Origin of the sequence: Paraniabella aurantiaca, from assembly GCF_050309965.1 — a bacterium.
In the GTDB taxonomy this organism is placed as follows: Bacteria; Bacteroidota; Bacteroidia; order Chitinophagales; family Chitinophagaceae; genus Niabella.
In genome coordinates this window covers 1-115,343 of sequence record NZ_JBLOSY010000001.1, presented here as the reverse complement: position 1 = coordinate 115,343, position 115,343 = coordinate 1, and the positions used below count along the sequence as shown (strand labels likewise).

Annotated in this window: 94 protein-coding genes and 2 tRNA genes (1 of these 96 running past the window's edge); 44 read left to right on the top strand and 52 right to left on the bottom strand. The window is 42.6% G+C overall.

What is annotated here, in order from left to right:
* The 6 genes from ACLOAU_RS00480 to ACLOAU_RS00455 form a co-directional block, all read left to right on the top strand.
* Positions 1-539: the final stretch of a serine hydrolase domain-containing protein gene (locus ACLOAU_RS00480; protein WP_427859848.1), read on the top strand. The gene continues 910 nt to the left of window position 1, outside the view; only the last 539 of its 1,449 coding nucleotides appear in the window; the start codon falls outside the window, past its left edge; the stop codon is at positions 537-539.
* A 62-nt stretch (positions 540-601) separates the two neighbouring features.
* Positions 602-2,098 (top strand): NAD(P)H-hydrate dehydratase, encoded by a 1,497-nt coding sequence (locus tag ACLOAU_RS00475; RefSeq protein ID WP_427859847.1) that lies wholly within the window; start codon positions 602-604, stop codon positions 2,096-2,098.
* 76 nt (positions 2,099-2,174) lie between these two features.
* Positions 2,175-3,074: an NAD(P)/FAD-dependent oxidoreductase gene (locus ACLOAU_RS00470; RefSeq protein WP_427859846.1), complete on the top strand. Its 900-nt coding sequence runs from the start codon at positions 2,175-2,177 to the stop codon at positions 3,072-3,074.
* A 791-nt stretch (positions 3,075-3,865) separates the two neighbouring features.
* Positions 3,866-4,498, top strand: a complete 633-nt coding sequence (locus ACLOAU_RS00465) for a peroxiredoxin (protein ID WP_427859845.1) — start codon at positions 3,866-3,868, stop codon at positions 4,496-4,498.
* 10 nt (positions 4,499-4,508) lie between these two features.
* Positions 4,509-4,823 carry a thioredoxin family protein gene (locus tag ACLOAU_RS00460; RefSeq protein ID WP_427859844.1) on the top strand — a complete coding sequence of 105 codons (315 nt, stop codon included), beginning with the start codon at positions 4,509-4,511 and terminating at the stop codon, positions 4,821-4,823.
* Positions 4,804-5,052: a DUF6952 family protein gene (locus ACLOAU_RS00455; RefSeq protein WP_427859842.1), complete on the top strand. Its 249-nt coding sequence runs from the start codon at positions 4,804-4,806 to the stop codon at positions 5,050-5,052. Before ACLOAU_RS00460 ends, ACLOAU_RS00455 begins: the two co-directional genes overlap by 20 nt.
* A gap of 59 nt (positions 5,053-5,111) precedes the next feature.
* Here the strand turns inward: ACLOAU_RS00455 and ACLOAU_RS00450 are convergent, their stop codons facing one another.
* The gene (locus tag ACLOAU_RS00450; protein WP_427859841.1) at positions 5,112-5,612 is read right to left on the bottom strand and encodes a phosphoribosyltransferase family protein; all 501 of its coding nucleotides are present in this window, start codon (positions 5,610-5,612) and stop codon (positions 5,112-5,114) included.
* 233 nt (positions 5,613-5,845) lie between these two features.
* Here ACLOAU_RS00450 and ACLOAU_RS00445 point away from each other — a divergent pair, with 233 nt between their 5' ends.
* Positions 5,846-7,162, top strand: coding sequence for a 4Fe-4S dicluster domain-containing protein (locus ACLOAU_RS00445; RefSeq protein WP_427859840.1), 1,317 nt, complete (start codon positions 5,846-5,848; stop codon positions 7,160-7,162).
* A 59-nt stretch (positions 7,163-7,221) separates the two neighbouring features.
* Positions 7,222-7,815 carry an FEKKY domain-containing protein gene (locus ACLOAU_RS00440; RefSeq protein WP_427859839.1) on the top strand — a complete coding sequence of 198 codons (594 nt, stop codon included), beginning with the start codon at positions 7,222-7,224 and terminating at the stop codon, positions 7,813-7,815.
* Positions 7,816-7,829: 14 nt separating this feature from the next.
* Here the strand turns inward: ACLOAU_RS00440 and ACLOAU_RS00435 are convergent, their stop codons facing one another.
* Both ACLOAU_RS00435 and ACLOAU_RS00430 read right to left on the bottom strand, forming a co-directional pair.
* Positions 7,830-8,519: a LysE family translocator gene (locus tag ACLOAU_RS00435; RefSeq protein ID WP_427859838.1), complete on the bottom strand. Its 690-nt coding sequence runs from the start codon at positions 8,517-8,519 to the stop codon at positions 7,830-7,832.
* A 9-nt stretch (positions 8,520-8,528) separates the two neighbouring features.
* The gene (locus ACLOAU_RS00430) at positions 8,529-9,185 is read right to left on the bottom strand and encodes a protein-L-isoaspartate(D-aspartate) O-methyltransferase (protein WP_427859837.1); all 657 of its coding nucleotides are present in this window, start codon (positions 9,183-9,185) and stop codon (positions 8,529-8,531) included.
* Positions 9,186-9,343: 158 nt separating this feature from the next.
* Between ACLOAU_RS00430 and ACLOAU_RS00425 the strand changes: the two genes are divergently transcribed.
* From ACLOAU_RS00425 to purU, 6 genes are all read left to right on the top strand, one after another.
* On the top strand, positions 9,344-10,468 hold the full coding sequence (locus ACLOAU_RS00425) for a glycosyltransferase (protein WP_427859836.1): 1,125 nt from the start codon (positions 9,344-9,346) through the stop codon (positions 10,466-10,468).
* 64 nt (positions 10,469-10,532) lie between these two features.
* Positions 10,533-11,555 (top strand): GHMP family kinase ATP-binding protein, encoded by a 1,023-nt coding sequence (locus ACLOAU_RS00420; protein WP_427859835.1) that lies wholly within the window; start codon positions 10,533-10,535, stop codon positions 11,553-11,555.
* Positions 11,556-11,558: 3 nt separating this feature from the next.
* Positions 11,559-12,137, top strand: a complete 579-nt coding sequence (locus ACLOAU_RS00415) for a D-sedoheptulose-7-phosphate isomerase (RefSeq protein ID WP_427859834.1) — start codon at positions 11,559-11,561, stop codon at positions 12,135-12,137.
* A gap of 73 nt (positions 12,138-12,210) precedes the next feature.
* Positions 12,211-13,872 (top strand): glycoside hydrolase family 32 protein, encoded by a 1,662-nt coding sequence (locus ACLOAU_RS00410; protein WP_427859833.1) that lies wholly within the window; start codon positions 12,211-12,213, stop codon positions 13,870-13,872.
* A gap of 18 nt (positions 13,873-13,890) precedes the next feature.
* On the top strand, positions 13,891-15,177 hold the full coding sequence (locus ACLOAU_RS00405) for an HAD-IIIA family hydrolase (RefSeq protein ID WP_427859832.1): 1,287 nt from the start codon (positions 13,891-13,893) through the stop codon (positions 15,175-15,177).
* A gap of 16 nt (positions 15,178-15,193) precedes the next feature.
* Complete coding sequence (purU, locus tag ACLOAU_RS00400) at positions 15,194-16,024, top strand: formyltetrahydrofolate deformylase (protein WP_427859831.1); 831 nt, start codon at positions 15,194-15,196, stop codon at positions 16,022-16,024.
* A gap of 18 nt (positions 16,025-16,042) precedes the next feature.
* On the opposite strand, the gene ACLOAU_RS00395 is transcribed toward purU, so the two are convergent.
* The 10 genes from ACLOAU_RS00395 to ACLOAU_RS00350 form a co-directional block, all read right to left on the bottom strand.
* On the bottom strand, positions 16,043-16,576 hold the full coding sequence (locus tag ACLOAU_RS00395; protein WP_427859830.1) for a GNAT family N-acetyltransferase: 534 nt from the start codon (positions 16,574-16,576) through the stop codon (positions 16,043-16,045).
* Between the two features lie 259 nt (positions 16,577-16,835).
* A complete protein-coding gene (locus tag ACLOAU_RS00390; RefSeq protein ID WP_427859829.1) occupies positions 16,836-20,012 on the bottom strand; it encodes an efflux RND transporter permease subunit in 3,177 nt (1,058 codons plus the stop codon).
* A gap of 119 nt (positions 20,013-20,131) precedes the next feature.
* The gene (locus ACLOAU_RS00385; protein ID WP_427859828.1) at positions 20,132-21,199 is read right to left on the bottom strand and encodes an efflux RND transporter periplasmic adaptor subunit; all 1,068 of its coding nucleotides are present in this window, start codon (positions 21,197-21,199) and stop codon (positions 20,132-20,134) included.
* A 30-nt stretch (positions 21,200-21,229) separates the two neighbouring features.
* Complete coding sequence (locus ACLOAU_RS00380) at positions 21,230-22,591, bottom strand: TolC family protein (RefSeq protein WP_427859827.1); 1,362 nt, start codon at positions 22,589-22,591, stop codon at positions 21,230-21,232.
* Between the two features lie 9 nt (positions 22,592-22,600).
* Positions 22,601-23,227, bottom strand: coding sequence for a TetR/AcrR family transcriptional regulator (locus ACLOAU_RS00375; RefSeq protein WP_427859826.1), 627 nt, complete (start codon positions 23,225-23,227; stop codon positions 22,601-22,603).
* A gap of 114 nt (positions 23,228-23,341) precedes the next feature.
* Entirely contained in the window at positions 23,342-23,947 is a 606-nt protein-coding gene (locus ACLOAU_RS00370) for a TetR/AcrR family transcriptional regulator (RefSeq protein WP_427859825.1), read from the bottom strand.
* A 63-nt stretch (positions 23,948-24,010) separates the two neighbouring features.
* Complete coding sequence (locus tag ACLOAU_RS00365) at positions 24,011-24,976, bottom strand: bile acid:sodium symporter family protein (protein ID WP_427859824.1); 966 nt, start codon at positions 24,974-24,976, stop codon at positions 24,011-24,013.
* 44 nt (positions 24,977-25,020) lie between these two features.
* Entirely contained in the window at positions 25,021-25,968 is a 948-nt protein-coding gene (plsX, locus tag ACLOAU_RS00360; RefSeq protein ID WP_427859823.1) for a phosphate acyltransferase PlsX, read from the bottom strand.
* Positions 25,969-26,155: 187 nt separating this feature from the next.
* Positions 26,156-26,350, bottom strand: coding sequence for a 50S ribosomal protein L32 (rpmF, locus tag ACLOAU_RS00355; RefSeq protein WP_114788998.1), 195 nt, complete (start codon positions 26,348-26,350; stop codon positions 26,156-26,158).
* Positions 26,351-26,395: 45 nt separating this feature from the next.
* Positions 26,396-26,947, bottom strand: coding sequence for a YceD family protein (locus ACLOAU_RS00350; RefSeq protein WP_427859820.1), 552 nt, complete (start codon positions 26,945-26,947; stop codon positions 26,396-26,398).
* A gap of 336 nt (positions 26,948-27,283) precedes the next feature.
* Here ACLOAU_RS00350 and miaB point away from each other — a divergent pair, with 336 nt between their 5' ends.
* The 9 genes from miaB (at position 27,284) to ACLOAU_RS00305 (ending at position 35,278) form a co-directional block, all read left to right on the top strand.
* A complete protein-coding gene (gene miaB, locus ACLOAU_RS00345) occupies positions 27,284-28,708 on the top strand; it encodes a tRNA (N6-isopentenyl adenosine(37)-C2)-methylthiotransferase MiaB (RefSeq protein WP_427859819.1) in 1,425 nt (474 codons plus the stop codon).
* Between the two features lie 62 nt (positions 28,709-28,770).
* Positions 28,771-29,148: a GxxExxY protein gene (locus ACLOAU_RS00340; RefSeq protein WP_427859817.1), complete on the top strand. Its 378-nt coding sequence runs from the start codon at positions 28,771-28,773 to the stop codon at positions 29,146-29,148.
* Positions 29,149-29,194: 46 nt separating this feature from the next.
* A complete protein-coding gene (locus ACLOAU_RS00335) occupies positions 29,195-30,466 on the top strand; it encodes a sigma-54 interaction domain-containing protein (RefSeq protein ID WP_427859816.1) in 1,272 nt (423 codons plus the stop codon).
* On the top strand, positions 30,447-30,980 hold the full coding sequence (gene lptE / locus ACLOAU_RS00330) for an LPS assembly lipoprotein LptE (protein WP_427859815.1): 534 nt from the start codon (positions 30,447-30,449) through the stop codon (positions 30,978-30,980). The genes ACLOAU_RS00335 and lptE overlap by 20 nt, the downstream gene beginning before the upstream one ends.
* Positions 30,981-30,989: 9 nt before the next feature.
* Entirely contained in the window at positions 30,990-31,955 is a 966-nt protein-coding gene (locus ACLOAU_RS00325) for a DUF8458 domain-containing protein (RefSeq protein ID WP_427859814.1), read from the top strand.
* A gap of 2 nt (positions 31,956-31,957) precedes the next feature.
* Entirely contained in the window at positions 31,958-32,329 is a 372-nt protein-coding gene (gene secG / locus ACLOAU_RS00320) for a preprotein translocase subunit SecG (protein WP_427859813.1), read from the top strand.
* Positions 32,330-32,471: 142 nt separating this feature from the next.
* Positions 32,472-33,500: an endolytic transglycosylase MltG gene (gene mltG / locus ACLOAU_RS00315; RefSeq protein WP_427859812.1), complete on the top strand. Its 1,029-nt coding sequence runs from the start codon at positions 32,472-32,474 to the stop codon at positions 33,498-33,500.
* Positions 33,500-34,486, top strand: coding sequence for a YihY/virulence factor BrkB family protein (locus tag ACLOAU_RS00310; RefSeq protein WP_427859811.1), 987 nt, complete (start codon positions 33,500-33,502; stop codon positions 34,484-34,486). Before mltG ends, ACLOAU_RS00310 begins: the two co-directional genes overlap by 1 nt.
* A 198-nt stretch (positions 34,487-34,684) precedes the next feature.
* Entirely contained in the window at positions 34,685-35,278 is a 594-nt protein-coding gene (locus ACLOAU_RS00305) for a DUF4126 domain-containing protein (RefSeq protein ID WP_427859810.1), read from the top strand.
* Here ACLOAU_RS00305 and mnmC2 read toward each other — a convergent pair.
* Positions 35,275-35,949 (bottom strand): tRNA (5-methylaminomethyl-2-thiouridine)(34)-methyltransferase MnmC2, encoded by a 675-nt coding sequence (gene mnmC2 / locus ACLOAU_RS00300; RefSeq protein WP_427859809.1) that lies wholly within the window; start codon positions 35,947-35,949, stop codon positions 35,275-35,277. The two genes, ACLOAU_RS00305 and mnmC2, sit on opposite strands and share 4 nt — an antisense overlap.
* 205 nt (positions 35,950-36,154) lie before the next feature.
* On the opposite strand from mnmC2, the gene ACLOAU_RS00295 reads away from it, so the two are divergent.
* Positions 36,155-37,306 (top strand): aldose epimerase family protein, encoded by a 1,152-nt coding sequence (locus ACLOAU_RS00295; RefSeq protein WP_427859808.1) that lies wholly within the window; start codon positions 36,155-36,157, stop codon positions 37,304-37,306.
* 43 nt (positions 37,307-37,349) lie between these two features.
* Here ACLOAU_RS00295 and tilS read toward each other — a convergent pair whose 3' ends face one another.
* Positions 37,350-38,714, bottom strand: a complete 1,365-nt coding sequence (gene tilS / locus ACLOAU_RS00290) for a tRNA lysidine(34) synthetase TilS (RefSeq protein WP_427859807.1) — start codon at positions 38,712-38,714, stop codon at positions 37,350-37,352.
* Positions 38,714-39,025, bottom strand: a complete 312-nt coding sequence (locus tag ACLOAU_RS00285; protein WP_427859806.1) for a tetratricopeptide repeat protein — start codon at positions 39,023-39,025, stop codon at positions 38,714-38,716. Before ACLOAU_RS00285 ends, tilS begins: the two co-directional genes overlap by 1 nt.
* Before the next feature lie 179 nt (positions 39,026-39,204).
* Here ACLOAU_RS00285 and ACLOAU_RS00280 point away from each other — a divergent pair, with 179 nt between their 5' ends.
* Both ACLOAU_RS00280 and ACLOAU_RS00275 read left to right on the top strand, forming a co-directional pair.
* On the top strand, positions 39,205-39,948 hold the full coding sequence (locus tag ACLOAU_RS00280; RefSeq protein WP_427859805.1) for an electron transfer flavoprotein subunit beta/FixA family protein: 744 nt from the start codon (positions 39,205-39,207) through the stop codon (positions 39,946-39,948).
* 48 nt (positions 39,949-39,996) lie between these two features.
* Positions 39,997-40,953 (top strand): electron transfer flavoprotein subunit alpha/FixB family protein, encoded by a 957-nt coding sequence (locus tag ACLOAU_RS00275; protein WP_427859804.1) that lies wholly within the window; start codon positions 39,997-39,999, stop codon positions 40,951-40,953.
* A gap of 68 nt (positions 40,954-41,021) precedes the next feature.
* Here ACLOAU_RS00275 and ACLOAU_RS00270 read toward each other — a convergent pair whose 3' ends face one another.
* Together ACLOAU_RS00270 and ACLOAU_RS00265 are read right to left on the bottom strand one after the other, a co-directional pair.
* A complete protein-coding gene (locus ACLOAU_RS00270) occupies positions 41,022-41,303 on the bottom strand; it encodes a hypothetical protein (protein WP_427859803.1) in 282 nt (93 codons plus the stop codon).
* A gap of 27 nt (positions 41,304-41,330) precedes the next feature.
* The gene (locus ACLOAU_RS00265) at positions 41,331-41,741 is read right to left on the bottom strand and encodes a hypothetical protein (protein WP_427859802.1); all 411 of its coding nucleotides are present in this window, start codon (positions 41,739-41,741) and stop codon (positions 41,331-41,333) included.
* Between the two features lie 80 nt (positions 41,742-41,821).
* On the opposite strand from ACLOAU_RS00265, the gene ACLOAU_RS00260 reads away from it, so the two are divergent.
* Positions 41,822-44,707, top strand: coding sequence for a DEAD/DEAH box helicase (locus ACLOAU_RS00260; RefSeq protein ID WP_427859801.1), 2,886 nt, complete (start codon positions 41,822-41,824; stop codon positions 44,705-44,707).
* A gap of 9 nt (positions 44,708-44,716) precedes the next feature.
* On the opposite strand, the gene ACLOAU_RS00255 is transcribed toward ACLOAU_RS00260, so the two are convergent.
* Together ACLOAU_RS00255 and ACLOAU_RS00250 are read right to left on the bottom strand one after the other, a co-directional pair.
* A complete protein-coding gene (locus tag ACLOAU_RS00255; protein WP_427859800.1) occupies positions 44,717-46,078 on the bottom strand; it encodes a HAMP domain-containing sensor histidine kinase in 1,362 nt (453 codons plus the stop codon).
* The gene (locus ACLOAU_RS00250) at positions 46,075-46,755 is read right to left on the bottom strand and encodes a response regulator transcription factor (protein WP_427859799.1); all 681 of its coding nucleotides are present in this window, start codon (positions 46,753-46,755) and stop codon (positions 46,075-46,077) included. Before ACLOAU_RS00250 ends, ACLOAU_RS00255 begins: the two co-directional genes overlap by 4 nt.
* Before the next feature lie 112 nt (positions 46,756-46,867).
* On the opposite strand from ACLOAU_RS00250, the gene ACLOAU_RS00245 reads away from it, so the two are divergent.
* The 3 genes from ACLOAU_RS00245 to ACLOAU_RS00235 all read left to right on the top strand — a co-directional run bounded on the left by ACLOAU_RS00245 (position 46,868) and on the right by ACLOAU_RS00235 (position 52,459).
* Positions 46,868-48,160, top strand: coding sequence for a TolC family protein (locus ACLOAU_RS00245; protein ID WP_427859798.1), 1,293 nt, complete (start codon positions 46,868-46,870; stop codon positions 48,158-48,160).
* Positions 48,161-48,203: 43 nt separating this feature from the next.
* The gene (locus ACLOAU_RS00240; RefSeq protein ID WP_427859797.1) at positions 48,204-49,283 is read left to right on the top strand and encodes an efflux RND transporter periplasmic adaptor subunit; all 1,080 of its coding nucleotides are present in this window, start codon (positions 48,204-48,206) and stop codon (positions 49,281-49,283) included.
* Positions 49,284-49,357: 74 nt separating this feature from the next.
* A complete protein-coding gene (locus ACLOAU_RS00235; RefSeq protein WP_427859796.1) occupies positions 49,358-52,459 on the top strand; it encodes an efflux RND transporter permease subunit in 3,102 nt (1,033 codons plus the stop codon).
* A 125-nt stretch (positions 52,460-52,584) separates the two neighbouring features.
* Here the strand turns inward: ACLOAU_RS00235 and ACLOAU_RS00230 are convergent, their stop codons facing one another.
* Positions 52,585-54,438, bottom strand: coding sequence for an ATP-binding protein (locus ACLOAU_RS00230; protein WP_427859795.1), 1,854 nt, complete (start codon positions 54,436-54,438; stop codon positions 52,585-52,587).
* A gap of 132 nt (positions 54,439-54,570) precedes the next feature.
* On the opposite strand from ACLOAU_RS00230, the gene map reads away from it, so the two are divergent.
* Positions 54,571-55,329, top strand: coding sequence for a type I methionyl aminopeptidase (gene map, locus ACLOAU_RS00225; protein ID WP_427859794.1), 759 nt, complete (start codon positions 54,571-54,573; stop codon positions 55,327-55,329).
* A 24-nt stretch (positions 55,330-55,353) separates the two neighbouring features.
* Here the strand turns inward: map and ACLOAU_RS00220 are convergent, their stop codons facing one another.
* Positions 55,354-55,497, bottom strand: a complete 144-nt coding sequence (locus ACLOAU_RS00220; protein ID WP_427859792.1) for a hypothetical protein — start codon at positions 55,495-55,497, stop codon at positions 55,354-55,356.
* Between the two features lie 384 nt (positions 55,498-55,881).
* On the opposite strand from ACLOAU_RS00220, the gene ACLOAU_RS00215 reads away from it, so the two are divergent.
* Positions 55,882-56,379, top strand: coding sequence for a GNAT family N-acetyltransferase (locus ACLOAU_RS00215; RefSeq protein ID WP_427859791.1), 498 nt, complete (start codon positions 55,882-55,884; stop codon positions 56,377-56,379).
* A 21-nt stretch (positions 56,380-56,400) separates the two neighbouring features.
* Positions 56,401-56,829, top strand: a complete 429-nt coding sequence (locus ACLOAU_RS00210) for a MarR family winged helix-turn-helix transcriptional regulator (protein ID WP_427859790.1) — start codon at positions 56,401-56,403, stop codon at positions 56,827-56,829.
* Positions 56,830-56,922: 93 nt separating this feature from the next.
* Here the strand turns inward: ACLOAU_RS00210 and ACLOAU_RS00205 are convergent, their stop codons facing one another.
* Positions 56,923-57,528 (bottom strand): DNA-3-methyladenine glycosylase, encoded by a 606-nt coding sequence (locus tag ACLOAU_RS00205; protein ID WP_427859789.1) that lies wholly within the window; start codon positions 57,526-57,528, stop codon positions 56,923-56,925.
* A gap of 469 nt (positions 57,529-57,997) precedes the next feature.
* Between ACLOAU_RS00205 and ACLOAU_RS00200 the strand changes: the two genes are divergently transcribed.
* The 3 genes from ACLOAU_RS00200 (at position 57,998) to ACLOAU_RS00190 (ending at position 59,982) form a co-directional block, all read left to right on the top strand.
* Entirely contained in the window at positions 57,998-58,435 is a 438-nt protein-coding gene (locus ACLOAU_RS00200) for a hypothetical protein (RefSeq protein WP_427859788.1), read from the top strand.
* Positions 58,436-58,492: 57 nt separating this feature from the next.
* On the top strand, positions 58,493-58,879 hold the full coding sequence (gene gloA2 / locus ACLOAU_RS00195; RefSeq protein ID WP_427859787.1) for an SMU1112c/YaeR family gloxylase I-like metalloprotein: 387 nt from the start codon (positions 58,493-58,495) through the stop codon (positions 58,877-58,879).
* A gap of 200 nt (positions 58,880-59,079) precedes the next feature.
* Positions 59,080-59,982: a sugar phosphate isomerase/epimerase family protein gene (locus ACLOAU_RS00190; protein ID WP_427859786.1), complete on the top strand. Its 903-nt coding sequence runs from the start codon at positions 59,080-59,082 to the stop codon at positions 59,980-59,982.
* Between the two features lie 121 nt (positions 59,983-60,103).
* Here the strand turns inward: ACLOAU_RS00190 and ACLOAU_RS00185 are convergent, their stop codons facing one another.
* The 7 genes from ACLOAU_RS00185 to ACLOAU_RS00155 are packed head-to-tail and all read right to left on the bottom strand — an operon-like array spanning position 60,104 to position 71,757.
* Positions 60,104-61,336 carry a sugar MFS transporter gene (locus ACLOAU_RS00185; RefSeq protein WP_427859785.1) on the bottom strand — a complete coding sequence of 411 codons (1,233 nt, stop codon included), beginning with the start codon at positions 61,334-61,336 and terminating at the stop codon, positions 60,104-60,106.
* A 9-nt stretch (positions 61,337-61,345) separates the two neighbouring features.
* Positions 61,346-62,551: a n-acyl-d-glucosamine 2-epimerase gene (locus ACLOAU_RS00180; protein WP_490390941.1), complete on the bottom strand. Its 1,206-nt coding sequence runs from the start codon at positions 62,549-62,551 to the stop codon at positions 61,346-61,348.
* A 6-nt stretch (positions 62,552-62,557) separates the two neighbouring features.
* Complete coding sequence (locus tag ACLOAU_RS00175) at positions 62,558-63,400, bottom strand: endonuclease/exonuclease/phosphatase family protein (protein ID WP_427859783.1); 843 nt, start codon at positions 63,398-63,400, stop codon at positions 62,558-62,560.
* Positions 63,401-63,405: 5 nt separating this feature from the next.
* The gene (locus tag ACLOAU_RS00170; protein WP_427859782.1) at positions 63,406-65,172 is read right to left on the bottom strand and encodes a RagB/SusD family nutrient uptake outer membrane protein; all 1,767 of its coding nucleotides are present in this window, start codon (positions 65,170-65,172) and stop codon (positions 63,406-63,408) included.
* Positions 65,173-65,181: 9 nt separating this feature from the next.
* Positions 65,182-68,412, bottom strand: coding sequence for a SusC/RagA family TonB-linked outer membrane protein (locus ACLOAU_RS00165; protein WP_427859781.1), 3,231 nt, complete (start codon positions 68,410-68,412; stop codon positions 65,182-65,184).
* 10 nt (positions 68,413-68,422) lie between these two features.
* On the bottom strand, positions 68,423-69,631 hold the full coding sequence (locus ACLOAU_RS00160) for a DUF5689 domain-containing protein (protein ID WP_427859780.1): 1,209 nt from the start codon (positions 69,629-69,631) through the stop codon (positions 68,423-68,425).
* 11 nt (positions 69,632-69,642) lie between these two features.
* Positions 69,643-71,757: a hypothetical protein gene (locus ACLOAU_RS00155; protein ID WP_427859779.1), complete on the bottom strand. Its 2,115-nt coding sequence runs from the start codon at positions 71,755-71,757 to the stop codon at positions 69,643-69,645.
* 152 nt (positions 71,758-71,909) lie between these two features.
* Between ACLOAU_RS00155 and ACLOAU_RS00150 the strand changes: the two genes are divergently transcribed.
* Both ACLOAU_RS00150 and nagB read left to right on the top strand, forming a co-directional pair.
* Positions 71,910-73,145, top strand: coding sequence for an ROK family transcriptional regulator (locus ACLOAU_RS00150; RefSeq protein ID WP_427859778.1), 1,236 nt, complete (start codon positions 71,910-71,912; stop codon positions 73,143-73,145).
* Positions 73,146-73,194: 49 nt separating this feature from the next.
* Positions 73,195-75,129, top strand: a complete 1,935-nt coding sequence (nagB, locus tag ACLOAU_RS00145; protein WP_427859777.1) for a glucosamine-6-phosphate deaminase — start codon at positions 73,195-73,197, stop codon at positions 75,127-75,129.
* Between the two features lie 339 nt (positions 75,130-75,468).
* Here nagB and ACLOAU_RS00140 read toward each other — a convergent pair whose 3' ends face one another.
* Positions 75,469-78,252, bottom strand: a complete 2,784-nt coding sequence (locus ACLOAU_RS00140; RefSeq protein WP_427859776.1) for a glycoside hydrolase family 2 protein — start codon at positions 78,250-78,252, stop codon at positions 75,469-75,471.
* A 408-nt stretch (positions 78,253-78,660) separates the two neighbouring features.
* Between ACLOAU_RS00140 and ACLOAU_RS00135 the strand changes: the two genes are divergently transcribed.
* Positions 78,661-79,302 (top strand): NAD(P)-dependent oxidoreductase, encoded by a 642-nt coding sequence (locus tag ACLOAU_RS00135; RefSeq protein ID WP_427859775.1) that lies wholly within the window; start codon positions 78,661-78,663, stop codon positions 79,300-79,302.
* Positions 79,303-79,495: 193 nt separating this feature from the next.
* Here ACLOAU_RS00135 and ACLOAU_RS00130 read toward each other — a convergent pair.
* The 3 genes from ACLOAU_RS00130 to ACLOAU_RS00120 form a co-directional block, all read right to left on the bottom strand.
* Positions 79,496-79,572, bottom strand: a tRNA-Pro gene (locus ACLOAU_RS00130).
* Positions 79,573-79,647: 75 nt separating this feature from the next.
* The gene (locus ACLOAU_RS00125; RefSeq protein WP_427859773.1) at positions 79,648-80,706 is read right to left on the bottom strand and encodes a phosphotransferase enzyme family protein; all 1,059 of its coding nucleotides are present in this window, start codon (positions 80,704-80,706) and stop codon (positions 79,648-79,650) included.
* Positions 80,707-80,783: 77 nt separating this feature from the next.
* Complete coding sequence (locus tag ACLOAU_RS00120; protein WP_427859772.1) at positions 80,784-81,800, bottom strand: LacI family DNA-binding transcriptional regulator; 1,017 nt, start codon at positions 81,798-81,800, stop codon at positions 80,784-80,786.
* Between the two features lie 149 nt (positions 81,801-81,949).
* Between ACLOAU_RS00120 and ACLOAU_RS00115 the strand changes: the two genes are divergently transcribed.
* Positions 81,950-82,717 (top strand): endonuclease, encoded by a 768-nt coding sequence (locus ACLOAU_RS00115; RefSeq protein ID WP_427859771.1) that lies wholly within the window; start codon positions 81,950-81,952, stop codon positions 82,715-82,717.
* 83 nt (positions 82,718-82,800) lie between these two features.
* Here the strand turns inward: ACLOAU_RS00115 and ACLOAU_RS00110 are convergent, their stop codons facing one another.
* The 11 genes from ACLOAU_RS00110 to ACLOAU_RS00060 all read right to left on the bottom strand — a co-directional run bounded on the left by ACLOAU_RS00110 (position 82,801) and on the right by ACLOAU_RS00060 (position 105,998).
* On the bottom strand, positions 82,801-84,468 hold the full coding sequence (locus ACLOAU_RS00110; protein ID WP_427859770.1) for a sodium:solute symporter family protein: 1,668 nt from the start codon (positions 84,466-84,468) through the stop codon (positions 82,801-82,803).
* 12 nt (positions 84,469-84,480) lie between these two features.
* Positions 84,481-86,760, bottom strand: a complete 2,280-nt coding sequence (locus ACLOAU_RS00105; RefSeq protein ID WP_427859769.1) for an FAD-dependent oxidoreductase — start codon at positions 86,758-86,760, stop codon at positions 84,481-84,483.
* A gap of 29 nt (positions 86,761-86,789) precedes the next feature.
* Positions 86,790-89,612: a glycoside hydrolase family 88 protein gene (locus tag ACLOAU_RS00100; protein WP_427859768.1), complete on the bottom strand. Its 2,823-nt coding sequence runs from the start codon at positions 89,610-89,612 to the stop codon at positions 86,790-86,792.
* Between the two features lie 10 nt (positions 89,613-89,622).
* Positions 89,623-91,623 (bottom strand): glycoside hydrolase family 97 protein, encoded by a 2,001-nt coding sequence (locus tag ACLOAU_RS00095; protein WP_427859767.1) that lies wholly within the window; start codon positions 91,621-91,623, stop codon positions 89,623-89,625.
* A gap of 41 nt (positions 91,624-91,664) precedes the next feature.
* The gene (locus tag ACLOAU_RS00090) at positions 91,665-92,753 is read right to left on the bottom strand and encodes a hypothetical protein (protein WP_427859766.1); all 1,089 of its coding nucleotides are present in this window, start codon (positions 92,751-92,753) and stop codon (positions 91,665-91,667) included.
* Between the two features lie 41 nt (positions 92,754-92,794).
* The gene (locus tag ACLOAU_RS00085; RefSeq protein ID WP_427859765.1) at positions 92,795-94,219 is read right to left on the bottom strand and encodes an SGNH/GDSL hydrolase family protein; all 1,425 of its coding nucleotides are present in this window, start codon (positions 94,217-94,219) and stop codon (positions 92,795-92,797) included.
* A complete protein-coding gene (locus tag ACLOAU_RS00080; protein WP_427859764.1) occupies positions 94,206-97,595 on the bottom strand; it encodes a hypothetical protein in 3,390 nt (1,129 codons plus the stop codon). The genes ACLOAU_RS00085 and ACLOAU_RS00080 overlap by 14 nt, the downstream gene beginning before the upstream one ends.
* A 28-nt stretch (positions 97,596-97,623) precedes the next feature.
* Positions 97,624-100,230: a glycerophosphoryl diester phosphodiesterase gene (locus ACLOAU_RS00075; RefSeq protein WP_427859763.1), complete on the bottom strand. Its 2,607-nt coding sequence runs from the start codon at positions 100,228-100,230 to the stop codon at positions 97,624-97,626.
* An 8-nt stretch (positions 100,231-100,238) separates the two neighbouring features.
* On the bottom strand, positions 100,239-101,138 hold the full coding sequence (locus ACLOAU_RS00070; RefSeq protein WP_427859762.1) for a DUF5017 domain-containing protein: 900 nt from the start codon (positions 101,136-101,138) through the stop codon (positions 100,239-100,241).
* Between the two features lie 10 nt (positions 101,139-101,148).
* The gene (locus ACLOAU_RS00065) at positions 101,149-102,720 is read right to left on the bottom strand and encodes a RagB/SusD family nutrient uptake outer membrane protein (protein WP_427859760.1); all 1,572 of its coding nucleotides are present in this window, start codon (positions 102,718-102,720) and stop codon (positions 101,149-101,151) included.
* Between the two features lie 101 nt (positions 102,721-102,821).
* Positions 102,822-105,998, bottom strand: a complete 3,177-nt coding sequence (locus ACLOAU_RS00060; RefSeq protein ID WP_427859759.1) for a SusC/RagA family TonB-linked outer membrane protein — start codon at positions 105,996-105,998, stop codon at positions 102,822-102,824.
* A gap of 372 nt (positions 105,999-106,370) precedes the next feature.
* On the opposite strand from ACLOAU_RS00060, the gene ACLOAU_RS00055 reads away from it, so the two are divergent.
* Both ACLOAU_RS00055 and ACLOAU_RS00050 read left to right on the top strand, forming a co-directional pair.
* Positions 106,371-107,399, top strand: a complete 1,029-nt coding sequence (locus ACLOAU_RS00055; RefSeq protein ID WP_427859758.1) for a winged helix-turn-helix domain-containing protein — start codon at positions 106,371-106,373, stop codon at positions 107,397-107,399.
* Between the two features lie 54 nt (positions 107,400-107,453).
* Positions 107,454-108,020, top strand: a complete 567-nt coding sequence (locus ACLOAU_RS00050; protein WP_427859757.1) for a GNAT family N-acetyltransferase — start codon at positions 107,454-107,456, stop codon at positions 108,018-108,020.
* Positions 108,021-108,120: 100 nt separating this feature from the next.
* On the opposite strand, the gene ACLOAU_RS00045 is transcribed toward ACLOAU_RS00050, so the two are convergent.
* From ACLOAU_RS00045 to ACLOAU_RS00025, 5 genes are all read right to left on the bottom strand, one after another.
* A complete protein-coding gene (locus ACLOAU_RS00045) occupies positions 108,121-109,101 on the bottom strand; it encodes a HipA domain-containing protein (RefSeq protein WP_427859756.1) in 981 nt (326 codons plus the stop codon).
* Positions 109,073-109,417 carry a HipA N-terminal domain-containing protein gene (locus ACLOAU_RS00040; RefSeq protein WP_427859755.1) on the bottom strand — a complete coding sequence of 115 codons (345 nt, stop codon included), beginning with the start codon at positions 109,415-109,417 and terminating at the stop codon, positions 109,073-109,075. Before ACLOAU_RS00040 ends, ACLOAU_RS00045 begins: the two co-directional genes overlap by 29 nt.
* A gap of 33 nt (positions 109,418-109,450) precedes the next feature.
* The gene (locus ACLOAU_RS00035) at positions 109,451-109,663 is read right to left on the bottom strand and encodes a helix-turn-helix domain-containing protein (RefSeq protein WP_427859754.1); all 213 of its coding nucleotides are present in this window, start codon (positions 109,661-109,663) and stop codon (positions 109,451-109,453) included.
* A gap of 251 nt (positions 109,664-109,914) precedes the next feature.
* Positions 109,915-111,099 (bottom strand): FAD-dependent oxidoreductase, encoded by a 1,185-nt coding sequence (locus tag ACLOAU_RS00030; protein WP_427859753.1) that lies wholly within the window; start codon positions 111,097-111,099, stop codon positions 109,915-109,917.
* Positions 111,092-111,589 carry a transposase gene (locus ACLOAU_RS00025; protein ID WP_427859752.1) on the bottom strand — a complete coding sequence of 166 codons (498 nt, stop codon included), beginning with the start codon at positions 111,587-111,589 and terminating at the stop codon, positions 111,092-111,094. Before ACLOAU_RS00025 ends, ACLOAU_RS00030 begins: the two co-directional genes overlap by 8 nt.
* 178 nt (positions 111,590-111,767) lie before the next feature.
* Here ACLOAU_RS00025 and ACLOAU_RS00020 point away from each other — a divergent pair, with 178 nt between their 5' ends.
* Entirely contained in the window at positions 111,768-112,742 is a 975-nt protein-coding gene (locus tag ACLOAU_RS00020) for a helix-turn-helix domain-containing protein (protein WP_427859751.1), read from the top strand.
* A 172-nt stretch (positions 112,743-112,914) separates the two neighbouring features.
* Positions 112,915-113,667, top strand: coding sequence for an SDR family oxidoreductase (locus ACLOAU_RS00015; RefSeq protein ID WP_427859750.1), 753 nt, complete (start codon positions 112,915-112,917; stop codon positions 113,665-113,667).
* Positions 113,668-113,747: 80 nt separating this feature from the next.
* Here ACLOAU_RS00015 and ACLOAU_RS00010 read toward each other — a convergent pair.
* Positions 113,748-113,839: transfer RNA gene (locus ACLOAU_RS00010), tRNA-Ser, on the bottom strand.
* Between the two features lie 70 nt (positions 113,840-113,909).
* Positions 113,910-115,343: chromosomal replication initiator protein DnaA (dnaA, locus tag ACLOAU_RS00005; protein ID WP_114789060.1), on the bottom strand; the 1,434-nt coding region annotated here is incomplete at its 5' end.

Below are 115,343 nucleotides of genomic sequence, written 5' to 3'. Positions count from 1 at the left end.
CCTACCAACCGCTCAGTAACGAAAAGCCGTCTACACATAACTATGGCTTAGGCTGGCGCTTATTAAGCTTACCTAATGGTAAAAAAGTAATTTACCATAACGGCAAATGGCATGGATTCAGCCCCGCTTTCGCCAGGCTAACTGACGAAAAAGCCGTAATCATTATTTTGGGCAACCAATACAACAGCACCATTTATAAAGCAGCTAAGCTGGCTTACAACGTGTTTGGCGACTATATGCAAAATGACACACAGGCGGAAGAAGAGCCTACCGTTACACCTACACCACTGGTGGTAACATCTAAAAAGAAGCCTGTGCCGCCGCCCGCTAAAATTGTAAAAGAAGCACCTAAAAAAAATAGCAGGGCAAAGACGGTGGCCAACCCTAAACTTGCAACAAAGCCCAAAGCAGTATCTAAAACAAAAGCGCCCGCTACAAAACCTGTAGCTAAACCTACTAAGACTACAAAGCCGGCTGCAAAAAAACAAACAACTACCACGTCCAAAAAGACGGAGCCAGCCAAAAAGAAAAAAAACTAGATACAAGACGGTATCATAAGCATTAGAGCGCTTTATTTATCTTTAACGCTCAACTACCGGTCATGCAATTACTCAACGCTTCGCAAATAAGGGAATGGGATCAATACACTATCCAACAAGAACCCATAAGCTCTGTTAACCTGATGGAAAGAGCGGCATCCGCCTGTGTCGATTGGATATGGGAGCATTTCCCCGGTCAATCATTTGACATCGTTTGCGGTACGGGCAACAATGGCGGCGATGGTCTGGCTATTGCGAGGCTATTGATGCTGATGCGCATTCCCGTAAAAGTATATATCGTAAATGCGGCTGGCAAAGCAAGCGGGGACTTCACAACCAACCTCGAAAGACTAAAAGCAACTCCCGGTGCTAATATTACCGAATTAAATCCCGGAACCTTCCCCCTTCCACCTGATCAGTCTGCGATCATAATCGATGCCTTATTAGGCACAGGCATCAACAGGCCCATAGAAGGATTTACCAGAGAAATAGTTGACTTTATTAACAATCAGCCTAACAAAATAATTGCCATTGACATGCCTTCCGGCTTGCAAAGTGACACCTATTCAGGCAACACCGATATTATCGAGGCAGATCATACTTTAACTTTTCAAAACTTTAAGCTGGGCTTGCTGATGCCCGGTAATGCGCGGTATTTTGGACAGGTTCATATATTGGATATCGGTCTGGCGCCCGGATTTCTTACAAAGATTGAGTCAACGTACGAGTTAACTGATAAGAGTCTTTTTGATTCTTTTTATAAACCCCGAAGCAACTATGCACATAAAGGTAATTTCGGACACGCGCTCGTGATAGCAGGAAGTTATGGCAAAATGGGTGCTGCGGTATTAAGCACCAAAGCCTGCCTGCGAAGCGGCGCGGGGCTGGTAACCGCTCATGTACCGGGTAATGGCATCAATATTATGCAAACCACCACTCCCGAGGCAATGTGCAAAGCGGACCCGCATACGGAACTTATCACCAGGATCGAATATCCGCTAAAGGGCTATTCAGCTATTGGCATAGGGCCGGGCTTAGGCACTCATCCAGCTACACAAAAACTATTACAATACGCAATAGGCAGCTATAACCAACCACTGGTACTGGATGCTGACGCGCTGAACATATTGTCAGAAAACAAAACCTGGTTAAATCTCATCCCGGAGAATAGTATCATCACACCCCATCCCAAAGAATTCAGCCGTCTTTTTGGCGAGCCATCTAACGATTTTGAAAGAATAGAAGTGGCGCTCGAACAAGCCGTTCGTTTAAAGGTTATTATCGTATTAAAAGGTCACCGAACCTTTATTGCAACGCCCGCCGGCAAAGGCTATTTTAATACAACAGGAAACGCGGGCATGGCCACCGGTGGTAGTGGCGACGTACTAACAGGCATTATTACAGGTTTGCTGGCACAAGGCTATACTCCTGCTAAAGCTGCTATTATGGGTGTTTACCTGCATGGACTAGCAGGCGATAAAGCCGCGGCACTTTATGGTATGGAGGCCATGATTGCCGGTGACCTGGTAGAAAACCTAAGGTTCACAGCCTTCAAATAGCGCTGCTAATAATCTAACTTTTGCAACAATGTTGCATTTTATAACTTAATCCGCTATCTTTGTCTGAAAGAAACGTATGGAAAATTTTGACGTAATCATTATTGGAGGCAGCTATGCAGGCTTATCGGCAGCTATGACCTTGGGCCGTTCTCTTCGCAATGTTTTAGTAATAGACAGCGGTTTACCCTGCAACAGGCAAACACCCCATTCCCATAACTTTTTGACAAGGGATGGTGAAACTCCAAACGCTATAGCAGCCATCGCTAAAGAACAGGTACTGCAATATCCAGGTGTCCGCTTTCTTGAAGAAAAAGCAACAACTGCAAAGCGGATAGAAAACGGATTTGGGATTTCAACGCAAACAGGAAGATCCTTCACTGCTAGCAAGCTGATTATTGCATCGGGGGTTAAAGATATCCATCCGGACATTAAGGGCTTCTCTGAATGTTGGGGCATTTCAGTTATTCATTGTCCGTATTGCCATGGATATGAGTTTCGCCATCAACAAACAGCAATTATGGCCAATGGAGAAAGAGCTGCCCACCTGTCGATGTTGGTGCGCAATCTTACGAACCAATTAACTATTTTAACCAACGGATCTGCCTCTTTTGAAACAGAGCAGCTACATAAATTCCGGCAACATAATATAACCATCGTTGAAAACAAGATCACAGCAATACAACATCTAAACGGCCAGGTACAACATTTGGTTTTTGAAGACGGGAACAGCCAGCCATTTGACGCGGTGTATGCCGCCATCCCTTTTGTTCAACATTCTGATATACCAACGCAGCTGGGATGTGAACTAACGGAACAGGGCCATGTCAAAACAGATAGCTTTCAAAAAACCACCGTACCAAACGTTTTTGCCTGTGGCGATGGCGCCTCTCCCATGCGGTCTGTTGCTAATGCCGTATATACCGGTAATATGGCCGGAAGCATGATTAATGCGGAGCTTTGCAAGGAGACGTTTTAAGATTCGGGGGCTTCCATTTTCATTTAGCTTTAGTGATATATGTCGCTCCTACGGAGCTCAATGGTTATTCGTACATCTTCTACCTATATCGAATCCCGATGGGACCCAACATGTTTGTAAGCCAGAGAGAAATTATAAATTTCCGGGTTACCTATTGCGGTTTTGCATGAGCAATGCTGTTCTTGTGTACATTATACTGCTAATACATTATAGAGCATTAGGACCGGACGCATAATCAATGCGCAGCTTCGCAGAGAAATGTTTTAAAACCCGGGCTACCATCTCTATTCAGCATTGTTAACAATATGTCGCTCCTATGGAGCTCGATGGCTATTCTCGAATTATTCTACCAATACCGGGTCCCGATGGGACCTTTTTATCTATTCACAGGCTTCAACGAGAATCTGATGACGGCATCTTTGAAAACGCCAACAGAAATATAGAAATTTCCAACTTTGTATAATACCTATACTCCGTAGGAGTATCATTTTTATAGAAACGTATACCACCCACCCCCCGCCCCCAGTGGGGTCGAATATTTTTGGGAATAACACCATGATAGTCCCTGCCCCATACCGGTTCGCTTAATTACAGAACTAAGCTGTCATCATCAAAAACTATAATTAATTAAATACAAATAGATTTTATCTATACCGCTATTAATAATTACAATAGCAATTTTCCTTCAAAATCTTTGATGCAACCGGTGAATGAGATACTTTCGCGCCGTCAACGATTTGCCGCCATAGTGAGAACATTATTATTGATTTTTAATTTATAAAACTTATACAATGGCATTAACAGGCAAAAAAGCGCCTCACTTTATTTCCGGCGCAGTGATCAATGGCGAAGAGATCGTAGATGACTTTTCATTAGACCAATACCTGGGCAAAAAACATGTGATCCTGTTTTTCTACCCCAAAGATTTCACTTTCGTATGTCCTACAGAAATTCATGCATTCCAGGAAAAACTGGCTGAATTTGAAAAAAGAAATGCGGTAGTAATCGGCTGCTCTACTGACACTGAAGAAACACACCTGGCCTGGTTAACAACACCCAAAGAAAACGGTGGCATTGAAGGTGTAACCTACCCTATTATAGCAGACGCTGCTAAAACCATTGCAATGAATTATGGTGTATTAGCCGGCGAGTATTCCTTTAATAACGATACAAGACAGTGGTCTTTCAGCGGTGCTCCGGTAGCTTTCCGTGGCACTTTCCTGATCGATAAAGAAGGTATCGTACGTCACGAGTCTGTTAACGATTTACCACTGGGCCGTAATATAGACGAGTATCTTCGCCTGCTGGATGCGCAATTGCACGTAGAGCAATATGGCGAGGTTTGCCCTGCCAACTGGGAAGAAGGTGAAGCGGCGATGAAAGCGACAAATGAAGGCGTTACTGAATATTTTTCAAGAAACTAAACGAAGATTTATGTTAATAGAACTGGAACAGGACAACCTTGAAGAAATTGTGGCACAGCATCCTAAAGTGGTAGTGCAGTATTCTGCCGGATGGTGCGGGAACTGCCGTTTAATGAAACCGAAATTCAAAAGGCTTTCGGGTGAAAATGAATCAACTGTATTCGTGATAGCCGACGCTGAAAAGTTTCCTTTAAGCCGCAAGCTGGCTGCCGTGAACAACCTGCCTACGTTTGCCGGCTTTAATAATGGTGTGTTGGTAAACCAGGTACAAACCAATAAAGAAGATCAATTAAAAAACCTGATCAATGAAGTTACCAGTAATTAGACAGATACAAAGGAATTGCTCTGCAGCGCAAATAGAAAACGCAATAGCAGTGCTGGAAAGCATCAGTGAAGCATCTTCTATTAAAGAAGACGAATTAGATGTAATAGGCGAACTAATATCCAATTGCTGTGGTGCTTTGGAAGTACATGAAATGGTAGCAGCCGGAGAAACAGAGAAGGATGCTTTGAACGGTTTTATGAAAAAAGTGATGGGGTCAATCGACCAATAAATATCCGGGATATTTTTTACAGCCTGCACTTTGATGCAGGCTTTTTTATTTTATGGCGTCTATGCGAGATAAGCTCCCGTAATATTATCACCCGTGGCTTCTACAATAATATGCTCCTGCAAAGTGGTAGCCAGCGATAAGCCCTTATAGTTGGCACTAATGGGAAACTGTGTGTGAGAACGTTCTACTAATACCAGGGTTTGTATTTTCTTGGGGTGAAATTCTAAAAACGGTTTGATTGCATACAATAAAGTTCTTCCGCTATTGGTAACATCATCCATAATAATAACCACTTTGTTATCAAACCCGCCTTTGGCACTTAGCTCAATTTCCTGCGGTTTTGCCTTGTCAAATTTTATAGTCAGCAGCTCCACCTTTACGTCAGCAAATTTTTTGACGATCTTCTGCAATTTTTTTGCCAATAAAACGCCCTTCTCTTCTATACCCGCAAACACCAGCTCTTTTTCATCGATATTATTCTCAATAATCTCCAGCGCCAGGCGGCTCAATTTCTTTTCTATAACATCGCTCTGTAAAATGTATCTTTTTTCCTTTGTCATTTTTCTTTTTTAAATACTCAACCAAAAGGCCTTAATATGCTATTGCAAGCCAAGGCATTCTTAATCTTCGTCAACAAAAATATAAATACTCATCAACATGGCGTAAATTAGCAATAAAGTTGTTTAAACGTTCTTATTCATCAGAAAAAGCTGTTGGGCGGGGTCAGACCAGCCTTCTCATATACCGTTTTTTTATGTGAAGATTGAATGAACTGATAACTAACAGATCTGCCATGGAAATGATACAGCAAATTTTATTCGCGTTACTTTTAGGGGTTGCCTTGTTTCTCTTTTCAAGAAAAGCACTACAGATACGTCGTAATATCAATCTTGGCCGGAAAGAAGAAATTATAGATAACCCGTCGCAGCGCTGGAATAATGTATTATTGCTGGCATTGGGACAAAAAAAGATGTTTCGCAATCCCCTCGTTGGTGTATTGCATTTTTTTGTATATGCCGGGTTTATTATTATCAATATTGAAGTGCTGGAAATTGTACTGGATGGTATACTCGGCACGCACCGGTTGTTTGCCGGCTTCCTGGGTAGTTTTTATACTTTCCTGATTAATGCGTTTGAAGTACTGGCTTTTTTGGTGATTGCAGCTTGTGCTGTATTCCTGGTTCGGAGGAATATTGTACGAATCAGACGGTTTGCCAGTAAAGACCTCAATGGCTGGCCCAGGAGCGATGCCAACTATATTTTGATCACCGAAATAGTTTTGATGTGCCTGTTTTTGACCATGAATGCCTCAGACACGCTGTTGCAGGCTCGTGGTGCAGAACACTACGCGGCAGCTAATACAGGTAATTTTGTTATTTCGCAAAACCTGCAAACCTGGCTGGACACTTTAAATAATACCACACTAAGTTTTATTGAAAGACTCTGTTGGTGGTTGCACATAGCCGGCATTTTTGCTTTCTTAAACTACCTGCCTTATTCCAAGCACCTGCATATTATCCTGGCTTTCCCTAATGCTTATTATAACCGGTTAGAACCCATAGGCAAAATGGAAAACATGCCCGCTGTTCAAAATGAAGTATTGTACGCTATGCAGCCAGAGCTGGCTCCCGCCGATGCTGCACCTCCCACAAAGTTTGGCGCAAAAGACATCATGGACCTGAGCTGGAAAAACCTGCTGGATGCCTACTCCTGTACCGAATGCGGCCGTTGCTCTGCTGCCTGCCCTGCTAATATGACCGGCAAGAAACTATCTCCGCGGAAGATAATGATGGATACCCGCGACCGGGCTGAAGAAGTGGGAAACAACATTAACACCAACAAAGAGTTTAAAGACGATGGCAAAAGCTTGCTGCACGATTATATAACAACGGAAGAACTAAGAGCCTGCACTACCTGTAATGCCTGCGTACAGGAATGCCCGGTAAGTATCAACCCACTGGATATTATTTTACAATTACGCCGCCAGCTGGTAATGGAAGAAAGCAATGCACCCCAGGAATGGAATGTTATGTTCAGCAACGTGGAAAATAACTTTGCCCCCTGGAAATTCAGTCCCGATGACCGGGATAAATGGACAGAAACCATTTAGCGAATTAGATTAATATGCGAAAACGTATGTAAAAAAGCTGATGATGTCATCTAATCTGTATGACTAAATGGAAAATATTAAATGGGATCGCTTTTTTATTATTATGGTTGGTAATCATAGCCAGTTACTATAGTTTTCTATACCCTGCTCCCTTCGGTATCTGTTCTCTGGTAAAACAGGTAGAGTGGGAATCATTTTCGCTCTTGTATATTGGATTACCATTGTTAGCTTTTACGCTGAGTTTTGTTCGTTTTAACCAACACTGTTTTCAAAAAAACTTTCTCAAAATATTGTTGGTTTTACATCTTGCAGCAATAATGAGCATAAGTATATTGGCCGGTGTAGCATTGAATCATAAAAGAAGCGAATTTAAAAAATTCCTATCAGAAATAAAACAGCAGGCAGTCCGTGACATACAGGCTGGCTCTATCCGCTACATGTCTTACGGGCTTCCTCATATAGATGTCAACTATACGAAGCGGGACAGCATTATGGCCAAATATGGCATGCGCCATACCTTTAACTGCCTTATTGACCAATTTACTGAAGAGAGCAATGCCTATTATAAACAATTAACGAAGACCTATCTTGATAAAAGGAATGGAAAAGACTGGGAGAGAAAAATGCAAAACGAACTTGCGCTATACCCATGATACTAAAAAATGTGCTAATGCGGACTATGTCCTTCTCTTTTCTCTTCTTCATCGTGTATTTTATCTGCCACATCCTTTTTCTTAATAAACATACGCCACATTTGAATTAATGCGGTAATTACAAAAATTCCCGCAATAACATAATTCATTACAGACTGGTTATTCTGTATTTTAGAAGCAATAAGGCGGCCACCAAAAATAAAAAGGCTGTTGCCTATCAACGTTCCGATACCAATACCTATGGCGTAGAAATTAAAATGGTGTTTATTCGGTAGCAGTATTTTTTTAGTGAAGAGCACTGTGCTCCAGCCGAACCAGAAAGGTATTTGCATCGGGTTTACCGCTCCCATTGTCATCCCCAACAAATAAGAAGGTAAATTATTATTGAGGATAATATTCTTATTCTCATGTGGGTGAGCAGCTGCAATAAAACTGGTAACAGCCAAGGCAACCACTATCAACAGGGTCAGCCATTCCAGTAGTTTAAAGATCTTCTCCTGCTTTCTTACCCAATCCATTGCCAGCAAGGAGATTCGCACATAGATCATTTCAGCAGTAAGTGCTCCGAGCGAAAACAACATTGCACTACGTACCGATTCGGCTATCGCAATCTGCATTGCGGCTATATTAAGCGTTCCCAAAGGCAGAGTACCCAGGAAGCTTACCAACATTCCTGTAAAAAAGATACGCACTGTTCCTTTCATCAGCAAGTTTTAAGCGTTTTTGCCTTGTAACATAGGAACAAATGAGAAATTATCAAAATATTCCACTTCAATCCCCTGCTCTAACTTGGTAACTCTTCGCATTTGTTGTGCCGTTCCGTTATTTACAGGGATCACCATTTTACCCCCAACTTTCATCTGGTCGATAAGCCTGGGTGGTATCTCGGGCGCTGCGGCAGTAACAATTACCTTATCAAAGGGGCCATATGTGGGAAGCCCCTGGAATCCATCCCCGTAAAAAAATTTAATATTAGGATACTGTTTGAGATACGCGAATAATTTATTCTCATCGAACAGCTTTTTCTGGCGTTCAATTGTAAACACTTTTGCTCCTAATGCAGCCAGCACTACGGCCTGGTAAGCGCTACCAGTACCAATCTCTAACACCTTGTCATTCTTTTGAATCTGCAGTAATTCGGTTTGGTAAGCTACTGTGTAAGGCTGCGAAATCGTTTGTCCTTCTCCTATCGGAAATGCCTTGTCCAGATAAGCCACATCTAAAAACGCAGAGTCCAGGAAAAAATGCCGGGGGACGCTATTAATGGCTTCCAGCACGTTTTCATCTTTAATTCCTTTTTCCCTGACTGTATCTACGAGCTTTTTCCTAAGCCCTTTATGCCTGTAGCTATCTTCTAAACTGCGCCTCATGCCGCAAATGTAATTGATAGTTGATAAGATTACAAGTTGGAAGATTGAAAAGAAAGCGTTACTAATAACAGAAGAAATGGACGGTTGTATTTCCTGCCGGCTTCTGTTTTTACCCGCTTTTCGGCTTAACTCATGCAAATACTATATTTGCTGCCGATATGGCTAAAGTAATTATTCTGGGTCCGGCACATCCGCTTCGCGGCGGCGGCATGACAACATTCAACCATCGCCTTGCCAAAGAATTTATTGATAGGGGCCACAGCTGCGCTATCTATTCCTTTAGCCTGCAATACCCTGATTTCTTGTTTCCGGGAAAATCCCAATATACCGATGAGCCGGCTCCGGAAAATATAACCATATACAGTGTTGTTAATTCCATCAACCCGCTGAACTGGCTTAAGGTGGGACAGCGTCTAAAGAAGGAGCGTGCCGATATTATTGTAGTGCGATATTGGTTGCCGTTAATGGGTCCTGCTTTGGGGACCATCCTCAGACAGGTTAAAAAAAATAAACATACAAAGGTCATTTGTATTGCCGACAATGTTATTCCGCACGAAAAAAGGCCGGGAGATAAACCCTTCACCCGCTACTTTCTCAAAGCCTGTGACGCCTTTATCACCATGAGTGAAAAAGTATTAAAAGACTTAAGAACCTTTACCACCTCGCAGCAAGCGGTATTAGTACAGCATCCGTTATACGATAATTTCGGGCCTATTGTTTCAAAACAAATCGCGAGGGAACATTTGGGAATATCCCAAACGGGCAAGGTCATCCTGTTCTTCGGATTTATTAGGAAATATAAAGGTCTTGACATTCTGCTCCGTGCAGTTCAACAGCTACAATCCGGCATGTCAGATTTTAAGCTCCTGGTTGCCGGAGAATTTTACGAAGACGAAAAGGGATACCAGGAGTTGATTGATGAGCTGGGTATCAGAGATCAATTGATCCTGAAGACCAACTTTATTGCAGACAATGAAGTAAAGTATTATCTCTGTGCCGCCGACGTGCTGGTACAACCCTATAAAAACGCTACTCAAAGCGGAGTTACCCCCCTGGCCTATCATTTTGAAAGGCCCATGATTGTGACGAATGTGGGTGGTCTGCCCGCATTGGTACCGCATGGCAAATCAGGGCTCGTTTGCGAACCAGATCCGGGATCGATAGCACACGCTATAAAAGAATTTTACGAATTAGGAGAAGATCATTTTATTCCACATCTTCGCACAGAAAAAGAAAAATATAGCTGGAAAAATATTGTGGATGCGATCATTGCTTTGCAATAATGCGCTGGTTTAAATGCTTGAAGCTGAAAGACCTGTTAACGAATCAACTTACGTACAATAAACAATGATACATAGAAGTAAAGCTCCCTTAAGAATTGGTTTAGCAGGAGGTGGTACAGATGTAAGCCCTTACTGTGATGAATTCGGCGGAGCAATATTAAATGCGACCATTTCATTGAGTGCTAATGCAACCATTGAAACGCTGGCAAGTGATGAAATTATTCTGGAGGCATTCGACAGGAATGAAAGCGCCACTTTTAACTGGGACAAGGCATTGCCAATCGATGGGCATCTTGATCTTTTAAAAGGCGTGTATAACCGCATACAAAAAGATTATCCCTTTGAAAAAAGAGGTTTTAAACTAAGCACATTTGTAGATGCTCCTGCCGGATCTGGCCTCGGTACTTCTTCTACCCTGGTGGTTGCTATAGTGGGCGCTTTTACAGAAATGCTGCAGCTTCCTTTGGGAGAATATGATATTGCTCATTATGCATATGAGATAGAAAGAACGGATCTGAAACTTGCCGGTGGTCGTCAGGATCAATATGCAGCTACTTTTGGTGGGTTTAATTTTATGGAATTTTACAGCGGCGATAAAGTGATTGTTAATCCGTTACGGATCAGGCAACGTTACCTTGATGAGCTGGAAAACAACCTGCTCCTATACTACACGTCTACCAGCAGGGAATCTGCCAAGATCATCGAAGAGCAAAGCAAAAACGTAACGGAAAAAAAACAAACTTCTATAGAAGCGATGCACCAGCTAAAACAACAGGCTCAGATGATGAAAGAAGCGTTACTTAAAGGCCAGCTGCATGAAATAGGACATATACTGGATATTGGTTTTGAGCAAAAGCGGCGTATGGCCGAGGGAATCAACAACCAGTTAATAGATGATATTTACTATGCCGCGAAAGAAGCAGGTGCTACAGGAGGCAAGATCAGCGGCGCTGGCGGCGGTGGATTTATGATTTTTTACTGCCCCGGTAATACCAAATACAAAGTACAACAAACCCTCGATCAGTTCGGCGGCGTGAACCGCAACTACCAATTTACTAAACACGGATTAAAAACCTGGAGCGTATAAACCATGAGTACCCAGATAAAAGAATTAATACAATCGTCCATTACTACTAAACAACTGGTATTGGAAAATGAAGCGCTGATCAACACCGTTAACCATGTAACAGATATTATTGTTGCTGCGTTTAAAAATGGTAACAGCGTTTATTTTTGCGGTAATGGCGGCAGTGCTGCAGATGCCCAACACCTGGCTGCAGAATTCAGTGGTCGTTTTTATAAAGACCGTAAGGCCCTACCGGCAGAAGCGCTACACTGCAATACTTCGTATCTTACTGCAGTAGCAAATGACTATAGTTTCGACCTGATATACGCGCGTTTGATACAGGGCCTCGGAAAGCCTGGTGATATCCTGATCGGATTAAGCACATCGGGAAACTCAAAAAATATCGTACAGGCTTTTGAAACGGCACGCGACAAACAAATGATCACCATAGGCTTTACTGGTATAAGCGGCGGATCGATGAAGGCATTCAGCGATCACCTGGTTAATATACCTGCTACGGATACGCCAAGAATACAGGAGTGTCATATGTTGTTAGGTCATATTATTTGCCAATTAGTAGAGGAGAAATATTTTGCTGAATAATCATTTCCCTGTTTATTCCAAACTGCAGTCTCAACTACTTTAAACTTTAGCACCCCAATAATTACAAGCCCGTATGAAAAAACTCTGTTTACCGTTATTCCAGGCAGGGATACTGCTGGGTATCAGCATTGCAACAAGTGTCACAGCCTCTGCTGCTGATACCACCTTCAAAATCAGCAAGCCCTACCTCAACCTGCCCGTATCGCAAAAAGCAGAAAGAAAACAAATGCAATTTGAAATCGGGGGCAAACAAGAGCGCTTTTTTAAGATCCGCCTGGCAGATTCCGAGCCGGAATATTGGATTTTCTGCGATGTAACCCACCTCAAAGGAAAAACGATCACCATACAATATGATGGCAACCCGGCAGGCATTAAAAAGATCTATCAGGACGATGTAATAGCAGGACAGGATTCTTTATATAAGGAAAAGAACCGCCCGCAATTTCATTTCACGACTCGCAGAGGCTGGATCAATGATCCGAATGGCCTTATTTACTTCGATGGAGAATATCACTTATTTTATCAGCACAATCCCTACGAAAAAGAGTGGGAAAACATGCATTGGGCACATGCGATGAGTACCAACCTGGTGCACTGGAAAGAACTGCCGCTGGCATTGAGTCCGGATAGCCTGGGCACCATGTTTTCCGGGTCAACCGTAATGGATTATAAAAATAGTGCTGGGTTCAATAAAGGCAACCAGCCGGCTATGATTGCCGCTTATACCGCCGCCTCAGACCAGAAGCAAATGCAGTGTATTGCTTACAGCCTTGACAAAGGCAGAACCTGGACCAAATACAAGGGTAACCCGGTTATAGACTCTAAAGAAAAATGGAACAGTGTAGACACGCGCGACCCGCGGGTATCCTGGTATGAACCGGGCAAGCACTGGGTAATGGTTTTAAACGAAAGAGACGGTCATTCTATTTACACTTCTGCCAATCTAAAGGACTGGACCTACCAAAGCCATATAACCGGTTTTTGGGAATGTCCCGACCTTTTCGAATTACCTGTTGACAATAAATCCGGTCATAAGAAATGGGTAATGTTAGGCGCCTCCAATTCTTATATGATCGGGAGCTTTGACGGTAAAAAGTTTACGCCTGAATCGGGCAAACACTATTTTTCAACGGGATCGATTTACGCAGCTCAAACCATTACCAATATGCCTGATGCTGATGGCAGGCGCGTACAGATCGGCTGGGGACGTATCTCTCACCCGGGTATGCCTTTTAATGGGATGATGTTAATGCCTACCGAACTGACTTTGAAAACCACAAAAAACGGTGTAAGACTTTTCAGCAATCCCATCAAAGAGTATAATCAGCTTTTTATGCCGGAGAAGAAATGGACCGGCATCAGTGCTCAGCAGGCCAATGATCATTTAAAGGCTTATAATGAAAAGGACCGGCTTCGCGTTAAAACCACCATTCATCTGTCGCATGCTACCAGTGCCGGCCTTAGCCTGTTTGGTCAGCGGATACTTGACTATGACATGAACAACAATCTCGTAAACGGTGTATTCTACTCCCCGGAAGATATGACCAGCATGGAGATATCTGCCGACATCTATATTGACAGAACTTCAATTGAAGTGTTTATTGATGGCGGCGCTTACTCCTACTCTATGGAACGTAGAAGTTCAAAAGACAATAATGAAGGACTTCATTTTTGGGGAACTAATATCGAAGTTAAAAACCTGGAAGTATTCGGAATACAATCGATCTGGAATTAACTAATTAAACAAGCAATCGTGTCATCAGATATCAACCGGAATGTAACCTCATCAGGGCCAATGCAGGAAGCAATAATTTTAGCCGGCGGCCTCGGCACTCGTCTCCGGTCCGCGGTTCCTGACCTGCCTAAATGTATGGCACCAGTTGCCGGTCGGCCTTTTTTATTTTATGTAGTGAACTATCTTCGCATGCAGGGCATCGAAAAAATTATTTTCAGCCTGGGCTATATGCATGAGGTGATTCTGGATTGGCTGCAACAGGAATTTCCTACCCTTAACTACGATTATGTAATAGAAGACGAGCCATTGGGCACCGGGGGTGCTATTCAACTCGCGCTTCAAAAGGCACAAACCAGCCATGTGTTTGTTGCTAACGGCGATACCCTATTTAAGTTTGATGCATGGGCTATGCGTGATCAACATATTGACAAGAAGGCTGAATGTACGCTGGCCTTAAAACCCATGCGGCATTTTGAGCGTTACGGAGTAGTTGAATTAAATGAACAAAATACTATCATTTCTTTTAAGGAAAAACAATACTACGAATCGGGCCTGATCAATGCAGGACTTTACCTCATCGACAAACAATCATTCCTATCGAGGAGTTTTCCGGTTAAATTTTCATTTGAAAAAGATTACCTGGAAAAATTTGTCGAAGAAGCTATCTTTTCAGGATTGAGCAGGGACGCCTATTTCATTGACATCGGAATTCCTGAAGACTATACCCGGGCTCAAACAGAATTCAGTAAACCTCCCCTTGACCTCTCAGCAATCGACAAAAACTGGACCTTATTCCTGGACAGGGACGGTGTGATCAACCACGATAATCCTGGCGGTTATATTACAACAGCCGATGAATTTCGATTTACCGATGGAGCACCGGAGCTTTTTAAAAAATTAACCAACTTATTGGGTCGCATTATTGTGGTAACCAATCAGCGGGGTGTGGGCAGGGGCATTATTCAATATGACGACCTGATAGCAATGAATACCAAAATGCTGTGGGGTATTCAACAAGCAGGAGGCGCTGTTGAGAAAATTTATTTTTGTACCGATATCGACAACCATGCTTTTGGAAGAAAGCCTAATCCGGGTATGGCTGTACAGGCAGTAAAAGATTTCCCGGATATTGACGTTAACAAATCTATTATTATCGGGAACAGCCTGAGCGATATGAAGTTTGGACGTTATGCAGGCATGTACACCATTTTTGTAACCACCACTAACAAAGCAGTATCGCTACCCCATGCCGACATAGACCTGATATTTGAAGATTTAAGTAGTTTTGCCGCATCTTTGAAATAAAAACCAATCATCACTAATGGTAATATTATTGCAGTGTAGCGATCGGGTGGGCCTGGTGGCCGATATATCAGCGGTAATGGCGACAGCCGGGCTGAACATCATTTCTATGAAGGAGTTTGTAAACGTGGATGAAAACCGCTTTTACATACGCCTGGAAATACAGGGATCTACAGATACCCAGCATTTACAGCAACAACTAAAAGCCCGCCTTCCCGAAGACACCGAGATCAGCATCAGACCTTATGAGAAAAAAAAGATTGCCATTCTTGTAACCAAAGAACATCATTGCCTGGGTGATATACTATTAAGAAACTATTTCAACACCCTCGGTGCGGATGTACAATGTGTAATTGGCAATTATGACAACCTGGAGGCCTTGACGAAAAAGTTTGACATCCCCTTCCATCACATCAGCCACGAAGGAAAAGAAAAACATGCTTTCGAGCAGGAGATACAGGAAGCATTGGCTGCCTACGAATTTGACTACATCATATTGGCTAAATTCATGCGCATCCTTTCCCCTGAATTCAATTCAAAATATGCATCAAGGATTGTAAACATTCACCACTCGTTCCTGCCGGCCTTTATAGGTGCGCATCCGTACAAACAAGCTTATGAACGTGGCGTTAAATTAATTGGTGCTACTGCCCATTTTGTCACCAATGTTCTGGATGACGGCCCTATTATTGCACAACAAACCATACACGTCAATCATACCCATTCAGTAAAAGACATGGTACGCCTGGGCAGGGAAATCGAAAAATCTGTACTGGCAAATGCACTGCAATTAGTATTACAGGACAAAGTACTGGTATATCATAATAAAACGATCGTATTCGAAAACTAATTAACCCAGCACGCGTCTTTACTTATTTAAAAGGGCATACAGGTGCAGGCTGATAAATTGTTCATCTTTTACTTCGGCATCCTGCTGGGTACCCTCCAACACGAAGCCCAGCTTCTTCATTACCTGCTTACAACTATGATTAGCCGTTTCTACAACAGCTTCTATACGGTGTATTCCCATTTTAGAAAAGGCATGATCACAAATAACCCGGGCCGATGAGGCTATAATCCCGCGTCCCCAGTATTCCGGCAGCAGCCAGAAACCAATTTCGGCCTTACGATGCACTGGGGAGTAATTGTTGAATCCACAGGCTCCATAAAACTCATCACCATCTTTAGAAACAATAGCCCACCAAACGCCACTGCCCTCTTCTTCAATTTGTCGAAACCATTCCATTTGTGCTTTTGTTGCTGAGCGTGTTTTATAGCTAATGCCATAGTATTTGATCACATCGGGATGAGAAAGCCCCTGGTAGATATGATCCAGATCAGATGGCACAATAGGTCTTAGCAAAATATTTTCGTCAACCAATTCCGGGCAGATAATTTTCATGATCATTTTTTAACGGTGTCAAAGATATAATCATTAAGGCCGCCTTATAATAAACAGGTATCAAAATTATTATTACAGTTTAGCCTCCCTTTCCAGCCAGTGAGACACTGGCCAGGGCTATGCTGAGGTTTGTGTCTCAAAAACCAGGCAGATGCATTTCAATAAAATTGATGCCGGTTTGTTATTAACGATTATGTAAAAAAATGCCGCATCTTTTTACAGATACGGCATTACTCCATCAAAACCTAACCATCAAAACTTATAAATGCGTAGGCGTAAATCCATCTTCACTTAACGCTCTATGCTCATAATCTGCAACCATCAATTCTTCAATGGATTCCTGTTTTTTATTTTTATTGAATCTTGCGATCAGCTTATCAAAAATGGCGTACATCACCGGTACTACTATCAGCGTCAGGAACAACGAACTTAATAAACCACCAATAATAACCCAGGCCAGCCCGTTTTTCCATTCTGCACCGGCACCACTGGCTAACGCGATGGGCAACATACCAATCACCATGGCAATCGTAGTCATCAGGATGGGCCTTAACCTGGCATGGTTAGCCTGTATCAACGCATTGTAAGTAGTCTCCCCTTCTGCTTTTCGCTGGTTGGTAAAGTCTACCAGGATGATCGCGTTTTTAGCCACCAAACCAATCAACATGATCAGCCCTAATATGGTGAATATGTTCAATGAATTATTGGTAAGCGCCAATGCCAGCAATGCACCAATAATAGATAAAGGAATAGAGAACAACACCACAAACGGATATACAAAGCTATCATACAAGGCCACCATAATTAAATACACCAATACAATGGCGATCAACAATGCGATACCCAGGGTACCAAAGCCTTCGCTTTGATTTTCCATATCGCCACCCCAGATATAGTTAACCCCTGTCGGCTTTTGGATACCTTCGATCGCAGTACCCCATTCCGCGGCAATGGTACCGGTAGGCCGTCCAACTGATTGTGCCTGTACCGTAACCGAAGTACTCTTATCCCTTCTTTCCAGCATGCTAGGACCGGAGCTTTCTCTTACCGTAGCAAATTGAGATAACCGTATCTGCTCTCCCCTGTCATTTACAAACAAAAGGTTATTAACACCTGTAATACTCTTACGGTTGAACGCCCCATAGCGCATATTGATATCATACTCATATTCACCCGCACGATACTTTCCGTCGGTATTTCCACTGAAAGCAGTTTGCATGGTAGCACCCACTGTTTGCAGGCTTAAGCCTAATGCAGCCATTTTGTCCCTGTCCACCTGCACATTAATCTCCGGGTTCCCCGTCTCTACTGACAATTTAATTTCAGTGGCACCTTTGATGCCTCCCAATTTATCTTTGGCGTCATTAGCGAAACGCATCACACTATCCAGGTTAGGCCCCGTTACTACCAGGCCTAAAGGTGCATTTTCGGCAGAACCTAAAATACTTACCGGCACTGTTTTTACCTTAGCGCCTACCAGTATTTTTTCCAGTTCCCTTTTTGTTTTAGCGGCATACACATTGGCGTCATCCGCCCTGTCTTTTTTCTCCACCAAGCGCACGCTGATCTCTGACTTATAAGCGGTAGCCTGCGATGCGCCCATACCATCACTACTCTGTCCAACTGTCGTAATCAGGTTGGTTACCTCAGGTTTTGTTTTCAGGAATGCTTCAGCTCTTTGGGTCATCTGGTTGGTTTGCTCAATAGAAACATCTTTCGGCATTTCTATCTGCACCAGGAACTCTCCTCTGTCACTCTTTGGGAAGAAATCGGTACCCACAAAACCGGCACCAATCATGGAGAAAGAAGCGATCAGCAATACAAATACCGCGAGCAATGTGGTCTTTTTGTATTTCAAGCTCCATTTCAAGATACCAGTGATCGCATCGGTAAATTTGTTAAGCCCTCTCTCAAAGCTCAATATTATTTTACCAAACCAGCTTTTGCCTGTAATATGTTCCAGCTTACCAAAACGAGAGCTCAATAATGGAACAATAGTGAAAGAAGACAGTAAGGACAACACCGTAGCCAGCGCAACTGTTACACAAAACTCTCTTAAAATATCCGACACTAATCCGGTACTTATAGCAATTGGAATAAACACCACCACAATTACTAATGTAATAGCAGTAACTGTAAAGCCAATTTCCTTTGTAGCGTCAAATGCTGCTCTCACCTTATTCTTACCCATCTCCATGTGGCGGTAAATATTTTCCAATACCACAATCGCATCATCTACCAATATCCCTACCACCAGTGAAAGACCTAATAACGACATCAGGTTTAAAGAATAGCCCAGCAGGCTCATTCCTATAAATGTCGCAATTAAAGAGGCAGGAATAGCCACCATTACGATCAAGGCATTTCTTATGCTATGCAGAAAGAAAAGCATTACCACGGCTACCAGGATGATCGCCAGTATAAGATCGTGTATTACCGCATCAGCAGACTCCAGCGTATAGACAGATGCATCATTCGCTATAGTTAATTGCAAACCTGATGAAGCATATTCTGATTGCAGCCGGTTTACGATGGCCTGCACCCCTTCGCTCACACTAACACCATTGGCATCCGACTGTTTCAATACCTGCAGCGCAATTGAAGACTCATTGTTCACTCTTGCCAGTTTCTCTACGTCTTTTTGAGCATCCTGAACATCGGCCACATCAGCCAAACGCACTTGTCCGCCTGTAGCAGAAGTTTTCACCACCAGGTTCCTTAATTCATCGATGGTTTTGAACTTACCGGCCAAACGGATCAGGATATCCTGTTCTCTTGTTTGTACGCTACCTGTAGGAAAATCAAGATTGGCTGCCAGTACTGCCTGCTGTACATGCAACACCGAAAGACCATTGGCTTCCAGCTGGGCGGCATCAAAGCTCACCTGTATTTCCCTTTCCTGACCACCGATAAGATTTACCTGCGCTACGCCGGGTACCCGTGAAATAACCGGCCCGATCCGCTTATCCATCAAATCGAAGAAACTTGCTTCATCCAGCTTCGCAGTAGCCGACAAAGTAACTACCGGTAAATCATCTAATGAAAACTTGTTCAGAGACGGAGGATCTACATCATCAGGCAGATCTTTTAATATCGCGTTTACTTTTCGTTGCGCATCGTTCAAAGCATAGTCCACGTCAGTACCACTATTTAAAGTGATAATGACCGTAGACAAGCTTTCATAAGACTTTACATCTATCTTTTTAATGTTTTCCATAGAAGATACCGCATCTTCTATTTTTCTCGATACCGTATTCTCCACCTCACTCGGAGATGCACCGGGGTAGATCGTAGTAACGGAAACTACCGAAGGGCTGAACTTGGGAAGTAGTTCATAATTAAGAGTCGTGTAACTGAGTATACCTCCCAGGGTGAGTATTGTAAACAATACGATGACCAGTGAGGGCCGTTTAATGGATAATTCAGCAATTTTCATTTAAAGTATTTTGTAGGATTTAATTTCCCTTATTCTTAGTAAATCATTGGCCCAACGGCACCTGAAACCGGCTGCATTGTTGACCATTTATCTTACTTGCACAAATAGCTTTTGGCTACTTATTTTATGATGGATACAGGACTTCCATTGATCAAATTGATCTGGCCGGTAACAATTACCTGCTCACCTGCTGCCAGGCCCTCCAGCACTTCTACTTTATCACCGAAGATCCTGCCGGCTACTACTTTACGTAATGCCGCTTTGCCTGCATTTACTGTAAATATTTCATTGCTGCTAACACCGCCTACAAATGCAGCTCTTGGAATCAGTATAGCAGGCGCCTGTTGCGCAAACACAAAATGCGCCGATCCGTACATACCTGCTTTTAAAGATTGGCCGGCATTATTGGAGATGGCAATTTTAACGGGGAAGTTCAGGTTAGCATCTGCCTTGGGCGCAATAAACTCTATTTTTCCAACAAACTTTTTATCAGGAAAAACACTTGCTTCAATATTTACCACATCGCCAATATGTAAATTAGCCACCTGTTGTTCTGAAACGGCTACATCTAATGTAAGCTTAGATACATCTACAATTTCAAACAACTGGGTACCCGCTGACAAAACCGAGCCTGGTTCAATCATACGCTTGTTCACAATGCCATTGATTGAAGCCCTGATATTCGCATCTGTTACTTTAATACGCGCCTGCCTTACTCTGGCTGCCGCGTTCTTTAAAGACAGTTCGGCCTGGTCTACCTGCTGCTGTGTTACACCGCCTGTTTTTAAGGCACTTTCATAACGCTCCTTATCTTTTAATGCATTTTGATATATTTCATTTGCGTTCTGTACATCCACATCCAGGTTATCGGTTTTAATAACCGCAAGCGTCTGGCCTTTTCTTACATAACTACCTTCATCTACCAACACGCTGATCACGCGCCCAGCCGTTTCTGCAGCAAAATTGATCTCCTGGCCGGCGGCAAAAATTCCATTGGCGTTAAAATCAATATTCAGGTCTGCTGTTTTTACGGTGTCAATTTTTACAGCTATGGCGCTGTTAGTTTCGGCCACCACAGCCGTTTTGGCTTCATTCTTCTTTTTATTATTCGTTAATACGTAGGCTATCAATGCCAGTATACCCACAACAGCCAGGATGGTAATAATGATTCTTGTACTCTTTTTCATCTGTTCGTATATTTTTTGTTTGTTTGATGGTTAATTCATGAGGGTCTTTAACATCCCTTTAGATTTGATCAGCTGTATTTCGGCCACGCGGTAATTCAACATGGCAGCTACATGATTATTCTGTGCTTCAGATAAAGCATTTTGAGCATCCAGCAGGTCGGTCAATGGCGCTAATCCCAGTTGGTAGTTGCTACGTGTATTGTTGAGCACTTTCTGAGCAAGCTCTACATTCACCTTTTGGTTGTTAAGGATGATAATATTGTTTTTTATCTGCGTTTTGGCATTCTCGTAAGCCAGATCCAGGCTATTCTTAGTCTTAACCCTGTCCTCCTGTAATCTTTTCAATTCTACATTAGCCTGGTTGATCCTGGCTTTGGTAGCATGCCCGTTAAAGATGGGTATCTTCAGGTTTAACCCAATGGCCGCCACATCAAATGAGTTACCGTTACGGCCAGCACCTATTGGAAAGCGATTCGATAAACTCTGGTAACTATAGTTGCTGGTTAAAGAAAGTGTAGGATAATATTCAGCCACAATAGATTTCTTCTGATATTCCAGGAGCTCTTCCTGTTTGTTCAATACCCTGATCTCCGTACGGTTGTTGGTGTTTAAGCTATCCGGCAGGTCCAGTTGAAATACAGCTATATCCAGCTGTTCCGGATCTTCAATCACAACCGGCTGTGTAACCGGCATACCAATATAAAATTTCAACTGGTTTTCATATTGAGTAACAGCATTAAGAAGCTGCTGGCGCTGGCTTTGAAGATTCGACAGCTGAACGGTTACACGATCTACATCTATCTGCTTCCCTAAACCGCTCTCAAACTGGCCCTTAATAATATTGTAAGCTTTTTGGGTGGTGCTGATATTACTGTCAACATTGGCTATTTGCTGGCGCTGAACAAATACCTGGTAATAACTGGTAGCTACCTGCTCTAATACCTGCTCTTCGGTAAGCTGGCTATTCAATGTGTAAAACTGCCTGGTAGTTTTTGCAGCCTTTAAACCCGTAAACACCGACTGGTCAAAAATATTCTGAGTAAGATTCACGCCCACATTAGCGTTCCATTTTTGTCCAAAGGCTATCAACATATCCTGCCCCGGATTTGCAGGGTTCAATGCACCAGGCAGTACGCTTTGCTGCAGTAATGGGTTATAATTTAATTGTCCTGATCCACTGATCTGTGGCAACGCTCTTGAGCGAACCTCGTCTATTTTGTACTGGGCATTCTCCAAATCGAGCCGCGCTTTACGCGCATCGGTATAATGCTGAACGGCGTAATTCAGGGCGTCTTTGAGGGTTAACGCCTCTCCGGTCTGGGCCATGACGCCACCTGTGATAATGCTCATAACCAGGGAAAGCAATAATGGTTTTAGATTTTTCTTGAACATATTTGATGATTAAACTTGTACTGTTGTTGAATACTGATTTAAATGTTGGTTGGCCAGGTCTTCTCCCTGATGAGTGGTTATCCCATACAGCAAACAAGCCACCAGTTGTTGCTGTACATCTTTACCCGAATGCTGATGTCCTAAAAGAGTGATGTCTTTATTATAGGCCATTAACTGGCTTAAAGACAGGTGCGCTATGATATTGCTATTCACATCTTCTTTATACAAACCACAGCCCTTTCCTCTTTCAATATTGTAGGACAGGGTAACCGGTAAAAACTGGGTTCTGAAAAGGTGCAGCTCGCTATACACTTCCACATTATCCTGTTTAAGCTGGCGTATCACTGCCGGCGGGAAAAAAGCAGAAAACTTCAGTATCAATCTTGATACACTCAAAAATTCTGCTACAGCATCATCTGCCTCATCTAATACCTGCCTGATCTTTATCTCCACATGACTAAGTAAACGCCTGTATAAAGTCTCTATCAGATCAGCTTTGTTTTCAAAATGTTTATACAAGGTTTTTTTAGAAACGCCGGAGGAAGCAGCCACATCGTCCATCGTAGTAGTTCTGGGCCCATACTCCGAAAAAAGAATCAAAGCCTTTTTTAGTATTTTCTTTTTGCTTGCTAACATAATTGTTTGACTTTTTTGTCAATTACTAAACATAAAAAAATGACTTCTGTATCAGGCATTAGTTAAATATTAACATAAATGTTTGACAATATTGTTAATGCCGGGTCAAAAAAATTACTTCAGGAACAGCGTTTTTAAAATAACAGCTTCCCGGTCGGCCATGATCGTATCAAATTCTTTTTTGGTAACGGGTAAAGTACGCTCCAAAAGCGGACGCATAATAATAGGGTACGAAATAAGAGAAGCCATATTTAATAAAAAATGTACCGGGTTCATGGTTACAATATTACCCGCCTTCATTTCCTTTTTGATCTCCTTTAAAAAGCCTTCGATCTTTTCATTATCTGGATGTTTGCCTTCTTCAATCAATGAATCCAGTTCTTTAGGGTCTATAATCTGGGATAACAGGTAGCTATCTAAAAAAGGATATTTTAGTCCCTGCTCCATCCAGATATTGATGAGATGCTTCATTTTCTGCTTAAAAGAAAGCTCGGGATGATCCATTTCCTCCATTTTTTTATGGAATTCACTTCTCCCATCTTCCATCACCTTCTTAAAAAGCTGATCTTTCGAGCGAAAATAATAATGCACTAATGTTCTGTTCACGCCGGCAGCATCTGCTATCTCCTGGGTAGTAGCATTAAACCTTCCTTCAGCAAAAAATATTCTTTTTGCGGTTTCCTTGATCAGATCTTCGGTAGCGCTATCTTTCTTAGACATAAATGTTTGACAAAATTGTTAAACAAAGTTACGACTATATAATTCAAAAAAACAAGTTAAAACCTAAATTTCTTTTTCTTTAGCCAGTTTGGCGGCGATGATGCTTATAATAAAGATTTGTATAGCATGAAAAAGCATCAGCGGCAAAAGTATCAACCCTGCAGGCATCGAAGCCGGGAACAACACTTTTGAAAAAACAGTGCCATGTACCAGCGACTTCTTGGTGCCGCAAAACCTGGCAGTGATGGTGTCTTCCCTGTTAAATCCCAAACGGCGCGCAATCAAACCAATAATCCCGTAAATTCCGTAAAAAAGTAATACCACCGCGAGCGCCATTAACAGCAGGTCCAGTACATCAACAGAACTGAATATATGCTTCTCGAATGATTCAGCAAAGCTTTTATAAACGATCAGCAATACAATTGTTTTATCAAATAAAGTGAGGTATTTATTGTACCGCACCGTATAAGTATGTCCAAATCGTTGCAGGGCCAGGCCCAATACTACAGGCAACAATATTTCAGTCAAGAGCTTCAGGTAAATATGACCAAGATCAAAATCGGCCGCAGCCTGCTCTAAAAAAAGTCCTACCCAAAGTGGCGTAATAGCTATGCCAATCAAACCCGATATACTCGCATTAAAAATAGCAGCGGGTATATTTCCCTTTGCTATAGACACCATCACTACCGAAGAGGATACTGTGGAGGGCAGCGCCGCCAGGAAAAGAAAAGCCAGCCAAATAGAGAAATGAGCTTCCTTCAAAAAAGGATAAACAAGAATAACAATAGCGGGGAATAAAAGATAAGTAGACGCTTGTATCAATACATGTAGCTTCCAGTTCTTCAGCCCCGATTTTATTTTTTCCGGGCTTAATTTTAAACCATAAAAGAAAAAAATAAGGGATACTCCTATGCTGCTTATGGCATCAAGAGGGATCTTACTCTGCTCGCTTCCGGGTTGTGGAAAAAAGTAGGCGATAATTACCACCGCAATTATCGCCAGTACAAAATTGTCTATTTTAAACTTCACAATACCTATTGATGAACCAACTTAAAAACAGTAAAAACATCCAACTACATGCGGCCAATCGCCTCTTTCACTTTACCCAGTACATTTGTATTCAGCATACGCACGGCCACGTCTATCATATTACTGAACGCAGTGCCATGTGAAATACCATGACCAATGATTACCGGTTTCTCCACTCCCAGGACAGGAGTACCTCCATAGATTTCAAAATTGAACCGGTTCAAATAAGGATTGTCGATCTGTTGGTTCTGGGCTATATCATAAACAGATTCCGCAAGCTTTAAGATAACATTGCCGGTAAATCCCTCGCAAACCATTACATCTGCTTTGTCAGAGAACACGTCCCGGCCTTCCACATTACCAATAAAATGAATGGCTTTATTTTCCTTTAAAAGCGGGTAGGTGGACTGCGCCAGTATATTACCCTTCCCCTCTTCCTCACCTACGTTGATCAGCCCAACCTTGGGTTGCTTCACACCATAAATATATTGGCTAAAAACAGAACCCATAACTGCGAACTGGTTCAGCTGTTCGGGTTTACAGTCAGCATTCAGGCCAACGTCTACCAACAAACCGGTTCCGCCATCCTGCTTGGGAATAACAGATGAAATAGTAGGCCTTAATACTCCTTCAACTGTTTTAATGCTAAACATAGCGCCTACCAGCATGGCGCCTGTATTACCTGCGCTGATAAAAGCGTCAATCTTACCTGTAGCCAGGTATTTAAAGCCTACGGAAATAGATGAATTTTGTTTTTCTTTCAAAGCCCTGGTCGGATGCTCATTCATCTCTATGATCTCAGTGGTAGGTACTACCTGGTATTTGTCCTGCGGAACACCCTGTTCGGCCAGTAAGGCATTCAATTGTACCTCATCACCAAACAGTACCAATGATAATCCGTCAAAATCATGCTCCAGTAAATATTGCTTTACACCTTTTACTGCTTCCAAAGGTGCAAAATCACCTCCCATCATGTCTAATCCGATATTCATCCGCAGATTTTTTGCTTTTCAATTGGGGAAATCCCTTTTACTTCAACCCTCAGTATACCAGCACCCTGCATCGAAAATACTGTATACCGTTTGTATCGGCTAAAATAAAAAAATTCCAGATACATCAGCTAATGAATAGCTGGTATGTACATGGAATTCTGAAAAAAATAATATAGAACTAAAAATACTAAGCCTTTGAAGGTGCTGTTTCAGCTACCACTTTGCCTTTGTAGATTAACTTTCCTTCGCTCACGTGCGCGCGGTGACGTACGTGGATCTCGCCAGTAGTTGCATCTGTAGTTAAAGTTTGTGCAGTAGCTTTATAGTGTGTTCTACGTTTTGCGCTTCTTTGCTGGCTGTGCCTGCGTTTAGGATTTGGCATAACTCTTTATTTATATGCGTTAAAAATTCTGTTTATCTAAAAAAATCAATCTTTCTTGTTCTTAAACTGGTCTAAACCTTTCCAGATCGGGTTTACGTCTGGTTTTGCGGGTTTTTCCCCCTCTAACTTATCTAACATTTTCAGCGCTTCCTGGTTGCATTGCGGTCCATCTGCATTATCATACCCACATGTTTTGTGCATCGGGATGCTCAGGTTGATAAACTCGTATATCCAGTTCTCTACGTTAAGGTGACTTTCGCCGCGGCTGATATAGAAAACATCCGGATCTCCTTCTTCATCATTCATCAATTCCGGCTCTTCTACTATCTTCACCGTGATGTTGAATTCGTCCCAGAGGTCGAGTTTTAAGTCGTTGTTACAACGATCACAGGTCACCATTAAATCACCACCAATTTCAAACTTCAACTGCATGAAACTGCTCTTTTTATCCAAAAGCAATTTCACCTGTGCATGGCAATCGGCAAAATCCTGTTGCTGAAATGTCTCAAAGAACTTATCCGAGATTTCGTAGTTAAACTCATGAACACCAGGCTTTAACCCCACAAATGCAATATCGTATTCTCTCCTGTTCATCATAAGGACTACTTACCTCAAAATTAGAGCGTGCAAATGTACGAACATTTTTGCAAAAAACAGGTGGTTTGTTGGCAATATTATTTTGGGCGCTCAACTTCAATACATTTTTCTGCCCTGTTCCGGCTGTTTCAGGCTCCGCTGCGCTGCGGCCCTTCGGGCCAGGCCTTACACATCCGGCAGCCTCTCAACAGTTTATCAATGCTGATCGTGTAGCAACTACCACGAAAACAATAGTTTTCGATCATTTCAACTTTTAACTTTTCAAACTGTCATCCTGTCATAAAACTATTGAAATTCGCCTATCTTTGCACGCTTGAAACTAATAAAAAGAAATTAATGCTTGATTTAGTAGCCAATAAAACGCATGATGAGAAGCGACAGGGAGAAACTTACGCTCCTTTTTCGGTGGATCCCAATGAATATAAAAAGAAATTTTATATAGAGAGTTATGGCTGTGCCATGAATTTCGCTGATAGTGAGGTGGTGGCTTCTATTTTAAATAAGGAAGGCTTTGGCGCAACACGTAATGTAGAGGAAGCCAATCTTATTTTTATCAATACCTGCTCTATCCGCGAAAAGGCTGAACAAACAGTTCGGAAACGTTTAACAGAGTTCAGGAAACTGAAGACCCGTAACCCCGGCACACTGGTAGGTGTATTGGGCTGCATGGCGGAGCGTTTGAAATCCAAGTTTTTGGAAGAAGAGAAATTAGTGGATATTGTAGTAGGCCCCGATGCTTACCGGAGCCTGCCGAAACTGGTAGATGAAGCGGCAGACGGCCACAGAAGCATCGATGTATTATTAAGCCGCGAAGAAACCTATGCCGATATAGCGCCTGTTCGTTTAAACACTAATGGCGTATCCGCATTTGTCAGCATCATGCGTGGTTGCAATAATATGTGCTCTTTTTGTGTAGTTCCCTTTACAAGAGGCCGTGAACGCAGTCGTGATGCCGAAAGCATCATTAATGAGTGTAAAGACCTGTTTGAGAACGGCTACCGCGAAGTAACGCTGCTGGGACAAAATGTTGACAGCTATTATTACAATGCAGAAAGCAACAGCACCGAACATGCGGTAACTTTTGCACAATTACTGGAAAAAGTGGCGTTGATATCTCCTTTGCTCAGGGTTCGTTTTTCCACCTCCCACCCTAAAGATATCACGAGTGATGTGCTGCATACGATGGCCGCTCATGAAAATATATGTAAGTGTATTCACCTGCCGGTGCAAAGCGGCTCTACCCGTGTGTTGCAGTTAATGAACCGCACTTATACACGCGAATGGTATATGAGCAAAGTGGATGAGATCAGGTCTATTTTACCCGATTGCAGCCTTACGTCGGACATGATTGCAGGTTTTTGCACCGAAACGGAGGAGGAGCACCAGGAGACCCTTTCCATTATGGACTATACGAAATACGACTACAGCTATATGTTCTTTTACAGTGAGCGTCCGGGCACATTGGCCCAACGTCGTTATAAAGATGACATTCCACTGGAAGTAAAAAAGCGGAGGCTGCAGGAGATCATCGAAAAACAAAATGAACTGTCGCGCGTAAGCTTTGCACAGGACCTGGGCAAAACCTACAAAGTGCTGATAGATGGGGATAGCAAACGCAGTGCTGATGATTGGGTAGGTCGTACTTCACAAAATAAGGTAGTGATCTTCCCCAAAAATAATACGGACTTGCAGAAAGGTGATTATGTGGAAGTAAAGGTTAAGGATTGCACGCAGGCTACTTTATTTGGAGAGATCATATAACATTTCTCGCAGAGAACGCGAAGAAGCGACGAGCGCTATGGTGGATATTACTAACTATGTTGTTGACAGAAAACGATATTGCTACAAAGGCTTTGGATATTTGCTTTAATATTCATACCAGGTATGGGCCGGGGTTGTTTGAAAGTGTTTACGAGGAAATTTTTTGTTATGAATGGAATAAAACAGGCATTCCATTCAAACGTCAGCAAGGAATAGCTCTGGTACATGAAACTATTAAAATGGATGTTGGATTTCGAGCTGATGTTATTTTAGATAACAAGGTTATACTAGAATTAAAAAGTATTGAAGCCTTAGCAGATATTCATTACAAGCAAGTTTTAACTTATCTGAAGTTAACCCATTTAAAGCTTGCATTATTGGTCAACTTTAATGTAGTGTTATTAAAAAATGGTATTAAAAGGGTAGCGAATAAATTATAATGACCGCGCGCTTACCTTTGCGTTCGCCGCGAGAAACGAAACTTAAATGGATTTACAATCAATAAAAAACCGCTTCGGCATTATCGGCAATTCGCCTGAGCTCAACTATGCCTTACAGGTTGCTGCGCAGGTTTCCAATACCGATCTGACTGTTTTAATCATAGGTGATAGTGGTGTGGGTAAAGAAGCTTTTTCTTCTATCATACACTCCTTATCATCGCGTAAACATAACCCGTTTATTGCCGTCAACTGCGGCGCTATACCCGAAGGCACGATTGACTCCGAACTATTCGGCCATGAAAAAGGCTCTTTCACGGGTGCCGTAGATGCTCGAAAAGGCTATTTTGAGACCGTAAACGGCGGCACTATTTTCCTTGATGAAATTGGTGAAATGCCTTTGGGTACGCAGGCCCGTTTATTACGTGTGCTGGAAGCCGGCGAATATATACGTGTTGGATCAAGTAAAGTACAGAAAACCGATGTGAGAGTTATAGCAGCTACCAATAAAGACCTGCTGCAGCTGGTGCAACAAAATAAATTCAGGGAAGATCTTTATTATCGATTAAGCACAGTACCTATCAGGGTTCCGTCGCTTAGCCATCGCAAAGAAGATATTGTACTGCTGTTCAGAAAATTTGCGGCCGACTTTGCAGACAAGTACAAAACACAATCGGTACAGCTGGATGACGAGGCAAAGAATCTGTTACTTACCTATCCATGGCCGGGCAATGTGCGTGAGTTGAAAAACATCGCCGAACAGATTTCTGTACTGTCACCTGAAAAAAACATTAGTTCCAGGGAACTCAGCCGCTACCTGCAGCCCTACTCCAATAACAGGCTTCCCGCCGTTGTTGTAGGCGGACAAAACCAGCAGGAGTTTCAAAATGAAAGAGAAATACTTTACAAGCTTTTCTTCGATATGAAGAAAGATGTAAACGAATTAAAAAAGATGTTCCTGGAAGTATTACAAAACCCTTCCATTGCTGAGCAAAACCCTTCGTTTATCAACGATCTGAAAGACCTGAAGACCAGTCCTGACAATTTCCAGCAATTGGCAACACCTTTACAGATTGAGTTGCCTGGCAACATGCCGGTATCAACACAACAATCGATGCCTATTCATATTGGCATGGATAATGGCATTCATGATCATGAAGAAGTAGAAGAAAGCCTGAACATCATGGATAAGGAAAAGGAACTGATCATTAAGGCCTTAAAAAAACATAAAAGCAAACGAAAAGATGCAGCACTTGATCTGGGCATCAGCGAACGTACCCTTTACAGAAAACTAAAAGAATATGACATTGAAGAGTTATAAAGGATTTTTTGTTTTCCTTTCTATTATTGCAGTTTTCTTCCTTGCCTTTACACAAAGCAGTTGTAAAGTGCGTTATGGGTTCCAGGATGCCAAATCTATCCCGGATTCCCTGAAAATAGTGAAGATCAATCCTATTACCAACAGTGCCTCTTATGTGAACCCCAGGCTGGCACCCGAGCTTACAGACAGGCTGATACAAAAGGTAATGCGGCAAACCAAATTGCAACAAACGAGAGGCAGCGATGCCGACTGGATTATTGATTGTAAAATTACCAGCTATTCGTTTTCTACTGCGGGTATATCTAATCAACAGGTAAACTCCAACCGTTTAAACGTAGGCGTTAATATTATTGTACGCGACAAGACACAAAAGATCATCGGTAAATATGACGTAAGCACACCTTTTGATTACGCGGGTACCTTAAGCTTACAACAGGCGGAACAGGGCTTGCTGGATCAGATGCTTAGGGATATACCCGACGCCATTTTTAATCGAATTTTCTCTAACTGGTAACCAGCGTGCATGAACAGCTTTATTAATACTTTATCAGACACGGTTTTATCCAAACAGTTGGAGTCCTGCGATCTTGCTGAACTTCAAATGCTTTCACAGGCCCACCCGTATTCTTCTGCTATCCAGCTACTATATGCTCAAAAACTACAGGCTACGGGTAACACCGGTTATCATGAACAGCTGCAAAAAACGCTGTTGTATTATAACAATCCCCTTTTCATTAAATATTTAATCGAAACGGAAGAGCGGCCCCGGGTTATGCCAATGAATACTCCCCTGGTTTCAACAGAGGATACTGTAGCGCCGACAGAACCGGATGTTATTGAAGAAGAAGTTAAGACAGAAACAGCCATCGAAATACCGGCGGACCAGCCTGAGGCTATAACTGAAGCAGCGATAGCTGAAGAACCGTCTGCGTTGATAATAACAGAAGCAATACAGGACGCAGAAGAGCAGCTGCCACTTTCGCCACAACAGGTAACCACAGATGATGAAGTTGATACAGCAGGCGAAGCAGATGTAGAATCCCTGGAGCTGGAAGAGGAGGATGCTACGCTCCCGCCTTTGCCCGCTTTTAAATTTGAGCCCGTTGATCCGGCGAAGGCAGAACTATCTTTCACCCCTTACCATACCATCGATTATTTTGCCGCCCAGGGCATTAAATTGGGAGAAGAACAAAATTCGGGTGACCGTTTTGGTACACAGCTAAAGAGTTTTACTGCCTGGTTAAAACAGATGAAGCGTTTGCCGGGCGCTACAGCAAAGGGTAATATCAGCATTACTGAAGAAAAAAGTATCGAACAAATGGCTGAGCAGTCGCTCCAGGGCGAAAATGCTGATACTGAAGCTATGGCGCTGGTTTGGGCCAAGCAGGGCAATGCAAAAAAAGCCATTGAGATCTACAAGAAATTAAGTTTGCAAATTCCCGCTAAAAGCGCTTATTTTGCAGCCAAAATAGACCATTTAAAAAAATAGACATGACCATTTTATTTGTAATACTCATTATACTTGTTGCGGTGATCCTGGGATTCTTCGTTTTGATACAGAATCCTAAAGGTGGTGGATTATCGGGTAATTTTGCAGGTGTGAGCAGCCAGTTTATGGGTGTAAAACAAACCAACGATATTTTGGAAAGAGGTACCTGGATCTTTGCAGTTCTGATCGGTGTTTTGAGCCTTTTATCCACTTTCTTTATTTCTGGTTCTAACACCGGTGCAAATGGCAGATTACAGGATGTTGGGAATGCTCCCATTCAACAACCTGCTACTAAACCAGCGACTCCGCTGAATACAGTGCCGGCAACAACAGCACCTGCTGCTACAACACCAGCAACAGACTCTGGTAAATAAGACAAACGGTAGGTCTACATAAATAATTTCTAAACCTGTAAAGATTATGAATCCTTACAGGTTTTTTCATTTTCGGCTCTACCCTTTTTGTGTTATTTTCACCCCGTTAAATCGCTATCCAACTCATACAGTTCAAATATTAATGAATAAACTCTTGAAAATAATCCTCGCGATCGTGCTGTTAGCCGGCATTTTCGTTGCCTTTAAATTGATAGGACCAGCTGCCCATAAGCCGGAAGACGGGTTTCTATATGTGAAAACGGGCACTACGATGGAGCAGCTAAAACAGCAACTTACTAATGATAGCATTCTACCCGGTTTGACCTGGTTTAATATTGCTGAGAAGTTTTTGAGCTTTGACGAGGTAAAACCAGGTAAGTATAAGATAGAGGGTGGTATGAGTGTAGTAAGCCTGTTGAGGATGTTGCGTAACGGCAGTCAGACACCGGTAAGCTTTGTAGTAACCAAACTGCGCACCAAAGAACAACTGGCGGGCAAAATGGGAAAAGCATTTGAGTTTGATTCAACAGAGGCCATCCGGTTCCTGAATAATAATGATTCACTGGCTCATTATGGCCTTGATACCAATACAGTAATGGGTGCGGTTCTTCCATTAACCTACGAGAACAAGTGGAACACTACCCCAGAGGCTGTTTTCAGCAAATTCAACGACGCCTACAAAAACTTCTGGACAGCCGATAGAAAACAAAAAGCGGCTCAAAAAGGACTCAATATAACACAGGTTATTACCCTGGCTTCAATTGTAGATGAGGAAACCAATGCATCGAAAGAGAAAGGCACCATTGCAAGCGTATACATGAATCGCATTGCCAAAGGAATGCCCCTTCAGGCCGACCCAACCGTTAAATTTGCACTCAAGGATTTTACCATTAAAAGAGTGCTGTTCAAACACCTGGCTACACCATCGCCGTTTAATACTTATCGCAATAAGGGACTTCCTCCCGGACCTATATGTACCCCGCAGGAAGCCACGCTTGATGCTGTTTTGAACGCACCAACAACAGCATATATATATTTTGTAGCCAGTCCGGCTTTTGACGGTACTCATGATTTTTCTACGAATTACGAGGATCATATGAAGCTGGCAAAAAAATACCAGGAGGCTTTAAACCAACGGTTCGGAAAAATTCAGGATACTGCTAAAAAATAATGGGTGTAGGTAAAAAAATAAAGGAAAGAGTGGCTGAATCAGGCGCCTGGCGGCGACTGGTAGCGCGAAGCAGGACTGAAAACCTGCCTGGTTTCCGAAGCGTGTCTCTTTTCAATACCGTAAAAAAGTTCAAAGAACATGTGGTTTGGGATGACCTGATTGAAAGAGCCTCGGCCATTTCTTTTAATACAGCGATGGCATTGCCGCCGATGATCCTTTTTTTATGCTCTCTGATTCCTGTTATTGCTAAATTTCATTTTATAATAGAGCTTAATCTGGAAGAGCAATTATATTCACTGATAAGAGATATTATTCCGGTCTCTCCTGTAAAAGATCCTACCGAAAAAGACAGCTATACAGCAATTCATGATTTTTTGTACAATATTATCAACGAGCCGCGCAACGGGCTTTTAATATTCAGTATTTTACTTTCTGTTTTCTTTTCGTCTAATGCCATGATGGGTGTAATGCGATCTTTTGATAAGGAGTACGCCGGCTTTACTAAAAGAAAGGGAATCCGCAAAAGACTCACAGCCATTCGAATCACTCTTATACTTGTATTCCTGGTGCTGCTTTGCCTGGCTTTACTTTTCGCGCAGCAGTCTGTGCTCGAATGGCTGGGTATTCAAAATGAATGGTTAGCGGCAGCCCTTGGTAAAATCAGATGGGCTCTTATATTCCTCCTAGTCTTTTTTATTATATCCTACATATATCGCCATGCACCTGCAGTACATAAAAAATGGAAATTAATTACACCAGGATCTGTAATTGCTACCTGTTTAGTAGTTGTATGTTCGCTAGCTTTTTCGTGGTGGGTGAGCCAATTTGGAACATACAATAAGCTGTATGGCTCTATCGGTACAATTATCGTAGTATTAGTTTTAATATTTCTGAATTCTTTAATCTTATTAATCGGGTTTGAAATTAATGCCAGTATTTATTCATTAGCCAGAACCCGTGAAGATAAAGAAGCATTAAAAGATTAGCTTTTTAAAATAGTAGCCGTTCTTTGTCATACTCCATCCGGCATTTGCCGATTATGCACTGACACAAGCTAAACCCGCTCCGCCATCTGTCAACTACCCTCTGTCACCTGTCATCCAGTATCCGGCATCAACCATTTATTATATCAGCCATTTGATTAACTTTATATAAGGGCTTTATCCCGGTTAAACAAACAAACTATGAATTTTGAGATCCAGGCAATTGCTGCCACTGCATTGGGAATAGCCCTGGCGGCCTGCTGTGGCTTCCGGGTATTTCTGCCCATGCTCGTAGCGGGGCTGGTTAGCAGGTTCCAGCTATTTCATTTTTCCGAAAGTTTTCAATGGCTGGCTACCACACCTGCGCTGATTTGCCTGGGAGCAGCAACCGTACTTGAAATTGCAGCTTATTATGTTCCGTTTATTGACAACCTTTTAGATACGATTGCAGCACCTTCCGCAGCTATTGCCGGCACGTTACTGGCTACCTCCGTAATACCCATAGACAATGAATGGATGAAATGGGTTATTGGCATTGTTGCCGGTGGTGGTGGCGCCAGCCTGGTATCTGCGGGCACCGGTCTGCTGAGATTATTGAGCAGTAAAACCACCCTTGGCACCGGCAATGCGGTAGTAGCCACCGGTGAAAATACGGCTGCATTAGGCGGCGCCCTCCTTAGCTTCCTGGTGCCTATTGTGATGGCAATACTCTTCCTGTTGTTATTTGTATGGGTAATTCGAAAAATAGTAAAAAAACTTCGTGCAAAGGCAGTAAAACGCGCTCCTGAATACTAAGGCTTCCTGGCGCGCACTATCTCTCTCTTACCCCGTGGACCCGGTATTTTTTCAACCATAAAACCGGCTGACTCCAAAGTTTTGCGTATAATAGTTTTGGAGCAGTAGGTAACCAGCACACCTCCCGATTCCAGCGCATTAAACAGTCTTACAAAAATGGAGGGATCCCATATCTCTTGTTGGTCTTCGGGAGCAAAAGCGTCGAAATAAATAAGATCGTACTTGGTTGTAAACTCATATTGTGCCAGGTCGATATTTATCTTCTGCAGTTTAAAGAAAGGATCAATGTAGATTAACTGCTCCCAGGGAGTTTGCATGATTGTTTTGTACAGTTCCCGTTCGTTTAATATTTCAGCATAATTCAGCCTGCTAAAGATATCTCCCGCTAATGGGTAAAGATCTATTGATCGATAAACTACCTGCCTGCCGTTCCTGCGGGCGGCAATAGATGTAAGCAATGCATTTAGCCCGGTTCCAAATCCAACTTCAAATATCCTTAGCTCTTTTATGGATGGGTTATTTTGTATAAAATATTCGAATGCGCTTTGAATAAAAATATGCGCAGACTCCTGTATAGCTCCCCTGTTTGAATGAAAGGTAACAGCGGTATCTGCCAGTCTTAAAGTATGACTACCATCTTCTGTTTCAATTATTTCATATTTTCTAATCATTTGCTCTTCTTTGATTATTTGAATATATTGCGTTTCTTTTGAAGTAATCAAATTTCAAATAAAATACAAAAAACTTAGATTGTTTGCAAGTGAATATTTTTAACCCGATTGTATAATTAAAAACCACTGGGTAAAGAGGCCTTCCGTTGGCAATAAAGAAGATTGCAGGCTATGCTCACCCGGACTAAAAACAAAAATTTTATAAATGAAAAAGTATTTTATTCTTTTCGCAGCTACTGCCTCGGTTGCTGTTTTTTCATGTAATAGCGAGCCCAAAAATGAGCCGGGGGATGGTCGCGAAGCTACCACCGACAGTAGCAAGGTGAAGCTGGCTGATAATGATGCATTCAACGACACCCTGAACGGCAAAATGGTGAGCATTTTTTACCTGAGAAATAACGGTATCGAAGCCTCCATTACCAATTATGGAGGACGGGTTGTGAACCTGTTTGTACCAGATAAAGACAACAATATGGTGGACGTGGTAATAGGTCCGGGTAATTACAAAGACATGTATGAAACCAAGGATTATTTTGGTGCTACTATCGGCCGCTATGGCAATCGCATTGGAAAAGGGAAATTTAAACTGGATGGAGTAGAATATATATTGCCCCAGAATAATGGAGCCAACACGTTACACGGCGGTCCTGATGGCTTTCATAACGTAGTGTTCGATCCCAAACAGCTAAGCGACAGCTCTCTTCAGTTAACCTATTTATCAAAAGACGGCGAAATGGGTTTTCCCGGAAACCTGAATGTGAAAGTGGTATACACTTTAACTGCCAATAAAGAGGTGAAAATAGAATATGAAGCAACAACCGATAAAACAACTGTTTGCAACCTTACCAATCATACCTATTTTAACCTGAACGGTGCAGGAACTATTAATAACCACGTATTACAGGTTAATGCTGATGAATATACGCCTGTTGATTCCACTCTCATCCCGTTTGGTAAAAATGAACCGGTAAAAGGTACGCCGTTTGATTTCACAACTCCTACTGCAATTGGTGCAAGAGTTGATGAAAAGAACACACAACTGGAATATGGTAAAGGCTACGATCACAACTTCGTGATTAAGGGAAGCGGCTTTAGAAAAGCAGCTGAGATCAAAGGAGATCAAAGCGGTATATTAATGGAAGTATGGTCGGAAGAACCGGGCCTGCAGTTTTATGGCGGTAATTTTATGAAGAGCGAAAAGCCCATGAAAAATGGCACAAAGGATGATTACCGGACAGCATTTTGCCTGGAAACCCAGCACTATCCTGATTCGCCGAATATTCCTTCTTTCCCATCTACCACTTTAAAACCCGGACAGGTTTACAAAACTTTCACAGTTTACAGGTTTAGTAAATAACGGAGTCATCCTAAAAATTTGGCCCATCAAAAAAGCCCATGGTTTAAATCATGGGCTTTTTTGATGGGCTTCGCCATTCTATCTTCAAAACAGATTGTGTTTTATCGGTCACTTTAAACCGGTCATCAATACGATAGCCAACTACCCATATAATTTTACGGTTCATTTCCAATACCCACACCTTCTCTTTGTCGGCCAGCGACAGCTTTTGATCTACAAAAAATTTCGCCAGCTTCTTCTTCCCCTTCATACCTAAAGGATAAAAATAATCTCCCGCTCTCCAGGGTCTCAATAACAGCGGATAGGCTATCAATGCTGCATCAAGCAGGGCTACATGCCCACCAGGTTCTGGCACCGTTTTTTGTGTTTGCATAAGGTGCAATACGCCTCCGGTATAATCGACCGTCCCCGGTTCCTCAATAACTACAGTTGCCTTATTAAAGTCTTTTAAAGGAGATATGATCAGATGCTTTCTGTCCTTTAATATACGATGTGAAGATGAGAGAATATATTTACCGGAATCACTGTTCAGCAATTGTACCACTTCATTTAACTGCGTCGCTTTAAACCCATAGGTTTTGATCAGCTCCAGTAACACCGTTTTCATCGCAGGTGTTTTTTGAAGCAACAACACCGGTATATACCATTCTTCTCCTTTTTGCACCAACAACTTCTTTGCAACCCTTGACAGCTCCTGCCGGTATAGTATATCCACTTCCTTAAACCGGCTGATATTGTCTAATAAATTCTGTTGTACCTCCGGATAGGTTTTAGCAATCATAGGCAGCACGGTATTTCTGAAATAATTACGCGTATAATCATCATGCAAGTTAGACGCATCCTGCACGAATGATAACTTATGGCGCTTCAAATAAGCTTCCAGCTCCAATCTTTTGGCAAATAATAAGGGTCTGCGTATTTGCTGATGAACAGGCTGCATCCCTGTAAGTCCGTTGATACCCGTACCCCGAAAAAAGTTCATCAACACGGTTTCAATATTATCATCGGCATGATGGGCCGTGAGAATAAAATCATAGCCCTGCTCATCGCATATTTTTTTAAACCATTCGTACCTGAGGTTGCGAGCCGCTACCTGTGTAGATAGTTTTTTCTCTTCAGCATACTGTTTGGTATTGAACTGTATCACGTGAAAAGGGACGTTCAGTTGTTGACTCCATTCCCGTACAAATAACTCATCCCGGTTACTATCCTCTCCTCTTAACTGAAAATTGCAGTGAGCAATACCAAAGTCAAAACCCGCTTCCTTACATAAATGACACAGCACTACCGAATCTACTCCCCCGCTAACCGCCACCAGCAGCCGGTTGCTTTTGGTAAACAGGTGATGATCGTTAATAAACGCAGTAAACTGGTCGTTTAAGCTCAAGCTTCCTTTATTTTCTTGCATTAGTAAATCAGGTATTCGTAAGCGCTCTTCATTTCACTGTAGGCATGTTGTTCGCCTAACTCTTTGGCAATATCCATTCCGCGCTCGTACACTTTAATCGCTTCATCATCCTGTCCTAGCCGCTCAAATAATTTAGCGAGGTGGTAATAGCTACCTACGTAATGAGGGTTATCGGAGAGCAATTTCTCAAAAACGCTTTTAGCATCGGTATCATTTCCGGCCTTTACATATTCTAAAGCCAATGCATGCTGCAAAAAACTATCCGAAGGGTTCTCCTTTAGTAGCTCTGTTATCTGATCAATTCTGGTCATGTTAATTTTTTATACGAATCTTTTTTTTATAGCAATATCCTTTTATCTTTGTTTTAGTTGCATAAACAACCTTTTTAAGTCATTTGTCATATGAAACCAGGTCGTTACATTGCTCAGCAACAGGCCATTGAAGCAACCGGGTTCAAATCGATACTATTTATAAACCTAAATATCAACAGATGAAAATACTAGTATGTGTTAGTAAAACGCCTGATACCACGGCAAAAATAGCCTTCACAGATAACAACACGAAATTTGACACAGGTAGTGTACAATGGATCATTAATCCAAATGATGAGTATTATGCTTTGGTTCGTGCTATTGAGCTGAAGGAAGCCGATGCATCAACTATTATTCACCTGGTTACTGTGGGCGCGCCTGATGCCGATGCTATCATACGTAAAGCATTGGCCCTGGGAGGCGATGAAGCGATACGGGTTAATACCGAAAGCCAGGACAGCTTTACCATTGCGTCGCAAATAGCAGAAGTGGCCAAACAGGGTAGCTATGACCTGGTTTTCCTGGGTAAAGAAACTATAGATTACAATGGTAGCTCGGTAGGCGGCATGGTGGCAGAATTACTGGACCTGCCCTATATTTCCCTGGCTACTAAATTTGAGCTCAACGGGACTACTGCCACCGTTACCCGTGAAATTGAAGGAGGCGAAGAGGTTTGCGAAGTAAGCTTACCGGTAGTGGTGAGTTGTAATAAGGGCATGGCGGAGCAGCGTATTCCCAATATGAGAGGTATTATGGCAGCAAGAACAAAACCATTGAAAGTGGTAGAGCCCGTTGCTGCTGAAGCACTAACAAGCATTGCTGAGTTTAGCCTTCCCCCGGCAAAAGCCGGCGTTAAACTGATTGATGCCGATAATGTAACAGAACTGGTAAGACTTCTGAGAGAAGAAGCTAAAGTCATCTAAGTGTAAGCATCGCAGTAACTCAATTATCTCACTTCAAATTTTTAGTTTATGGTTTTAATATTTATTGATATAGCCGAAGACGGCAGCGTAAAAAAATCATCATTGGAAGCGCTTACTTATGGAGCACAACTGGCAAAACAGCTAAGCGTGGAGGCACAGGGTGTGGTATTGGCACCGGCCACGGAAGACTTAAGTGCTTTAGGAAAATACGGTGTGAGCAAGATACACCAGGTAAAGAATGATGCGTTAAAGCATTTTGATGCGCAGGTATATGCCAAAGTGATCGCCCAGGCGGTGGAACAATCCGGTGCAACCGTTGTAGTGTTTTCAAACAATACCGACGGCAAAGCGGTAGCGCCGCGTCTTTCAGCCCGCTTAAAAGCCGGACTGGTAGCGGGAGCTGTGGCACTTCCCGACACGTCTAACGGTTTTGCAGTCAAAAAGAGTGTATTTTCAGGCAAGGCTTTCGCCAATGTAAACATCACCACTCCTGTTAAGATCATTTCATTAAATCCCAATGCTTTTAAAATAGAAGAAGGAACCGGGACTGCCGAAGTTGTAGCATTGAATGCTATTGTGGATACGCCTAAGCTAAAAGTAACTGCTGTTAAAAAACAGAGTGGCGAAGTTCCTTTAGCGGAAGCAGAAATTGTGGTGAGTGGCGGTCGTGGTCTGAAGGGGCCTGAGAATTGGGGCATATTAGAAGACCTGGCCAGGGAACTACATGCCGGACTGGCCTGCAGCCGCCCCGTTGCTGACGCACACTGGCGTCCGCATAATGAGCATGTAGGACAAACCGGTGGCGCTATTGCCCCTAATCTGTATATAGCAGTAGGTATTTCCGGCGCCATTCAGCACCTGGCGGGTGTCAACCGCAGTAAAGTAATTGTGGTGATCAACAAAGACGCGGAAGCTCCTTTCTTTAAAGCAGCTGACTATGGCATTGTAGGCGACTTATTTGACATAATTCCTAAGTTCACGGAAGCGGTAAAACAGTTGAAATAATAAATAATGATCTTATGCAACAAAGCCCACAATTTTGATCGTGGGCTTTGTTATGTTTCAGTCAGGGCTTATACCACCTGCCAATGCTCCACAAAAAACAGTAACCAGATAAAGGTGAGGAATAACCCGACCAGATTTAGTATCAGGATCGAAGGACTTTGCATAAACTGCCTGGCAAAAGAGAATATACTGACGATAGAAAATATGCTCACGCAGATGCAAACCAATAATACTGCCATATACTTCGTTGTGTTACCGGTACTCAATACTCTGGTCAAAACCGGTATATAATACACCACGTTAAAAAATACGATGAGCAGGGAACTCATCCAGTTAATATACTTGATCATATTGAGGGCTTTTAGAGGGTTGGAACATTAACGCTGCAGCGCCTTATAAACGGCGCGGGTAACAAAGGCACCGACCAGGTAATAAGACACAGTCAACAGCCTCTTTTGAGGCGTAGCCGCCACAGGTTCATCATTCAATCCCAAATGCTGTGGAAGTTTCACCGCACCAATGCCCGCCAGGGCGCCGGATACTACAGGGTTTGTTGTAGCAGTTACCCCGTAATAGACTGCATTGGATACTATATCAGAAGACAGGGTTGCCCAATAAGCTGATCGGGGATCATCTAAAGTAACATTAAAAGGCCTCAGTGACTTTTGAAGCGCTTCTTCTCCTAACTCATTGATTCTCGGAGCCCCTGGAAAACTGCTCCTGATGGTTTCATGCAGAATATTTAGTACTAATGCACCTGTGAGGCCTGCTACTATTTTTTTGTACATAGGATAATTTTTATTTTTTTGTACAAGAATTAAACCAATGACTGTTTTTAGTTCGCCAGCTTTAGCGTCAAATCTTATATTTGCGCGCCAGAAAGACGAATATGGCAATAGCGAATACGAAGACCTACTTACTATTTCAACCGGCATTATTATTCTCGAAAAAGAGCGTAATAGCAATAAAGCAGCTGATTAAAACGCCCGACGGCATTACTACAGGCGAACAGCCTTTATCCCGGGCACACATCAAGGCGCTTTTTAAAAGTTTCAGCGACGAGACCGTTAAGGCATTAATGGCATTTAACACGGTTGACCTTGAGAAAATATTGATTGCACTTCATCAACAAACCAGCTATATAGTTGACAAAGAAGAACAAAAAGCTGCGGTACAGGCCGCTTACACCCGGCATATCCAATCTATTACAGGAGCGCTGAGACGACAACCGGTTCAGGACTGGTATCATCCGGTGATATCCGGTGACAAAAGAGTGCAGAATGTTAAATGCAGCTTCTACCATTATCCTGTAGAGGTTAGTTTTTATGCCGACAAAAAAGATACACATTTTAGTATTGACACTTTTATTGAGATTGGGAAAGAAAAGTTTCCGATAAATGATTTTAGCCGCCATTATTTTTTGCTGGAACGCGATAACTGCTACTACCAGGTCTCACCTAAGAGCTATGAAGCGCTTGACTGGATCAATGCCCAGGATGCTTCTCAATGGACTATTGAACGAACGGAGCATTTTGAATCAGTGTTACAAAAACTGGCACAATGGGATGTTAAAATAGAAAAAGGAGATCTTGCTGAAGCTGAAATGATCATTGCAGAACCGCAGTCGCAGGTAATGGTAAGTGAGTTGAGCAATACCTTCCTGAAATTGGAGCCCCAGTTTGTGTATGATGGATTCACCATTGAGGGGCCTTTTGAACCGGTAACAAAAGTAGATACGCTCAAAAAGACAGTATTAGTACAACGCAATAAAGAAAAAGAAGAAGAGTTGGTACACTTCCTCCAATCTCTGCATGAAAAATTTTCTACTCAGCATAACGGTTTTTTCTACCTAAGTTTTGCTGAAGCGCAAAAGAAAGGGTGGTTTTTAAAAACTTATCACTTATTACTGGATCAGAATATTGACCTGCTCGGCATCGATTTATTAAAACATTTCCGCTATTCGCCTCACAAAGCTGTCACTACCATTCATCAGCAAAGCTGGGAAGGAGACTTTGCCCGAATTGAGATCAGTGTAAAATTTGGTAAAGAAGAAGTACCCTTAACAACCCTGCAGAAGTCGCTCCTCAACAATCAAAAAGCCATTATGCTTAAGGATGGCAGCCTGGGCATTTTAGGAGATGAATGGTTGCAGCAATATGGGCTTTTATTTAGACACGGAAAAGTTAGAAAGCATGAACTGCTGGTAGCCCGCTGGTTAACGTTAAGCGAGGGTACCGATAACGAAAATGATGGCGGCCTGATCAATACGGGCATCACGGCTGAGTGGTTTACCCGCTGGAAGCGCTGGGAAAAACAGGAAGACGAATTGTATACTTTGCCGGCAGGCTTGCAGGTGGAGGCACTCCGCCCCTACCAGCGTACCGGTTATGAGTGGCTCAGGTTACTGTCTGAAATAGGCGCCAGCGGTTGCCTGGCTGATGATATGGGATTAGGTAAAACGCTTCAAACGATTAGCTTCCTTTTGTATAAAATTGAAGTAAATCCCCAAAGCAAACAATTGGTTATTGCACCGGCGAGCCTGCTCTATAACTGGCTAAAAGAATTAGAAAAGTTTGGTCCGGATGTAAAGGCTGCTGTACTACATGGCTCTAAAAGAGATAAGGCCCTGTTACATGATGATGAAAACCGGATCATCATTACCAGCTATGGCACGATGCGCCAGGACCTGTCATTATTAGAAAATATTGCCTGGGAGACCATTGTTTTGGATGAGAGTCATCATATCAAAAATGCGGCTACTCAAACAACGCGTGCCGTATGGCAGCTTACCGCGAAAACCAAGATCGCCTTAAGTGGTACGCCCATCATGAACAGCACCAGCGATCTGCATAGCCAGGTACACTTCTTAATGCCCGGCTTATTAGGCACCGCTGAATTCTTTAAAAAAGAATACGCAATACCAATTGAGCAGCAGGCCAACGAGGAAAAAGCGGCTGCTTTACAAAAGCTGATACGTCCTTTTATTTTACGGCGAACCAAAGAACAGGTGGCGCAGGATCTTCCCGAAAAAACAGAATCTATCCTTTGGTGTGAAATGGATTCGGAGCAGCGTGCCGCTTATGAAACGATTAAAGAAAATATACGCACCAACATATTCACAGAAATAGAAAGTAATGGCCTGAACAAGGGAAAAATGAGTGTATTGGCAGGGCTAACCAAATTAAGGCAGCTTTGCAATAGCGCCGAACTGGTTACCGGTGAGGACCTGTTTACTTATGATAGTGTAAAAACTAAAGTACTTATTAACGAGTTAAAGTGCATCATTCCACAACATCACGCTCTTGTTTTTAGCCAGTTCACTTCCATGCTGGATCTACTGGAACGAGACCTGAACGCTGCAGGTATTTCTACCCTGCGGATAGATGGTCAAACCCAGGCACAAAAAAGACAGGAACTGGTGAACGAATTTCAATCTGACGATAGTAAGGCCGAAGTGTTTTTAATTAGTCTTAAAGCCGGGAATACCGGTTTAACGCTTACCAAAGCCGACTATGTATTTTTATTCGACCCATGGTGGAATGCTGCGGTGGAAAGCCAGGCGATCGACCGAACACATCGTATAGGCCAGCAACAGCATGTATTTGCGTATCGGATGATTTGCAGGGATAGTATCGAAGAAAAGATCATCAAACTGGCGGGAGGCAAAAAGAAATTGGCAGAAGACCTGATCACTACTGAAGAGAGCCTGATGAAAAGTCTTTCTATCGAAGACATACAATACCTGTTTGAATAGGCCAGCGTTTTAGCTCTTGAAAGAGACTACGAAGCTATTTTCTTCGTCCCGGTTGGTATAGCTTACATCAGCATTATTAGCCGCGAGTATTTTCTGTGTTAACACCAGGCCCAGGCCGTAACCCGCTTGCCCCCTGCTGTTCTCACCCCTAAAGAAATGCCGAAATAACATCTTCTGTTCTGCATCTGAAATGATTGCACCTTTATTGCTAAGGTGTATTTTTAGTAAGCCAGTTTGAGAAGCATCTATTTCGATGCTGCCCTTATTTTCTGAACTATAAATAATACAGTTGGACAGCAGGTTTTGAAAGGCTTGTTTCACGAGAAGCGGGTTTACCGAAACCTCCAACCTTTTTTCATTAAGCTCCTGCGGTGTGTATTTAATATGAAAATTAAAATCGGGATAAATAATATTGAGCTCACCGATAATATCATAGATCATTTCATCAATCCGGGTGTTATACTTTTTCAGCTGCTGGCCTGCCTCAACTTTCGATATCTCAAGAAGCACAGTAATGATGTTGCCCAGCGACTGAGCTTTTACCACCTGGTGATCCAGCTCCTGTTTTATTACTTCATTATCCGCAGCCCTGCTGATGCGTTCCAGTTCCGACACTAATACAGCAATTGGGGTTTTTAACTGGTGTGAAATATGATCGATAGTTCTTTTCTGAAAAGCAAATGCTTCGTTGGTTCGTCTTACTAATTCATTAAACCGTTCTGTAAGATGTTCTATCTCGTAGGTACTGGTTTTTACAGAAAGCGGCTCATTATTACTACTGAAATCGTAATGCTGTATATTATCAGCCAGTAAAGCGATGGGCCTGGATATTTTACCGGATATATATAATGAAACCAATATAACCAGGAGACTAAAGACAATAAACAATACAATCAGTACATTTCTCAGGTAAGAGAGTTTATCATAACCAAATGCGTCATAGGCTTTGATGATCGCATAATATACCTGGCGATTACTTTCGATATAGGCACCCAGGACGTCATAGTGCCGCTCGTCTGAAAAGACCGATTGCTGCGCCGGTGAAAGACTATGGAGTATTGAGCGGGCCGAAGGGATCTCAAGGCTGTCGAGACTGGAAAATATCAAATCTTTCTCTTTATCGTATACCAATAGTTTCTCATCGTAGAAATCATTGATATCCTGTTCATCTAATATAGATGATATTTCGGCACTTTGTTCCCGGTACTTCTGGATCAACTGAACTGTGTAGCGGATTTTATTTTGCTGCTGCTTTCTGAATGATTGTTCGCGATAAGAATAAAAGAGTATATATATCAGCAGAAAAGTAATAGCCGTAATGCCAATAACTGTTGAGCAAACATAAATCAATATCCGTTTTTTGATTCTCATGAAATATCCCAGTAATAGCCGTAACCCACTTTTGTTTTTATAGACTGTTGCCCGAAAGGCTTATCAATCTTATTTCTTAAGAAGTTAATATATACTTCAATAGTATTCGTATTGTAATCTACATTACCGCCCCATATTTCTTTCATCAACTCCGCCTTAGACACTATCCTCTCTTTATTATCGATCAGCATGTACAGTATCTGGTACTCTCTCGGTGTCAGCACGATCTCCTGCTGCCTGCGATATACCTTCTTCTGATCATCATTAATGACCACATCGCCGGCTACCAGGCTGGATGACACATCTCCCTGCAATTGCCTGGACCTTTTAACCAGGTTTTGTACACGAAGGCAAAGTTCCCGCATATAAAAGGGTTTGGTCAGGTAATCGTCGGCACCTGCATCAAAACCCGTTACCTTATCCTCTAATTCAGCAAAAGCAGTCAGCATAATTACCGGTGTACTTTTATTGTACTGGCGGTACGCCTTACATAACTCAAAGCCATTTTTACCGGGCAAATTGACATCCATGATTATACAGTCGAATGCCTCCTTCCGCAACACACGTTCGGCGAGCATACCGTCGTAGATAATCGTTACGTTAGCCTGTTCGGCCTTCAGGGCCTCCATTATATTCTGCGCCAACGTATGATCATCTTCAATCAGTAACAGGTTCATGCTGCAAAGTTATTACATCTCCGCCGAAGCCGGGAATCCACAGCTGTTTTAAGCACATTTTTATCTGCTTTAAGCTTTTCTTAAGGTGTTAAACTCCAGTTTTGCCGGCATCATGAAACGGATCCCTTTACTAAGTACGGCGTTTATTTTTTTATGGTTCAGCACTACGGCACAAGATACATTAACATTATCACGCGGCCAATGTGAGGCTATTTTCCTCCGGGAAAATCTTTCTCTGATCGCGGGTCAGCTCAATATTCCCATGGCGGAAGCAGAAGTAAAACAAGCCTCTTTATGGCCTAATCCTCAATTCACACTCGACGAAATCAATCTATGGGCCACCAGGCACCAAACCGGCGGCAAGGAAGTATCTCCACCTATTATCGGCAATTGGGGTCGAAACCAGCAATACGCCGTATCATTGGAACAGTTGATTTATACCGCGGGCAAACGAAAAAAATTAATGGCGCTGCAAGGTGTTGGCGTTGAAAAAGCACAACAGTATTTTAATGATCTGTTGCGAAACCTGAAACTGGAGCTGCGCCGGCAGATAACAGAATTACAATACCTCCAGCTTTCCGAACAGACCTTTCAAACACAATTGCAATCGGTAAACGACCTGCTAAGCGCATACGAGCGTCAACTTGAAAAGGGAAATATAGCTGCAATGCAGGTTACACGGTTGCAAAGCAAACAATTTGAGCTGCAAAAAGAACTACACGAACTAAAGCAACAAAACAATGAAACACAAAAAGAGCTGAAACAGTTGCTGCACTTGCCACCACAAACCTTTCTGAAACTTAGCTCCGAGCAATTTGAACGGGCGCTTACAGACGAAACCATCCCTACATACCAGGCCCTGGTGAGTAAGGCATCAACCAACCGGCCCGACTACCAGTTGGCACTGCTTGAAAAAAGCTATTTCGAAAAGTCTTATTTTTATGAAAGGGCTTTACGCACACCAGATATTACAGTTAACGGACGCTACGACCGCAATGGAAGCACAATGCTAAACTTTGTTGGATTTGGCGCTTCAATAGACCTTCCGCTCTTTAACAAAAACCAGGGTAATATAAGGAAAGCTGAATTGGGAATACAACAAGCCAAAATGCTTTCACAACAAGTACTACATAATGTAGAGACCGAAGTGGCAGCCAGTTATAAGTCATTACTGAATGCCCATGCATTTCAAAAAGGTATTGACCCTAAGTACCTGCAAAGGCTCGATCATTCCCTCGATGCACACACCCGTAACTTCCTATCCAAGAATATTAATATGCTGGAATACCTGGATTTCCTGGAATCTTACCAGCAAAATAAACTATCCATTCTTGATGCTGCCCGCGATTTAAACAATGCTGTAGAAGAGGTCAACTACGCATCGGGCACGGAACTGATACCCTAATCTCAAATACGAATAAATCTCCAATCGATCTAATCAACATAACATGAAAAGAATATTTTCAATCTGTGTAAGTATTATCCTTATCGCGGGCTGCAAGGAAAAGGAAGCAGCGCCTGTATCACAACAATTCTGCCTCGACAAAGAGCTTAAGTCAAAAATCAGTATTGAAGAAGCCCAAGCAGAACCTGTTGCCACAGGGGTTCATTTAACGGGCAATGTTGAAGCGAATGCAGACAAGCAGGTTACCTACTCCAGTTTAACCAATGGCATCATCAATAACGTATTCTTTTCTTTAGGTGACAAGGTGCAGAGAGGGCAGGTATTAGCTGAGGTAAAAAGCGTGGAGCTCAACAGCCTACAATCTGAATCAGGCAGTATCGTTCAACAGATCAGGGTTGCCGAAAGAAAACTTGAAAGTCTGAAAGACCTATATGCAGACGGTATGTCTTCTGCTAAAGAACTACAGGAGGCTGAAAGTGAACTTGACATCCTGAAATCGGAGCAGAGAAAAACCAGTGCTAACATGAGCCTGTACAATGCAAGTGCTTCAAAAGGCGTATTCCAGGTGAAAGCACCATCAAGCGGTATTATAACTGCAAAAAATATTGCACCCGGCACCTCACTCAATTCAGAAAGCGGGCCACTTTTTACGGTATCTAACCTGGACGAAGTATGGATAATGGCTAATATTTATACCAGCAATATCGCCGAGATAAAAGAAGGCATGCCGGTAGATATCACCACGCTTTCTTACCCGGGCAAAATATTCAAGGGTAAAATATCTATACTCTCACAGGTAATGGATAATGATTCAAAAGTACTGCAGGCGCGTATTGTTATGCCTAATAAAGATCTGTTGTTAAAGCCAGGTATGATGGTAGATATCATTGCTTTAAAACACGAAACAACTATGCAGCTGTGCCTGCCAGAGGCCGCCCTGGTGTTTGACAACAACGAATACTATGTATTAATATATAAAGAGGACTGCAGCATAGAAGTACGTAAGGTTAAGGCCGGAAACAGGAACAATAACAAAATCTATATATCCGAAGGGGTAACACCCGGAGAAAAAATCATCACCCGTAATCACCTGCTGATTTACCAGGCACTTCAATCATTTTGATCTCTGCATGTACAGGCAGATTTCCAGGTAACACAATTGCACCAGGATTGGTGTTTGATTAAATCCTTATCGATATGACAAAGATCGTTCAGCGAATTGTTTCGTTTTCTTTAAAAAATTACATTATCGTATTATTTCTGACTGCTTTGCTGGTGGTATCCGGAATAGTAGCTTACCTGCATACACCCATTGAAGCATACCCGGATGTAACTAATACCAGGGCACGTATCATTACACAATGGCCGGGCCGGAGTGCGGAAGAAATTGAAAAGTTCGTTACCCTTCCACTAATGAAGGAATTAAATACGATTCCTAAAAAATCGGATGTCCGCTCTATTTCTTTGTTTGGCCTGTCGGTTGTAACCGTACTTTTCGATGATGATGTAGATGACTTTTATGCACAGCAGTATGCCGCCAACAGGTTGCAGTCCATAGACCTGCCAGATGGCGCAGACGCCAGTATTGAGCCGCCTGCCGGAGCCACCGGTGAAATTTTCCGTTATGTTTTAAAAAGCAAGCGCGACATCAAAGAGCTAACTGCCATTCACGATTGGGTAGTAGAAAGGGAGTTGGTTGCTGTACCCGGCGTATCTAACATTATTAGTTTTGGAGGAGAAGAAAAGATCTATGAGATCAAGATCAACCCAACTGAGTTAGCTAACTATGATCTGTCTCCTTTAGATGTATATGATGCCGTAGCCAAAAGCAATATTAATGTAGGTGGCGATGTCATTGAAAGAGGTAGCCAGGCTTATGTAGTGAGAGGTGTGGGCTTATTAGAGCAGATAGAAGATATCGAAAATATCCTCATCAAAGTAAAAGGCAATACACCCATACTCGTAAAACATGTAGCGCGTGTAGAAATAGCAGCCAAACCAAGGCTGGGCAAAGTAGGTTTACAGGATGACACAGATTTGGTTCAGGGCATTGTGATGATGCTGCGTGGCGAGAACCCCGGAGATGTCATTCCGAGGTTAAAAGAAAAAATTGCCGAACTCAATAACAGCACTTTACCTGCAGACGTAAAAATAGAGCCTTTTATTGACCGTACAGAGCTGGTGAATGCAACCGTAGACACCGTAAGTAAAAATATTATCGAAGGCATTCTCTTCGTATCAATTATTGTCTTCATTTTTCTATTTAACTGGCGCACTACACTTATAGTAGCGTCGGTCATACCGCTCTCCTTCCTGTTTGCATTACTCATGTTGCGCATACAGGGATTACCGGCCAACCTTATATCCCTGGGGGCTATAGACTTTGGCCTATTGCTGGAAGGAACCCTGGTTATTGTAGAATCTGTTTTTGTAACCATGGAGGTCAGGGCCCATCAGCTGGGCATGGAACGGTTTAATAAAAGCAGCAAGCTGGGATTGATACGCAAAGGAGCGGGAAGTGTAGGTGGATATATTGTATTTGCGCAACTCATATTGATTGTGGCCCTGATACCCATCTTCTCTTTTCAGAAGGTAGAAGGAAAAATGTTCCGGCCGCTGGCATTTACTCTTGGATATGCGCTATTAGGCTCGCTCCTGCTCAGCATTACTTATGTGCCTGCATTGTGCAGGCTAATGCTTACCAAAAACATAAAGGAAAAGGAAAATGTCGTTTCGAAATTCTTCAAGAACAACCTGTTTCGTCTGTTTTTGTGGAGTAATCGCCGGCGCAGGATTGTTGTTATCGGTTTTATAGTAATACTGGCCGGATCTGCGGTAAGATTCATGTTTTACGGAACAGAGTTTATACCTAAACTTAATGAAGGAGCGCTATATGTCAGAGCCACATTACCCAATAGTGTCAACCTCGAAGAATCAACCCGGTTAGCAGAGGAAATGAAAAAGAAGGTCCGAGGTTTCGAAGAAGTGAAGTTTGTGCTCAACCAGGTAGGCAGGCCTAATGATGGCACGGATCCCACAGGATTCTTCAATATAGAATTCCACATACAATTACATCCGGAAAAGCAATGGAAACGTTCTGTCAAAAAAGACGAACTGGTAGAAGAAATGCGAAAGTCGTTGGATGTGTACCCGGGTATTGTATTGGGCTTCAGCCAGCCTATACAAGATAATGTTGAGGAATACGTAGCAGGTGTAAAAAGCTCGCTTGTAGTAAAGATTTATGGCAACAACCTTTTTGAATTGGAAAAATATGCCGACCAGGTGGCTAATAGCATTCGTACTGTTAAGGGCATAGAAGACCTGAATGTATACCGCAATATCGGTTTACCGGAGTTAAGAATACAGTTGCACGATCATAAGATGTCGCGCTATGGTATTGATATCGCAGATGCCCAGGCTGTGATAGAAATGTCGATCGGAGGCCGGGCCGCCACTAAGTTCTATGAAGATGAAAGAATGTTTGATGTGCGGTTAAGGTTTGATAAGCCTTACCGGGACAACGAAGAAAAGATCGGCGAAATGATGATCCCTGCCGAGGATGGCAAGAAAATACCCCTAAAAGAAATTGCTACCATCAGCTATATTACAGGGCCTGCCTTTATTTACCGCGAAGGCAGCAGCCGCTACATTGCAGTTGGCTTTAGTATACAGGGCAGGGATTTGGGTAGTACTATTGCAGAAGCCAAAGCCAAAGTAGCTAAAGAAGTGAAAATACCGGTAAAAAATAAAATGACCTGGGCGGGTGAGTTTGAAAGTAAAGAGCGCGCCTCTCAACAATTATCTGTTATTGTACCCGCAGTGTTGTTACTGGTATTATTTTTATTGTACTTTAATTTTGGCACCATTAAGGACACCCTTATTGCGGCCAGTACAATTCCCTTTGCATTCATAGGGGGCTTTCTTTCTTTGTGGATCACACAAACGGTTTTCGGTATTTCTGCCGGTATAGGCTTTATTATACTCTTTGGTGTAAATACAATCAACAGTATCATATTGATCGCCGTGATGAAAGAAAATATGCGGAGAATGAATTTAAAAGAAGCTATATCCAATGGAGTACATAGCCGTATCCGCCCTATTGTAATGATCGCATTGATGGGATCCATCGGGCTCCTGCCGGCAGCCTTATCTACCGGTATGGGATCAGAAGTTCAAAAGCCGCTGGCCATTATGATAGTGGGAGGATTACTGATTTGTATGATATTGTCGCTTACCGTGCTACCCCAGATATTCTATTTCAGTTACAGGCGCAAGGCAGCTAAGCAGCAAACCACATAATATCAAAGGCTTCAAATATATCGATAAATAACAGCGACTAAGGATCGAAGGCAACCCGTTATAGCATGCTATGATGGGTTGCTTCATTATGATAACTGACAGGTAGGTTGTCAACGATAAAAATACTACTGCCACAACGGAAGTTCAACTATAAATACAGATCCCCGCGGATTGTTGGGTTCAAACCACAAACGTCCTCCATGTCCCTCTACTATTTGCTTTGAAATCGCCAGCCCCATTCCGTAGGTTTTTTCACCGGCAGTACCTTCTCTTTTAGACGGAGAGTATAGTTTAAATATGCCGGCCTTAAGCTTTTCAGGAATACCAATACCGTCATCTATTATTTTTATATAAACCTTATCGGCTACTTTTTCAGCAACAACCTCAATACGTGCTGCTTCGGGACTAAACTTAATGGCATTGGTAATGAGGTTGCTGATCACTCTCCATAATTGTTCCCTGTTGGCCGGTATTTCCAAAGGCAGCACATGTAGCACCAGATCCTGTTTTTTTGCCTCCGCCCGGGGCTTAAGAATGGTGACGCAATATTTCAGAACCTCCGAAATATCCAGTAGCTCTTTTGCTATATTCTCCGTTTTAAACTGTGCCTGTAACAGATCATCTACAAGTTGCAGCGCATTAGCACCAGATGTGCGGATCAAACCCAGTATCTCCATATCATCCGGCTGCCTCTCCGAATGGCTGAGCATGATACCAGCCAACGAGTAAATCGCTCCCACCGGGCTGCGCAGGTCATGCGCTACTACTCTTAATATTCTCGTATTTTCTTTATGACTATGTTCCAACGCTGAAAGCGTATCTTTTAAGTCCCTGTTTTTTAATACTAATTGCTGGTTAAAATAGCGCGATTTCAAAAGATTCCTGCGAATAAGCACCAATATTATGATAACCATCAGCAGAGCCATTAGACCTATAAGCAGTAGCTTTCTCTGATCTGATAAGTGGCGCTGCGCCGAAGCCAGCTGGCTTTCCTGTATGGCATATCCCATATAATCTACACCAGAAGCGTTCTCCTGCTCTCTTTGCCGATCTGCCAATGTTAGCGACAACCGGGCGTAATACGCGGCCTGTTTGTAGTCGGCACCCTCATAAAAATCAAATAATTTTCTGGAGATCTCCTGGCTGTAAGACAGGTACCCCTGCTTTTCTGCTATTCTTAAAGCTTCCCTGTAATGCGATAAGGCTCTGGTTGTGTCATCAGGCAACAATTGATCGCCCGCGCCGATCATCATATCCATTGACGCATAATACAGTTTCTGTTTATGCGCTTTCTGTATGGCCAATTCCAGGCGTTCTATCCCCTCCCGCCGTTGTCCTCCTTCAATCAGCTCATTTGCTTCCAGTTGTTCGATGGCCAACAAAACGAGCTGATCTTTGTAGCGCCTTGCGATATCCTTTGCCTTTGAGAGATAGTATTTTGTTGTGTCACTTCCAAAATGCCTGGGATACATCAACAGGTAATTATACAGAAGTGGTGCGAGCATCGAATCCTTAGCCAGTTGAGCGCCCTGTGTTAATGCCTCATTAAACAATTCAATTGCCCTGGGATCGTTTCCTGTTTGCTGGTACACCATCGCCATATTCATTTGCATCTGTACCGAATTGGCATGATCCTTCATAGCCTGGTAACCTTCATAAGCCTTAAAATAATATCGCAACGCCAGTTGAGGATTGCCCCGGACATCGAATGATATTCCCAGGTTTTTGATCGCATCCGTTTTCCCCTTTTGATAATCATGCCGGTCGGAAATTTCGCGGGCGAGTTTCGCAAGATTAAAAGTGCTGTCGATATTGACCTCGTAAAATAACGTTGCCATTCTATTCAACAAATCGACCCGTCGCAAGCTGTCCTTACTCATCAACAGCTGTGTTCTTAACCGTTCTATTTCAGAAGTTTGGGCAACAGCCGTTTGCACTCCAAAGGCTACAAAGAGTAAAAAGAATGAGGGCTTCTTCATTACTCCAAAGTTAACCGTTTTTTAAAAGCCGGAAAAGCTACAACCATTCAACACTACCCATAACCCCGCAGGTAATATGTATATTTGTGATCGGTCAGTTTTAAATTCATTTAATACATTAAATCGATCTATATGTCCATCACAAAGGAAGCAGAACTTATAGGCATGCAAAAGGCAAGCGAAGCAGTTGCCCTCACTTTAAAGGAAATGATCGCCTATGCATGGCCTGGCATGTCGACAAAGGAATTAGACGACTATGGCGCAAAGCTGCTGAATGACTTTGGAGCCCGATCAGCACCTTATTTAACCTATGGCTTCCCGGGCTATACCTGCATTAGTGTGAATAATGAGTTTTGCCATGGTATCCCTTCCAGCAAAAGGATATTGAAAGAAGGTGACCTGGTGAATATTGATGTATCAGCGGAACTGGATGGATTCTGGTCCGACAACGGCAGTTCATTTGTATTGGGGAACGACCTGAATCAACATCAAAAACTGGTGGAGGCCTCGAAACAAATCTTACATAAAGCAATATCCAACATAAAAGGCGGTGTTCGTATTTCAGACATCGGGCATATTATAGAAACAGAAGCTAAAAGGCGCGGCTATAAAGTGATTAAAAATCTTACCGGGCATGGCGTAGGCAGAGGCCTTCATGAAGAACCTTTGGAGATAGCCAACTACAGAGACCGGCGTAATCCTAAAAGATTTAAAAAGAACTCCGTCGTAGCTATTGAAACCTTTATCACTACCACCTCAACTTATGCTGATACCTTAAACGACGGCTGGACAATGGTAGGAGATAAAGGTGGTTTTATGGCGCAGCATGAGCATACTATAGTGGTTACAGACGAACAGCCGATCATTTTAACGGCAATGAACGGCATCTGAAACCGACGGAATAACTGACCACTCTCAGGTAAATTTCCCATAATCGGGCTTAGCAAAGTCTCCAAAATACTCCACCAGGTGATCGAGCCCACTTGCCAGCTCATCGCCTTCCATTACTGCTCCGTGCCCGGGAATAACTACCTGGGGATGAAGGTCACGCAGTTTCACTACAGATAACCAGGCTTCGTGCTAATCGGGCAAGCTGACCAGGTGAGTGACAAGTACCGAACTGCCTGAGAGGCGTTTTGTCCTACAATAATGCTGCCCCCGTATTCAGTAACTTATCCTTGGCTGTTTTATCTTCACCGGATGTCTAAACTGCGAATCTATTCTCGCTCCACAGGATGTTAGCAAGAATAATAATGGAATAAAAAATTTCAGCATATCTGTTTTCAAAAAAGATTCAATTGCTATGCCGGAACCTGCAGCCAGCAGGCACAGGCCTTAATGAGCGGTATCATCGAGCCATACAATTTTTACCAATCTTCAAAAGGTTGATTTTGTCAACTTTTTTATATTACCTTTACTATATAGTTGACAAAATCAACTAAAATGATGATCAAACTTGAAGATATTCATATCAGGAAAAACCTGATGCCCGGGGATGTTGGCTTTATCGCTTACCTCCATGGCGATTTATATGCCAAAGAATGCGGTTATGGATTTCGTTTTGAAGCCTATGTACTCGAAGGAATGAAGGATTTTATCATGGAGTACGACGAAGCCCGGGATAGCATCTGGATATGTGAACACAATAACAGGATCATAGGTTCGCTGATTGCCCAACATCGGGAATCGAAATTACAGTTACGTTATTTTATTTTCCAACCCGCTTATCGGGGTATCGGTTTGGGAAAGTTGTTAATGCAGGAGTTTATTGGTTTTATGAGGAAGCAAGGCATTCATGAAGCTTACTTGTGGACGACGGCAGATCAACAGGCAGCTATTACCCTATACCAGAAATACGGCTTCCAATTGACAGAAGAAACAGCATCTAAAGGGTTTGACAAACCGGTAATGGAGCAACGTTATGAACTCAAACTTGGTTGACAGTTCTATATAAAACACTTTATGAAAGCGCAACAAAAAGCTATCAACGACATCAGGGCCTTTAACCGTTATTATACAGACTTGTTAGGACTACTCAACAACCAGTTGCTGGAAAGCTCCTTTTCTTTGGTGGAGGCACGGGTTCTTTTCGAGATACATACGAAGCAGCCGGTTAGCGCCAGGCAGATACTCGCCACGATTGGTATGGACAAAGGATACCTGAGCCGGGTGATCAGGCAGTTTGAAAAAGACAAGTTGATAACGAAACGGGTATCAGACAAAGATGCACGGGTAACAGAGCTTTTGCTTACCAGGAAAGGTAAAGGTGAATTTAGTAAACTCGATGCGGCCTCCAACCAGCAAATAGCTCGCTTTATTAGCGGCCTTTCGGGCAGGAAGCTGGCAGCACTGGTTCAACATATGCAGGCGATACGTGATCTATTGGGTTAAGCAATAAAAGACATCATCCCGTACTCCAACCTGGCCCTCCGCTGGATAACCAAACTGATGTTACCCGGCTGGTCACCTGTAAAGTGCGATATACTAAACCTTGTTAGGCTTACTTACATACTTATTATTTTTCACAAAAAAACGCCAGGGCAATAAAGCATGGTCACCGGCATAATCCACACCAACACGGGGCGTAGCTGCTATTTCACTATCATCGTACCGGAGGCCATGATCTTCAATCCATATTTCGTTTCCTGTTAAATCTTTTGAATTCAAACCCAAATCAATTCCCAGCGCCTTACTTACCGAGCCCGGGCCGGAAGAAACAGAAGCCTTATCAACGCTTCGGTTGCGCCTCATTTCAATGATATCCTTACCAGCCAACGGCTCAACTGCTCTTATCAATACCGCATGAGGCTCATCTTTAAGAGAGGTGACCACATTGAACAAATAATGTATGCCATAACAAAGGTAGACATAAGATACACCTCCCTGCTGATACATGATCTCTGTACGGTTGGTACGCCGCCCCCCATAAGCATGAGAAGCTTTATCGCCTACACCCGCATAGGCTTCCGTCTCCGTAATGATGCCTGAAGTAGTTGCTCCATTTACCCGGGTTACCAGCACTTTACCGAGCAGATCCTTAGCCAGGAACAACACATCCTGGTTGCTGTAATAAGTTTTATCCAGTTTCAAAATTTTCAATTAATTATTTCGTCTCATCTCCGGTGCCAGTAAACAATAAGCGTGGGATAACGAACACCGTTTACTTAAATAAACAAAGTGTAATTCCTGGTTCGTTGCAAATACGGGAAAAATACCCTTTTTCCACGAACATGAACTTTATATGTTTGCTAGTCATCAATCAATAATGAAATTAAGTTATTAACCGCGATTATGAAAGGCTGTATCCGGTATATATCATATTTTCCAGCAGATACACCATGCAAAACACCCAGGCGCAGTCCCTGAAAAATGCTGATTGAAGATCTCCGTGGGCTGAATACCCGCGGAGATCTTTGTTTCAACTTTATAGTTCCGCACAAAATACTTATATGCCGGTATTCAATATTTTTATTATCCGGACTTTCAGAATTCCCAAGCACTGACATAAGCAGTAAGATGTTACTTTTGTTTATTGGGAGTAACCCCACCGGCAACAATAATGAATATCAAAATCCTGTTATCTATTACTTTGTTTCTTACTGCCACCTGCATGGTATCGGCGCAGGCAAAAACATTTAAAATCAATGCACAATCATTTATTACCCAATCTAAAAAAATCGGTAATGAATGGAACACCCAAGACGAAATAAGAGAATTATACATTCTTAAAAAAGGTAAACAGCAATATGTATTGGCTTATTACCCCTATAAAGATGAAGGAGGTGATTGTAACAATCTTTTTTGGACCAAAGAATGGCTAACTGTAAAAACCAATACCATTATTATTACAACGCGACATTTTCAAAAGACGGGGCGGGATCCTATTACCGAATGGGAGAGAAAAACCTTTACAGTGAGTAGAAATGGAGAAGTGGAACTTACAGAGCAGCTTTACAAGAAATATGGCAGTAAAGAATGGACAACTGAAGAAAGGTGAAAACATGCTAAAGAATGATGTATGCTGTAATTTGGTATAGACTTCCTACATTACAGCATGAAAATTGAAAAACTACATCATATCGCTATCATCTGCTCGAACTACGAAAGATCTAAAAAGTTCTATACGGAGGTACTGGAATTTACTGTTGAGCAGGAAATTTTCAGGGCCGAAAGGAATTCTTACAAACTGGATCTTTCACTGAACGGTCAATACCTAATTGAACTTTTCAGTTTTCCCGATCCGCCGGAAAGGCCGACCCGACCTGAAGCTACCGGATTGAGACATATTGCCTTTAACGTTACGAACATCGATGATACCGTTAAATATCTGCTATCAAAAAACATCATACCTGAACCCGTTCGCATAGACGAATTTACAGGCAAGAAGTTTACCTTTTTTACCGACCCGGACCTGCTACCGATAGAAGTTTACGAGTTATAATGATTTCTTGATACCAGGTCAACGTTAGCTTTTCGCGGCCACTTTATTTGCATTGCAGGTAACAGCTCTTATTCACTTTAAAACTACTTTGATACCGCCTTTGGAAAGTATAGTTGCAGGTATGTCCCGTTCTGATTAACTTAGAACGGTTATTTTCATAATAAAAAAATTATTGCCCCATGTACTCTTCTTTTAAAAAGATGACACGTCATAATTCCCTTACCCTAAAAGTTATTTTATGCTGCACACTGAGTCTTTGCTATCTTTTTAGTTTTGGTCAGCAACCTGATTCTAAATTTTCGGGTGTTCAGGTGGGCGTGATCACTTATTCTTACCGCACTATGCCAGGTCAACTCGAGCAGGTATTAGATCATATTGTGAAAAGTGGTATCAGCGCCACGGAATTAATGGGTGATCCTGTGGAAGCATACCTGGGAAAACCGGCGGACCCCAAACAGGTGGCAGCATGGCGGGCTTCTGTACCTATCGAAGGGTTTAAAAAAGTAAAAAAAATGTTTAATGATGCGGGTGTCAGCATTTATGCCTTTAAGCCGAATGCGCTGGGACCTGATAACACGGATGAAGAAGTTGAATATGCCTTAAAAGCAGCAAAAGCACTGGGCGCAAAGTCGGTTACGGTAGAACTACCCAAAGACCCCAAACAATCAGAAAGATTAGGCAAGCTGGCAGCCAAGCACAAAATATATGTATCTTATCATAACCATCTACAGGGCAATGACCAGGCCTGGGTAACGGCACTTGCTCAATCTCCCTATAATGCCATCAATCTCGACTGCGGGCATTACATTGCAGCCGGGGGCAACAACACCAGGGAAAGCTTACTGGCATTCATAAAGGCAAATCATAAGCGGATCACTTCTATGCATCTCAAAGACAGGAAGAACAAAGAAAACGGGGGCACTAATCTGCCCTGGGGCCAGGGCGATACGCCGATTGACGAAATATTAAACCTTCTGAAATCAATGCGCTACCCGATTCCGGTGAGCGCTGAACTTGAATACCCCATCCCTCCAGCTTCTGATGCAGTGAAAGAAGTTCAAAAATGTGTTGAATATGCTGAACAGGTACTCCTGAAAAAATAAGCCCTTCCTTGTGCAGCGCTGTATTCAAAATTGAGGCGTATTTGCAACCCATTAATCGCCGTTTGAAACTGCAGGGAGATAGCGTTACTTGCCTGATCGTTCTCTCTCTGTTGATCAGTATCTACAAGCTTCTCACCTTCCTGGATATATAAAATTTATACCCATAAAGAAAGATAAATAGATAACAGGTAATTGGAATGATAAAGGCGATACTCCAGCTGAAAAGGTCTTTTGTATACCCTTGAAGAAAAGTAATTAGGGCTCCGCCAACTATGGCTGCAGACAACATACCTGAGCCTTTGCCGGTTGAAGGGCCTAATCCTTTGACCGATAGCGAAAAAATTGAAGCAAACATTACTGAATTGCACAACCCTACGGCTACCATCAGCCAAACAGATAAATAACCTTCGGATAGCAGTGAGCCTGTAATGAAAACGCCCGCCAGCAATGACATTGCAACCAATACCTTATTAGCTTTGAAATATCGTAGAACAGAGGCTCCCGCTAGTCTACCTATCAGCATTCCACCCCAATAATAAGATACAAATACATTCGCTTCGCGCTCTGATATAAACACAGTATCCGCAATATAATTAGTAAGGTAGGTGCCAATTGCCACTTCAGCACCTACATATGCAAACAAAGCTATAACTCCATATTTTAAATTAGGAAAGGTCCTGAGCATCTGCATAACAGATAACACGCCTTCTCCTCCCGGCTTTTTAGACGTTACAACAGGCAACTTTAAAATATATACTATGCCCCCTACAAGCAATAAGGTTGCACCAATAAGTAGGTATGGTTTAACCAACACCCCGGAACCCTGGGAGGCATCTACTTTAGACAGGATAAAATGCGCACCAAATACAGGCGCGAGTGTGGTACCTACCGAACCCACCCCCTGAATTAGCGTAAGCCTTGATGCAGCGCTGTGTTCAGGACCGAGGACAGTTATATAAGGGTTAGCCGACACCTGTAATGTAACTATGCCTATAGCCACTACGAATAATGCAGCGAGAAACAAGATATACTGGTGAAAATGAGCCGCGGGATAAAATAAAAAGGCCCCTGCGGCAGCAATACAAAAGCCCCATACCATTCCATGCTTATAACCAATCTTTTCAACCAGTTTACCTGCCGGGATGGAAATCAAACCGTAAGTCAGGTAGAAATAGAACTGAACAAGAGAAGATTGCGAATAAGTAAGCTGGAAACCGTCTTTAAAAAAGGGAACCAGGGTATCATTCAAAACAGTGGTGAATCCCATCAAAAAATAAAGAATAGCAAGCGCAATCAGCGCCAGTGTAAAGCCTCGCGCATTATCGACCTTTTGAACATTATCTTCTGGTTTCATTGTAAATTGTTAAATTGACATTAAGGATGGTGAATGAGCATAGGTGAATATTTCTTGTGACAACTTTGTAAGTTGATATAAGGCCCGGGGCACGTGAAAACACCCTTTCCATTTTCCGCCTTTGAGGTTCAGCAGCACATTACCTTGCCGGTTAAGGTAGCCGAACATTTCTCCGTGTTCTTTATCTACAAAGTGTTTCCAGGTGTACTCATGTAATTTCTCATACCAGGCCAGGCATAATTGATTGCCCGACAAGCGATATGCCTTCAAAGCATTGATCATAGCTTCGAGGTGCACCCACCACAACTTCTGATCCCATTCCAGCTGCTGAGGTGGATATCCTCTTAAATCTTTAAAATAAAATAATCCGCCATGCACCGGGTCCCATCCAAAGTCCAGAATTTTTAAGCTTATATCAATACATTTTTCGATCAGCGCTTTATTATTAAATTTCGATGCTATATCCATAATAAACCACATGGCCTCCAAACCATGACCGGGATTAATTAGCCGGCCTTCGAAGCTGTCTACCCATTCATTTTGCAGCCCTACATTCTCCAATATCAGGCCATGCTCTTCCTTATAAAATACTTCCATTACCTCGTTTACACCAAACTCCAGGGTTTGCTGTACCATATCCGGCAATAGCAGGTGTTCAATTTCAAGCACCAGGTTGCACAAAATCATAGGAAGCGAAAATCCTTTTAAATCCCTCGTGCCTGCCACCTGTTTCGAAAACCCTCCTTTGGGATTGTCCTTTCGGGCCAGAATATTATCAAAGGTTTGCTTTGCGATCTCGCCATAAGTACTATTACCCGTTGCTTTGTATAGCTGCGCAAAGCCCATTGTGGCAAAACAATCCGAAAATATATTGTAGGCAGCCACCAGTGGCCTTCCTTTTCTATCAAGTGAGAAATACCAGTCGCCACTCTTGTTTCTGCCATAACGCGTTAGAAATTCGGCTCCGGCTATTGCAGCATCGAGCCAGCTTGTATGGCTTTCAAGGTTATTATACAGCATAGAAAGTGTCCACACCTGACGACACTGAAGCCATATAAACTTATCTTTATCATACACCCTGCCGGTGCGATCGAGGCATGTAAAAAAACCTCCATATTCCTGGTCAATTGAATGTTCCATCCAAAAGGGCATTACGTTATCTAAAAGATAACTCTTATATAAAATCGACCTTTGTTCAAAATCCGTTGTTTGCATATACATTTAATATTTTAATTCCATTACTACAGGAAGATGGTCTGAAGCATAGGTTTCTAAATGAGTGTTATAAGATTTAATGGTAAATGCCGTTTTGCTTACCGTATTCAAAAGAAGATAGTCTATTGATGTTTTGGGATTAGTAGCCGAGTGGGTAGCAGGGCACATGGTACAGGGTACATTAAAAATCAGTTTAAGAGTGTTCCACACTTCATTGGACTGATTCATATTAAAGTCGCCGCCTAATACAATCGGATACTTCTGATACGATTTTAACGACTTTAAAATTTCGCGGGACTGAAGCTCCCTGTTCTGATCTGCTATGTGATCGATGTGGGTTGAGGCAAATACAAAATCCTGATCACCCGGAAGCTTCACCCTTATCAATCCAAGAGCTCTAAGTTCAGCACCTGTATTCTGCACCACGGGCAATACAAATCCTTTAGATTCTTCAATTTCAAACTTTGTTAGAATCGCAACGCCGTATTCTCCGTTAGAACGATCGAGTGCTTTAAAAAACCTGTAGTTCATTTTAGTAAGTTCTGCCAGCTTCTTTGCCTGGTCGAGGTCTTTACCGGAACGGTCTGTGAAACGATCCACCTCCTGCAAAGCCACAAAATCAGGCTTTACCGTGTTGATCACATTGGCAATAGCTTCCACATCTACCACCGACGGCCTGGATGGGGGATTAGCTATATGTATGTTGTAAGTCATCAGCTTCAATACCTTGCTGCTATCGCCGGGCAATTCAGTACCAGTGCGGTTACAACCCCAGGATGTTAAAAAAAAGAAACTTAAAATAGCGGGCACTACCCAATGTTTAAGACTTGATCTGTTATACTTTTTCATAAAATTTACCAGTTGGGATTTTGTTTAAGATCGGGGTTTAAAACGAGGTCGTTCAGTGGTATGGGATACAAATACATGCGATCATTCCAGGTTCTGGGAACCGTGTTTAACCAGGTAATTTCGCCGGAAGTACCTGCCGAAAGTGTTAATGCATTAGGCTGGCCATTTACAGTGGCTGCTACATTAATGTAGGTGACGCCATTTTGAGTTGCTCCGGGAGCGGTATTATAAAATGATACATCATCAGCGCCATCTTCATTCAGATCGAAGGAAGTATTTAAAGCAGGTACATACATTCCATTCCAGGCAGCAGCAAACAGCTCTCCTCTTTTCCAACGCACGATATCGTAAAAGCGAAAGCCTTCCAATGCCAGTTCTACACCGCGCTCGCGTCTTACCTCGAGCACCACAGGGTCGGTGATATCAGGAAAATATTGCTGCCTCAGATACGGATCGGCCTGCACAGGTTTGCTACTAAGACCGTTTTGAATGCCCCCTCTCCTCCTGAGCATTCCAATAGTCGCCGCCCAATCTTCGTCGTTCATAGTGCCTAGTTCTGCTTTTGCTTCTGCATAATTGAGCAGCACTTCGGCATATCTTATAACAGGAATATTTGAATTATTTCTCACTCCCCCATCCAGACTCATATCGGGATGCACCCATTTAACCGGCTGGTAGCCTGTATATGTATAAGAAAATAAAGGCGGCACATTCTGTGTCTGCCCACCATTTACGCGGGTGTATCCCTTCATCCGGATGGTTTGACCCAGACGTTTATCGCGCCCTTTGGTTTCCTGCATAAACGTCTGTGATACATAACCCGGGTTACCAGTAAATGCAGAGCCATCAAGGTTCAGGTAAGTATTGACAAACTTACGGGTAAAGCTTAAACGATCTCCATAAGTGGCGCTGGTATAATACCAGTTTGCGTCATGAAACACGCCTAATTCGGCACTATAAGTGAGGCACAATAATAATTCATTGTTAACACCAGAACTAATAAACAGATCTTTGTAACTATGGTCAGTGTCGGCAATATTATTCAGGCTATATGCGCCAGACGCCATCACCTCTGATGCGGCATTTGCAGCCTCCTGCAACCATCGGGCTGCCGATGCCTGCAAATTAAGCTCGGTATGATATTTCCTGTAAGTACCTTCAAATAAACAAACGCGCGATTTAAATGCCTGTGCAACTGTTTTGGTAATCCTTGATTTAGTAGCTTCGGTTTTAGCAGTTATATTTTCAATGGCAAAATTAAGATCAAGCAAAACCGAATCCATGACCCGGGAACGCGGGTCACGTCCTCCGTATAAAAGCTGGTCACCAGTACCCAGTGTACGTCCAATCCAGGGCACATCTCCAAAACGTTTTACTTTTTCAAAGTAAAATAAGGCCCGGAAAAAACGGGCTATACCGTTATAGTTATTACGTACTGCTTCACTTACTCCAGGTGCATTATTATTTTCCAGGAAATAATTAATGTTGCGCAGTTCTGTCCAAACCCATCCTGTACTTTGAGCAGGTCCATAAGCACCGGCTCTGAAGAAATCGGGTACATCTTTGCGAACTACGAAATCCCCCATATTATCGCCCTTGAGTATATCATTGGACGTAGGGAGCATGTTGTAAAAAGAATTAGAATATAGTTTAAGTCCCGACTCGGTATTAAAAACAGCCTCTTTACTAACCGTAGATTTGGGAACCTGATCAAGTTTATTACATGATGTAACAAGGACGATCAGTATAATGAGCATACTATTTTTTTTCATGCTGAAATCTTAAAAAGTTATAGATAGTCCGATGGAAACACTTCTGAGCATCGGATAGTTAAATCCATCACCCTGGTTACTGTCGCCTAATATCTGGTCAGAATCACCGGTATTTTCGGGATCGATATTATGGGCAGTAACCCTGAACATAGGCGACCAGGTAAACAAGTTTTCGCCGGATACATAGATAGTAGCGGCATTAGCCTTTACCCGGTTTAACCATCCGGTTGGAAGGGAGTATCCCAATTGTATGCTTTTGAGGCGTGCATAGGCAGCGTTCTGAAGGTAGCGGGTTTGCGCCTCCCTCAAAGTTCCGCCTGCTGTCCAGGCAAGATAACCCGTATAACGGGGGAAATATGCATCCGGATGCTCCTCTGTCCATATATGTCCCAATTGCGACACCAATGGATGACCGTACGGAACATTGTATTGCCCCCAGAAAGTGTTGGACCCCCTACTCGGATACCAGTCCTGACGACCGACACCCTGTACAAAAGCCGAAAAGAAAAACTGATTCCAGTCTGCCGAAAGATTAAGACCAAACCTGTAACGTGGAGATTCATTACCGATCACTACGCGGTCGCCGGGATTACCTACAGTATTGTCCCCATAATTGATAACACCATCATTATTAAGATCTTTAAACTTAATGTCTCCTGTACGCCATACGCCTGAAGCAGTAGACAGAAAAAGAGACTGGTTGGCGGAGGTCCTTATGTGGTCCTCCGAAACAAAAAAACCATCGGTAACATAGCCCCATATTTCGCCAACTGTTTGCCCTACATAGTAGTCGTTCAGAAGCTTGCGGGCATTGTTATATTTCAGGATCTTTGATTTATTGTCAGACAAAATGGCTCTGACAGTATAATTAAAGGGTTTTCCCCCGGCATTAAAGTGATCTCTAAAACTTACAGACAACTCAAAACCGCGTGTCATCAGATCGGCATAGTTACCACGTGGCGAGGATGCCCCGAATACTGCAGGCAGCTCAGGCCCCTGTGTAAACATATTGGATGTTTTGCGATGGTAATAATCGACGTTAACCAACACTTTGTTATTTAGTAACGCAAGGTCGAGCCCATAGTTAGCCGTAGTAGCGGTTTCCCAGGTGAGCCCCTCCGGTAATACGGGCGGTGCGTTGGTATAGGCATTTTGAGTACCTTCTAATATACGCGTCATCTGCGCCAGTGACAGCTGCTCCCGGAAAATATAGGAATTGATATTTCCGTTACCCAAAGAACCGTAAGACGCCCGCAACTTCAGGTCGGAAATAAGATTTTTAGAGATCTGCCAATAAGGCTCTTTAGTAAGCCGCCAGCCCGCAGATACTGATGGGAAAAATGCATAACGCTCATCAGCAGGAAACTTGGAAGATCCATCATAGCGGCCGTTCAGCTCCAGCAGGTAGCGATCGTCGTAGCTGTAATTCAGGCGCGAAAACCCACCCAGTATATTCCATTGCTCATAGCCGCCCGTAGTAATAATAGACTCTCCCAGGGCCAGGTTAAGATCTTGAGCATCTTCGTAAATCAAACCGTTTCTTTCGGCGCCTATTCTTTTGTAGGTACTTAGCTCATAGTTATAACCAGCCATAGCCTTTATATAATGCTTCTTAAATCTTTTCTCATACTCCGTGTATACATTGGTGGCCATGTATTGAGTGTTTCGGTTAATTTCCCTGATATCATTATAAGCATTTCCCAGGTATTCAATTACTCCAGGTATACGGCTATATGGAACCGGTACGCGAATACGGGTTTCGTTGTTATTGGTTACCTGGTAGGTGAAATCGCCCTTGATGCGCCAAGCGTTATTGAAGAAAGAGGAACTAAAACCTACCGTATTGCGAAAAATGTTTCTATCATAATCCATTCCGTTTTTACCATACCAATAATCACCTACCGTATAAGCGGCTGAAAAGGTAAGCGAACCATCGGGGTTAAATAAGGGAGCCATAGGATGACCTTCAGCCACCATGTTCCTCCAGATACCACCCGTTTCACCCACGTTCATAGGTATATGCGACAATACCTTTGAGAAGTCGGTATTATTAGATACCGTTAACCAGGGAAATACTTCAATACTTCCCTTAGATCTTATATTATACATTTTATAATCATCAGAATTATAACGAAACAAGCCCGGCTGATTGAAATAGTGAGCAGAAAAGAGGTAACTGGTTTTATTGCTTTTACCGGAAACGCTCAGCCCCTGGTCTATGGATAACGTATTCTTTTTATACAGATCTTTCGTCCAGTCGTGGCTGTCATAATATATATACTGACCAGTTGCCGGATCAATCTCTACTTTAGACAACGAGGGGTCTTCACTTCTTCGCTTTAGTTCCTGCAGGTACTCCTGTGAAAACCGGAGCGTCTTATTTACATTTTGCGGATAACTGGCATAATTATTCCAGCTGGAAAAAGATTCATTAAACATAGAAGCCCATGTATAACCATCTGTTACAAAATCGGGAATATAAGTAGGTGTTTTTACCGCGTAATTAGAAGAATAGCTTAACTGCATTTTATCCTTTTCAGGATTTTTTGTCGTGATCAATACCACTCCAAATGCACCTCTTGCGCCATAAATAGCCGATGATGCCGCGTCCTTTAAAACGGTAACCGATGCTACATCCTGAGGATTGAGCAGCGCCGGATTTCCCTCTACTCCATCAATCAACACCAGCGCACTTCCTCCCTGGCCAATAGAAGTAAGTCCGCGAACATTAAAAGTTGGCGAGGTTCCAGGCCTTCCATCGGCAGGATTTAAATTCAGATTGGGTATCATGCCCTGTAAACCCTGTGACAGGTTGGTAAGCGGTCGATTTTTTAGCACTTCTCCATCTATTTGCTCTACCGCCCCGGTGAGGTTAGCTTTCTTTTGGGTACCATACCCAACAATGATCACTTCATCTAAGGACTTATCTTCTTTCTGAAGTACAATTACAAGCGGTTCATTGTTTTTAACAATTACCTGCTTCGATTGATACCCTATATACGAACATTCAATCAAGGCCTCTTTAGTTGGAATATACAAGGAAAAAGATCCGTCTGTGCCGGTAATAGCAGATGCATTCGTTTCACTCAGTTTTACCGTTACGTGTTGCAGGGGCATTCCGGTTGCGTCCATAACTGTTCCGGTAACATTTCCTATAATAGTATCCTGTGCCCATAAAAAAGCTGTCCCGCCCATAAAAAGCGCCAGCAATAAGCTCATTCTTTTAATCAGGTAACTCATAAAATTTTGGTTAAAATTTGAACAGTATATCATCTATGTTAATTCGGGGGCGGCTGTTGTTGGCAAAGGGTTGGGAGGTATTAACAATCCGTATCCGCACAGGCTCGTTAAAGCCCGCGTTGATGGAAAAGGTGTTCGTGCTTAAAGACCTGGACTGGATATCAATTTCCGCAGTGCCTACCAACTGATAGGTTTGCCCTCCGTTCCTGGATACTTCTACACTAAGAACAGTGGGATTAATATTGGCTAATTCAGCGGCAGCCGGATAAATACCGTGGGAGACAGAGACTGTCTTAACGCCTTTCAGATCAAAATTCATGGCGACTACACCATTGCGGTTAGCATTTCCTACGGTGCCCTGCAACCTGATACTCTGTTTACCATTCTTAGGATCAGCAGTACTTGTGGCAGTAATGCCGCCATCGATTACCCAAGCCCCCGTTACAAAAGTCATCACCTTACTATCGTAATTGGTATTTGAGCCCTGCTCAAAATCTTCGAGTATCTCCGATACACCTAATCTTATATCATTAAGGCTCCTCGGACGCACCGACCAGTCTGACCCCCTTTTTGAAACAATCCCTATTAATGATTCGATATAACCCGGGTTGGATTCTTGCTCAAACGCAGATCCCGCATTAAATGATACTTTCATTTCGGCTATCTCATCATCGATGACCAAATCCCCGTTCAAACGGTCGCTCTCCTGGTTGTAAACAGATATCTTATCCAGCTTTACCAGCAGCGGGCCCCAGTATTTTGCATTGGCAAGCACAGCAGCAATACTTACCGGTTTGGGTACCACAACCCTTTGTTCGCCGGTTGCCTTCAACTGTTCTAAGGGCAGGTTTATTATTGTAAGCTCTCCCGATCTTTCCACAATGCTTGCACCTTTTAAATTCATAACCACAACATCCCCGGCATTAAGGGATGCATTAGCTACAGGCAATGCTACGGCAACAGCGGCTTCATTATTGAGATCCTGGATAACCAATACCCTGCTATCAAAATTGCCGTGCTTAATGTCGGAGGTAACTACACCTGGTATGGCCGTTTCACCCCATACCAGGCCTTCGGTGATCTGCACTCTTCTTAAATTGTAAATGGAAGACGGCTCGGGATCTGGGTATTTACCCAATCGGATATCTTTAGCACAGGAGCAAAAAAGACAAAGCAATACAAGCAGCAAAGCCTGCAGCCGGTTTAGATTTTTTCTCATAAAGATTTATTTTACTTCAGCATTAGATTGAATGATTGAGCACACTGTTGTCGAAACAGTTCCGTATCGAATGAAGCCTTAGTGAACTCCCAAAAGTTTCGGTTGGTGATGCGGGAGACAAGGGCATTAATAATCCATGATTGTGTCCAACCCGTCTGCGTTCCCCAGGGCCCCCATCCCGAGTCAGCGTTGCTGGCCCAGTATTCCCATCTGCCGAAGTCAAATGCACGAAACCATGTGCCATCCAGGTCTTGATGGTTGGGAGCTTTAACCTGTACGCGAACAAAAAAATCATCTATCTTCTTCAACGCGTTTTCGTAATAATCATCATTTGTTGCCGCGTAAGCCTCGTTAAGCCCGAAAGAGCAAAAGTTGAGCGTATACAATAAATCCGTCACCTGATCTCCGTATTCAGAGATGAGTGGTGCCTCTTTAGTACCATATTCAATATTGGAGCGTATTTTATCGTAACGCCCTAACCCCGAGATGCCAAGCCGTTCTTTGATAGCGCCGCTCTCATCCAAATCTTTTAAGAGGGCCAACGCTACCATTTTTAACCAATTTCTATGCTGAGGTGAATCTTCTACCCGCACCAGCCAGGCAAGGGGCAACAACATACGTGCATATTCCTGCTGTATACCATTCGTCCATTTCCATTCAGGAAAATGAGCCATCGTAATAGCTATTGCCTCTTTTGCTTTATCTTTTAAGGGCTCGTATTGTGTTTTATCGTATAACCAGAGGTAGAGGGCCCAAAGCCAGGATTCGTAGTGAGGATGTACATTAACGATCTCCCGTTTAGACAGGATTTTCCAGTCGGTCTTTTGCATGGCTGCATCCCTGAACCAGGGACCTCTAAAACCATTGCGGCCGGCGGTTCTGAAATTACCCAATATACCCTCTATAATAAAGCTATTCCAATCACTGGTTTTCATATTGGCAGAAGCACCTATAGATCCTAAAAGCACGCGGGCATTATCATCGCCATAGTAGGCGTCAGGGTCGGTTGTTGCCCAACCAATAAGACCAAAAGAAGGGCTTGCCGGATCGTTTCGCTCGCCCTGCCTGAGATTTGACGTTTGGTATAAATAACGAAGCAGGTTCTGTGCGATAGTATCATAATAGGGCTTCTTCAGAACCGATGCTGCCGAGCTCAAAGCAAAAGCTGTTTCCGCCTGGCAATCACCTCTCAACCACCATCGAACCGGCTGGCTTCCATCATGGTTAATAAAAGACGCATGACCTTCCAGTATTCCCAGCCTGCCGTCGCCGGCTTTCATGGAGTCGTTTACTGCAGGGAAAATAACACCTTCACCATTTTTGCGTGTTTGTTCTGTTACCAGGTGCTGCCAATTGTCTGCCACCAGTAGTTTCGAACGGGTATACCACCCGGCACCCAGTTGTAGCGTATTAAGATAGTCCTCCCGAGTTACAGAACTATTTTTATTCAATGCAGGCTGAACACTTTTGTCCGTATTCCATAATACCGTTTTACTGATACCCACGTAGTGAAAGACAAACTGCCATAAGTTTTTCCAGTACTCCTGCGGACCAAATCTTGCCCGTTGCCAGTTACTTATATCTGCACCTGCAACCAGTATTCCATTTTCTATAAATAAGAACGGATACCTGTCAACGCCTTCAAATCCATATTCAGCTTTATCAAACCCCGCTATTTTCGCAATGTAGGCGTAGGTAAGCTTCTTGGGGCTGTATTTATAAAATGAATGATCATTAACAGACAAAATAGCCAGCGAGTCCATATCCCGTATATAGGAGGTATTCATTACTACGCGCTCCAGTGTTACCTTTTGTTCATCGGGCACCGTATTGCCAATAAAAGAAGGATACTGTAAAAAAACTTTCAGCCTTTTTCGCGAAAGAATATCCAGTTCACCGGCAGAGGGAGCATGCCTGTTTTGCAATACTATGATACCGTCGCCATAAGCAGCGGATCGAATAGCTTTTGACAGGTTATCGGCGAACCTGACATCGATACCGCATTTTATCAGTACTTCAGCTACGGGATGCTGCCGGTCAGCTACAATAATAACCCTGGCACTCACTGATGAAACGAACACTACAAGCAGCAAAATAATTAAAAAATGTTTTTTATTATTTTTCATAATGGAATCCAAATATATAAATTAATAATTCAATTAAGAAATATTAATTAAATTATTTTAATAAATATTTTAAAAATTGCTATAAAAAATATTATTATATCTTTATTATTAATTATTTTTACAATTAGAGTTTTCTAAAGCTCATTTATCTAATGAAAGGATTGAAAGGATTTATCGCAGAATTGCAGGAAAAAAGTCAAATCACCAGCGGTGTCTCTTTTAAGAATGTACAATTACAAAAAGATATTGTCGAATATTTTATAAAAAATGGCAGGGTAACGATTGCCGAATTAGCTCAGCACACTAAAGTGAGCGTTCCAAAGATCAATGATCTTGTTAACGAATTGCTAAAAAACGGCCTCCTGGTTGACTTGGGTAAGGAAATTATTGGTGTAGGCAGAAAGCCTAATTTTTATGGATTAAACCCCGAGGCGGGATATTTTTTATCTATTGAAATACACCGTCATCATATAAATATAGCTTTAGTAAACTTTCGCGAAGAAATAGTAGATGTTCAGGAAAACATAATTTTTGAACTGCAAAATACCAAGGCTAAGTTTGATGAGCTTTGTAAAATAACGGAAGCTTACTTAAAAAATCAAAAAGCTCACCTGGAGAAATTAGCAGGTATAGGCCTCACTATTACCGGGCGCGTCAATCATCGTACTGGCAATAGCTATAGCTTCTTTAATTTTCACGAGCAGCCACTCAGCGAAATACTTAGCGAGCGCTTTAAATTACCCTGTTATATCGAGAACGATACGCGTGCTATGTCGTTTGGTGAGTACGCCAAAGGCTGTGTAACTAACGAAAAAGATATACTTTTCCTGAACCTGAATGATGGTATTGGTATGGGTATCATTATCAAAGGCGATCTGTATTCAGGAAAGTCGGGGTTTGCCGGTGAGTTTGGCCACCTGGCTATTTTTAATAACGACATTATCTGCCACTGCGGTAAAAAAGGTTGCCTGGAAACTGAAGCGTCTGGTGCGGCAATTATCTCCCAGGTCGTTTACGCTATACAAAATGGAACATCAACTATATTAACAGAGACTTCCCGTCATGAAGAAATCAGCCTGCACAATGTGGTAGATGCTGCATTGAAAGATGATAGCCTTTGTATTGAGGTTATTTCTACCGCAGGAGAAAAAATAGGCAAAGGTATAGCCCTGATGTTAAATCTATTTAACCCCGAACTGGTGATAATCGGCGGAGAAATGGCGCGGGCTGGCTCGCTTACTTTGTTACCCATCCTTTCTTCCATTAATAAACATTCACTCAACCTGGTGAATACGGATACCGAATTCAGGTTTTCTAAACTCGGAAAACGAGCGGGTTTGATTGGAGTAAGTTTATTGCTTAGAAACCACTTGCTGAATATACATTAAACAATATCATCGACGTTATTTCTGTCACATACAAAAAAGTACTTTCAACATGATGTCCTCCGCCCATGCAAACGGCAGCTATATAGATAGCTTAGAAAAGATCAGTGTCAATATCCAGGCTGATGTAAAAAGTGGTTCAAAGGTAATTGCACAAACTATTGCCAACCTCATCCGCCAAAAACAGCAGCAGGGACAGAACTGCGTACTGGGCCTCGCTACAGGCTCCAGCCCTAAAACACTGTATGCAGAGCTGGTACGCATGCATAAAGAAGAAGGACTGAGCTTCAGCAATGTGATCTCCTTTAACCTCGATGAGTACTATCCCATCAGCAAGGAAGCACCGCAAAGCTACAACCGCTTTATGCATAACCACCTCTTTGATCATGTAGATATTAAACCAGAGAATATCAACATCCCCAATGGTGAAATAAAAAAAGAAGACATCAAGGTTGCCTGTGCAGATTATGAAAAGAAAATTGAAGCAGCCGGCGGTATCGACCTGCAGATATTGGGTATTGGTAATAACGGCCATATCGGTTTCAACGAACCTGGCTCAGGTATTTACACCCGTACCCGCCTGGTAAACCTTACCAACAGCACCCGTTTGGCCAATGCCTACGAGTTTGCCAATATTTCTGAAGTGCCCCGTATGGCCATTACCATGGGCATCAGCACCATTATGAAATCCAGACAGATCATTCTGATGGCCTGGGGACCGGCCAAAGCGATAGCGGTTAAAAAAGCTGTGGAAGACGAAGATTCTGAGATCGTTCCGGCTTCCTTCCTGCAAAACCACGATAATGTAAGTTTTGTACTGGATGAAGCAGCAGCTTCGGGTCTAACCCGGATTAAGTCGCCCTGGCTCACCGGCGATTGCGAATGGACGCCTAAGAATATTAAAAAAGCTGTGGTGAATATGGCTTTGCAACTGGGTAAAACTGTGTTGAGCCTCACCAACGAGGATTATAATGACAATGGCCTCAGCGACCTGCTGGTGGAAAAAGGCGATGCTTACGAGATCAACCTCGAAGTGTATTATATGTTGCGCGACAGCATTACCGGCTGGCCAGGTGGCAAGCCCAATGCGGTAATACCGGCACACCCCGAAAGATCGGAGCCTTACCCAAAAAAATGCATCATCTTCTCCCCCCACCCTGATGATGACATCATTAGTATGGGTGGTACTTTTCAGCGCCTGCACGACCAGGGACATGAAGTGCATGTGGCTTATCAAACCTCGGGCAATATTGCTGTTACAGATGAGTTTGTGACCCGCTTCCTGGATTTTGCGGTTGGATTTAACGAGATCGCCGATATCAACTCTGATAAACCCGGACAGATCTTAAGTGAAGCGAGGGCTTATATCTCCGGTAAAAAACCCGGACAGGTTGACTCTCCCACTATCCGGGCTTTAAAAGGATTGATCCGCCGCGGCGAGGCTAAAGCCACCTGTAACTATGTAGGTATTGATCCTAATAATGTACATTTTCAAAACCTGCCTTTTTATGAAACCGGTACTATTGAAAAGAAACCTTTGGGTGAAGAAGATGTGGAACTGACCATACAATTGCTAAGGGAAGTACAACCGCAACAAATATTTTGTGCAGGAGATTTTGCCGACCCACATGGTACCCACCTGGTATGTTTTAACGCCGTGTTGAAAGCATTGCAGCGTATTAAAGCCGATGGCGATGCATGGATCAATGATTGCTGGCTGTGGTTGTACAAAGGCGCCTGGCAGGAATGGGATATTGAAGATATTGAAATGGCCATACCTATGAGCCCGGCACAGGTGCTTAAAAAACGCTTTGGCATTTTTATACACCAGTCGCAAAAAGACAGTGTACCCTTCCAGGGAAGTGATGACCGGGAGTTCTGGCAAAGAGCCGAAGAAAGAAATGCCGCTACTGCAAAGATATATGCCGACCTCGGTCTCACACACTATGCAGCTATGGAAGCTTTTGTGAGATGGCAGTATATTTAGCATAAGGGCTGGAATTTTAGCACGGTGAAACTATGTCGTAGAGTTTACTCTGCACAAAACCTTTTCTATGAATTTGTAGAAAATGAAACAAGGAAAGAGTCGGTCTTTGATTGATAGACTGCAATTAAACCTACTTTGATTGCAGGAGTGATTTCCATTTTTTCATTCAAAAATAAAAAGTGATATTAAGCTCCAAAACCCGCTTCTTAACATGGAGGTCAGATCACCATCGACACTATATTTAACACGGAAAAACACGGAAGGCTACACTGTAAATTCGTCGGGTAAAGTTATTATTGTTTATCATCAGATTTAAAGATGAGGAAATTGCCCGGCGAATTACTCGATTCCCGCAAAATCAAACACAAGACTCATATTTAAATAATCGTCCAGAACCCGCTTAGGCTCGAACTGATAATTGGAAGATTCGGGTCCGAGCACATCTGTTTTACTGAACTTGTTACCTATGGCGGGAATCCCATGCAAGAAGGATAGATCACCCCTGGAATGTTTAACTACGGTATTGGCAGGATCCGGTCCAGGCTTAGGGTTGAACAATTTCAGGTAAACATCTTCGGATTTGCAGTATACTTTAAATGACCTGCCCTGTTTCAAGTTAATCTGAGCCCAATAAAATTTAGAATAATATCCCTTAAACTCCGGGTAAATAAACCCTGAGCTACCGGTAACCGTATTATTGTACTTTTTCTCCCACACATTAAAAGACACACCCTTCAACCTGTTCTTCCATACGCCGTAAGGTCCGTTGCCCATCCATTTCAAACCGGCTACCTCGCTTTCAGCCAGGTCAAAATCTATACCACAGAATGCAACATTGTTCGAAGGCCTATATTTTATATCCAGGCCTACCAGTCCACCAGGATTTATAGACCATACCACATTCATCCTGTTTTTCTCATAAGTTACGGCTACCTGATGAGCACCTCCAGTTTCTGTATGACGCACGCTCATCACTTTGTCATGCTCACTTGCAGACACAGGACCATTTGTAAGGGGCAGTATTCCCTTTGCATTGGCCACTTCCCTGAGTAAGCCCGAGTTTTTATTAATTACTATTTTTATAGTACCAACATCAAATACGAAATCGTCATTAGTTTCAGAATACTGCACGGCCTGCTGTTGCCGCACCCTCGCTGTTATCCTGTTATTAGTTACTTCGTCCGGACTCTTAACCGGAAACGTCCAGGTATAGATATGCCTGCCATGCGGATCCTTAGCTTCAATCTCAAGAACATCGGCCTGCACCCAACCCATGGGCATCGCTACTTTTACCCGGGTACGCTCCATTGGCTTCAGAGGCGCAACGGGAATCAGCCCCTGACTAATTATTCTACGGCTGTCTGCAGATGCAGCAGGAAATGATACCCATTGATAGGTTAGTTTACAATCCGTCAAATTGGTGTAATGAAACCTGTTCTCAATGTTCAACATCCCATCAAAAGCGGCAGTTATATATTTATCTTCTATAAAAATGGGTGACCATATCTCCTTTATAGTATAGTAGCTCCCCTCCTTTTCATGATACGGTCCTACAATACCATCGGGTGCATGATTACCGTCTCCATCAAGAACTTTAGTATCTGTCCGGTTCACCATTTCATCAGCCAATACCCAAAGAAATCCTCCTGCACATAACGGATTGGCCCACATCTTTGACCAGTAGTCGTTGAGGCCTGCACCCAACCCACCGTCATACAAACCGTGTAAAAATTCAGTGGGAAAGAAGATCTGCCTGTTGGCGAAGTTATCCCCGGATAGATAATTATAATCAATATAGTGGGAAGTAACTGTTTTTCCGAAAGCCCCCCAGGGATGCAGCACTTCTCTTTGCTGAATATCTACCTCAGCAAACTCATGGTCGTATGCCTTATTCCATCCACCCTCGTTGCCATTGTCCCAGAATAAAACAGACGCATAATTCACATCCCGTTTTACCAATTCGCGCAACAGTTTCCGGCCGATCACACTATCATAACTGGGAGCCTGCCAACCCGTAAGTTCATCCAGCACAAAGAGGCCCAGCGAATCACAGGCATTCATGAAATGTTTATCATGAGGATAATGAGATAGCCGGACGGCATTCATGTTCATATCCTTAATGAGATTCACGGTTTCTATACTCATCCGTTCAGAAGAAGTTCTTCCAAAATTGGGGTGAAAGGTATGTGCATTCACGCCTTTAAATTTCACTCTGGCTCCATTAACATAAATACCATCCTGTGCCCGAACTTCAACCGTTCTAAAACCTATTTTAACACGGCATGTGTGCAGCTGTTTTCCATCTTTATCCAATATGGCATACTCAGCTATGTATCGGTTGGGAAATTCCGGCGACCATAACTTCGGGTTGGCGAATTGTTGTGTGCTGCGAAGGGTACCTGCTCCTTTTTTAACCGGCTCAATAAAGGTTGCAAGGGACTTTCCCTTAAAATCCTTTATCGTCAATCGCAGACGGGCGGTTTTTTCGGAGTTTTTAATCGTGATATCGGCCCGAATAGTTCCGTCCGCCCGCGGATCAATGGCAACATGTTCTATATGTTCTTTGGGGTTGACCTGAATATATACAGGCCTGAAAATACCTCCAAAATTCCAGAAGTCTGCCTCCAGCTCAGCCTGATTAACGGATATGTTATCAGACTTTTTCTTAACCTTAACCTCCAAAAGATTCTTTTGACCGTATAAAATCTGATCTGTAAGATCAAAACCAAATTCATAAAAGCCTCCCTGATGCCTGCCTACCGGTTGATTGTTCAGGATTATCTCACAATCTGTAAAAACTCCTTCGAAAATAATTTGTATATCCTTGCCCTTCCATGCCTGGGGCGCTATGAACTCATGTTTATAATGTCCCTGCTCGTTTAATCTTTTGTCAAGCGGAACGTGTCCGTAATTGTACTCACCAAAGCCCTGTTGCTCCCAGCATGAGGGCACATTGATCTTGCTCCACTTCTTACTGTTCATTCCATCAGTACAATAAAAATCCCAGGGCACTGTATGATCTGCACCTGTACCCGACAGGTATTTTATTTCAGTTTGCGCGAAAGTGTAATAACCAACAGCGAGCAGCGCAGTGGTGGCCAGGGCTTTAAAAAGAATCATCATGGCTGTATTTAAGATAGGGATAAAGATAAGCAAGCTACAAGAGAATTTACAGACCACCTTTTAATCGTTCTTTGTTTGCAGCCACAAGGCTCCTATTAAATACATCATCCACTTTAAAGAGCTAATGAAAAAAGTTTTACTTACACTTTGAAGATAGACGCTCCATGGTTACGGCAGGGAAAGTCCTGATGCCATAGCTCACCATAAATCTGCGGCCGCTCCAGGCATATCCTGATCGGGTTTGTCTTCTCAACTGCAAGTACAAGATTTTTACTAGCTTTACAGCATTCGAATTGTTTTATAAATACGGCTACTTAAAACAAAAGCTATCGACAGCTTTTCCATAATACACCCGCATTGCCGCAGGTGTACAGGAGATTATTATTCCTATTTATAAAACAAGCATTCATGATATTTATACCTAAGATCGCCGTAATCGGCGGCACCGGTAAATCAGGCCAATACCTGAGCCAGGAACTCATCAGGCAGGAGATTCCTTTTCGCATCCTGTTACGCAATCCCCAAGGTTTTGAGATCAAGAGCCCGCTGGCAACTGTCGTGCAAGGCGACGCCAGGGAGCTCGACGCAATACGACGTCTGTTAGAAGGCTGCGATACCGTAATCAGCATGCTGGGGCAACCCGCGGGCGAGCCGCCCATCTTCAGCCAGGCTACCCGCAATATTCTGGCTGCGATGCAGCTATATAACAACAGGCGATATATCGTAATCACAGGATTAAATGTTGATGCCACAGCCGACCATAAAAGCCACCGCGTGAAGGCTGCTACCGAATGGATGAAAACCCATTATCCCCAGACTACCGCAGATAAACAGCTGGAGTATGAAGTCTTAAGTAAAAGTAGCATAGACTGGACGATGATACGATTACCCATGATTCAACAAAGCGACGATGAAGGACCTCTTGCAGTAAGCCTTACTGACTGTCCGGGCGAACAGATCAGCGCCGGCCGGTTGGCACGGTTTGTCATTAACCTGTTGCACAATGGACAATACATACAACAGGCACCCTTTATCGCCAATGCAGAATAACATCAGTTTATAAACACATCTTGGGAGCCGCCTTTCCGGGCGGCTTCTTTTATTTACATCATCCCACACCTGGTTAGCAGCTACGAAAATCGCGAAAAGAGTTCTTGCGTTTGCAGCTCAACCCCCGATTAAGGCACCAATCCGGTAAAAATGCCCACAAAAAAAGCCCACAAAATGTGAGCTTTCTTGTTTTTGGTCGGGAAGACAGGATTCGAACCTGCGACCCCCTGGTCCCAAACCAGGTGCGCTACCGGCCTGCGCTACTTCCCGGATCCGCCGCGCTTTGTGCGAATGGGTTGCAAATGTAAAGGATTTATTTATAATAATCAAAGAGAATGACAAAAATTATTGAATAATTTCCTGTCGCGCCGAAAAAACCGGCTCTTTCTCTAAAAGACGCTGCAATAAAATACTTTGATTGGTAGCTCTGACAAGGTTATGCCCGGGATAACGGGCGCCATAGTACACATCATTATTTATATAATCGGTAATAAAACGCAGGGCCTGCATATAGATCATAAACTTACCGGCGTAAAAAAAATATTGTTTTTCTGTATCAGTAAGCTCTGCTTCCATAAAACTTTTATAACCATTCACTATGGCAAAGTAAAATTCTTCCCTGATCTCTATCTTACTAAAATCTTTTTCTTCTTCGCTGACGGGACATAAATAAGTGCGCATCATATCTCCTACATCGCTTATAAAGTAACCGGGCATTACGGTATCCAGGTCAATCACACAAAGCCCTTTACTAGCCCCGTCAAATAACACATTGCTGATCTTGGTATCGTGGTGCGTTACCCTTAACCGGAAAGCACTATTGTCCAGAATATTATTATATTCCTCAACAATATCCGCCTGTTTTTTTAACTGTTTCACCAGGCCGGCCACTTCTGTGATCCTGGCCGGATTGCCTTTTTCAAGCGCTTCTAAAAACTGGTTGTAACGCAGAGTCAGGTCATGAAACGCAGGAAGGGTAATATTAAGCGTATCAATGTTCATGCCCGATAACACACGTGTAAACTGGCCAAACTGGGCTGCGGCTTCAAAAGCCTGTTGCGGCGTTTGCACCACATCAACGGTGTGACTGTCTTTTACAAACGGGAACATACGGTAGTAATGATCCTCTATGCAAACGATAGTGTCGCCCCCTAAGGTTTTACAGGGCGTAGTAAAAAAATAAGAAGTATCCGTTTCTGCCAGATAAGCCTCTATTTTTTCAATATTTTCTGCTATAAGAAACGGGTTGGTAAAAACTGCTTTATTGATCCGCTGAAGAATGTACTTTTCACCTTCCTTTTTTACCAGACAGGTGTCATTGATAAGTCCGTTCCCAAAGCGTTCGATGGTATAGCTATCCTTATTAAACCCATAGCTGACAAGCACACTATGCATGATATCCATATCTCCGGTTACATTTCAGATAAAGGTAGACCATACAGGAATAGCAAAATTGCGCAAACGATTGTATAAATTTCACGTTAGCTATACACCAGCGAAACCGGCACTTCTACCTGCTCAAAAGGAGCCTGTACGGCACCCTCCGATTGTTTTTTATTTAAAATATTGATGAGCATATTCATCGCTGTTTGCCCCTGCTGGTAAGGAAACTGATCCAGAGATACCACCGGCGGGTAGGCTGCATGTTTGTTAGCAGATATGTTAGCATAACTTGCGAAAAGAATATCCTCATTAATGTTTACCCCTTTCTGCATGGCAAATTTTACGGCATCAAGGTGTACATAATCATTAAAGCTAATGATAGCGTCTGGTGGTCGTTTTAAATTAAGTAACTTGTTCATAGCAAGCTGGGTCCCCTCTTCCGACAGGTCTGTTTTTTCTACCATCTGCATATCAATCTTTAGCTTCTTCCTGGAAATCCCCTCTATATATCCTTTTAAACGCTCCCTGCTGGCTGCAATCTCATCGGGTCCGTTAATAAAAGCAATACGTTTCCGTCCCTGCCTGAACAGCCATTCAATCATTTGCTCTGTACCTTTATAAACACTACAAAAAACCTTACTGGCCCTTTCAAAAGGCGGCACCCGGTCAAAATACACCACCGGTATATTATACTTCTCCAATGCAACCAGGTGATTGTATTTATTGGTTTCTTTCGATAACGAAATCAACAACCCGTCTATACGCTGCTTCACCATTGCCTTCATTACCGTTTGTTCCTTGGCGATGCTTTCATGACTTTGTCCAAATAAGATCGTATAACCATGTTCCATGGCAACATCTTCAATACCACTGATACTTTTGGAAAAAAAATCCTCAGAGATCAGGGGAAGAATTACCCCAATTACAAAACTTTTCTTTTGTTTAAAGAAAATGGCCTTGGGATTGGGCTCATAATTCAACTCTTTTGCCAGGTTTTGAATGGCCTGCTTTGTTTTCAAACCTATTCTCGGATGATCATTCAATGCCCGGGAAACAGTAGATACCGAAACATTCAATCTTTTTGCTATTTCTTTTATAGTAGGTATATCACTCATAAAACAGGACGAATAACTAGAGAGACTAAAGATAGAAAAAAACTGAAGGTTATAGCAAATAAAAAAGTATCCCTTAACTGACAGGCATTTGTACAGTTGATAACCTATTGATTAGAACATTGCCAGTGACACCAATCCTTATTTTATGAATGGCATTCTTTTGGTATGCATTTTATAAAAGCTTTATGCCCGAAGGCCCCTCCATCGTCATTCTTAAAGAATTAGCTGTCCCGTTTGCCGGACAAAAAGTTACCAGAGTTTCCGGCAACAGTACCCTACCTATTGACCGGGCCAAAGGGAAAAAGATCATTGACTTTAAAAGCTGGGGGAAACACTTCCTGATATGCTTTAAAGAATTTACTATAAGAATTCACTTCCTGTTATTTGGCTCTTACCGTATTAATGAAGAAAAAGAAGGCACACCCCGCCTGGGACTGAGCTTTAAAAATGGCTTTATTAATTTTTATGCCTGCTCAGTGAAAATAATTGAAGAACCTCTTGACGAGGTATATGACTGGAGCGCAGATGTAATGTCCGACAACTGGGATCCAAAAGCAGCGAAGAAAAAATTGAAAAAAACTCCTGCTATGCTGGCATGCGACGCTCTACTCAACCAGGATATTTTCTCCGGATCAGGAAATATTATTAAAAATGAAGTTTTATACCGGATCCAGGTACACCCATTGAGTACCATTGGCAAACTACCTCCTAAAAAATTAACAGAGCTGGTGAATGAAACGCGCACCTACAGCTTTGATTTTTTAAAATGGAAGAAGGCCTTTGTGCTAAAAAAACACTGGCTGGCGCATACCAAAAAAACATGCCCCCGTTGTAAAGGACCTATCCATAAAGAATACCTGGGCATTACGCGCCGGCGATCCTTTTTCTGTCCTGTTTGTCAAAAGCTTTATGAGTAATATATTGGTTCGCAATGCGGATAAAATCCGGGATTGTCCTGTGGTTAACGGATATCCCGGTATTACTTATCATTAACCCGGCTTCACGCCCGCTTTGAAGCCCGCCACGGTATAATAGCACCTAACATAATAGCAATGGCAATACCAACTACCAGGCCGGTTGCTTTTGAAGTAATAAAAGCCAATACCAGCATTAGCACCGACATGAATACCAGGGAAAAACTAATCATCTTTAAACCAAATACATTTTGTTTTTTGATAGCCAGCCTTTCTTCTTCGTCTATTTGCACCGCTGCTGCTTTCTTTGCTGACTTATACGCCAGGTACTTATTATAGTCGTTACTGGTGGCCATTTTTTTCTTCACCCATAATTCATAAACCACCAACATTATCAGCGGCAACAATACACCCAATAGCATTTCGTTGGCGCGCGAAAGCTTATAACCATTGATCAATGGGAGTATCATTTTAAACAGAAGATTGATCGTCAGTGATACGACAGTGATATAAAGGGTCACTTTGCCGCTAAGACGTTTGGAGAACAAAGCCCATATAGGTGGCAATAGTAAGGGGCCTCCCGTTATAGCGCCCACACTTAAAGTAAACTCTACGATTCCGCCTATATAGGGCACTCCTAAAGCAATCAATATCATAAACAAACCAAAGAACCAGGAAGAAGCACGTGCTACAAACATCAGTTTCTTGTCGTCAGCCTGCGGATTGATAGAGCCTTTATAAATATCATTGGTAAATACAGCCGATACCACATTAAGTGCGGTGTTAGCCGATGCCGATGTAGAAAAGTACATACCCGTCAACATCAGACCGAGCAGGCCTGCGGGCAACACCTGCTTACACACCATGATGTAAGCATTCTCAGCATCGATGCCGCTTAGGCCGGGATGTATAACCTGGTAAGTCATAGGTGGCAACATCCATAATACCGGGCTCAATATATATAAACCTGCAAAAAGGTAAGCCACTTTGGAAGCGCTTTTAGGTGCATCCACACTGGTATAACGCTGCACAAAAGTCCAGTTACCACCTATATAAAAAATATGATAGATAGCAAAGGCGAAGATGAAGCCCCAGGTATAATCTCCGTTAGTCAAACTAAAAAAACCTTCAGGCGCTTTGGCCAGAAAACGGTCTATCCCTCCTACTTCGTTAAACACTAATGGCAGGATAATCAACACGGCTGCCGTAAGCACCACAAATTGTAAGATATCCGTTACCATTACAGCCCAGAGGCCGCCTACCGCGGTATAAGATATCATTAATATACCCAGTATGATGGTAACAGGGACCAGTGGATAATCGAGCGATGCAGACACCAGTTTCGATACGGAGTACAATACAGAACCCTTGATAAATACCGACACAATAGTAAAAATATAGATGTAGATCTTCTGCACTTTACTACCCAATCTTGCTTTGATAAACTCCGCAGCGGTAAGGTTACCGGTGGCTTTCCATTTGGGAGCCAGGTAAAGACCGGTAATCAGGGCGCCGATACACATGGTCCACTGAATGGTAACAGCAACCCATCCATGTTGATAAGCAATCGCGCCCCAGGCTACAAATGTACCGGCCGAAAAAAAACTCATAAACAAAGAAAGTCCGCCAATAAACCAGGGAACAGATTCTCCCCCTGCAAAAAAGGATTTCAGGTTTCTGCCGGTTTTAGAAAAACTAATGCCCACCAGCAGTATAAAAACAGAAAATACTATTACTACAATTGTATCAGTCATTATTGATTGTATTTATGCGTAACACCTTATGGAAAAGACAGAAGCGGCAACCAGCTCCGAAGGATGCTCCAATACCACTTTAAGCTTTGTAGTAGTAATGGGCTCATCCAACACTATTTCATTAATGGTATGAAAATTACCCTGCTTTTGATAAATCTTATTCCCTTTATCATCCTCAATATAGTAGTTCCTCACACAAAACGGCATTACAGTTTCGGGATGTGTCATCAGAACCGACTCCATTGGATGATCGGTATCGGTATCAAAAACCAGATTAATTTTTTTGATGGTCTGAGGTTGCTCCCAGGTTAAATGCAGGGCGGGTTCAGGGTCTGCAATATCCGCTACCCAGGCATTGGGTTGTATAGTAGGACGATTAACCCCATTCCTGATATAGTCTGCACCAAAAGCAATAACCGTATCCAGCTGTAAGGCCAGATTATGTCCTTCCGGCCGCCTTTGCGGACACCAGAACTCGAAACTATCTACCGCTGATCCCTCCGGAGCTTCCTGCTTCCCGTTATTAGAAACAGCCTTATTGGTGCCATTAAATACCGACACCAATCCGGTGATACGTTGTGTAGAATAAGCCAGTTGCAATTGCTCATTGGCTTGGAAACAAATAAACACATACTGATCTTTATCGATGCTCGCATCAAAATCAAGCTCAATATAATGAGCGCCCTGGTCTATACTGATCTCAAGCTCCTTTAATGTTACATCCGGCGTAAAAGAACCATACCTGCTGCTGATCCTTAATGCTGCTTTTAACACTGTTCTTTCAAAAGCATGTACCAATAATCTGGGAACAGGCACTTTGCCGGCCTGTACAGGCAACATTTGTGCTGCTGAAACCGACAGCATCTTAAGTATATATCCATCTTCGCTAAAACCTGCAAACCGCAAATCTGAGCTGGCTGTAATATCACTATCCTGCACCAGGTCATCAGGATCACTTAAATGTATTCCCGGAATAAATTGTCCTGTACGAATCAGTTGCATTTGCAATTCCGGCAGAAGGCCATCACTATATAAAGCTGCAGGCATTTTATGATGTTTTATACAAAGCGCTGCTGCCACCGCAACAGCCTGGGCAGCGTAACCACAAGTGGCCATCACCCGGGTAGCTCCGAAAGCCACATGGCTTACACTGATAATACGCCCGGCCAGGAACAGGTTTTTAATATTACGGCTATACAAACATCGATAGGGTATTTGAAAAATCCCTTTGCTATGCCATTGATTACAGGGCGACCGGTCGCTGAATACTCCATCAGCAGGATGCAAGTCGATAGACCAGCCCCCGTATGCTACCGCATCCTCATGTGCTTTCTGTTCTATTAAATCCATTTGCGACAAGATATAGTCACCCTCAAACCTGCGGCTCTCGCGCTTCCCGGGGATCATACCCACCCACTCCAACGTGTAGTTCGTAGCTTCAGGAAAATTGCCGGAATTTTTAATATAATCCCAAACCCCGTAGATCACTTTCCATAACTCCCATTTTATTTTTTCGGTATCATGAACGGTATCCAAACGTCCTCCGTATTCCACCCACCATAATTTGCATCCATGCTCACGGGCGTTGAAACTTTTATAGCGTGGCACATTAGCCTGTACATCCATTGCAAAGGAAGGCGCGGAAAAATGCACGGGCTTGCCGGTATCCTTGGTATAAAAATATAAAGAGTGACCGAGCAACTCTCCGTAACTCAGATCCGGTGCCATTGGCTCGTTAAATTCTTCACGCCCCTCTGCTCCCATTCTAAAAGCCGCTCCTGCCAAAAAGCCCAGTATCCCATCTCCGGAAGCATCACAAAACAAAGGTGCGCTGATCAGGTATTCGGTTGAGTTCTGACTGCAAAAGGCCTTAACCTTTTCAATTTTATCATTGGTCACTTTTGCCACTTCATATACAGCGGTGTTCAACAGCAATTGAATATTGGCCTCCTGTATTACTTTATCCAGAATGATCATGTCGAGCACTACCGGGTTACCTTCAGGATTTCTATATGTATTCTCAACCAATATTTCGTCTATTACACCACCCTCTCTGCTCCAACGGTTATTATTACCCAGGTGAGAAGTAGCGCCTAATATCCACAAACGCACTTCACTCGAGGCATTACCACCTAACACTGGCCTGTCCTGTACCAATAACACTTTGAGTCCCTGCCTGGCAGCTGTTATAGCAGCGCATACACCCGACATACCACCACCAATGATAGCCAGATCGGCCCGTTTCTCTTCCGCTTTTAAACTTCTTCTATTTTCACCCTCTTTACGTATCATTCTATTTTCTTTATATATTTTATTAAGATTTATCTACCCAGCTCTATTTCCTTTGATCGCACCAGCTTCCCATCTCTGCCAGTCAACTCCAGGTGAAAACGAACAGGCTTATTGAGATCTACCGGAACAGTAAATTCAAACGGATATTCTTTTTTTACGAACTCTTTAGGAGATGATCCGTTAATGCTATAAATAAGTTTTGCTGATTTCCATTTACTATCATCATCCTGCAGGAAAACATAGAGCCTGCGGGCATAAGAGCCCATTGTAAATAGCAGTGCTTTAGCATTTCCCTCAGCAATCACCGCATAATCTGCACTATCATCCCTCCTGTCTGCAAGTAGCTGATCCTGGAAACCTTTGGGAATATCAGCCCCTGAAATAGCCATTGCAGTAATGCCGGATGCAGGCACCATAAGCTGAAAAGAACTATCTTTTAACGCTTGTACCTGCCCTGATGGTGATAATAATTTCACAGCTGCCTGTTTGGAAAATGTAACCAGAGATGGGTTAACGGTAACCCTGGTAGTAACCGGTTGTAAGGACTGGTTCATAAAAGCCAGCAACAGTGTATCCCCCTTTTTAGCACTGATATAATTCAATGCAATATCATCCGTCTTCAAAAGCCGCGAAGGCATCCACAACTGAGCTTCCCTTGAAGAAAAGAACAGGCCTTTGGCAGCTCCATAGAATTTGTTTTGCAGATAGGCATATCCTTCAATATACTCGCTGGGGAAATCTATATTCCCGTTACTTTTTACAAATGCATCAGACACCAGATAATCCATAAACATCGATGCCATGGGTAGTATATGGTTATAATGAAACGAGTTTACGCTCTGATCTTTATGTCCGTGAAGTGGAAAGTCTACTTTTTCATAAGCCGTTGTTCTTTCGGTATTGATATGATAACCGGGAAAGCTTTCGGAGCGGCCTACTACAGCAGCTTTGGCAACATTCATCAAAAAACTGTCTCTGGTATAATACCCGATCCTTAACAACCAGGGAGCATAAGTGGACATGAATATCCCCCTGTGCCCCGTAGAAGTACCAGACGATTCAGGCGTGAGTCCCATTTCGGAAAGACGCCACGCGGGTACTTTTTCTTCAGGGTAATACATTTGCCGATGCCCTTTCGATTTCAGGTACCAATACATGGGAGCTTTGCCACCTTTATTTACCGTAACCAGGCTGTCAGGAATACGGGGCCCCATCCAGGTAAACAGGGTGTAATGTCGCGCGCCGTCATGAGCAGCATTGAGATAACGCTGCTCACCCGTCAGTTCATACAGTTCCAATAACGCCGACCAGTTATTGGTAAACGTGGGCCAGAAAAAATTAGAGCTCACCATGGGGTCGCCGAATTGTTCCATTCTTGTATCAACCCGGTCTGCCAGGTATTGATCTGCCAACTCCCGGCTTAGCTTCAGGTAAGACGAATCTGATGTCAATTTGAACATGAACATAGCATTGATCCAGTTGCGTCCTTTTTGCTTCTCATCCAGGTTCCTGATACGGGCGCTACCAAATTCTTTCTTAGCCATAAGCGGGTAGAAAGAATTATTGCGGCCAAAAAGATTATACAAAACCTGCAACTCAGATAAAGGAGCAATAGGGCCTTTTAATTTCCTGGAAGGCGATTGTATTTTTTGTGTACTATCGAGTGTAAACAAAAACTTCTCCCTTGACAACATAAACTCCATGAGTGGATAAGCTCTCTTTTCAAACATGTCCTTATCATCTCTTATTAAAGCCAGCTCCAATGGATTCAGGCTTGACACGTTTTTTACCGCACCGGGTACATCTGTTGAATAAGCAAAGCCTTTTAAGCTGTCGACAAACCACGCATAATGCGTTTTTGAATAATCAATCAGGTTGTCCAATGTTGTATTCATCGATACAGTGGCGTTGGTACGATAGTCGCTGAATCCCATTTTATCTTTGGCTAATTGCTCATAAGTGTGGGTAATAGTTAGGGGCTTTACAATAAGATTTAGAGAAAATGAAAAGCTGCTGCCTGCTTTCATCTGTGAGCCTGCCCCGCCCATAACAGGAGCAAATACCTGGGGCTGCAGCTTCCCGCTATCATTTAGCAACGCAAGGCCAAACTGGCTATTCTCCAAAAGAGGTAACGGCTGAAAGGGCAAGTACCTGGGATCAGCCATTACACCAATTGAATTATGGCCATCGTTCACCAGGGTGGCGGGAAGTGTAGCCATAAAAGAGGGGGTCATATAGGGCTGTTGTGGCGCTCTTTTCTCCGTCCAGATTAATGGCTGCCATAATTCTGCTACCTGACTCTTATCTAAAGACGGTGCGCCTATATAGCCAACACTGAAGAAACCGTCTTTTTTGGGTGTCAATTTAAAATAGATCTGAACATCATTATCCCGGGTTTTAATCCATGCTGTAAGCCCGAACAAGGGATGCTCCGGGAATAAGAGTACCGTTGAATCGCCCGCTTCCATAACCCTACTGGCCGTTGAAAGAAAGCGGGTTCCTGACCGATATATATTAGCTGTTCTGTTCTCCTTTTTACTTCTTAAAATGTTATCATCAAATCCATCGCCTGCAACAGATTCACTCACTTTTTGCTGCACATAATCTGCATGAGCAGTATCACCGGTTCGCCAGGTAGGCACGTTATAGGAAACCTTAGCTATACCGGCAGGCTTCAAGGCCAGAGCGGGGTCGACCGAATTAAACAATACAATAAACCGGGGAAAAAAATCATATGATAGTCCTGCTGATGTAACGGTTATGCGGCCATCTTTTGCTATCTGTATTTGTGCCGATACAGGGCGCACCCAACAGGTGATAGCTATAAAAAAAAGTATAACGATGGACTTCATAATAAGATGGCTACGGATTTAAAAAATTGCTTTTTGTTGAACTGTCACGATGTGGAGACTTAAGAACTTCATTGTTTGTTAAACGTAATACCCAACCGCCCTGAGGTGCAAGTTGAAAAGACATTGCACCCAGGTTTGTCGTTGAAACAGCAACAACCTTAAAGCGTTCGTTCTGATCAGCTACAAGAGTGGCTTTATACTTCGACAAATGTTTTATAAAAGACAGGTCCGGATGAACCGCCAATTCCCGATCCTGGCCATTGATGGCGGCAATGTACCAGTCATCCCCACTCTTCTTTGCTACAATAGCACAGCTACCAATATGGCTTTGCGGAAGCACAATACTACTATCCCATGTGGCAGGCAGATCACGAATAAAAGGAAGAACAGCTTTAAACAATGGATCATTGACCAGTTTAACCGGATTTTCGGCTATACATTGAAAGGGCGACTCCAGTAAATACAAAAGAGCTAATTGATGAGTCAGGGTTGTAGCCCCCCTATTGCTGAAAAAACCAGGTGTATAGTCGGCCGGCCCCACCACAAACCTCGTAAAAGGTAGTGCTGTGTTATGCCATGCAGGAATAGGTTCGTTCATAATATTCAGCTCCATCCCTCTCACCCCTTCCCGGGTCATTTCGTTAGGAAAAGTACGGAACTCCCCGGTGGATGTATGGCAACCGTGAAAGTTAACCATTAGATTTTTGCGGGCCGCGGCTTTCAGGAAGTTAATTTCAAAGTCGATGAGATCCTTTGCCTCACTGTTCATAAAATCTATTTTGATGCCGGCAATACCCAGGCGGCTTAACGTATCCAGGAAAGCATCACGGTATACCGAATCCCTGAGAAACTTAGAATCTTTCCAAACCCATAATTGAATCTTTTTCTTTTTACCATAAGTCACCAAATCTTTTAACACCTCCCATTTCTTTACCCAGGCCTGTTCCCATCCATCGTCAATCAATGTATAATCATAATGAAGCTGAGCAGCTGCATCTATAATCTTTTTCTCAACTGAAGGATCCAGGTAATTTTCATCGCGGCTAATCCAGCTCCAGGCGCTTTTACCGGGTTTTATATAATCGGTATTTTTAAATAGCCTTTTGTCCGGAACAGGATTTAGAGCAGCCACTATATATTGATTGGCTAAACCATCCAGGTTTGCTGCCCAACCAATCACCCGCCAGGGAGTGAAGGAGCCGGCCGGGCTGTTTACATAAAAGCCTGTATCGCCTTCAGTAAAGTCCGCGGCTAAACTGTTGCCCCTGGCTTTTAAACGCATACCGCTGTAGTTATACAATGCGGCTTCCGTTATAAACAGGTATTGCTGGTTGGGCAATTGCACGATCAATGGCTTACCCTGAACCGGGCCTGTGGGAGAAATTTTATCTAGGCTATCCAACTGGGTTTGTTGCCATAAGCCGGCATAGGATTTTAACTTCCAGTTATTGGTACGTTCAAAAAACCAAACAGGGCTGTTACCATCTAAAACAAAACTGGTTTGTTCACCTGTAATATGAAGCCGTCCCTTTGGTAAATGATAACGAAACGCACAACCGTTATCAAATACAGCAAACTCAATGATTGCTTTACCTAACCTAACCTCGTATCTTTTGTAGGAGACGAGCCGTTCTCTATAATTATTTTTAAGCAAACTTAAAGACACTTGTACATCACTGGTTTCAATAAGTTCCGGTAAGACTCCAGGCTCAATCAAAGGCAGGCCGGCAATGCTCAGGCCCAAACGGGACTTGAGAATCAGCGGCTGTGTATCTTTCTTTACGGTATAAAAAGAGCCCTCTTCATTTTTAATTACCTGAATTATTAATGAACCTGAAGGGCTTTTAAGAATCAACTGTTGCGCTGCGCTGTGGCCGGTAATTGATGTAGTAAGTAGTATAACAATACTTAAGGTAATGATGCGCGCCATACCCCAGGTATGAACTATACAGGCAGCACCTAACAAACGCTTAGATCTTGTAAAACTATATATCCTGCCTGCGTGTTTCATTATATACCTGTTATTTACCGATGGGGGAAAGAATGATTTTATTATAGTTGAAATGTAATAGTACGGGAGGCCAGTGTCCTTCTGCCATCGGGTCTGAAATCGAATGCATAATATAATTGAATCTGCTGTCCTCCTTCAACACTACTGGCTCCTATGATTGCCGGATACCAGGCTTTGGGTCCGTCTTGCAGAAGTAATCTCGGACTTTCCCAGGTCTCGGCATTGGAGCTTGCGGAAATGTATAATTTGCCATCCCAGCCATGCCATATCATTACAAATTTGTTCAGGTAAGTATTCCAGTGAACAGAAGGATTAGAGCCAGGATTCATTGTAAGCGGAGATAACGCGGTTTGTTTACCTCCGAGGCCCGGTTCTGAAAAAGACCCGTTATACCATTTTTTCCAGGAACCTACGTAGCCATTCTGGTCAGATGAAACAGCCATGCAAATAGAGGTGACGCCTGTAGCAGGTGTGTAGTAACAATAGTATTTGCTATTTAGATGGTTGTAAATAACAGCTCCATCTCCAAGGCCTGACCAGGACGGCGTTGTGGGCTTATCTAACTCATGCTTTAGTATCTGGTAAGGTGCGCCCCAGGATCTTCCACTGTCGCTAGAATAAGCAACTCCAATAGATTTATAAGCATACCAACCCTGGGTGGTTCGCGGATACCAGTGCGTTTCCGCATGAAAAAAGCCTGCCAGGCGACCATCGTTTAATTGTCTCACTCCAATAAACCACATGCCCCCATCATTGAAACCATTAGCCGTACCGTTATTGGGCTGATTGCCTCCAAATACAGGAGTTAAAGGATTGAGCTGACCTAAATGATTTTGCAATAACGGAGAGCCGGCCACTGTTCTGTAATTGCGGTACCTGGCCCAAAAGCCATAGTACTGATTACCTAATTTTATTAAAGGGATGGCTCCGTCAGTATAATACCCGCTATCAGAAGGAGGGAACGTGCTCTGGGATAAAATGGAGCGATCTCCCAATGTAAAACTCCAATCGGCTGTCAAAGAGGCTTTCTTCAATTCAGAACTATCTTTTACAGGACTGTCGTGTTTACTACATGAATTCCAGTAAGAAAGTAGTGGAAAGGCAAATAAAACAAGTGAAAATTTAATCATGTGAAAAATTTTAACAGTGAAAAAATTTTTGATCTTATATATTATTTAAGCATTGTTCCCCTGATCAAGATGCGCCCCAGGTAAATGACCGACTGATCATATTTTTCCGGGTGTGCTTCAATGTCTGCTCTTTGATCTGGTGATAATATCTTTAGTTTATCAGATTTTTGTGAAGACACATAAACTTTTACATCGTGTGTACCCTTCGGCAACTTCACTATATCGAACTGTCCCCGATAACGGTTATTGCAATAGGCATTGAACCGGTTTAAGGCAATGGCATTTGTTGCGTCTGTCATTTCAGCCTGGTAATACATAAAACTCCCCTGCTTGTGTTTGGTTAGATGCGTCGGCTTGCCGTCTATGATCCATTCCAGCTGTCCGACCTCAGGACCGCCGATATCAAAAATGCCCAACATATCACCTTTAAAACGGAAGCTAAATGAAGCACCAGGCTGAGACGCGGTAAAGACCTCACTAAACCATCCCTTGAATTTTTTAAGATTGGAATTAAGATCAGTATCGATGGATTGCCATCCATTGTTATCATCAGCGATATGAGCAGGCACTACCATCGTAGCCTCATCCCAGTCCGCAGTAATTAAAGGCGTGGGTAATTCCTTTTTCCTGTTTTGTTGCTGCAATTCCATCTTTGACAGAGAACGTGCTATAGCTGCAGCATAAAGATTACCGCCGGCAGTTGTAGGGTGGATACCATCTTCAGAAAACATAATCTTATCCAGGTATTGCGCTCCGCCGGTCTTCCAAACCAGCTTACCAGCCGCTTCCAGGCTTGCTGCTTCCATACCTAACTGAACAGAAGGAAGACCATAATAATCCGCCACACGCTCCAATCCTTTAATATTTGCAGGCAGTTCATTTTTTTGATAAAATGCAGTCTGACCGGTTAAAATAGTATAGAGCAGGCAAATCTCAGTTCCGGGTTGCCGCCTGATAGCCTGGCGGATCATTCCTTCCATTCCATCAGGATATGCTCCATTTACAGCAAACTCAATAAAAATAAGATCAGGATTATATTGCAATACCTGTTCTCCTATCCGGAATGCCCCTAACTCAGTACCCGTACCGGAAACACCTGCATTGATCCATTTAAAACGAGACTTAGGAAAATGCTGCTCTAAATAATGAGCAGTCTGCAGCCGGTAACCCCAATTAGCCTGGGTAATACTGCCGCCTATAAAAGCAACTACGAGCTCCTGCCCTTTCTTTGCCTTTTCGATAAAACCAGGGATACCCAGACGAACCTGGCATTCCATCTTATTTTCATAACTACCAGGCTGCACCGAAGTAATGCCCGATTCAGGTATTTCAAAATAAACAGGCGAAGCACCAGCCTGTGAGGCTGCTATCTTGTCCCTGTCCATATTGGACTGACATAACCCTGCAGCCGGCAGCAGCAGGCTCATTATTACAAAAGCATACAGGCATACTTTATTCGTTTTCATTGAATACAATCTGTTTAGATATTGTCCTGGATTTATCATCTTTAAACGTAAGCGTTACAGCTATCGGTTCATTCATGGCCAGTTTATTGTAGCTCCATTCATAGGGATATTGATTGACCTGTTGTATTTTTTTATTACAGGTTATGGTAACAGCGCAGTTCTGTAACGGAGCTGTTTCTGCAAACCCATAAAAGGTATCCCAGCCAAATGGTGAACGGATACGAAAGAGAAACACCTTGCCCCAAGGCGCGCCCAGGTCGATCACTTTCATACCATTTTTAACAGGTGGATAGTTTTTAGCAACAACTGCAGATTCCAATGGGAGTGCAATTGCTTTAAATCCTTTAGCAGGCAGGGTAACATTCATCACCGCATCCTTAAAATCGGTGGACTTAGATTTACCATCAGCATCATAACCCAATGCCGCACCGCTTTTTTTAGCATTTATTTTCGGTGACCATTTCAAATTGAAGGTCTGTTCTGTGGCAGCTTCCGACGAGAGCAATACCCAGAATTTCTTGTCAGACACGGCCGTCACATAGTTGATCTCCGGATTGCTGACAGATACCAGTCCTTTTTGCATATGTAAGGATACCTGTTCATCATCGAAGACTTTACCTTTACCACCGCCATAAACGCGGTTATTAAACCATACAAAGCCCTCTTGTTTACTATAAGGGAATGATATATTTCCTCCGGACCGCTGGATCGTTTCGGTGATCAAATAATCGAGGCTGAAAGCCATATGTGCAGGTATATGATGATAATAAACCGAACTCACATCAGGACCTTTATAAGGGAATTCAGCTGACATAGGTACATCAGTAAGTCCTGTTGCATAGTAACCCGGATAATTAGCATAGCGCCCGATAACACTATTGCGGGCATAGATTTCATAAATAGGTTTTTGAGTGAACTGGTACAGCCGCAGTAAATGAGGAGCCCAGCTGCTCATAAATACCGGGTGCACGTTTTGCCCCTTTACTCTTGTGAAATAGGTACTCGGCTGCTCCAGGCCCAGCCCTACCGGAGACACTACCCATTCGGGAACTTTCTTTTCCTGTACATCGCCTTGTTTTCTTGGAAAACCTAAGCGGTAGGGAGCATTGCCCTTCCACCATATACGCGTAACACCGTCATAACGACCACCCGGGTGAATCGTTTGCAACTGGTTGTCCACTTTAGGATAGCTTCGTATTCCTGCAATGGTAAAATAGGCACCATAACCCGCGGCTTTCAGCCATTTATCATTTTTCGTGGTTTCGTACAAGTCGAGCAGATCCCACCAGGGAGCATAAAAAGAAGCATTATAAAAAGGGATATGGCTTAATAACTTATTGGTATTGGCATAAATCTTTTGCTGTATAAAATTGTCAGCATCTTTTTCAGCTATGGCCAGCCATTTCTTTTGCCCGGTTAACCGGTAGGCCCATAGCGCCTGGTTCCATTTATGAAAGTCGGTGGAATAACCCTTTACCGCCCTGAGCGTATCTGCCGGCAAGGCAATACTATTCAGCCATGGATTCAACTCACCCAACAAGCGGTGGAGGCCCAAGTAATAAGATGTCGTAAACTGTGACTTGTAAGGATTTAGTTGCAATGTTTCGCGGGTAGCGTTAAATGCAGTGGGTACAATATCTGTGGCCCATCTATAGCCGCTCCTCGAAATAGTAAACTCAATGGTAGGTAACGAGCGCGATAAATACAGCTCTTCATCATCTTGTAATACGGAAAGCGACACGTTGAGTAAAGGCGTAGCATTCACCACTGTTGGAGCCGTTTTAGGATCGCCTTCAATATCATAAAAACCTTTCAACTCAGGCGCCCAGCCGCCCGCGCTATCATTCTTTGCCAGTTCGATCATATTGAACACCGCATCGGTGAGAGAAGCACCCTGCTGTTTCCTGTAATCCTTTACTTCGAATACTTCGTTAGAAACATCGTCTAAGGCACTGTCCCAATCTCCGGTAGTTATACCGATAACAAAATGACGGTCGATCAGCTGATCCTGCTGATACCGGGAATCCTTCATGCCGAACACCGGCGAAAACATTACCGGCTGTAGTTGGTTCTGCTCATTTTTTAAAGTAAACCCAACGGGCGAAAAATCTACCGAACCCCAGTCCCTGGGAAATGATTTCAGATCCGCTGCCACATAGGTCGATACCAGCCCCTGTTCTGTTTTAGCAGACACGATAGCAAGTGGTTGTTGCATCATGGAGGAGAGCATCATTTGTGGACCTTCAGATATTCGCTTGTATTGAAACATCGGGGCCATCATCACATTATGCAGTTCAGGGTCGGCAATAGCCTGGAACGCAGCTACTCCCATACTGTAATAACCCGGGCGTGCTGTCTTGCAGGTCAAACGTAAATCAATATGTTTTTTACCCGATGGCAGCGACCATAGTCCGGTAATCACAGAACCGTTGCGCGTTATGTATTGCACTTCGATCGTTTGTTGATCAATGGCAGTGGCAGATACCGGAATGGCTTCGCTAAAGCTCCCCGCCTGAAAAGGATTAAACTCATCTCCCGGCTTACGTACTTCATACTTTTTTCCTTCGAAAAGAAAATGTGCATTCAACTTTTTATTATCCCAGGTAGGATAATACTTATTATAGTCAATTGCGGCTGTGTCATCATAGATAAGATATATTTTATGATCTTCTATTGAACTGCCTGATTGCAGCCACTTACCATCCTTTTTAATTTCGGTTTTGCAGGCAATAGCTTTTTGATTAGCACCGCCCCTGACGAACTGCAGCCTAAGCACCTCGTTATGGATAGTTGCGATTGTTTTGTCATCAGCCTGCAGCCCAAGCGGGGGACTTACTGCCTGTTGCCGATCAGACAAAACCGTTTGTTCTTCTGGTCTTACCCTCCACGAAAGAATAGTTTGCTTGTTTAACTTGTTTGGATTAATGCTACCGTCCTGTACCAGAAGTATAGCATCGCAACGGCCATAATTAAAATTATGCAGTCTTAAAAGAGCGGGTGTCTTTTTCAATGCTAATTCACCCACTTTTTCCCATAAATATCCGGGCTGACCATGACCTCCTGCCTTACTGAGGGTAATATCTCCAACTGATAGTTGTACAAATCGCGTACTGGGATTCACATCAAAATCGGGTGTTCGCATCCACACGGTAAAGCTACCGGCCTGCTTTACATCGATCACGGTGAGTGCGTCTGTTGCCTCATCACCAGCTCCTCCTAAATAACGCAGCACCTGACCACTGATCGTCTCCCTGTCAGGCTCTGTAAACCACTTGCCTTTAAACTGGAAGTCGGTTCCCAGCAACAAGTATTTTTCCTGCTGTGCAGAAACATCCGCCATTACAAGGATCGTCATTAAAAGCAATACTGTTCTCATTGTTCTATTGCAATGCATTATTTATTTTTTAATCGAACCGGAAGCTGTATACCTGAAGCCCGTATGGATTTATATTTACCTGATTGCCCCAGGAAAACGGGATTCGTTTACCATCTGCCGATAAGCAGCTGATGCTTTCTAATTGCAAACGATGCCCGGTAATAAATCGTGATGAATTAATCTGCAATGTTGCCTTTTGCGCATCATCATCATTGTTCAATACAAACAGGTAGAACTTTTTTGTTTTCAGGTTGAGTGCGCATAGGTAATCAATATTGGGATTGTTAAAAGATACGAGCTGATCCATCAATGCCAGGCGGGCCTGCTCACCAAATATTTTACCTGCATCAAATCCAAAAGTTTTATGAGGCCCTACCTTAGGGGTTACAAATCCCGAAGGAAACGCTATACGCCCTCCCGACCTCTGTGACAACTCAGACATCAGATAATCTGTTATCCAGCCCACCTGCCACCAGGCATGGTGCGGAAAAGGTCCTGCGCCCTTATTCATAGCACTCCAGTAATAAGAAGCTACACCTGTAGCAGGATCAACAAAAGCATCTTTGGCTAACGCTGCTGTCCTGGCCATTTTAAGGAAAAGAGAATCTTTGGTCAACTCAAAAAAGCGAACAAACATACCGGCGTGACTGGCCAATAATATAGGTCCGCTGGGATTGGCCGAACCCAAAGTTCCACCATGTTCAAAGCTTAAACCCACCTGACTGATCTGCCAGTCTTCTAAAGATCTTGCACCATTTTTCTTAGTGCTGCGATCCGGAATCGGATGGGAATATATAGACGTGGTGTAATACTGTGCAGTTGTGATCGCCGCTTGCTTAAACCTAATCTGCTTTGTTATATCATACAGGTCCAGCAAGGCCTGGGCACTCTGGGCAGTCGCAAAATCGGGTGCAAACCTGGCATCGCCACAAACGCCCAAGAAATAACCGGGATCAACTGCATTCTTTATAAACCAGTCTGCTGATTGCAACGCAGCATCTAAATATTTTTTATCTCCCAATATTTTGTAGGCAACCAACAAGCCATAAAATGTAGGCCGGTAATCTTTTTGATCGGTGAACATCGGTTTTTGAGTAGCATTATTATAAGCTACTTCCCAATAGCCCTCCGGCTTCATCTTTGCAAGCAGCCAGTCTGCCGCCAGTCGCAGTTCGCTCTCTAATTTTGGATGGCCCGGTTCAAATAATAAAACATTCCCGATATCAAGCATCATGTAATAGGTGGTAGCAATGGGCTCCGTATAAGCGCCCCATTCTTCAGTAAACCGTTTGGACCGGTACAGGTAATACTGACCTGCAGCCGCACCTCTAAAAAATCCCTCACCGGTATGTTGCTGCGCCAGTTTAAAATTCAACGCCTGTGGTAACCGCGTATGTTGTAGTATAGAATCGCCTGTTATCGTTCCCAGCATCCACATCGCCCCATAGTCAGCATTTTTTACAGCATCCTTTTCAGATCCATGAACGCCTCCCAGGTACTCCTGGGCGCCAATAATAATACCCTTATAGTCAAATGTGCGCCACCGCGAAGTGCTGTCATTTTTGACATAGCTCAGTAATTGTTCCATTCTTTGCGATAAAGACAAATGTGTTTGCTTTAAATGCAATAGCTGGTCAAAACGATAGACGTCATTAACTACATGCTGGTAAACAGGATACCAGTTTTTATCCTGAATAGTAAACCTGAAGTCGAATGATATGGACTCCCCTTTATTTAAAAATGATTTTTGTTGTCCCAGTACAGGATGATACAATGTAGGCATTAATTGCCCATTACGATTGATCATAGATAAACCCAATAACCAATCAGACTGGGTAGATTTATCTGACAGCCAGGGATGCCTGGCTGTACCTGGCTCTGCTGTTACTGCCATCGTAACACCTTCTTTGCTGGTTAAAATGGATGTAAGTGCAGCAGCGGTCCTTTCTCTTACAACTACAGGAAGATCGGGAATGCCGTGACCATAGGCGTAAGCATCTACAAAATTATTATTAATTGCTCTCCCCTGGAAAATACCGGGTATAACGGCCCAATCAAATTGTTTTTTATCATTTACTGTTAAGGCCGGCGTGGCTATTGAATAGTAGCCTGCAGCCCTGGCGGTTAACCTGATAGTAACCCTGAAGTCATGCATATAAACAGGATCTGGTTTCCATATAGCTTCTATATCCGCTACATCCGTTTGCTGAGAAAAGACAAGCGTATTTCCTTCACTCCTGCATTGTTGAGGGTAGAAAGAAATAGCATCTCCTTCTTTGTTTAAGGACACAGCTGAAGTATTGGCCTTCCATGTAGGAATTATATAGCGATATTCCGGCTCGGGAAACAAAACCTCTCCTCCCTTTTTATCTTTAATCACCTGGGCATCCATCCCCGGCTGGGTTTTGCTATACAGTATGGTATATTGCCCTGACACTGCTGACAAGGAACGCCATTGCTGCTTTCCGTTTACCTGTACTTGTTGCAACTGATAGCCCTGCTTGGTATATACCCAATTCATACGCAAGCCACCATTTTCCAGTTTAGGTGCTTTTAGCGACTGGCCATACCCGTCGGTAATAAACGCGGATAACAATAACACTGTCTTAAAAATATATAAGCTCAATCGGTTCATTCGTTTGGTTATTGAGTTATAGTAATATCCATTTCTTTAACTGTAGATGCGGACTCTTTAACGTTTGCATTGGTTGCTACAAATGTTACTTTATAGACGCCTGGCTTAGTATATACACGCCGGTACTCATACAAATTCTGTGATATATTTTTAATCGTCTCACCCTTGTCCGGGTTGGTTTTATTAGGATTAAATTGCTTGGTGATCACCCAATCGTCATCCAGAGTGAGCGGATTGCTAACCGTCAGCAGTTGTACGGAAGTGACACTCCATTTGGTTGTAGGCCCACTGAAGTTAAACGAGCTCCATCCGGCCGTTGCTATTGTGGCAATAGCGGTTTCTTCCTTTTGCTCATTTACGCTTTTAAGATCAAATGAACGGATCACCCATCGGTTCTGGGCAGATTCGGGTTTTACTACTGCCGTCCTATAGCGAAAAGCTAATGCCATATTCTTATTGCGTGCGGCAAATTCGCTTAAGTCAATATTACCTGAAGCGGTTTGATCCTGCCCCGAGGACAATATTGCTTTACTGGTAATATCTTCCCAGGTTGCGGCGAGTACATTCGTTGAATCATACTTTCCATTGAAATCGGTAGAGATCAGCAACTTCAATGTACTCTGGTCTACGGGCGATGGTCCGTATTGAGCATAGCTTTTAAAGTTCAGCCCAATAGTATTGCCCTGCACTATGGTTCTTTCCCGAAACTCATACTTGCGTCCTGCTTCACCCGACCAAAACACTATATTATCCGGCTTACCATTCAATACAAAACGTATTGGCTCTCCTACCTTATAAGTGGTTTTTTCAGGTGTTACCGAAAAGTCTTCAACTGAGCCCAGCTCATAACGCTTTGTGCAGGACACAAGCGCAGCCGACAGAATCATTGCAGCTATAATTTTTTTCATAAACATAGTATTACCAGCCTGGGTTTTGTTGAATATTGGGGTTAACAGCCATTTCACTATTAGGTATCGGAAAGAGAACGGAACGTCCGGTTATCCTTTGTGCCTGGGCAATAGCGGCATCTCTTAAAGCCGCAGGCATATTAGATTGATACTCCCTGATCTGGTTCTGCATGGTTGAGGGATAAATACCCCATCTTATAAGATCATGTTTGCGTAGTCCTTCAAAAGCTAATTCCCTTAAGCGCTCACTCATAATTAATTCCTGGAAATCCTGCTTTGACAGTCCCGCAGGTGCATCTATTGCTGCGTCGGGGATCGCCGGGTCATTTCCGTAGCCTCGCCTTCGAACCATATTGATTGCTTTATAGGCCTGTTCAGAAGGGCCATTATTAACCTCATTGTCGGCTTCTGAATACATCAATAGCACATCGGCGTAACGCAATAAGGGCCAGTTGGTGCCGGTATAACTTTGATCACGCGGTAGCAATGTTTCATATTCCCTTCTCCATTTACCGTTGCTTCTTTCATATAACTGGTCTGCCGCCCATGCTGTTCTTACAACAGTTTGCCCGGCCGTTACAAATCTAAAAGGTGCAACCGTCCAGTCTCTGCGCAAATCCCCCGCTTCGTAAGCATTGTAAAGCTTGGCAGTAGCATGCACATAATCATATCCATAACCGGTATCTATATTGCCACAGGTAATGCCGTTATAGCTGCCAATCATACCTCCTTCCTGTATTTCACCTTTATTGGCTCCTTTAAATTCTACTTCCCAGATCCCCTCTCCTATATCGAATACCTCCTTAACATGATTAATATATATCTGCTTAAAATCCGGATTAAGTTTGTGTACACCAGATTGTATTACACTGTCTGCATATTTTCTCGCCTCTGCGTATTTCGATACATCATTCAGCGGAGCGCCCGCCATGGTTAAATACACCCGGGCCAGTATACCCTGAACAGCTGTTTTGGTAATACGTGTGTTATAACCATAGTCAGAAATATTCCGTACAAGACCTTCCGCTTCCTTCATATCTTTGATGATCTGTTCGTAGATCTGTGCAACCGGTGTACCCGGCAAGGGAGCTTCTTCCGGACTTTTAGTTGACTGAAGCTTTAAAGGCACCGACCCGAACTCGTCGGCAAGCATGAAATAATAGTAAGCCCTTAAAAAAAGTGCCTGTCCCTTGATCTCATTGCGTCTCTGCTCACTAATTTCTTTAGGCTTATTGATATTCTCCAGTAACATATTGGCTCTTTCAATCCCCACATAGATAGACTCCCAATGGCGGTTCACCTCAAGTGTGGATGCGTCTATGATATTGGCGTTAATACCAGAAGTTTGGTTCTTCATAAAAAACTCATCGCTGAAAACAAGGTAGCAGGCCATACCCTGTGAGTACATGCGGTTATCGCCCAGGCGGTCATATACACCAGTAAGTGCCGATTCGAGGTCTTTTTCATTATTGTAATAGTTTACAGGAGAAATAAAATCCTGTGGTGTAGTATCCAATATCTTGTTACAGCTACCGGTTGCAATTAGTATTATAGCCAGGATACAACAGTAAATTAATTTCATTCGCGGGTATTTATTAGGTTGAATCGAATGGAATATTTTTATATATACTTCTTTATGAAAAGAATTTTTATGCAGACATTTCATGTTAAAAGCATTTATCGTTAAAAAGTTATATTCATACCAAGAGTAATGGTTCTGGCTCTTGGGTAAGGACTCCAGTCAAAACCCGGTGTTAGCGCAGTATGCCGCACCGATACTTCGGGATCAAGGCCCGTATATTTTGTCCAGGTTATCAGGTTTTGAGCAGAAGCATGCAAACGTGCAGATTGTATCTTCCATTTCTTCATCAGCGTTGAGGGAAAATTATAGCCAAGCGATACTGTTTTTAAACGGATAAATGATCCGTCTTCAATGTTACGGTCAGAATATACATTGGGTCCGTAACCACCCGCAACGGGCAATAAGCTACTTTGATTATCTACCGACCACCTGTCTTCATAGGTCTTAAACATATTGACGTCCCGCCGGGCTTCTGCTCCTTCAAAAACGATCCGGTTGGCATTTAATACATCGTTTCCGTAAGACCATTGCAAGAAAACGTTCAGATCGAATTGCCGGTAGCGGAAATTATTGGAAAAGCCACCAATATGCACAGGATTAGGATTCCCGACTATGGTTTGATCATTCGCATCTACAATCCCATCTCCATTGATGTCTTTATACTTAATAAAGCCGGGTTTAATATTTGCCCGGTCACCCCCGTTATTCGGCACTTCCGGTTTCAGTTCGTAGCTGCCGTTGGGCAATGTATTGAAATCGCTCAGCTGATATAGCCCATCGAAAACATAGCCGTAGAACAGGGCCACAGGCTTTCCGGGTAATGCTATATAAGGTAATGAGGTATTAAAATTTCCGTTCCAGTTAGAAACCCGGGTCAGTAAGCTCGGCTGGTCGCCATTTAACTCTTCAATCCTGTTCCTGTTAAAAGCAATATTGAAATTAGAGGTCCAGCCAAAGCGCTCCGTATTGACATTTACAGTATTGAGCGTTAACTCAAATCCCCGGTTCGACACAGTACCAATATTTTTAAATGCAGTCAAATAGCCGGTAGATGTGGGTAAAGAAGCATTCAACAATAGATCTGTAGTTCTTTTGTAATAGTAATCTGCTGTGAAGCTGATCCTCTCTTTCAGCAAGCTGATATCAAACCCTGCATCCAGGTTGGCGGTGCGCTCCCATTTCAGATTCTCATTACCCACCAACACAGGCACCGTTCCCTTAATGTAGTTACCATTGAAGTAATAACCACTTCTTGTATTGCCTGTATTTGCGCCTACTTCCTGGTCCAATACGCTCAGGTAAGCAAAGTCAGAAACCCTGTTATTACCGGTAATACCATAGGAAACCCTGAGTTTGGCAGCCGAAATGGTTTTTACCGGTTTCAGGAAGGACTCATTTCCCAGGTTCCAGGCAAATGCGGCAGAAGGGAAATTACCCCAGCGGTTGGCAGGAGCAAACTTGGAGGAACCGTCCGTTCTAAAAGAGGCCGTAAACAGGTAGCGCGAGTTAAAAGCATAATTAACCCGTCCTAAAAACGATACCAGGGTAGCATAAGAAGCCGAGGTAGTTTTGTTCATCACCGTTCCCTGGTCGAGCCCTTTAACTCCTAATACTTCATTAGGTACTAAAATAGATACAAATCCATTGCCCTCCGTGCTGCTGCGTTGCATTGTTAACCCTGCAACTGCATCTACACGATGTTTGCTTTTAAACGTGCGGTTAAACGTAAGAATATTTTCGTTGAGGAGATTTTTGACGCTTAAATTATCAATGGAGCCGTTGATGCCGTAAGTCGCTCCATATACAGTACGCGGATTTCCTGCAGCAGTTTTAGAATTGTTAAACCGCTCAAAACGCATATCGCTTTCCGTTAACCCGCCGTTTACCCTAAGCTTAAAATATTTAAGAAATGAATACTCCAGGAAAGCGTTGGTAAAAAAAGACTTATTAAGTACGTGCATGTACATGTTGTTCGAATTCACCACCGGGTTAACCCTTAAATCAGCATTACCCACTACATCATCAAAAGGCTGATCTATAAAATCATCTTCATTACCCGAACCGGTTACCGGCCGGTATCCCCAGGTGCTGAACAATAGATAAGACGAGGCATTACCGGCTGAGGAGCTATTCAAATCATCGCTTGTTAAATTGGCGATCTGGCCGTTCTTAATTGCCTGGGTGTAGTTCGTATTAATGCCCGTCCTGAAATTCTTACCAATACGCTGTTCTATCTGGAAGCGCCCCTGGTACCTGGTGAAGCCACCGTTGATCACAATACCATCCTGGTCTAAAAAAGAACCACTTAAAGAATACTTAGTTGCAGCAGTCCCACCTCTCAAAGAGATGCTATGGTTTTGCATAAAGGCATCGCGAAAAACATAATCCTGCCAGTTAATACCTTCCTCCTCTTTATAGGACTCTAAGGTTTTGCCATCCTGAAAGTATATCTGCTCACCAATAGAACGATTCAATTCCAGCTGGTATTTTACAAATTCATAGGCACTCATCACGGGTATTTGCTTGGGCAGGTACTGCATACCCAGCCAGTTATTATAAGACACCACAGGAGGCCCTGTCTTACCTTGCTTGGTCTTGATCATAATAACACCATTAGCGCCCCGGGCTCCATAAATAGCGGTAGAAGATGCGTCTTTCAATACTTCTATTGATTCTATATCATCAGGGTTAATGGCATTGTTATCGGGGTTCTCTACCGGGAAACCATCAATAACATATAAGGGCGCATTGGATTGGGTGATAGAATTGCCTCCCCTGATCACTATATTACTGGTACTACCGGGCTGCCCGTCGTTAGAACTAACCCTTACGCCGGCCACTCTTCCTGCCAGTGCATCTTCAAACGATGGCACAGGCGCCTTTTCCATATCTTTCATATTCACAGAGCCAACCGCCCCGGTTAAGTCTTTACGTTTTACTTCTCCATACCCGATTACAACTACATCGTCCATCACCTGGTTATTGGTCACCAGTTTTAGGGGATATTGATTGTCCGCCGTAATCTTTACAGATTGGGTTGTATAGCCGATCATAGAAACGATCATTACATCCTGCTCGCGTATATTAGCAAGAGTGAACCTGCCCTGTGCATCTGTAAGTACAGAGGCTGTTTTGCCTTGAATAGTAATAGTAACACGGGGTAAAGGACTCCCCTTTTCGTCTGTGACGGTACCCGTTATCGTTTTTACAGCCTGTGCCAGGCAGGCTAACGGAATGCCGATGGCAAATAATAATAGCAGCGTTAATTTTCGATTCATATGCAATAATCCTTATTTAAAAAGCTGGTTTATAAATGGGAGAATAATCGTTGTATTGTAAGAAATAACCATCCTGACTTTACCACATACATTGGCATTTGCTGAACCTTACAAGGTCTGCTCTCAGGCAATGGCAACGCGGGCAATGACAAACTACATTTAAGCATTTTACAATCGTTATAAATAAAAATAGTCTGGTCTGGACTGGTTTGGCATTGCAAACATAGGAAAATATTTATTTCGCAACTAATTTTTTTAAATGAACCGGATGACGCAAAGCAATTTGAAGCTTATTTGAAATATTCCGCCTTAAACAGGTAACTTAAATCTGTTCTGGTTTGGTTTGTTTATTACTTTTGCAAAAATGGTCATATGAATGCAGCAATGTCGGCAGCTATCAAAGACGCCAAAATGCCAAAAGATAAAATGAAATATCAGCAGCTGGCTGATTACATTATTACACTTATAGAAAATGACGAGTTGCATATCGGCGATCAAATTCCCTCGCTTAAGCAATTACAATTGCAGCTACAAATGAGTAAGGAAACATTACTCAAAGGATTAAATGAACTGGTAGAAAAAGGTATCATTGAATCGGTATATCGTAAAGGTTATTTTGTAAGAAAAAAAACGATCCAACATAATTTCCGCGTATTTCTGTTACTTGATAAAATGAATATTTTGCGCGAGCAATTCTACCGGAATCTTTTTAACCAGTTACAACCCCGCGCCGATATTGACATCTACTTTCACCATCATAATTACCAGGTGTTTGAAAAGCTGATCAGGGAAAACCTGGGAAAATATACTCATTATGTAATCGCTACCTTTTTGAAAGAAGATGTAGCACCGCTATTGAATCTGATACCAGATAAAAAAAGGATCATTATCGATTTAAATCAACAGGGATTAAATGGCCATTACACCTGCATTTACCAGGACTATGGCTATGACATTTTTCATAGTCTTCATAAGCTAAAAGCCGAATTGGCCAAATATCAACGCCTGATCCTTGTTGCCCATTCAGAAGCTATTCATGCCAGGCTGGTAATAGAAGGTTTTTTACATTATTGCACCGAAATGGAATGCCCCTACCTGATCCAGTCCGAAATAGATGAAAAAAACTTTCAAAAAGGTAATGCCTATGTTACCTTTAGCCGTTATGATACCGACGACGTAAAGCTGATTAAGCTGGCCAGGAAAAAAAAGTTGAAACTGGGCAAAGATGTCGGACTGATCTCTTACAACGACACGGAAGTAAAAGAGATACTGGAAGATGGCATCACCGTTATCTCAACAGATTTTGATGCCATGGGTAAAACCGTTGCCCAGGCTATATTAGACGATAAGATCATTGTAAAAAGAAACACGACCCGGGTGATCAAGAGACTTTCTTTATGATGAAAATAATCCTGTTAACTTCAATACAGCCTGCTAACCTGCATAAATAAGCCCATGCAAAAAGCAACAGGTAGCAACAAAGCCCTTATAGTTGATATATTGACAAAAGCTTTTGATAACAATAAAAGCGTCAACTATATCATCAAACAAGATGAACGCCGAATAGAGCGTATCAGGGAGTTGAGCAGTTACTCATTTGAAATATGCCTGCGGTTCGGCGAAATATTTATTTCCGAAGACAAAACTGCCTGCGCACTCATCCTTCTTCCCGACAAGAAGCGAACAACAGCGGGATCCGTTATATCCGACCTCCGGTTAATTATTAAGGCAATGGGATTATCCAATCTATCAAAGGCACTGAAACGTGAAAAAGCAATTAAAAAAGTACATCCCCCCGGCTTACTTTATCATATATGGTATATCGGTGTTGAACCCCAACACCAGGGCAAAGGTACCGGGTCATTGTTGCTTAAGGACCTGATAGCCAGGGCCGGAAATCTTAACAGGATACCCGTATTGGAAACTTCTGCAAAAAATAATATCCCCTGGTATCAGAAACATGGATTTACTATTTACAGCCAGCTCCATTTCGGATTTGACTTTTATTGCATGAAATTATAGCCTGGGAAATACAAGATCAATGGGATAATTCGATGGGGAATTGTACCATTCATGCTCCCTTTCAAATTCATGCTGGTAAAAATACCGATTCAGTATTAGCCTAAGCATTAAGCCTTTTTAGTTTCTCCAACATATTAGCCCTATATAGCGCCTTTGTTTCAGCCGACAAAAAGGATTTTTCGATCAAAGACTTTGTAAGGTTCCCCTTTGTCTCAAACTGCTCAATCATTCTTAACGCTCTGCTACTAACAATACCTAAGCGGTTAGCAAGCTCCATAAAATCTGCTCTGCCATAATACCCATGCGTTAAATAATGATCCGAATTCATATCTCCTTCATAGAGGTCCAGCGCTGTATCAGCCTCATGCGGCGTATGTATAACGGAACACATTAAATCGTAAGCAGGCGTGAGTTGATACTCTCCTGTTTCCATCCGCATCAGCGAAAAATTTTTTAAATGTGCATCTCCATTGGAGAATACATAGTTAAATATAACCAATTGAAAAAACCGCTCCAATGCAGGGATGGCGGCAGCCACATATCTTTTAATAAGTAAGCCGATTTCTTCATAGGTACCATCATACTTATATGCTATTCCATGTGTATCTTTAGTACGATTGGTCAACTGCGCAAAGTCCTCCTGCATCAATTTATTTCCATCCGGCTGTACATCGAATCTTCGGGTGATATAAGCCGGCTGTTGATCTTTAAAATAAATGAGCCCGCTTTCCGCCGCTTGAATACCGTAAACCTGCCGGGCAATCTGCATGGTCAAATGCTCATTTTCCGGGGCGTCGTCCGCGTACAGTAATTGTTTTGAAGCGGAAACCGGTTTTAAAATATACATACCGTTTGTATCGGAAAGTACAAGTTCGTTCTCCTCTCGCCTTACTGAATACTTTAGTTGAACTCCTGAGATGGATAACCGTTTGGAATGTTCCTGGAAAGCCCGCAGGTTATCAGCTTTTGGTGCATCAAAAGATAATGTAGCTGGCACCTTTGCTTTATCAAATAGCCGGTCCCTACACTTTACACAATACCCTACTCTCACTTCAGTATAACACCCTAAACAATTCATCATCCTCTGGTTTTATGGTTATAGCACCAATTGTATCATCGCGGCTGGTTAGCAATAGCCTGGTAAAATCGTCATTTTCATCAATTTTATAAAGCCGGCATTGTATGTCTTTATTTATTCCTTCGGACAGCATGCCATAGAAAAAGGGAAATAAGGTAGAAGAACGGTATTCTCTTTGGGATTTTGGCAAAGTAAGACTGATCGCCGGAAATTTAGAGGCTACAAAATAATCCTCATCATATCGAAAAAGATATTCGCCATCATCATCTTTTTCTATCACCCCTGCGAGGATCCCATTATTATACACAAGCCCTTTCATGATATTTTAAAAATTATGTTCTTTAATTCGATCCTATCCACTCACCTTCTTTATCTGGACAATAATTTCAAGGCCCAATATGTCAAGCAACTTACTAAGTGTAATAAAAGATGGATTACCTTTTCCATTTTCGATTAAGTAAATAGTCTTGGCTGTAATGCCCGTCATCTCAGATAGATCTTCCTGGTTAATAGCCAGGAAGTCCCGTCGGTCTTTAATCAATTTTCCAATTTCAATCAATCCCATCCGAAATATATTTCTGTTTTAAAGTAAATTTAAATTAAAAAACGGAAAAGATTTATACTTTCAGAAATAAATTTCCGAAAAATATCAAACTCTATGTAAATAATTTAAACTTAAGCTGAAATGCATTTCCGATTTTGAGGGGGAAATTGATGCATGGGCTAACAGTCCAAAACTTTTATAACCGGGATTTTATTAATCGGGCTTCTATTACCTAAAGAACAATTTAAAATTGTAGACGCAACATACAAGTTTTAATGACTATTCTTATTGGAATATGTCCAACCATAAATCCAGTCAAGCTGTTGAATTTGCTTGCCAATGAAGAAGCCAATGAAGCGATCACGGAACCACGCTGCTATTGGATTCGTTTTCGTTTTAGTATTACCTACTTTTCTTGCGCTTTTTATTACTTTTTCTACTCTGGCTTGACGTTCGGATTGAAAAATGCGAAACGCAGTCTCATAGTCTTTATGTGATTTTAATAGCTCAGCAATAACAACGGTATCTTCCAATGCCAGGGATGCTCCCTGCCCGATATGTGGAGAAATACCATGTGCAGCATCTCCGATAAGACAAACTCTTCCCTTATACCAATGCAAAAGCTTAGGTACATCATAAATAGGGTATGCAATAATCTCGTGGCTGTTTTTGATTATTTTGGAGAATAAAGGATCATCGTTCTTATGAACACTTGCTAAATGGTCCTGAATCTCAGTTTTCAGTGTTTTTTCTATTTCGTGTGGCTTTGGCTGTTGCTCCCTAAAATAGTTATTAAACCACCAAACTTCACCATTATTGGAAACTGAATAAGCAAAGAACCCTCTTTTACCAAAGGTCATTCTTATTGAATCAAGAGGTTTTGAAAGTTCAGGAATTTTTGCATAACCACCGGTAGAGATGAGCTTCGTATATTGAATTGCAGAGACCTCTTTAAACAATTGATTTCTCACTTCAGAAAACATCCCATCACAGCCAATCATAATATCAGCGCTGGCTGTAGTTCCGTCGGCAAAATATGCGGTTACCTGTTCATTTGCCTCATGATACCTGACAAATTTTTTATCGTACCATATCTTTATGCCAGCATTAGTTGCCGCTATTCGTGCATATTTATTGAGGTTTGCTCTTTTCAGCTGAAAGGTCTCCACTCCATATCGCTGCTTCTGATAAGCTGTATCCAGCTTTGCTATTTGTTTGCCTTTGGAATTAAAAAACTTTATGGAACCAGGCGTACAATCTTCTTGGAGCATGTCCAAATCAATAAATTCTTTCAATACATTTAGTCCGTTAGGCGTGAAGCCCAAAAAAGCGCCCTCTCTTGTATTGCCTTCAGACCTCGATTCAAATATTTCAGACTCGAAACCTATTTTTTTCAATTGTAAGGCCAGTATTGGCCCTGCCACACCTGCACCTATTATTATTGCTCTTTTATTCATTGTGTTTTTCTTTTACTTTTAATGCGGATACCAGTAAAAAATTGAGCGCAAAAAATACTGCCACTCTTATATAATTTAAATTGCGCCATTGTGCTGCTTTCTCTTGTAAGAGCACATCAATAGTATCGCTATATGGTAATTGCTGAAACTCCATAATAGTCGGCGCAAAATAGAGCAATGTCCATACCCTAACTGTAATGTGCCCGGCAAGAACCAGTACAATTAAATTTCTTCGTTTCTTTATCTTCCAGTTAAAAACTAAAGCTGTAATAAAGATTAATTCATGTATCCCATGTGTTACTATCCAGAACAGTTTAAAATCCAATCCATAGGGCTTTTGAAAAAAAATTAAGGAAGAAGGCGGGGCTGTCGTCCACGCGGGAACCATCAGAACGGTTTCCCATAATTGTGCTCCATTCATTATAAAGTAAGCACAAATAGCATAGAATAGCCATTTGGTAGCGTTTGAGTATTGATAGGTATTGTTCATGTTTAAGATTGATATTACTGCCTATGTTCTTAACGACCGTTTGGGTAGTCATCAGGCTATGGAATTTTTTCTAACTTTGATTTTGTTTATTCTTTGCATAACCTCACGGTACAAAACTATCACGCTATCAAAAGATGGGCTTGCAAAAAAAGGAGACAAACTTGCAAAATAAGGAGCAATGGGATTTGAATTAAGAAATGATGAAAAGGCATTTAAAATGGCCTTTGATAAAAATGACTTGAGCAATCACGGTTTTAAAGAAGATGCCTTTAAAATAAACATCCCATTTGGACAATTAACAGCTAAACAATGGCTTTTTGATGGTATCAAGATCCTGTATTCTGAAACTGATCTTGATAAACCAACCGAACTGGATTGGAAAGGAGATGCGGAATTAGTAACCATGCACTTTAATTTGCAAGGAAGCACTTCCATAAAACAAGATGGGATGAGCCATTCCTTTGAGTTAAATGGAAATCAGCATAATTTATTCTATGGCACCAATGCTGAAGGCAAAATGAAGCTTGATGAATTGCGGATGAGATCATTTATGATTCAATTTGCAAAGGATTCTTTTTTGGCGATATCTAAAGATGGGAATGACTCTCTTAAACAGTTTGCACATAAAATAATTTCGGGAACACCTATAGCATTTTCAAATTTTAATCTAAATATCGATCTGCCTTTACAGAACTGTATTAATTCAATTTTGAATTGTAATTATTCGAATGATTTAAAAAGATTATTTCTTCTTTCAAAAACAATTGAACTGCTTGTTTTGCAAGCGGAATCATTTAATAACTTTCAAAATTCAACATCTGAATATATAAAATCTGATTACGACAAAGAACGAATTGTATTTGCCCGTGATTATCTGGTAAAAAATATTGAGTCGCCGCCTACGCTGGTAGAATTGGCAAGAATAGCAGGTATCAATGAATACAAACTGAAGCGAGGCTTTAAAGAAATGTTTAATCAAACAGCTTTTTCTTATTTATCTGACTTACGTTTAGACCTTGCACAAAATAACCTGCTCGAAGGCAAAAAACAAGCTACCGAAATAGCATTTGAATTAGGCTACTGTTCATTGCAGCACTTTAGTAATGCATTCAAGAAAAAATTTGGTATTACTCCAAGCCAGGTAAAACGTTAAAGCTAAAAGTCTACAAAACCAGGCAATGAATTTATCCGGGGCAGCACAGGAAAGAACGCTATCACCGGTCGGGAAACTGCGAAAACAGACAGTTTGGAAACATAGTAGGTTTCGGGTTTTCTGACACAACACACATTATAATCTTTGCAACAGAATTTTAAAACGAAAAACAATGCAAAGATTTAAAGACAAATTCGCACTTATCACTGGCGGAACAAACGGAATGGGATTTGCCACAGCTCAGCAATTTATCAATGAAAAGGGTAAAGTAATCATCACAGGACGAAGTGCTGAAACGGTAAACAAAGCAGTAGAAAAATTAGGGCAAAACGCCTTCGGCGTTGTATCCAATGCAGGAAGTATGAAAGACATTTTTCGCTTGCAGGAACAAGTAAAACAATACACAGAAAACATCGACGTTCTTTTTGTCAACGCAGGTTACGGAAAATTTGCTTCTGTAGAAAATGCGGACGAAGTCCATTTTGACGAGTTGTTTAATATGTTGGTAAAAGGAACATTTTTTACCGTGCAACAACTTTTACCTTTGATGAAAAACGGAAGTACAATTATCTTAAACACATCTTTTGTAACAGAAGTAGGAACCGCCAATTTTTCCGTTTATTCAGCTGCAAAATCAGCCGTGCAATCTTTTATTAAAACTTTTGCAGCAGACCTTACAGAAAAAGGTATTCGCGTGAACGGCATCAGTCCCGGACATATCAAAACCAACATTTTCAATAACACAGGTCTGAACGCTGAACAGATTGACGAAGCAATACAAAACATTATTCCTTCAATACCGTTCAAAAGACTAGGCGAACCTTCAGAAATTGCCCATGCCGTATTATTTCTTGCATCGAGGGAAGCTTCATACATACACGGAACGGAATTAACGGTAGACGCAGGAATTTCAGTTATAAAATGATAACGCAAGGCGCTATTCATTAATCCAAACCTACTTAAAGTTAAAAAGTCTGAAGTATCTACTTCAGACTTTTTAACTTTTGGCGGTGAGGGCGGGATTCGAACCCGCGGTACAGTTTAACCCGTACGGCAGTTTAGCAAACTACTGATTTCAGCCACTCATCCACCTCACCAAAAGGGATGCAAATATAAGGGAAAAGTTTCAAGATTATATGCTCTTTAAAAATGTTTTTTTTAGCGATTTTACATCGCAGCTAACTGCACTTTCTGATGCAGCTCCAGCACATTCTCACGAAATAACGCGTCGGTATCCATGAGGTCTTTAACTGTTTGACAAGAGTGTATAACTGTAGTATGATCACGTCCGCCAAAATGTTCGCCAATAGTCTTCAAACTATTTTTGGTAAAGGCTTTGGCCAGGTACATCGTAATCTGTCGGGCCTGCACTATTTCGCGTTTACGGGTCTTTTGTAATAACTTATCGTAGGCTACATCAAAATAATCGCACACCATTTTCTGAATGGTGTCGATCGTAATTTCTTTGCTGGATGATTTAATAAAGTTTCGTAATACTTTCTTAGCCAGCTCCAGGTCAATATCCCGGCGATTCAATGAAGATTGCGCTAAGAGGGAGATCAGAGCGCCTTCCAGTTCTCTTACATTGCTGTTAATATTATAAGCAATATATTTCACCACTTCTTTAGGCATATCCAAACCATCAGCCTTCATCTTCCTTTCGAGTATCTCAATGCGGGTTTCGTAATCTGGGATCTGAAGATCGGCACTCAGCCCCCAGCGGAAACGACTCAGCAAACGCTCCTGTACACCGTCCAGATCTTTGGGCGATTTATCGGACGTAAGAACAAGTTGCTTTCCAGACTGGTGCAAGTGATTGAATATCGCAAAAAAGGCATCCTGTGATTTTTCAGCTTTACTGAAAAATTGCACATCATCTACAATTAATACATCTATCAATTGATAGAAGTGTATAAAATCGTTAATGGCGCCATTGCGGCTATGATCCATGAACTGGTTGATGAACTTTTCTGAACTTACGTACAGTACTATTTTGTTAGGATGTAAGCGCTTTACCTCGTTGCCAATTGCCTGTACCAGGTGCGTTTTTCCAAGTCCTACCCCTCCATACACTACCAAAGGATTGAACGAATTGGCTCCGGGTTTATCAGCAACTGTTTTACCTGCTCTTCTTGCTACCCGGTTACTATCACCTTCCACGTAGGCATCGAATGTGTAATTCACATTCAATTGCGGGTCAATCTGCATTTTTTTAATGCCCGGAATGACAAAGGGATTTTTTACAGAGTTGTTCACCACGAGCGGAAAATCCATTTCGTTATTGGAATATGTTTTGTAACCCGTACCCGGCACATCCATTGTAAGCGGCTTATTCTTACTGTTACCGCTATCCACCATTATCCTGTACTCCAACCGGGCCTCTTTACCTAACTCACGCTTCAGTGTCTTCGCTAATAAATTTACATAATGCTCTTCGAGGTACTCAAAAAAGAATTGACTGGGTACCTGTATAACTAATACATTGCTTTTTAAAGAAATTGCCTTAATAGGTTCGAACCATGTTTTGTAATGCTGCCACTCTACTATATCTTTTATAATCTTTAAACAATTAGACCAAACTTTGTCGGCATTTTTCTCCAT

What these genes read in the sequence shown, in the direction of transcription:
- ACLOAU_RS00125 (WP_427859773.1), bottom strand. Translation starts at nt 80,706, where the DNA reads ATGGATATCATGCATAGTGTGCTTGTCAGCTATGGGTTTAATAAGGAT.
- ACLOAU_RS00455 (WP_427859842.1), top strand. Translation starts at nt 4,804, where the DNA reads ATGAAGTTACCAGTAATTAGACAGATACAAAGGAATTGCTCTGCAGCG.
- ACLOAU_RS00135 (WP_427859775.1), top strand. Translation starts at nt 78,661, where the DNA reads ATGATATTTATACCTAAGATCGCCGTAATCGGCGGCACCGGTAAATCA.
- ACLOAU_RS00475 (WP_427859847.1), top strand. Translation starts at nt 602, where the DNA reads ATGCAATTACTCAACGCTTCGCAAATAAGGGAATGGGATCAATACACT.
- tilS (WP_427859807.1), bottom strand. Translation starts at nt 38,714, where the DNA reads ATGCAAGAAAATAAAGGAAGCTTGAGCTTAAACGACCAGTTTACTGCG.
- ACLOAU_RS00015 (WP_427859750.1), top strand. Translation starts at nt 112,915, where the DNA reads ATGCAAAGATTTAAAGACAAATTCGCACTTATCACTGGCGGAACAAAC.
- ACLOAU_RS00240 (WP_427859797.1), top strand. Translation starts at nt 48,204, where the DNA reads ATGAAAAGAATATTTTCAATCTGTGTAAGTATTATCCTTATCGCGGGC.
- lptE (WP_427859815.1), top strand. Translation starts at nt 30,447, where the DNA reads ATGACATTGAAGAGTTATAAAGGATTTTTTGTTTTCCTTTCTATTATT.
- ACLOAU_RS00185 (WP_427859785.1), bottom strand. Translation starts at nt 61,336, where the DNA reads ATGAAACCAGAAGATAATGTTCAAAAGGTCGATAATGCGCGAGGCTTT.
- ACLOAU_RS00285 (WP_427859806.1), bottom strand. Translation starts at nt 39,025, where the DNA reads ATGACCAGAATTGATCAGATAACAGAGCTACTAAAGGAGAACCCTTCG.
- rpmF (WP_114788998.1), bottom strand. Translation starts at nt 26,350, where the DNA reads ATGCCAAATCCTAAACGCAGGCACAGCCAGCAAAGAAGCGCAAAACGT.
- ACLOAU_RS00370 (WP_427859825.1), bottom strand. Translation starts at nt 23,947, where the DNA reads ATGTCTAAGAAAGATAGCGCTACCGAAGATCTGATCAAGGAAACCGCA.
- map (WP_427859794.1), top strand. Translation starts at nt 54,571, where the DNA reads ATGTCCATCACAAAGGAAGCAGAACTTATAGGCATGCAAAAGGCAAGC.
- ACLOAU_RS00395 (WP_427859830.1), bottom strand. Translation starts at nt 16,576, where the DNA reads ATGAAAATTATCTGCCCGGAATTGGTTGACGAAAATATTTTGCTAAGA.
- ACLOAU_RS00165 (WP_427859781.1), bottom strand. Translation starts at nt 68,412, where the DNA reads ATGAGTTACCTGATTAAAAGAATGAGCTTATTGCTGGCGCTTTTTATG.
- ACLOAU_RS00180 (WP_490390941.1), bottom strand. Translation starts at nt 62,551, where the DNA reads ATGCAAACAACGGATTTTGAACAAAGGTCGATTTTATATAAGAGTTAT.
- ACLOAU_RS00275 (WP_427859804.1), top strand. Translation starts at nt 39,997, where the DNA reads ATGGTTTTAATATTTATTGATATAGCCGAAGACGGCAGCGTAAAAAAA.
- ACLOAU_RS00235 (WP_427859796.1), top strand. Translation starts at nt 49,358, where the DNA reads ATGACAAAGATCGTTCAGCGAATTGTTTCGTTTTCTTTAAAAAATTAC.
- mltG (WP_427859812.1), top strand. Translation starts at nt 32,472, where the DNA reads ATGAATAAACTCTTGAAAATAATCCTCGCGATCGTGCTGTTAGCCGGC.
- ACLOAU_RS00335 (WP_427859816.1), top strand. Translation starts at nt 29,195, where the DNA reads ATGGATTTACAATCAATAAAAAACCGCTTCGGCATTATCGGCAATTCG.
- ACLOAU_RS00085 (WP_427859765.1), bottom strand. Translation starts at nt 94,219, where the DNA reads ATGAAAACGAATAAAGTATGCCTGTATGCTTTTGTAATAATGAGCCTG.
- ACLOAU_RS00445 (WP_427859840.1), top strand. Translation starts at nt 5,846, where the DNA reads ATGGAAATGATACAGCAAATTTTATTCGCGTTACTTTTAGGGGTTGCC.
- ACLOAU_RS00190 (WP_427859786.1), top strand. Translation starts at nt 59,080, where the DNA reads ATGACACGTCATAATTCCCTTACCCTAAAAGTTATTTTATGCTGCACA.
- ACLOAU_RS00270 (WP_427859803.1), bottom strand. Translation starts at nt 41,303, where the DNA reads ATGATCAAGTATATTAACTGGATGAGTTCCCTGCTCATCGTATTTTTT.
- ACLOAU_RS00245 (WP_427859798.1), top strand. Translation starts at nt 46,868, where the DNA reads ATGAAACGGATCCCTTTACTAAGTACGGCGTTTATTTTTTTATGGTTC.
- ACLOAU_RS00465 (WP_427859845.1), top strand. Translation starts at nt 3,866, where the DNA reads ATGGCATTAACAGGCAAAAAAGCGCCTCACTTTATTTCCGGCGCAGTG.
- ACLOAU_RS00250 (WP_427859799.1), bottom strand. Translation starts at nt 46,755, where the DNA reads ATGAACCTGTTACTGATTGAAGATGATCATACGTTGGCGCAGAATATA.
- ACLOAU_RS00375 (WP_427859826.1), bottom strand. Translation starts at nt 23,227, where the DNA reads ATGTTAGCAAGCAAAAAGAAAATACTAAAAAAGGCTTTGATTCTTTTT.
- nagB (WP_427859777.1), top strand. Translation starts at nt 73,195, where the DNA reads ATGATGTCCTCCGCCCATGCAAACGGCAGCTATATAGATAGCTTAGAA.
- ACLOAU_RS00210 (WP_427859790.1), top strand. Translation starts at nt 56,401, where the DNA reads ATGAAAGCGCAACAAAAAGCTATCAACGACATCAGGGCCTTTAACCGT.
- ACLOAU_RS00390 (WP_427859829.1), bottom strand. Translation starts at nt 20,012, where the DNA reads ATGAAAATTGCTGAATTATCCATTAAACGGCCCTCACTGGTCATCGTA.
- ACLOAU_RS00065 (WP_427859760.1), bottom strand. Translation starts at nt 102,720, where the DNA reads ATGAAATTAATTTACTGTTGTATCCTGGCTATAATACTAATTGCAACC.
- ACLOAU_RS00120 (WP_427859772.1), bottom strand. Translation starts at nt 81,800, where the DNA reads ATGAGTGATATACCTACTATAAAAGAAATAGCAAAAAGATTGAATGTT.
- ACLOAU_RS00055 (WP_427859758.1), top strand. Translation starts at nt 106,371, where the DNA reads ATGAATGCAGCAATGTCGGCAGCTATCAAAGACGCCAAAATGCCAAAA.
- ACLOAU_RS00110 (WP_427859770.1), bottom strand. Translation starts at nt 84,468, where the DNA reads ATGACTGATACAATTGTAGTAATAGTATTTTCTGTTTTTATACTGCTG.
- ACLOAU_RS00450 (WP_427859841.1), bottom strand. Translation starts at nt 5,612, where the DNA reads ATGACAAAGGAAAAAAGATACATTTTACAGAGCGATGTTATAGAAAAG.
- ACLOAU_RS00140 (WP_427859776.1), bottom strand. Translation starts at nt 78,252, where the DNA reads ATGATGATTCTTTTTAAAGCCCTGGCCACCACTGCGCTGCTCGCTGTT.
- ACLOAU_RS00305 (WP_427859810.1), top strand. Translation starts at nt 34,685, where the DNA reads ATGAATTTTGAGATCCAGGCAATTGCTGCCACTGCATTGGGAATAGCC.
- ACLOAU_RS00255 (WP_427859800.1), bottom strand. Translation starts at nt 46,078, where the DNA reads ATGAGAATCAAAAAACGGATATTGATTTATGTTTGCTCAACAGTTATT.
- ACLOAU_RS00230 (WP_427859795.1), bottom strand. Translation starts at nt 54,438, where the DNA reads ATGAAGAAGCCCTCATTCTTTTTACTCTTTGTAGCCTTTGGAGTGCAA.
- mnmC2 (WP_427859809.1), bottom strand. Translation starts at nt 35,949, where the DNA reads ATGATTAGAAAATATGAAATAATTGAAACAGAAGATGGTAGTCATACT.
- ACLOAU_RS00095 (WP_427859767.1), bottom strand. Translation starts at nt 91,623, where the DNA reads ATGAAACACGCAGGCAGGATATATAGTTTTACAAGATCTAAGCGTTTG.
- ACLOAU_RS00430 (WP_427859837.1), bottom strand. Translation starts at nt 9,185, where the DNA reads ATGAGGCGCAGTTTAGAAGATAGCTACAGGCATAAAGGGCTTAGGAAA.
- ACLOAU_RS00025 (WP_427859752.1), bottom strand. Translation starts at nt 111,589, where the DNA reads ATGAACAATACCTATCAATACTCAAACGCTACCAAATGGCTATTCTAT.
- ACLOAU_RS00175 (WP_427859783.1), bottom strand. Translation starts at nt 63,400, where the DNA reads ATGAAAAAGTATAACAGATCAAGTCTTAAACATTGGGTAGTGCCCGCT.
- ACLOAU_RS00380 (WP_427859827.1), bottom strand. Translation starts at nt 22,591, where the DNA reads ATGTTCAAGAAAAATCTAAAACCATTATTGCTTTCCCTGGTTATGAGC.
- ACLOAU_RS00090 (WP_427859766.1), bottom strand. Translation starts at nt 92,753, where the DNA reads ATGATTAAATTTTCACTTGTTTTATTTGCCTTTCCACTACTTTCTTAC.
- ACLOAU_RS00415 (WP_427859834.1), top strand. Translation starts at nt 11,559, where the DNA reads ATGAGTACCCAGATAAAAGAATTAATACAATCGTCCATTACTACTAAA.
- ACLOAU_RS00295 (WP_427859808.1), top strand. Translation starts at nt 36,155, where the DNA reads ATGAAAAAGTATTTTATTCTTTTCGCAGCTACTGCCTCGGTTGCTGTT.
- gloA2 (WP_427859787.1), top strand. Translation starts at nt 58,493, where the DNA reads ATGAAAATTGAAAAACTACATCATATCGCTATCATCTGCTCGAACTAC.
- ACLOAU_RS00160 (WP_427859780.1), bottom strand. Translation starts at nt 69,631, where the DNA reads ATGAGAAAAAATCTAAACCGGCTGCAGGCTTTGCTGCTTGTATTGCTT.
- ACLOAU_RS00280 (WP_427859805.1), top strand. Translation starts at nt 39,205, where the DNA reads ATGAAAATACTAGTATGTGTTAGTAAAACGCCTGATACCACGGCAAAA.
- ACLOAU_RS00115 (WP_427859771.1), top strand. Translation starts at nt 81,950, where the DNA reads ATGGCATTCTTTTGGTATGCATTTTATAAAAGCTTTATGCCCGAAGGC.
- ACLOAU_RS00070 (WP_427859762.1), bottom strand. Translation starts at nt 101,138, where the DNA reads ATGAAAAAAATTATAGCTGCAATGATTCTGTCGGCTGCGCTTGTGTCC.
- plsX (WP_427859823.1), bottom strand. Translation starts at nt 25,968, where the DNA reads ATGAATATCGGATTAGACATGATGGGAGGTGATTTTGCACCTTTGGAA.
- ACLOAU_RS00200 (WP_427859788.1), top strand. Translation starts at nt 57,998, where the DNA reads ATGAATATCAAAATCCTGTTATCTATTACTTTGTTTCTTACTGCCACC.
- ACLOAU_RS00060 (WP_427859759.1), bottom strand. Translation starts at nt 105,998, where the DNA reads ATGAATCGAAAATTAACGCTGCTATTATTATTTGCCATCGGCATTCCG.
- ACLOAU_RS00100 (WP_427859768.1), bottom strand. Translation starts at nt 89,612, where the DNA reads ATGAAGTCCATCGTTATACTTTTTTTTATAGCTATCACCTGTTGGGTG.
- secG (WP_427859813.1), top strand. Translation starts at nt 31,958, where the DNA reads ATGACCATTTTATTTGTAATACTCATTATACTTGTTGCGGTGATCCTG.
- ACLOAU_RS00470 (WP_427859846.1), top strand. Translation starts at nt 2,175, where the DNA reads ATGGAAAATTTTGACGTAATCATTATTGGAGGCAGCTATGCAGGCTTA.
- ACLOAU_RS00265 (WP_427859802.1), bottom strand. Translation starts at nt 41,741, where the DNA reads ATGTACAAAAAAATAGTAGCAGGCCTCACAGGTGCATTAGTACTAAAT.
- ACLOAU_RS00460 (WP_427859844.1), top strand. Translation starts at nt 4,509, where the DNA reads ATGTTAATAGAACTGGAACAGGACAACCTTGAAGAAATTGTGGCACAG.
- ACLOAU_RS00105 (WP_427859769.1), bottom strand. Translation starts at nt 86,760, where the DNA reads ATGATACGTAAAGAGGGTGAAAATAGAAGAAGTTTAAAAGCGGAAGAG.
- ACLOAU_RS00080 (WP_427859764.1), bottom strand. Translation starts at nt 97,595, where the DNA reads ATGAGAACAGTATTGCTTTTAATGACGATCCTTGTAATGGCGGATGTT.
- ACLOAU_RS00420 (WP_427859835.1), top strand. Translation starts at nt 10,533, where the DNA reads ATGATACATAGAAGTAAAGCTCCCTTAAGAATTGGTTTAGCAGGAGGT.
- ACLOAU_RS00020 (WP_427859751.1), top strand. Translation starts at nt 111,768, where the DNA reads ATGGGATTTGAATTAAGAAATGATGAAAAGGCATTTAAAATGGCCTTT.
- ACLOAU_RS00325 (WP_427859814.1), top strand. Translation starts at nt 30,990, where the DNA reads ATGAACAGCTTTATTAATACTTTATCAGACACGGTTTTATCCAAACAG.
- ACLOAU_RS00040 (WP_427859755.1), bottom strand. Translation starts at nt 109,417, where the DNA reads ATGAAAGGGCTTGTGTATAATAATGGGATCCTCGCAGGGGTGATAGAA.
- ACLOAU_RS00440 (WP_427859839.1), top strand. Translation starts at nt 7,222, where the DNA reads ATGACTAAATGGAAAATATTAAATGGGATCGCTTTTTTATTATTATGG.
- ACLOAU_RS00050 (WP_427859757.1), top strand. Translation starts at nt 107,454, where the DNA reads ATGCAAAAAGCAACAGGTAGCAACAAAGCCCTTATAGTTGATATATTG.
- ACLOAU_RS00035 (WP_427859754.1), bottom strand. Translation starts at nt 109,663, where the DNA reads ATGGGATTGATTGAAATTGGAAAATTGATTAAAGACCGACGGGACTTC.
- ACLOAU_RS00435 (WP_427859838.1), bottom strand. Translation starts at nt 8,519, where the DNA reads ATGAAAGGAACAGTGCGTATCTTTTTTACAGGAATGTTGGTAAGCTTC.
- ACLOAU_RS00150 (WP_427859778.1), top strand. Translation starts at nt 71,910, where the DNA reads ATGAAAGGATTGAAAGGATTTATCGCAGAATTGCAGGAAAAAAGTCAA.
- miaB (WP_427859819.1), top strand. Translation starts at nt 27,284, where the DNA reads ATGCTTGATTTAGTAGCCAATAAAACGCATGATGAGAAGCGACAGGGA.
- ACLOAU_RS00310 (WP_427859811.1), top strand. Translation starts at nt 33,500, where the DNA reads ATGGGTGTAGGTAAAAAAATAAAGGAAAGAGTGGCTGAATCAGGCGCC.
- ACLOAU_RS00155 (WP_427859779.1), bottom strand. Translation starts at nt 71,757, where the DNA reads ATGAAAAATAATAAAAAACATTTTTTAATTATTTTGCTGCTTGTAGTG.
- ACLOAU_RS00385 (WP_427859828.1), bottom strand. Translation starts at nt 21,199, where the DNA reads ATGAAAAAGAGTACAAGAATCATTATTACCATCCTGGCTGTTGTGGGT.
- ACLOAU_RS00045 (WP_427859756.1), bottom strand. Translation starts at nt 109,101, where the DNA reads ATGATGAATTGTTTAGGGTGTTATACTGAAGTGAGAGTAGGGTATTGT.
- ACLOAU_RS00410 (WP_427859833.1), top strand. Translation starts at nt 12,211, where the DNA reads ATGAAAAAACTCTGTTTACCGTTATTCCAGGCAGGGATACTGCTGGGT.
- purU (WP_427859831.1), top strand. Translation starts at nt 15,194, where the DNA reads ATGGTAATATTATTGCAGTGTAGCGATCGGGTGGGCCTGGTGGCCGAT.
- ACLOAU_RS00030 (WP_427859753.1), bottom strand. Translation starts at nt 111,099, where the DNA reads ATGAATAAAAGAGCAATAATAATAGGTGCAGGTGTGGCAGGGCCAATA.
- ACLOAU_RS00425 (WP_427859836.1), top strand. Translation starts at nt 9,344, where the DNA reads ATGGCTAAAGTAATTATTCTGGGTCCGGCACATCCGCTTCGCGGCGGC.
- ACLOAU_RS00170 (WP_427859782.1), bottom strand. Translation starts at nt 65,172, where the DNA reads ATGAAAAAAAATAGTATGCTCATTATACTGATCGTCCTTGTTACATCA.
- ACLOAU_RS00075 (WP_427859763.1), bottom strand. Translation starts at nt 100,230, where the DNA reads ATGAACCGATTGAGCTTATATATTTTTAAGACAGTGTTATTGTTATCC.
- ACLOAU_RS00215 (WP_427859791.1), top strand. Translation starts at nt 55,882, where the DNA reads ATGATGATCAAACTTGAAGATATTCATATCAGGAAAAACCTGATGCCC.
- ACLOAU_RS00350 (WP_427859820.1), bottom strand. Translation starts at nt 26,947, where the DNA reads ATGATGAACAGGAGAGAATACGATATTGCATTTGTGGGGTTAAAGCCT.